At 54.8% G+C, this 115,343-nt stretch carries 86 protein-coding genes, 8 tRNA genes and 14 pseudogenes (2 of these 108 running past the window's edge); 70 read left to right on the forward strand and 38 right to left on the reverse strand.

The window, feature by feature from the left end:
- From lnt to miaB, 5 genes and pseudogenes are all read right to left on the reverse strand, one after another.
- Positions 1 to 21 (reverse strand): annotated as a pseudogene (gene lnt, locus AU509_RS03460) (apolipoprotein N-acyltransferase) (it extends 1,511 nt beyond the left edge of the window).
- A gap of 6 nt (positions 22 to 27) precedes the next feature.
- A complete protein-coding gene (gene corC / locus AU509_RS03465; RefSeq protein WP_085652140.1) occupies positions 28 to 906 on the reverse strand; it encodes a CNNM family magnesium/cobalt transport protein CorC in 879 nt (292 codons plus the stop codon).
- 118 nt (positions 907 to 1,024) lie between these two features.
- The gene (gene ybeY / locus AU509_RS03470) at positions 1,025 to 1,489 is read right to left on the reverse strand and encodes an rRNA maturation RNase YbeY (protein WP_094117657.1); all 465 of its coding nucleotides are present in this window, start codon (positions 1,487 to 1,489) and stop codon (positions 1,025 to 1,027) included.
- Positions 1,486 to 2,540: pseudogene (locus AU509_RS03475) on the reverse strand (PhoH family protein). The gene ybeY and the pseudogene AU509_RS03475 overlap by 4 nt, the downstream one beginning before the upstream one ends.
- A gap of 219 nt (positions 2,541 to 2,759) precedes the next feature.
- Positions 2,760 to 4,184: a tRNA (N6-isopentenyl adenosine(37)-C2)-methylthiotransferase MiaB gene (gene miaB / locus AU509_RS03480; protein ID WP_094117735.1), complete on the reverse strand. Its 1,425-nt coding sequence runs from the start codon at positions 4,182 to 4,184 to the stop codon at positions 2,760 to 2,762.
- A 197-nt stretch (positions 4,185 to 4,381) separates the two neighbouring features.
- Here miaB and ubiF point away from each other — a divergent pair, with 197 nt between their 5' ends.
- Both ubiF and AU509_RS03490 read left to right on the forward strand, forming a co-directional pair.
- Positions 4,382 to 5,548: a 3-demethoxyubiquinol 3-hydroxylase gene (ubiF, locus tag AU509_RS03485; protein ID WP_094117658.1), complete on the forward strand. Its 1,167-nt coding sequence runs from the start codon at positions 4,382 to 4,384 to the stop codon at positions 5,546 to 5,548.
- Positions 5,549 to 5,639: 91 nt separating this feature from the next.
- Entirely contained in the window at positions 5,640 to 5,972 is a 333-nt protein-coding gene (locus AU509_RS03490; protein WP_162896346.1) for an SMR family transporter, read from the forward strand.
- Between the two features lie 160 nt (positions 5,973 to 6,132).
- Here AU509_RS03490 and AU509_RS03495 read toward each other — a convergent pair.
- From AU509_RS03495 to nagB, 10 genes are all read right to left on the reverse strand, one after another.
- Positions 6,133 to 6,206: transfer RNA gene (locus AU509_RS03495), tRNA-Gln, on the reverse strand.
- A gap of 6 nt (positions 6,207 to 6,212) precedes the next feature.
- A tRNA-Met gene (locus AU509_RS03500) sits at positions 6,213 to 6,289 on the reverse strand.
- Positions 6,290 to 6,334: 45 nt separating this feature from the next.
- Positions 6,335 to 6,408 (reverse strand) — tRNA-Gln (locus AU509_RS03505).
- Positions 6,409 to 6,444: 36 nt separating this feature from the next.
- Positions 6,445 to 6,519 (reverse strand) — tRNA-Gln (locus AU509_RS03510).
- A 30-nt stretch (positions 6,520 to 6,549) separates the two neighbouring features.
- A tRNA-Leu gene (locus AU509_RS03515) sits at positions 6,550 to 6,634 on the reverse strand.
- Positions 6,635 to 6,642: 8 nt separating this feature from the next.
- Positions 6,643 to 6,719 (reverse strand) — tRNA-Met (locus AU509_RS03520).
- A 223-nt stretch (positions 6,720 to 6,942) separates the two neighbouring features.
- Entirely contained in the window at positions 6,943 to 8,604 is a 1,662-nt protein-coding gene (gene asnB, locus AU509_RS03530) for an asparagine synthase B (protein ID WP_094117659.1), read from the reverse strand.
- Positions 8,605 to 8,910: 306 nt separating this feature from the next.
- Positions 8,911 to 10,134 (reverse strand): DNA-binding transcriptional regulator NagC, encoded by a 1,224-nt coding sequence (nagC, locus tag AU509_RS03535; RefSeq protein WP_094117660.1) that lies wholly within the window; start codon positions 10,132 to 10,134, stop codon positions 8,911 to 8,913.
- Between the two features lie 14 nt (positions 10,135 to 10,148).
- Positions 10,149 to 11,294 (reverse strand): N-acetylglucosamine-6-phosphate deacetylase, encoded by a 1,146-nt coding sequence (gene nagA / locus AU509_RS03540; protein WP_094117661.1) that lies wholly within the window; start codon positions 11,292 to 11,294, stop codon positions 10,149 to 10,151.
- A gap of 21 nt (positions 11,295 to 11,315) precedes the next feature.
- Entirely contained in the window at positions 11,316 to 12,116 is an 801-nt protein-coding gene (gene nagB, locus AU509_RS03545; protein ID WP_094117662.1) for a glucosamine-6-phosphate deaminase, read from the reverse strand.
- Positions 12,117 to 12,425: 309 nt separating this feature from the next.
- Here nagB and nagE point away from each other — a divergent pair, with 309 nt between their 5' ends.
- Both nagE and glnS read left to right on the forward strand, forming a co-directional pair.
- The gene (gene nagE, locus AU509_RS03550; protein ID WP_085652460.1) at positions 12,426 to 13,889 is read left to right on the forward strand and encodes an N-acetylglucosamine-specific PTS transporter subunit IIBC; all 1,464 of its coding nucleotides are present in this window, start codon (positions 12,426 to 12,428) and stop codon (positions 13,887 to 13,889) included.
- A gap of 210 nt (positions 13,890 to 14,099) precedes the next feature.
- Entirely contained in the window at positions 14,100 to 15,758 is a 1,659-nt protein-coding gene (gene glnS, locus AU509_RS03555) for a glutamine--tRNA ligase (protein WP_094117663.1), read from the forward strand.
- 87 nt (positions 15,759 to 15,845) lie between these two features.
- Here glnS and fur read toward each other — a convergent pair whose 3' ends face one another.
- A complete protein-coding gene (fur, locus tag AU509_RS03560) occupies positions 15,846 to 16,292 on the reverse strand; it encodes a ferric iron uptake transcriptional regulator (protein WP_085652458.1) in 447 nt (148 codons plus the stop codon).
- A 345-nt stretch (positions 16,293 to 16,637) separates the two neighbouring features.
- Positions 16,638 to 17,150, reverse strand: coding sequence for a flavodoxin FldA (fldA, locus tag AU509_RS03565; protein WP_085652457.1), 513 nt, complete (start codon positions 17,148 to 17,150; stop codon positions 16,638 to 16,640).
- Positions 17,151 to 17,537: 387 nt separating this feature from the next.
- Between fldA and AU509_RS03570 the strand changes: the two are divergent.
- Positions 17,538 to 19,210 (forward strand): annotated as a pseudogene (locus AU509_RS03570) (methyl-accepting chemotaxis protein).
- 180 nt (positions 19,211 to 19,390) lie between these two features.
- Here the strand turns inward: AU509_RS03570 and ybfE are convergent.
- Both ybfE and ybfF read right to left on the reverse strand, forming a co-directional pair.
- The gene (gene ybfE / locus AU509_RS03575; RefSeq protein ID WP_026738958.1) at positions 19,391 to 19,672 is read right to left on the reverse strand and encodes a LexA regulated protein; all 282 of its coding nucleotides are present in this window, start codon (positions 19,670 to 19,672) and stop codon (positions 19,391 to 19,393) included.
- 178 nt (positions 19,673 to 19,850) lie between these two features.
- Positions 19,851 to 20,618: an esterase gene (gene ybfF, locus AU509_RS03580; RefSeq protein ID WP_085652455.1), complete on the reverse strand. Its 768-nt coding sequence runs from the start codon at positions 20,616 to 20,618 to the stop codon at positions 19,851 to 19,853.
- Between the two features lie 219 nt (positions 20,619 to 20,837).
- On the opposite strand from ybfF, the gene seqA reads away from it, so the two are divergent.
- A complete protein-coding gene (seqA, locus tag AU509_RS03585) occupies positions 20,838 to 21,374 on the forward strand; it encodes a replication initiation negative regulator SeqA (protein ID WP_094117736.1) in 537 nt (178 codons plus the stop codon).
- 24 nt (positions 21,375 to 21,398) lie between these two features.
- Positions 21,399 to 23,042, forward strand: coding sequence for a phosphoglucomutase (alpha-D-glucose-1,6-bisphosphate-dependent) (pgm, locus tag AU509_RS03590; RefSeq protein ID WP_094117664.1), 1,644 nt, complete (start codon positions 21,399 to 21,401; stop codon positions 23,040 to 23,042).
- A 257-nt stretch (positions 23,043 to 23,299) separates the two neighbouring features.
- Here pgm and AU509_RS18460 read toward each other — a convergent pair.
- The 3 genes and pseudogenes from AU509_RS18460 to kdpD form a co-directional block, all read right to left on the reverse strand.
- A pseudogene (locus AU509_RS18460) lies at positions 23,300 to 23,711 on the reverse strand (EamA family transporter); the annotation flags it as partial.
- 61 nt (positions 23,712 to 23,772) lie between these two features.
- Positions 23,773 to 24,453 (reverse strand): two-component system response regulator KdpE, encoded by a 681-nt coding sequence (kdpE, locus tag AU509_RS03600; RefSeq protein WP_094117665.1) that lies wholly within the window; start codon positions 24,451 to 24,453, stop codon positions 23,773 to 23,775.
- Between the two features lie 14 nt (positions 24,454 to 24,467).
- Complete coding sequence (gene kdpD, locus AU509_RS03605; RefSeq protein ID WP_094117666.1) at positions 24,468 to 27,188, reverse strand: two-component system sensor histidine kinase KdpD; 2,721 nt, start codon at positions 27,186 to 27,188, stop codon at positions 24,468 to 24,470.
- A gap of 284 nt (positions 27,189 to 27,472) precedes the next feature.
- On the opposite strand from kdpD, the gene AU509_RS03610 reads away from it, so the two are divergent.
- The 8 genes from AU509_RS03610 to nei all read left to right on the forward strand — a co-directional run bounded on the left by AU509_RS03610 (position 27,473) and on the right by nei (position 34,191).
- Entirely contained in the window at positions 27,473 to 27,679 is a 207-nt protein-coding gene (locus tag AU509_RS03610) for a YbfA family protein (protein ID WP_085652450.1), read from the forward strand.
- Positions 27,680 to 27,826: 147 nt separating this feature from the next.
- Positions 27,827 to 28,786, forward strand: coding sequence for a YbgA family protein (locus tag AU509_RS03615; protein WP_085652449.1), 960 nt, complete (start codon positions 27,827 to 27,829; stop codon positions 28,784 to 28,786).
- 22 nt (positions 28,787 to 28,808) lie between these two features.
- On the forward strand, positions 28,809 to 30,233 hold the full coding sequence (phrB, locus tag AU509_RS03620) for a deoxyribodipyrimidine photo-lyase (RefSeq protein ID WP_094117667.1): 1,425 nt from the start codon (positions 28,809 to 28,811) through the stop codon (positions 30,231 to 30,233).
- A 23-nt stretch (positions 30,234 to 30,256) separates the two neighbouring features.
- Positions 30,257 to 31,000 carry a type 2 GTP cyclohydrolase I gene (locus tag AU509_RS03625; protein WP_085652447.1) on the forward strand — a complete coding sequence of 248 codons (744 nt, stop codon included), beginning with the start codon at positions 30,257 to 30,259 and terminating at the stop codon, positions 30,998 to 31,000.
- A 64-nt stretch (positions 31,001 to 31,064) separates the two neighbouring features.
- The gene (pxpB, locus tag AU509_RS03630; protein WP_085652446.1) at positions 31,065 to 31,721 is read left to right on the forward strand and encodes a 5-oxoprolinase subunit PxpB; all 657 of its coding nucleotides are present in this window, start codon (positions 31,065 to 31,067) and stop codon (positions 31,719 to 31,721) included.
- Complete coding sequence (gene pxpC / locus AU509_RS03635; RefSeq protein ID WP_094117668.1) at positions 31,715 to 32,644, forward strand: 5-oxoprolinase subunit PxpC; 930 nt, start codon at positions 31,715 to 31,717, stop codon at positions 32,642 to 32,644. Before pxpB ends, pxpC begins: the two co-directional genes overlap by 7 nt.
- Complete coding sequence (gene pxpA / locus AU509_RS03640) at positions 32,634 to 33,371, forward strand: 5-oxoprolinase subunit PxpA (RefSeq protein WP_094117669.1); 738 nt, start codon at positions 32,634 to 32,636, stop codon at positions 33,369 to 33,371. The genes pxpC and pxpA overlap by 11 nt, the downstream gene beginning before the upstream one ends.
- Before the next feature lie 28 nt (positions 33,372 to 33,399).
- Positions 33,400 to 34,191, forward strand: coding sequence for an endonuclease VIII (gene nei, locus AU509_RS03645; protein ID WP_094117670.1), 792 nt, complete (start codon positions 33,400 to 33,402; stop codon positions 34,189 to 34,191).
- Positions 34,192 to 34,339: 148 nt separating this feature from the next.
- Here the strand turns inward: nei and AU509_RS03650 are convergent.
- A pseudogene (locus AU509_RS03650) lies at positions 34,340 to 35,658 on the reverse strand (citrate synthase).
- A 622-nt stretch (positions 35,659 to 36,280) separates the two neighbouring features.
- On the opposite strand from AU509_RS03650, the gene sdhC reads away from it, so the two are divergent.
- From sdhC to pnuC, 22 genes and pseudogenes are all read left to right on the forward strand, one after another.
- Positions 36,281 to 36,670 (forward strand): succinate dehydrogenase cytochrome b556 subunit, encoded by a 390-nt coding sequence (gene sdhC / locus AU509_RS03655; protein ID WP_085652441.1) that lies wholly within the window; start codon positions 36,281 to 36,283, stop codon positions 36,668 to 36,670.
- Positions 36,664 to 37,011 carry a succinate dehydrogenase membrane anchor subunit gene (gene sdhD, locus AU509_RS03660; RefSeq protein ID WP_085652440.1) on the forward strand — a complete coding sequence of 116 codons (348 nt, stop codon included), beginning with the start codon at positions 36,664 to 36,666 and terminating at the stop codon, positions 37,009 to 37,011. Before sdhC ends, sdhD begins: the two co-directional genes overlap by 7 nt.
- Positions 37,011 to 38,777: a succinate dehydrogenase flavoprotein subunit gene (gene sdhA, locus AU509_RS03665; protein WP_085652439.1), complete on the forward strand. Its 1,767-nt coding sequence runs from the start codon at positions 37,011 to 37,013 to the stop codon at positions 38,775 to 38,777. Before sdhD ends, sdhA begins: the two co-directional genes overlap by 1 nt.
- A gap of 17 nt (positions 38,778 to 38,794) precedes the next feature.
- The gene (locus tag AU509_RS03670) at positions 38,795 to 39,511 is read left to right on the forward strand and encodes a succinate dehydrogenase iron-sulfur subunit (protein ID WP_085652438.1); all 717 of its coding nucleotides are present in this window, start codon (positions 38,795 to 38,797) and stop codon (positions 39,509 to 39,511) included.
- Positions 39,512 to 39,753: 242 nt separating this feature from the next.
- Positions 39,754 to 42,560 (forward strand): annotated as a pseudogene (gene sucA / locus AU509_RS03675) (2-oxoglutarate dehydrogenase E1 component).
- 16 nt (positions 42,561 to 42,576) lie between these two features.
- Entirely contained in the window at positions 42,577 to 43,800 is a 1,224-nt protein-coding gene (gene odhB / locus AU509_RS03680; protein ID WP_085652436.1) for a 2-oxoglutarate dehydrogenase complex dihydrolipoyllysine-residue succinyltransferase, read from the forward strand.
- 106 nt (positions 43,801 to 43,906) lie between these two features.
- Positions 43,907 to 45,073, forward strand: a complete 1,167-nt coding sequence (gene sucC, locus AU509_RS03685) for an ADP-forming succinate--CoA ligase subunit beta (RefSeq protein ID WP_085652435.1) — start codon at positions 43,907 to 43,909, stop codon at positions 45,071 to 45,073.
- Positions 45,073 to 45,943 (forward strand): annotated as a pseudogene (gene sucD, locus AU509_RS03690) (succinate--CoA ligase subunit alpha). Before sucC ends, sucD begins: the two are co-directional and overlap by 1 nt.
- Positions 45,944 to 46,641: 698 nt before the next feature.
- Positions 46,642 to 48,210 carry a cytochrome ubiquinol oxidase subunit I gene (gene cydA, locus AU509_RS03695; protein ID WP_085652433.1) on the forward strand — a complete coding sequence of 523 codons (1,569 nt, stop codon included), beginning with the start codon at positions 46,642 to 46,644 and terminating at the stop codon, positions 48,208 to 48,210.
- 12 nt (positions 48,211 to 48,222) lie between these two features.
- Positions 48,223 to 49,362, forward strand: coding sequence for a cytochrome d ubiquinol oxidase subunit II (gene cydB, locus AU509_RS03700; RefSeq protein WP_085652432.1), 1,140 nt, complete (start codon positions 48,223 to 48,225; stop codon positions 49,360 to 49,362).
- 16 nt (positions 49,363 to 49,378) lie between these two features.
- Complete coding sequence (gene cydX, locus AU509_RS03705; protein WP_085652431.1) at positions 49,379 to 49,492, forward strand: cytochrome bd-I oxidase subunit CydX; 114 nt, start codon at positions 49,379 to 49,381, stop codon at positions 49,490 to 49,492.
- Positions 49,492 to 49,785, forward strand: coding sequence for a cyd operon protein YbgE (ybgE, locus tag AU509_RS03710; RefSeq protein ID WP_094117671.1), 294 nt, complete (start codon positions 49,492 to 49,494; stop codon positions 49,783 to 49,785). Before cydX ends, ybgE begins: the two co-directional genes overlap by 1 nt.
- 140 nt (positions 49,786 to 49,925) lie before the next feature.
- Entirely contained in the window at positions 49,926 to 50,330 is a 405-nt protein-coding gene (gene ybgC, locus AU509_RS03715; RefSeq protein ID WP_094117737.1) for a tol-pal system-associated acyl-CoA thioesterase, read from the forward strand.
- On the forward strand, positions 50,327 to 51,013 hold the full coding sequence (gene tolQ / locus AU509_RS03720; protein WP_085652429.1) for a Tol-Pal system protein TolQ: 687 nt from the start codon (positions 50,327 to 50,329) through the stop codon (positions 51,011 to 51,013). The genes ybgC and tolQ overlap by 4 nt, the downstream gene beginning before the upstream one ends.
- Before the next feature lie 12 nt (positions 51,014 to 51,025).
- Entirely contained in the window at positions 51,026 to 51,451 is a 426-nt protein-coding gene (tolR, locus tag AU509_RS03725; RefSeq protein WP_085652428.1) for a colicin uptake protein TolR, read from the forward strand.
- A 56-nt stretch (positions 51,452 to 51,507) separates the two neighbouring features.
- Positions 51,508 to 52,692 carry a cell envelope integrity protein TolA gene (gene tolA / locus AU509_RS03730; protein ID WP_094117672.1) on the forward strand — a complete coding sequence of 395 codons (1,185 nt, stop codon included), beginning with the start codon at positions 51,508 to 51,510 and terminating at the stop codon, positions 52,690 to 52,692.
- 135 nt (positions 52,693 to 52,827) lie between these two features.
- Positions 52,828 to 54,117 (forward strand): Tol-Pal system beta propeller repeat protein TolB, encoded by a 1,290-nt coding sequence (tolB, locus tag AU509_RS03735; RefSeq protein ID WP_094117673.1) that lies wholly within the window; start codon positions 52,828 to 52,830, stop codon positions 54,115 to 54,117.
- A gap of 39 nt (positions 54,118 to 54,156) precedes the next feature.
- A complete protein-coding gene (gene pal / locus AU509_RS03740; protein WP_094117674.1) occupies positions 54,157 to 54,672 on the forward strand; it encodes a peptidoglycan-associated lipoprotein Pal in 516 nt (171 codons plus the stop codon).
- A 9-nt stretch (positions 54,673 to 54,681) separates the two neighbouring features.
- A pseudogene (gene cpoB, locus AU509_RS03745) lies at positions 54,682 to 55,453 on the forward strand (cell division protein CpoB).
- 174 nt (positions 55,454 to 55,627) lie between these two features.
- Positions 55,628 to 55,703, forward strand: a tRNA-Lys gene (locus AU509_RS03750).
- A gap of 36 nt (positions 55,704 to 55,739) precedes the next feature.
- Positions 55,740 to 55,815 (forward strand) — tRNA-Lys (locus AU509_RS03755).
- Positions 55,816 to 56,783: 968 nt separating this feature from the next.
- Positions 56,784 to 57,507, forward strand: a pseudogene (pnuC, locus tag AU509_RS03760) (nicotinamide riboside transporter PnuC).
- Between the two features lie 16 nt (positions 57,508 to 57,523).
- Here the strand turns inward: pnuC and zitB are convergent.
- Positions 57,524 to 58,450, reverse strand: a complete 927-nt coding sequence (gene zitB / locus AU509_RS03765) for a CDF family zinc transporter ZitB (protein ID WP_094117675.1) — start codon at positions 58,448 to 58,450, stop codon at positions 57,524 to 57,526.
- A gap of 269 nt (positions 58,451 to 58,719) precedes the next feature.
- Here zitB and aroG point away from each other — a divergent pair, with 269 nt between their 5' ends.
- On the forward strand, positions 58,720 to 59,772 hold the full coding sequence (gene aroG / locus AU509_RS03770) for a 3-deoxy-7-phosphoheptulonate synthase AroG (RefSeq protein ID WP_085653514.1): 1,053 nt from the start codon (positions 58,720 to 58,722) through the stop codon (positions 59,770 to 59,772).
- Between the two features lie 317 nt (positions 59,773 to 60,089).
- On the opposite strand, the gene gpmA is transcribed toward aroG, so the two are convergent.
- From gpmA to modE, 5 genes and pseudogenes are all read right to left on the reverse strand, one after another.
- Positions 60,090 to 60,842, reverse strand: a complete 753-nt coding sequence (gene gpmA, locus AU509_RS03775; RefSeq protein WP_085653515.1) for a 2,3-diphosphoglycerate-dependent phosphoglycerate mutase — start codon at positions 60,840 to 60,842, stop codon at positions 60,090 to 60,092.
- 365 nt (positions 60,843 to 61,207) lie between these two features.
- A pseudogene (gene galM / locus AU509_RS03780) lies at positions 61,208 to 62,265 on the reverse strand (galactose-1-epimerase).
- 75 nt (positions 62,266 to 62,340) lie between these two features.
- Positions 62,341 to 63,357, reverse strand: a complete 1,017-nt coding sequence (gene galE, locus AU509_RS03785) for a UDP-glucose 4-epimerase GalE (protein WP_094117676.1) — start codon at positions 63,355 to 63,357, stop codon at positions 62,341 to 62,343.
- Between the two features lie 263 nt (positions 63,358 to 63,620).
- Positions 63,621 to 65,093 carry a molybdate ABC transporter ATP-binding protein ModF gene (gene modF / locus AU509_RS03790; protein WP_094117677.1) on the reverse strand — a complete coding sequence of 491 codons (1,473 nt, stop codon included), beginning with the start codon at positions 65,091 to 65,093 and terminating at the stop codon, positions 63,621 to 63,623.
- A 71-nt stretch (positions 65,094 to 65,164) separates the two neighbouring features.
- Positions 65,165 to 65,956 carry a molybdenum-dependent transcriptional regulator gene (gene modE, locus AU509_RS03795; protein WP_094117678.1) on the reverse strand — a complete coding sequence of 264 codons (792 nt, stop codon included), beginning with the start codon at positions 65,954 to 65,956 and terminating at the stop codon, positions 65,165 to 65,167.
- 202 nt (positions 65,957 to 66,158) lie between these two features.
- Here modE and AU509_RS03800 point away from each other — a divergent pair, with 202 nt between their 5' ends.
- The 4 genes from AU509_RS03800 to modC all read left to right on the forward strand — a co-directional run bounded on the left by AU509_RS03800 (position 66,159) and on the right by modC (position 68,977).
- The gene (locus tag AU509_RS03800) at positions 66,159 to 66,314 is read left to right on the forward strand and encodes an AcrZ family multidrug efflux pump-associated protein (RefSeq protein WP_094117679.1); all 156 of its coding nucleotides are present in this window, start codon (positions 66,159 to 66,161) and stop codon (positions 66,312 to 66,314) included.
- 142 nt (positions 66,315 to 66,456) lie between these two features.
- Complete coding sequence (modA, locus tag AU509_RS03805) at positions 66,457 to 67,230, forward strand: molybdate ABC transporter substrate-binding protein (RefSeq protein ID WP_094117680.1); 774 nt, start codon at positions 66,457 to 66,459, stop codon at positions 67,228 to 67,230.
- Positions 67,230 to 67,919 carry a molybdate ABC transporter permease subunit gene (modB, locus tag AU509_RS03810; protein WP_094117681.1) on the forward strand — a complete coding sequence of 230 codons (690 nt, stop codon included), beginning with the start codon at positions 67,230 to 67,232 and terminating at the stop codon, positions 67,917 to 67,919. The genes modA and modB overlap by 1 nt, the downstream gene beginning before the upstream one ends.
- Complete coding sequence (gene modC, locus AU509_RS03815) at positions 67,919 to 68,977, forward strand: molybdenum ABC transporter ATP-binding protein ModC (RefSeq protein ID WP_094117682.1); 1,059 nt, start codon at positions 67,919 to 67,921, stop codon at positions 68,975 to 68,977. Before modB ends, modC begins: the two co-directional genes overlap by 1 nt.
- Before the next feature lie 49 nt (positions 68,978 to 69,026).
- On the opposite strand, the gene AU509_RS03820 is transcribed toward modC, so the two are convergent.
- On the reverse strand, positions 69,027 to 69,845 hold the full coding sequence (locus tag AU509_RS03820; protein ID WP_094117683.1) for a pyridoxal phosphatase: 819 nt from the start codon (positions 69,843 to 69,845) through the stop codon (positions 69,027 to 69,029).
- A 223-nt stretch (positions 69,846 to 70,068) separates the two neighbouring features.
- On the opposite strand from AU509_RS03820, the gene pgl reads away from it, so the two are divergent.
- Entirely contained in the window at positions 70,069 to 71,067 is a 999-nt protein-coding gene (pgl, locus tag AU509_RS03825; protein ID WP_094117684.1) for a 6-phosphogluconolactonase, read from the forward strand.
- Positions 71,068 to 71,123: 56 nt separating this feature from the next.
- Here the strand turns inward: pgl and AU509_RS03830 are convergent, their stop codons facing one another.
- The 4 genes and pseudogenes from AU509_RS03830 to metG all read right to left on the reverse strand — a co-directional run bounded on the left by AU509_RS03830 (position 71,124) and on the right by metG (position 76,536).
- A complete protein-coding gene (locus tag AU509_RS03830) occupies positions 71,124 to 72,374 on the reverse strand; it encodes an LVIVD repeat-containing protein (RefSeq protein ID WP_094117685.1) in 1,251 nt (416 codons plus the stop codon).
- 12 nt (positions 72,375 to 72,386) lie between these two features.
- Positions 72,387 to 73,460 carry a sugar ABC transporter substrate-binding protein gene (locus AU509_RS03835; RefSeq protein ID WP_094117686.1) on the reverse strand — a complete coding sequence of 358 codons (1,074 nt, stop codon included), beginning with the start codon at positions 73,458 to 73,460 and terminating at the stop codon, positions 72,387 to 72,389.
- 248 nt (positions 73,461 to 73,708) lie between these two features.
- Positions 73,709 to 74,196, reverse strand: a pseudogene (locus AU509_RS19020) (VirK family protein).
- A 309-nt stretch (positions 74,197 to 74,505) separates the two neighbouring features.
- The gene (gene metG / locus AU509_RS03845) at positions 74,506 to 76,536 is read right to left on the reverse strand and encodes a methionine--tRNA ligase (RefSeq protein WP_094117687.1); all 2,031 of its coding nucleotides are present in this window, start codon (positions 76,534 to 76,536) and stop codon (positions 74,506 to 74,508) included.
- 226 nt (positions 76,537 to 76,762) lie between these two features.
- Between metG and apbC the strand changes: the two genes are divergently transcribed.
- From apbC to asmA, 4 genes are all read left to right on the forward strand, one after another.
- Positions 76,763 to 77,872, forward strand: coding sequence for an iron-sulfur cluster carrier protein ApbC (apbC, locus tag AU509_RS03850; RefSeq protein WP_094117688.1), 1,110 nt, complete (start codon positions 76,763 to 76,765; stop codon positions 77,870 to 77,872).
- Between the two features lie 152 nt (positions 77,873 to 78,024).
- Positions 78,025 to 78,666, forward strand: a complete 642-nt coding sequence (udk, locus tag AU509_RS03855) for a uridine kinase (protein WP_085652678.1) — start codon at positions 78,025 to 78,027, stop codon at positions 78,664 to 78,666.
- Positions 78,667 to 78,752: 86 nt separating this feature from the next.
- Positions 78,753 to 79,334 (forward strand): dCTP deaminase, encoded by a 582-nt coding sequence (gene dcd / locus AU509_RS03860; RefSeq protein WP_085652677.1) that lies wholly within the window; start codon positions 78,753 to 78,755, stop codon positions 79,332 to 79,334.
- Between the two features lie 48 nt (positions 79,335 to 79,382).
- Positions 79,383 to 81,173 (forward strand): outer membrane assembly protein AsmA, encoded by a 1,791-nt coding sequence (gene asmA, locus AU509_RS03865; protein WP_094117689.1) that lies wholly within the window; start codon positions 79,383 to 79,385, stop codon positions 81,171 to 81,173.
- Between the two features lie 130 nt (positions 81,174 to 81,303).
- Here the strand turns inward: asmA and AU509_RS03870 are convergent, their stop codons facing one another.
- Together AU509_RS03870 and AU509_RS03875 are read right to left on the reverse strand one after the other, a co-directional pair.
- Positions 81,304 to 81,693 (reverse strand): GFA family protein, encoded by a 390-nt coding sequence (locus AU509_RS03870; protein WP_094117690.1) that lies wholly within the window; start codon positions 81,691 to 81,693, stop codon positions 81,304 to 81,306.
- A 217-nt stretch (positions 81,694 to 81,910) separates the two neighbouring features.
- Entirely contained in the window at positions 81,911 to 83,491 is a 1,581-nt protein-coding gene (locus AU509_RS03875) for a TerC family protein (RefSeq protein WP_085652674.1), read from the reverse strand.
- An 862-nt stretch (positions 83,492 to 84,353) separates the two neighbouring features.
- Between AU509_RS03875 and AU509_RS03880 the strand changes: the two genes are divergently transcribed.
- The 21 genes and pseudogenes from AU509_RS03880 (at position 84,354) to AU509_RS03985 (ending at position 111,934) form a co-directional block, all read left to right on the forward strand.
- The gene (locus AU509_RS03880; RefSeq protein ID WP_094117691.1) at positions 84,354 to 85,490 is read left to right on the forward strand and encodes a polysaccharide export protein; all 1,137 of its coding nucleotides are present in this window, start codon (positions 84,354 to 84,356) and stop codon (positions 85,488 to 85,490) included.
- Positions 85,491 to 85,503: 13 nt separating this feature from the next.
- Positions 85,504 to 85,938 (forward strand): arsenate reductase/protein-tyrosine-phosphatase family protein, encoded by a 435-nt coding sequence (locus AU509_RS03885; RefSeq protein WP_085652672.1) that lies wholly within the window; start codon positions 85,504 to 85,506, stop codon positions 85,936 to 85,938.
- A gap of 15 nt (positions 85,939 to 85,953) precedes the next feature.
- Positions 85,954 to 88,127, forward strand: a pseudogene (gene wzc / locus AU509_RS03890) (tyrosine-protein kinase Wzc).
- Positions 88,128 to 88,280: 153 nt separating this feature from the next.
- Positions 88,281 to 89,432 (forward strand): hypothetical protein, encoded by a 1,152-nt coding sequence (locus AU509_RS03895; RefSeq protein ID WP_094117692.1) that lies wholly within the window; start codon positions 88,281 to 88,283, stop codon positions 89,430 to 89,432.
- Positions 89,433 to 89,474: 42 nt separating this feature from the next.
- Entirely contained in the window at positions 89,475 to 90,539 is a 1,065-nt protein-coding gene (locus tag AU509_RS03900) for a glycosyltransferase family 4 protein (protein ID WP_094117693.1), read from the forward strand.
- Between the two features lie 27 nt (positions 90,540 to 90,566).
- Entirely contained in the window at positions 90,567 to 91,721 is a 1,155-nt protein-coding gene (locus AU509_RS03905; RefSeq protein ID WP_085652668.1) for a glycosyltransferase family 4 protein, read from the forward strand.
- A gap of 37 nt (positions 91,722 to 91,758) precedes the next feature.
- Positions 91,759 to 93,168, forward strand: coding sequence for an undecaprenyl-phosphate glucose phosphotransferase (wcaJ, locus tag AU509_RS03910; RefSeq protein ID WP_099045399.1), 1,410 nt, complete (start codon positions 91,759 to 91,761; stop codon positions 93,166 to 93,168).
- A 274-nt stretch (positions 93,169 to 93,442) separates the two neighbouring features.
- Complete coding sequence (locus AU509_RS03915; RefSeq protein ID WP_094117738.1) at positions 93,443 to 94,888, forward strand: MOP flippase family protein; 1,446 nt, start codon at positions 93,443 to 93,445, stop codon at positions 94,886 to 94,888.
- 94 nt (positions 94,889 to 94,982) lie between these two features.
- A complete protein-coding gene (locus tag AU509_RS03920) occupies positions 94,983 to 95,816 on the forward strand; it encodes a glycosyltransferase (protein ID WP_094117694.1) in 834 nt (277 codons plus the stop codon).
- A gap of 76 nt (positions 95,817 to 95,892) precedes the next feature.
- Positions 95,893 to 97,032: a glycosyltransferase gene (locus AU509_RS03925; protein ID WP_162896347.1), complete on the forward strand. Its 1,140-nt coding sequence runs from the start codon at positions 95,893 to 95,895 to the stop codon at positions 97,030 to 97,032.
- A gap of 14 nt (positions 97,033 to 97,046) precedes the next feature.
- Positions 97,047 to 97,901, forward strand: a complete 855-nt coding sequence (locus tag AU509_RS03930; RefSeq protein ID WP_085652664.1) for a glycosyltransferase family 2 protein — start codon at positions 97,047 to 97,049, stop codon at positions 97,899 to 97,901.
- 36 nt (positions 97,902 to 97,937) lie between these two features.
- Positions 97,938 to 99,361 (forward strand): annotated as a pseudogene (locus AU509_RS03935) (mannose-1-phosphate guanylyltransferase/mannose-6-phosphate isomerase).
- Between the two features lie 15 nt (positions 99,362 to 99,376).
- On the forward strand, positions 99,377 to 100,744 hold the full coding sequence (gene cpsG, locus AU509_RS03940) for a phosphomannomutase CpsG (protein ID WP_094117696.1): 1,368 nt from the start codon (positions 99,377 to 99,379) through the stop codon (positions 100,742 to 100,744).
- A gap of 302 nt (positions 100,745 to 101,046) precedes the next feature.
- Positions 101,047 to 102,579 (forward strand): GH39 family glycosyl hydrolase, encoded by a 1,533-nt coding sequence (locus AU509_RS03945; protein ID WP_162896348.1) that lies wholly within the window; start codon positions 101,047 to 101,049, stop codon positions 102,577 to 102,579.
- Positions 102,580 to 102,797: 218 nt separating this feature from the next.
- Complete coding sequence (locus AU509_RS03950; protein WP_085652660.1) at positions 102,798 to 103,805, forward strand: NAD-dependent epimerase; 1,008 nt, start codon at positions 102,798 to 102,800, stop codon at positions 103,803 to 103,805.
- A gap of 98 nt (positions 103,806 to 103,903) precedes the next feature.
- Positions 103,904 to 105,070, forward strand: a complete 1,167-nt coding sequence (locus AU509_RS03955; protein WP_085652659.1) for a nucleotide sugar dehydrogenase — start codon at positions 103,904 to 103,906, stop codon at positions 105,068 to 105,070.
- A 75-nt stretch (positions 105,071 to 105,145) separates the two neighbouring features.
- A pseudogene (locus AU509_RS03960) lies at positions 105,146 to 106,050 on the forward strand (sugar phosphate nucleotidyltransferase).
- Positions 106,051 to 106,219: 169 nt separating this feature from the next.
- Positions 106,220 to 107,626: an NADP-dependent phosphogluconate dehydrogenase gene (gene gndA, locus AU509_RS03965; protein ID WP_085652658.1), complete on the forward strand. Its 1,407-nt coding sequence runs from the start codon at positions 106,220 to 106,222 to the stop codon at positions 107,624 to 107,626.
- Positions 107,627 to 108,424: 798 nt separating this feature from the next.
- Positions 108,425 to 109,000: a YjbF family lipoprotein gene (locus tag AU509_RS03975; protein ID WP_322788420.1), complete on the forward strand. Its 576-nt coding sequence runs from the start codon at positions 108,425 to 108,427 to the stop codon at positions 108,998 to 109,000.
- Positions 109,001 to 109,010: 10 nt separating this feature from the next.
- On the forward strand, positions 109,011 to 109,790 hold the full coding sequence (locus AU509_RS03980; protein ID WP_094117699.1) for a capsule biosynthesis GfcC family protein: 780 nt from the start codon (positions 109,011 to 109,013) through the stop codon (positions 109,788 to 109,790).
- Positions 109,790 to 111,934 (forward strand): YjbH domain-containing protein, encoded by a 2,145-nt coding sequence (locus AU509_RS03985; protein WP_094117700.1) that lies wholly within the window; start codon positions 109,790 to 109,792, stop codon positions 111,932 to 111,934. The genes AU509_RS03980 and AU509_RS03985 overlap by 1 nt, the downstream gene beginning before the upstream one ends.
- 278 nt (positions 111,935 to 112,212) lie before the next feature.
- Here the strand turns inward: AU509_RS03985 and AU509_RS18095 are convergent, their stop codons facing one another.
- On the reverse strand, positions 112,213 to 112,365 hold the full coding sequence (locus AU509_RS18095) for a hypothetical protein (protein WP_176223448.1): 153 nt from the start codon (positions 112,363 to 112,365) through the stop codon (positions 112,213 to 112,215).
- Between the two features lie 47 nt (positions 112,366 to 112,412).
- Positions 112,413 to 113,396 (reverse strand): VirK/YbjX family protein, encoded by a 984-nt coding sequence (locus tag AU509_RS03990; RefSeq protein WP_094117701.1) that lies wholly within the window; start codon positions 113,394 to 113,396, stop codon positions 112,413 to 112,415.
- A gap of 692 nt (positions 113,397 to 114,088) precedes the next feature.
- On the opposite strand from AU509_RS03990, the gene AU509_RS03995 reads away from it, so the two are divergent.
- Positions 114,089 to 115,120, forward strand: coding sequence for a hemin-degrading factor (locus AU509_RS03995; RefSeq protein WP_085652653.1), 1,032 nt, complete (start codon positions 114,089 to 114,091; stop codon positions 115,118 to 115,120).
- Positions 115,117 to 115,343: the beginning of a heme/hemin ABC transporter substrate-binding protein gene (locus AU509_RS04000; protein ID WP_094117702.1), read on the forward strand. It continues 592 nt past the right edge of the window; the window shows 227 of its 819 coding nt (coding positions 1-227); it begins with the start codon at positions 115,117 to 115,119; its stop codon lies beyond the right edge, outside the window. Before AU509_RS03995 ends, AU509_RS04000 begins: the two co-directional genes overlap by 4 nt.

Here is a 115,343-nt window from a genome sequence, read left to right on the forward strand (position 1 = left end):
TAATAGGGAAGCGACAGCCATTGCTGATTAGTTTTCCAATATAGGTTGCGGAGCGTAGTCAGGTATTCTGACATGCACCTGAATAATCCTGCGGCTGTCCGCCATCGCGACTTTGAACTGGTAACCGCCCAGTTCAATGGTTTCGCCCCGAGCCGGCAAGTGGCCGAACGCCTGCATGACCAATCCGCCGATGGTGTCGACTTCGTCATCGCTGAATTGGGTGGAGAACGACTCGTTAAAGTCTTCAATCGGCGTTAACGCGCGGACGGTATAGGTCTGGCGAGTCAGATGGCGGATGTCGCGATCTTCCTCGTCATCGTATTCGTCTTCGATCTCCCCGACGATCAGCTCCAGAATATCTTCAATGGTGACCAGTCCGGACACCCCGCCGAATTCATCAATGACGATAGCCATGTGATAGCGCAGCGAGCGGAATTCATTGAGCATGCGGTCGACGCGTTTGCTTTCCGGGACGACGACCGCAGGGCGCAGGACTTTGTCCATGCTGAATGGTTCGGAATCGCTGCGCATGAACGGCAGCAGATCCTTGGCCATCAGAATCCCTTCGATGTGGTCTTTATCTTCGCTGATGACCGGGAAGCGGGAGTGGGCGGACTCGATAATCACGTCCAGGCACTCTTCAAGCGTTTGGTTGTGCTTCAGGGTAATCATCTGCGAACGCGGGATCATGATGTCCCGTACTCGCTGTTCAGCGATATCCATTACCCCTTCCAGCATATCGCGGGTTTCCGGGTCGATGAGATCGTTTTGTTCCGAATCACGAATCAGCGTGAGCAGGTCGTTACGATCTTTGGGTTCACCGTGAAAAAGCTGGTTGAGAATAAGAGAAAAGAAGCCCTTTTTGGGGCTGGGGTTATCGCTGTTGGAAGAATGGTCGTCGCTCATGGCGTATCTGTTAACGTCTCTCAGGTTAGGAAAAGATAACCAGCGGGGTAAGTCGTGCGATGCCGCCGCTGGCGTACAGCTGTGTAAGATACCGAATTTAACGCAACTCGGTAACCGTTTATTTTTCTGCCAGGTAAGGATCCGCGAATCCCATGCCCTGCATGATCTCGGTTTCCAGCGATTCCATTTCTTCGGCCTCGCTGTCTTCGATGTGATCGTACCCCAGCAGATGCAGGCAGCCGTGCACCACCATGTGCGCCCAGTGCTCTTCCTGCGTTTTTTCCTGCTCGGCGGCTTCTTGTTCAACTACCTGACGGCAGATGATCAGATCGCCCAGCAGCGGCAGTTCAACTTCCGGCGGCGCTTCGAACGGGAAAGACAGCACGTTGGTGGGCTTGTCTTTCCCGCGGTAGGTGTGGTTCAGCTCATGGCTTTCCGCCTCATCGACGATGCGGATCGTCACTTCCGACTCGGCCTGAAACTGAGGCAGCACCGCATCCAGCCAGCGCTGAAAATGCGCTTCTGAAGGCAGGCCGTCGCTGTTTTCACAGGCAATTTGCAGATCGAGAATTACCTGACTCATTTCTGCTCCTGCCCGGCGGCTTGCAGCGCTTCGTGTTTACGCTGTTCGGCCAGCGCGTCTTTTCGCTTTTGCTCCGCCGTTTCCCAGGCTTCATAGGCATTGACGATACGAGCGACCACCGGGTGGCGCACCACGTCTTCACTGTGGAAGAAGTTGAAACTGATTTCTTCGACGTCGGACAACACTTCAATCGCGTGCCGCAACCCGGATTTCTGGTTGCGCGGCAGATCGATCTGCGTCACGTCGCCGGTAATCACGGCTTTCGAATTGAAGCCGATACGCGTCAGGAACATCTTCATCTGTTCGATCGTGGTGTTCTGACTTTCATCCAGAATGATGAAGCGTCGTTGAGCGTACGGCCGCGCATATAAGCGAGCGGGGCGACTTCAATCACATTGCGTTCAATCAGCTTCTCGACTTTTTCGAAGCCCAGCATTTCGAACAGCGCGTCATACAGCGGGCGCAGATACGGGTCCACTTTCTGGCTCAGGTCACCCGGCAAAAAGCCCAGTTTTTCACCGGCCTCCACCGCCGGACGGGTCAGCAGAATGCGGCGAATTTCCTGACGCTCCAGCGCATCGACGGCGGCGGCGACCGCCAGATAGGTTTTCCCGGTCCCGGCCGGGCCCACGCCAAACGAGATGTCGTGGTCAAGAATATGGGCGACGTACTGCGCCTGATTCGGCGTACGCGGTTTAATGACGCCGCGTTTGGTGCGAATGTTCACCGCTTTGCCGAATTCTGGCACGCTGTCGGCGGATTGCTCCAAGACGCCGGACTCTTTGATCGCCAGATGAATCTGTTCCGGGTCGATATCCTGGCTAGTGCCTTTCATCGGCGCGGTATCAACGTACAGGTGCAGCAGGATATCGGCTGCTGCCTTGACGCACAGTTCGGTTCCGACCAGTTTGAATTGATTGTCGCGTCGGTTGATTTCAATGCCCAGGCGGCGTTCCAACTGTTTGATATTGTCGTCGAACGGGCCGCACAGGCTGAGTAAACGTTTATTGTCCGCGGGTTCGAGGGTGATCTCTTTGGTCGTTACGTTCAAATTATTCCTCTTGGTATTTAACCGGAAAATGGACGGATTGAGACTGGAGTCCCGTCGGCTGGCGATCGCCAGCTATGCATGAATAACCATGATTATTTATCGCTAACCCGAAAAGGCGCAAGTCGCACTACCGATATTGGGGGCAGTTTCATAAAAACAAGGCAGGAGCATCGGGATGGGAACACGGGCAGCCAACGCTGCCCGGCGATAGCGGGATTATCAGGGTTGATAAAGACCCACGCCAATCTCATTTTCTTTACGGGTGCGGGCGATAACCGCCGCCGGCGATTCAATCACGCGCAGTCCCATCTGCTCTTCGGTGCGGACCAGCACGCCGCGCAGCGAGTTCGGGTAAACGTCGACGATTTCCACGTCGACAAACTTGCCGATCATTTTCGGAGTCCCTTCGAAGTTCACGACGCGGTTATTCTCGGTACGCCCGGATAGCTCCATGACGCTTTTACGCGATGTGCCTTCAACCAGCACGCGCTGCACGGTGCCCATCATCTGACGGCTGAAACGCATGGCCTGCTGGGTGATACGTTCCTGCAGAAGATACAGACGCTGTTTTTTCTCGTCTTCGCTAACGTCGTCCACCATATCGGCCGCCGGGGTGCCGGGACGCGGTGAATAGATGAAGCTGAAGCTCATGTCGAAATTGACGTCGGCAATGAGTTTCATGGTCTGCTCAAAGTCGTCATTCGTCTCACCGGGGAAGCCGACGATAAAGTCGGAGCTGATCTGAATGCCCGGGCGTGCTTTATGCAGTTTGCGAATAATCGCCTTGTATTCCAGCGCGGTATGACGACGCTTCATCATGGTCAGTACCCGGTCTGAGCCGCTTTGTACCGGCAGATGCAGGAAGCTGACCAGTTCCGGCGTATCTTCATAGACGCTAATGATATCGTCGGTGAATTCGATCGGATAGCTGGTAGTGAAGCGGATGCGGTCGATGCCGTCGATGGCGGCGACCAAACGAATCAGCTCCGCGAAGCTACAGATGTTGCCGTCATAGGTTTCGCCGCGGTAGGCGTTAACGTTCTGACCCAGCAGGTTGACTTCGCGCACGCCCTGTTCGGCCAGCTGCGCGATTTCAAACAGCACATCGTCGCAGGGACGGCTGACTTCTTCGCCGCGGGTATAAGGCACGACGCAGTATGTACAATATTTATTACAGCCTTCCATGATGGAGACGAAGGCGGTCGGGCCTTCCGCCCGCGGTTCCGGCAGACGGTCGAATTTCTCGATTTCGGGGAAGCTCACGTCAATAATTGGGCTGCGCGTACCGCTCACGTGGTTAATCATTTCCGGCAGGCGGTGCAGTGTTTGCGGCCCGAAAATAACGTCCACGTAGTGGGCGCGTTCACGAATATGCGCGCCTTCCTGAGACGCCACGCAGCCACCGACGCCAATAATCAGGTTCGGATTGCTGTCTTTCAGCGCTTTCCAGCGGCCGAGCTGATGAAAGACTTTTTCCTGCGCCTTTTCACGGATCGAACAGGTGTTCAGCAGCAGAATGTCCGCCTCTTCTGCGATTTCGGTCAGCTCATAACCGTGAGTGCTTTCCAGTAAGCCGGCTATCTTGGATGAATCGTATTCATTCATCTGACAGCCCCAGGTTTTTATATGCAGTTTTTTTGTCATCGTCATCGACTTGCCATTACTCAGTTCGGGTGAACACGCTTTACCTTGATGCGGCGCGTATTGTAATCGTTTGGCACCGCTGTGACCAGCATGCGCCCATCTTCGCTTTTCTGATAAAAACGGCCGAAATCCAGTAAACTGTGCTTAATTCTCTTCCTGTTATGCACGGGACTTTCTCTAGAAATAGTGGGGCACGTATGCACTTTGACGCAGTCATCGTCGGCGGGGGCATGGTGGGCGCCGCCGCCGCATTAGGATTGGCGCAGAATGGTTTTCAGGTAGCGCTGGTGGAGCAAGAGGCGCCATCGGCGTTCGATGCAGAAAGTCCGCCGGATTTGCGTTTATCGGCGATTGGCTATGCTTCAGTGGCGATACTACGCCAGTTAGGGGCATGGGCGAACGTGGAACAGATGCGCAGCGCCCCGTATCGTCGCTTGGAAACCTGGGAGTGGGACAGCGCCCGTGTCGCATTCGACGCCAGCGAACTGAGCTTGCCGGAATTGGGTTACATGGTCGAAAACCGGGTGCTGCAACGGGCGCTCTGGCAGTCGTTGGAAAACACGCAAGGAGTGACGTTTCTATGCCCGCGGCATCTCAAACAGTTGGATTACGACGCGCCAGTCTGGCGGGTGACGCTGGATGATGACTCCGTCATTGAAACAACACTGGTGGTGGGCGCGGATGGCGCGCAGTCTCGGGTTCGGCAGTGGGCAGGGATTGGCGTCAGCGGTTGGCAGTATCGCCAGTCTTGCATGTTGATTAGCGTTCGCACGGAGGGGCCACAACAGGATGTCACCTGGCAGCAGTTTACGCCGGAGGGGCCGCGAGCCTTCTTGCCCTTGTTCGACCAGTGGGGATCGCTGGTGTGGTACGACAGTCCGCAACGTATTCGCCAGTTGCAAAGTCTGCCGATGACGCAATTGGATGACGCTATCGCCGAGACCTTCCCAGCGCGTATTGGGCGTGTGAATGCTGTGGCGGCGGGCGCATTCCCGCTGATTCGTCGGCATGCCCAGCGCTATGTCTTGCCGGGATTGGTGCTGCTGGGGGATGCGGCGCATACCATTAACCCGCTGGCGGGGCAGGGCGTGAACCTGGGCTATCGTGATGTCGAAGCCTTGCTGGAGATAGTAACTCAGGCGCGCGATCGAGGGGAGTGCTGGCATGAAGAATCCGTCCTGTTACGCTATCAACAGCGACGCAGGACAGACAATCTGCTGATGCAAAGCGGGATGGATTTATTCTACGGGGCGTTCAGCAACCGGCTGGCGCCATTGACGTTGGCAAGGAATGTGGCGCTGATGGCGGCTCAGCGGGCGGGTAAGCTTAAACTTCGTGCGATGAAATACGCGCTGGGGCTTTAGTCCGGGCGGCCCGTCGAGGCCGCGTTTAAGTTCGCCGGGGTAGAGTGTGGCACGCTGTACGCGTTTTCCAACAACCATCTATGTGAAGAGAATGATGATATATCTCTATTTGAGTTTGGCGATTGTCTCCGAAGTGATTGCGACGACGGCGCTCAAGCTATCTGACAGTTTTACGCGTTTAGTCCCGAGCGTGGTGACCGTGGTGTTCTATGTGGTGGCTTTTTACTGCCTGACGATCACGATGCGCACGCTACCGACAGGTATCATCTATGCCATCTGGTCAGGGGCGGGGATTGTATTGATTGCTGCCGTGAGCTGGGCTATCTATGGTCAACGTCTGGATTTTCCGGCTGTACTGGGCATGGGGCTGATTATTGCTGGCGTCGTCGTGATCAACGTCTTCTCCAAATCAGTGGCGCATTAATAGAAAGATAGAGAGAAGGGATGAGCGTTGACGTGCCTCGGGCCGGTGTGTGCATTATAGAAAGGTGAAAACGGCTTGTGGGTCAGAGGAGGGAGTGCGTCAATGCGAGTCTGGATCGCAAGCAACAAAAAAGCTGCATAAGCAGGCTTTTTTGTATTCGTGGCTGGGGTACCAGGATTCGAACCTGGGATGCCGGAATCAGAATCCGGTGCCTTACCGCTTGGCGATACCCCAATAATGTGGTGGCTACGACGGGATTCGAACCTGTGACCCCAGCATTATGAGTGCTGTGCTCTAACCAGCTGAGCTACGTAGCTTGGTACTGCTATTTGCCAGAAGAAAGTTTCTACATGGCGAATGTTTGGCTGGGGTACCAGGATTCGAACCTGGGATGCCGGAATCAGAATCCGGTGCCTTACCGCTTGGCGATACCCCAACGGGTTGCACTTCTCACGAAGTGTCTCACTAAAATTGGCTGGGGTACCAGGATTCGAACCTGGGAATGCTGGGATCAAAACCCAGTGCCTTACCGCTTGGCGATACCCCAATAAAACTGTGCTTGGCCTTGAAGATTACATGGTGCGGGAGGCGAGACTTGAACTCGCACACCTTGCGGCGCCAGAACCTAAATCTGGTGCGTCTACCAATTTCGCCACTCCCGCAAAAAAGATGGTGGCTACGACGGGAATCGAACCTGTGACCCCAGCATTATGAGTGCTGTGCTCTAACCAGCTGAGCTACGTAGCCATCTTTTCCGCGTCACCTTCATCGGCGTTGCGGGGCGCATTATGCGTAGTTGACTTTGAACCGTCAACACATTTTTTCCCGAAAATGGCCTGTCGGCGGCCGTTTGTCTGGCTTATGAACAGTATGAACAGAAAAGCGTCAAAAGGCCGTTTTTTTTGCCATCATCGATAAGGAAAACGGGCCTCTGGAGGCCCGTTTAGGGTGAGAACCGCGAAATCGACGGTTAGTACGCTGACTGGTGAACGCCTACGGCGCGCCCAGACGGATCGTCCATTTTCTTAAAGGATTCGTCCCATTCAATCGCTTTGGCGGAAGAGCAAGCGACAGACGGACCACCAGGAACACATTCGGCGGCGCTGGGAACCGGGAACAGCTCTTCAAAGATCTCGCGGTACAGATAGCCTTCTTTAGACGTCGGCGTGTTGTACGGGAAACGGAAGTGCGCGGTTTCCATCTGCTGGTCGGAAATTTGCTCCGCCGCGATCTCTTTCAGAGAATCAATCCAGCTGTAGCCGACCCCGTCGGAGAACTGCTCTTTCTGACGCCATGCCACGTCGTGCGGCAGGTAAGACTCGAAGCACTCACGCAAGATGTGTTTTTCCATTTTGCCGTTGCCGCACATCTTATCTTTCGGGTTAACGCGCATCGCCACGTCGAGGAACGCCTTATCCAGGAAAGGAACGCGAGCCTCAACGCCCCATGCAGACATCGCTTTGTTCGCGCGGGCGCAGTCGTATTGATGCAGCGCCAGCAGTTTACGCACGGTTTCTTCATGGAACTCTTTAGCGTTCGGCGCTTTATGGAAGTAAAGGTAGCCGCCAAAGACTTCGTCGGCGCCTTCGCCGGACAGCACCATTTTGATGCCCATCGCTTTAATTTTACGGGACATCAGATACATCGGCGTGGAAGCACGGATCGTCGTGACGTCGTAGGTTTCAATGTGATAAATCACATCGCGGATAGCATCCAGACCTTCCTGCACCGTAAAGTTGATTTCGTGGTGCACGGTGCCCAGATGATCTGCCACCTGCTTAGCCGCTTTCAAATCAGGCGCGCCTTTCAGACCGACGGCGAAAGAGTGCAACTGCGGCCACCAGGCTTCGCTGCGCGCATCGTCTTCCACACGGCGAGCCGCATATTTTTTGGTGATGGCGGAGATGATAGAAGAATCCAGCCCGCCGGACAGCAGCACGCCGTAAGGCACGTCGGACATCAGATGGCTCTTGACGGACTCTTCCAGCGCGTCGCGCAGCTGCTCTTTATCCGTGACGTTGTCTTTGACGTTTTCGTAGTCAAACCAGTCGCGACGGTAGTATTCGCGAATTTCCCCCTCCTGGCTCCACAGGTAGCTGCCCGCCGGGAATTCTTTAATCGTGCGGCATACCGGCACCAGCGATTTCATTTCGGACGCGACATAGAAGTTGCCGTGTTCGTCGTAACCCATATACAGCGGAATAATGCCCAGATGGTCGCGACCAATCAGGTAGGCGTCTTTTTCGCTGTCGTACAGGGCGAAGGCGAACATGCCGTACAGCTCATCAAGGAATTCCGGACCTTTTTCCTGATACAGGGCCAGAATGACTTCGCAGTCGGAACCCGTCTGGAATTCGTAACGGTCAGCGTACTTCTCACGCAGTTCCTGATGGTTGTAAATTTCGCCGTTGACGGCCAAAACGTGGGTGCGTGATTTGTTGTACAACGGCTGAGCGCCGGTGTTGACGTCGACGATAGAAAGACGCTCGTGAGCCAGAATCGCTTTATCGCTGGCATAGACGCCGGACCAATCCGGGCCGCGGTGGCGCATCAGGCGGGACAGCTCCAGCGCTTTTTTACGCAATTCAACCGGGTCGGTTTTCAGATCAAGCACACCAAAAATAGAACACATAAGATGAAGCTCCTTGATTCGCCGATCTCGCGAGTGTTCGCGAGTCAAATAAATGAGGTGTTGCCAGCAGTGGATGGAGCGATGTTGCTATGCCGAATGAACGCGCTGTGTGTACCGCTGCTGTTTCAGTAACGATGATTTAGCATCAAAATGGCACTTGAGTTCAATAACCTTTAATGAAAAAAGCATTATCGATGAGGAATGTTTAATATATCGCGCGAAATAATAAACATTCCATAAAATGACTTTGTGGGACGCGCCTTTTTTTGGTGATTCCATAATTTGGTCTTATGGCCCCAGATGCCTTTACTCTTTTTCCAGCAGTCGGATCAGCAATGTACCGTTTAACATCGCCCGTTTGACCAGCGCGAAAGCGCCAATGGCGGATAGATGATGCAGTTCCGAAACCACGACAGGCAGATTGTTGCGAAAGTCCTTCAGCACCTGCGCATTAATGCAGCGCTGGATGGCAGGCAGCAAGACTTTCGCCGCTTCGGTCACTTCTCCGGCGATCACTACCTGCTGCGGATTGAACAGGTTGACCGTCAGGGCGATGGCTCTGCCCAGATACAACCCTGCATGTTCAATCACCTCATGCGCCAGCGCATCGCCACGATTGGCGGCCTGACAGATGGGCGTTATCTGGCTGGTTTCCACGGTCAGCTTACTGGGGTAACCCTGTTTTAACAGGTGGAGAACGCGCTGCTCAATGGCGGAATTGGATACCACGGTCTCCAGACAGCCGAAGTTGCCGCAGTGGCAGTGATCCCCCAGCGGATCGATCTGAATATGACCAATTTCGCCCACGTTGCCGTTGCTGCCGAGGAAAATGTGCCCATTGACGATAATTCCCGCGCCTGTGCCGCGATGAACGCGAATCAGAATTGAATCCTGACAATGGCGGCTTGCCCCGAAGTAATGCTCGGCCAGCGCCAGACTGCGAATATCGTGACCGATAAAGCAGTTGACCTCGAAGCGCTCTTGCAGATGTTGCACTAGCGGCCAGTTGTCGACGTTGATATGAGGCATGTAGCGGACCAGACCGGCGGTAGGGTCCACCAGTCCCGGCAAGACGACGGAAATAGCGATCAGCTCGCGAATGCGATTCTGATGTTGACTGGTAAAGTGGTCTATCGCTTTGAAAAGCGCCGTTTCTACCGTTTCCTGCGTCTTCTCCGGCAGCGTATAGTGCGTTTCCGCCAGCTGTCGCCCTTCCAGATTATAGAGCGCGATGGTGGCGTCATAGCGCCCTAGCCGAACGGCGATGGTATGGAAAGGACGGGGCTCCGACACAATGGAGATGGCCCGGCGGCCGCCGGTGGAGGCTTGCTGATCGACTTCTTTGATCAGCCCGCGCTCCAGCAGTTGGCGAGTGATTTTCGTGACGCTGGCAGGCGCGAGCTGGCTTTGTTCGGCGATTTGTATGCGGGATATCGGACCTTGCTGGTCGATAAGTCGGTATACCACCGCGCTGTTTAACTGCTTTACCAGATCGATATTACCTATCTTCGTTTGCTCGCCAGTGGTCATGAACGTTGCTCGACTTAGTTCAATACTTCCTCGCCGTTGACAAAAGTATTGATGACATGGAAATCGCGGGTGAACGCCGTCAGATTCGCGACTTTACCGCACTCGATACTGCCCAACCGGTGGTCGATGCCAATGGCGCGGGCAGGGTAGAGCGTGGCCATTCGGAGCGCTTCATCCAGGGCGATACCCGCCTGTTCTACGCAATTGCGTACCGCATCGATCATGGTGAGCGCCGACCCGCTGAGAGTGCCGTTCTCATCCACGCAGATGCCGTCGCGGTAGTATATGGGTTTGCCGGCAAAAATGAACTGGTCAATTTCGGCACCGGCAGGCGCCGTGGCGTCGGTCACCAATACCAGTCGGTCGCCCTTGATGCGTTTACTGTTGCGGATGTTGGCCCAGCTAACGTGGTGGCCGTCGGCGATGATGCCGCTGTAGATTTCGGGCGCGTCGTAAATCGCCCCGACCAGCCCCGGCTCGCGTCCGGCAACGACCGGCATGGCGTTGAAAAGGTGCGTTGCGCTGCGGATGCCGGCGGCGAAGCCGCGTTTCGCTTCTTCCCAAGTCGCATTGGAGTGGCCGGCGGAAACGATGATGCCAGCGCGGGTCAATCGCTGGATGACGTTGGCGGACACCCGTTCGGGCGCCAGCGTGACTTGAGTGATCACATCCGCGTTATTGCACAGAAACTCGACCAGCGCCTCGTCCGGCTGGCGGATCAGTGTGATGTCGTGCGTGCCTTTCTTGACAGGATTCAGCCACGGGCCTTCTATATGCAGCCCCAGCGCCTGATGGTTGTTCTGCGCCAAATAGGCGCGCATGACTTCCACGCCGCGCCGGATGAAGTCGTCCGAGGCGGTAATTAGCGTCGGCAGGAAACTGGTGCAGCCGGATTTCTCGTTCGCCTGTTGCATGATTTCCAGCGTCTTGACCGAGATATCGTCCAGCGTGTCATTAAACTGCACGCCGCCGCAGCCGTTCAGCTGAAGGTCGATAAAACCGGGTGCGAGCAGGGCGCCATTGAGGTCGCGCGTGTCGATATCGGTCGGTAGTTCGTTCAGCGGACACACCCGGTCTATCAGCCCATTGGCGATGACAACGGCGTGGTCGTCAAGAATTTGATGGCCGGTAAAAATGCGGCCATGAGTTAAAGCGTACATCGTGAGCTCCCGGCTAACCGATTAAAATTGAGTAAGATTCTCAGCTTCCAGTTCGCGAAAATATTTAACGGTTTTCACCTTCAATTCCATTGTCGAAGGTTCGTCGCAGACCATCATGGATTTGGCATGCAGTTGCAGACAGCTGATGGTCCACAGATGGTTGACGTTGCCCTCAACCGCGGCTTGCAGCGCCTGCGCTTTGTTTCGACCGGTGACAAGAATCATGATTTCTTCCGCATCCAACAGCGTGCCGACGCCCACGGTCAGGGCATATTTAGGCACCAGGCTGACATCGCCGCCGAAAAAGCGCGAGTTGGCGATGCGGGTTTCTTCGGTCAGGGTTTTAATGCGCGTGCGTGACACCAGTGATGACGCCGGTTCGTTGAACGCAATATGACCATCGCTTCCTACGCCGCCCATAAACAGGTGAATTTTGCCGTAAGCGCGGATTTTGTCCTCATAGCGCTGGCACTCCGCGGTAATATCCTTCGCGTTTCCGTTCAACAGGTTAATGTTTTCACGTGGGATATCAATGTGATTAAAGAAATTCTGGAACATGAACGTCCGATAGCTCTCCGGATGATCAGGCGGAAGGCCCACGTATTCGTCCATGTTAAAGGTGACGACGTGTTGGAAGCTGACTTCCCCCGTCCGATGGAGCGCAATCAGCGCCTTGTAGGCTTCCAACGGCGTGCTGCCGGTGGGAAGTCCCAGCACGAAAGGGCGTTCTTGCGTAGGATTAAAGTCGTTGATGCGCTGGGCGATGTAACGTGCGGCCCATTTGCCGACTTCCTCGGCGGTATTGAGCGGGATCAGTCTCATTGGCGTTCTCCTGAAGCGTCAGCAATCGCTTGATATTTAGCCTATAGTCGAATTCGAATAACACGGCGATATTTCACTATCGTGCTGTGAAATGTAGTCTAGCGCGTTTTTTTTTATCTTGAAATAAGTGCTGTATATGAACAGCCATAAACTTTTTATATGTGATTTTTAGGTGAGGTATATCACATAATCAATGATGTTATTTCGCAATAAAAAATATTTTTCTTACACTCAAAACCTACCCGCAGGGTGGGGCTAAAACGATTAAATCGACTGGCTGTTTCATTGTTCGCAAGGGGAGAGAGGAAAGTGAGTATACTCGGTTATCTACAGAATATAGGCCGGGCGCTGATGGTGCCTGTCGCCACACTGCCTGCCGCCGCTATCTTGATGGGGGTAGGATACTGGATCGACCCGACGGGATGGGGCAGTCAGAACGCGCTGGCCGCACTGTTGCTGAAATCTGGCGCGGCCATTATTGAACACATGGCGGTGCTGTTCGCCATCGGTGTGGCGTACGGTATGTCCAAGGACAAAGATGGCTCCGCTGCGTTAAACGGATTCGTGGGCTATCTCGTTCTGACCTCGCTGTGTTCGCCGGCGGCGGTCGCCATGATCCAGCAAATTCCGCTGAATCAGGTACCGGCAGCCTTCGGTAAAATTGAAAATCAGTTCGTCGGCATCCTGGTCGGAGTCATTTCGGCCGAACTCTATAACCGTTTCAGCGGCGTTGAACTGCCGCGAGCCCTCTCTTTCTTCAGCGGCCGCCGTCTGGTGCCGATCCTGACCTCCATGCTGATGATCGTCGTTGCCGCTATCCTGATGTACGTCTGGCCGGTGATTTACGGCGGTCTGGTCTCCTTTGGTGAACACATTCAACGGATGGGATCCGCTGGCGCGGGGATTTACGCCTTCTTTAACCGCATGCTGATCCCGGTCGGGCTGCATCATGCCCTGAACTCCGTTTTTTGGTTCGACGTGGCGGGGATCAACGATATCCCTAACTTCCTGAGCGGACAGCAGGCGATTGATGCGGGTAAAGCGATTCCAGGTATCACCGGGCGTTATCAAGCGGGCTTCTTCCCTATCATGATGTTCGGCGTGCCGGGAGCGGCGTTGGCGATTTATCACTGTGCCCGCCCTGAGAATCGCAGCCGGGTGGCCGGGATTATGATAGCCGGCGCCTTCGCCGCTTTCTTTACTGGTATCACAGAGCCGCTGGAGTTTTCCTTTATGTTCGTGGCGCCAGTGCTGTATTTTCTCCATGCGCTGCTGACCGGATTATCGGTTTATATCGCCGCCAGCATGCATTGGATCGCCGGTTTTGGCTTCAGCGCGGGGCTGGTGGACATGGTGCTCTCATCCCGCAATCCGCTGGCGACGCACTGGTACATGCTGATTCCGCAGGGGCTGGCCTTCTTCGTGATCTACTATGTCGTATTCCGTTTCACTATCCAGCGTTTTAATCTTCTGACACCAGGCCGAGAAACCATTGCCGCGCCATCCTCGCAGACGTCATCTTCGGATACGGGGGAAACCGTAGCTCAGGGCTATTTGCGAGCCGTCGGCGGGAAAGGCAACCTGACCGGGATTGATGCTTGCATCACGCGTCTGCGTTTAAACGTGAAAGACTCGGGGCTGGTGAATGAAGCGTTAGCCAAACAGCTGGGGGCTTCCGGCGTGATTCGTCTGAATGCGCAAAGTGTGCAGATTGTCGTGGGGACGCAGGCTGAAGCTATCGCGTCCGCTTTGCGACAGGTATCAAAAATTTAGGGCTAGACTTTACTAGTCTGGTCATGACGGATAACCCCGCCGGGCGACTCCGTCATTGGAATATCCGTAACGGGGTGAAGATGAAACTTCACCCCGTTTTTTATGCTGCCCACTTCTATGCAATTTAGGTGAAACAAACGGTTGTTTCCCAGCGTGGCTTGTTGGATCATTAGCGGTTATGTGTTGTTTTTCGTTTTTAAGGAATCAAGCATGAGTGAGGCAGAAGCCCGCCCAACGAATTTTATTCGCCAGATCATCGACGAAGATCTGTCATCTGGTAAGCATGATCATATTCAGACGCGTTTCCCGCCCGAGCCCAACGGCTATCTGCATATTGGTCATGCCAAATCGATTTGCCTGAATTTCGGTATTGCCGAAGATTACCAGGGTCAGTGCAATCTGCGCTTTGACGATACCAACCCGGTAAAAGAAGACATTGAATTTGTCGACTCCATCAAACACGACGTTCAGTGGCTGGGCTTCTCCTGGAACGGCGAGGTCCGTTATTCGTCCAACTATTTCGATCAGCTGCATCAGTACGCGATTGAGCTGATTAATAAAGGACTGGCGTATGTCGATGAGCTGACGCCGGAGCAGATCCGCGAGTACCGCGGTACGCTGACTTCCCCGGGTAAAAATAGCCCTTATCGCGATCGCGACGTTCAGGAAAACCTGGCGCTGTTCGAAAAAATGCGCAGCGGTGGTTTTGCCGAAGGTACGGCGTGCCTGCGCGCCAAAATCGATATGGCGTCGCCTTTCATGGTGATGCGTGATCCGGTGCTGTACCGCATCAAATTTGCCGACCACCACCAGACCGGCAACAAGTGGTGCATCTACCCGATGTATGATTTTACCCACTGCATTTCCGATGCGCTGGAAGGGGTGACTCATTCCCTGTGTACGCTGGAGTTCCAGGACAACCGCCGCCTGTACGACTGGGTGCTGGACAATATCTCCATCCCCGCGCACCCACATCAGTATGAGTTTTCTCGTCTGAATCTGGAATATGCGGTGATGTCCAAGCGCAAGCTGAATCAGCTGGTGACGGAAAACGTGGTGGAAGGTTGGGACGATCCGCGTATGCCGACGATTTCCGGTCTGCGCCGTCGTGGTTATACCGCCGCCTCTATCCGTGAGTTTTGCCGTCGTATCGGCGTGACCAAACAGGACAACACGGTAGAAATGGCCTCGTTGGAATCCTGCATTCGCGATGATTTGAACGAGAATGCGCCGCGCGCCATGGCCGTACTGGATCCGGTGAAAGTGGTGATCGAAAACCTGCCGGAAGGCCACGAAGAGTGGGTGACGATGCCAAACCATCCCAACAAACCGGAGATGGGCACGCGTCAGGTTGGTTTCAGCCGCGAACTGTACATTGACCGCGCTGACTTCCGTGAAGCCGCCAACAAGCAGTACAAACGTCTGGTGCTGGGAAAGGAAGTCCGCCTTCGCAACGCCTATGTGATCAAAGCTGACCACGTTGAGAAAGACGAGCAGGGCGAGATCGCAACGATTTACTGCAGCTACGATCCGGATACGCTGAGCAAAGATCCGGCTGATGGCCGCAAGGTAAAAGGCGTTATCCACTGGGTTTCCGTTGCGCACGGTATCCCGGCCGAATTCCGCCTGTATGACCGTCTGTTCAGCGTGGCAAACCCTGGGGCGGCGGAAGACTTCCTGTCGACCATCAACCCTGAATCACTGCAGATTGCTAACGGATTCGTTGAAGCCAGCATGGCGGATGCGTTGGTGGAGAAAGCTTACCAGTTCGAACGTGAAGGCTACTTCTGTGCGGACCGCGTTTACTCCAGCGCCGATCATCTGGTCTTTAACCGGACCACGGGTTTACGAGACACCTGGGTCGGTTAATTTTACCGGGTCATATTAAAGAAAAAAAGAAAACCGCCGCGGCGGTTTTCTTTTTTTATGCATCGCTTTTCTGATTTAGAAAAGGAATTAATTCCCTTCGTGAATTTTTTCATCTTCACGGCAGTTGCCGGAGCTGCAGTGGCCGTACAGGTACAGGCTATGGTTGGTCAGTTTGATACCGTGGCGCTCTGAGATCTCACGCTGGCGAGCTTCAATGGATTCATCGCTGAATTCGATGACGCGGCCGCAGTCCAGGCAAATCAGATGATCGTGATGCTGTTGCTGAGTCAGTTCGAAAACTGATTTTCCGCCTTCAAAGTTGTGGCGGGTGACGATACCGGCGTCATCAAACTGGTTCAGCACGCGATAAACGGTGGCCAGACCAATTTCCTCTCCCATATCAATCAGCTTTTTGTACAAATCTTCCGCACTGACGTGATGGCAAGTTGGGTCCTGCAGGACTTCCAAGATTTTAAGACGAGGAAGGGTTACTTTCAGGCCGGCCTTCTTTAATGCGGTGTTGTTGTCAGTCATGCGGATTTAGTCCTGTTACTCTACTTTCATCAAGGGAGGCTAACTAGCCTAATATCATCGGTCGGCTCAAACACGTTTATTCGTCTCAATTATAGAACTGCACAGGCGAAATGAAAACCGCAGAACCGTAACCACATCAGGCTTACCCATCGGGAAGGGGGACGGCGCAACGCCGTTTTAAAAGCGAAAAATGGTGATAAACCAGCTAACCGAAGGGGGTATTGTACCGCGCAAAGCGGAAAAGTTAAAAAAATGTATCTATCTTTACGACAGATTTTACCTATTGATACGGCCCCGACACAAAGTCGCGCCGGAGCCGTGATGGGGATTACTGACCCAAAAAGATTACAGATTCAGCTCAGCGCTGATTTGTTTGACCCACGCGCTTACACGCTCGTTGGTCAGTTCAGGCTGACGGTCCTCGTCGATCGCCAGGCCAATGAAGTGCTTGTCGTCAGCCAGACCTTTAGAGGCTTCGAAGTAGTAGCCTTCGGTTGACCAGTTACCGACGATGGATGCGCCGCGCGGTTCGATGAGGTCGCGCAAGGTGCCCATGGCATCACAGAAATACTCGGCATAGTCTTCCTGATCGCCGCAGCCAAAGAGCGCTACGCGTTTGCCGGTGAAATCGATGTCTTCCAGCGTCGGGAAGAAGTCGTCCCAGTCACACTGCGCTTCTCCGTAATACCAGGTTGGAATACCCAGCAGCAGAATGTCGAAACGCTCAAGATCTTCTTTGCTGCTTTTGGCGATGTCATGAACCTCTGCAACATCAGAGCCCAGCTGCTGTTGGATTGCCTTGGCAATGTTTTCGGTATTGCCAGTATCGCTGCCGAAGAAAATACCTATAAGTGCCATGGATAATATAACCTCTTGATTCCTATTGAAATGGTGCCTGAGCTACCACAGATCGGATAATGATAGCAGACCCTTTCTGAGGGAGAAACTTGTATCTGCCGCAGTCCCGGCTCGCTTCGCCGCCACACTGATTTTTCTGGTCTTAAATATTTTTATAATTTTTTTAATCTACTATCTTATTGAAAGCTTTTAACTAAATATTATTTCAGGTTTTTTTTCATTTTTGCGAGGTCAGCCCTCTAAATTTTTGGCCGATATTGACGATGGTGAACACTGAGCGCTTTGTCAGTGATGCCCAATCAACACCGTGCTTTCCCTTAACAAAGGCGCTTCAGACAGTCTTAGCTACACCAAACTTAATCTTTTGCTTCGGCGGGGAGTTTTGATATGCAATTGCTGAGAAATATTGCTATCCGTACGGCATTACTCTGGGTGTTGGGCACTTTCTGCGTGCTGTGGGGCGCGGTTTCGGCTTACACCTTCTATTCATTCCATGCGATGACCAAAACATCACACACCAGCACATTGCTGGTTAAAAATATGAATCTGGTCAACATGGGGAACGATCAGTACTTTCGTATGGTGACTCGGTTGGCCAGATCGGTGGACTATCGCAGATCGGGCGATATCGCCAACGCGGACAAAGAGCAACAGTCTGCCGCGGAAGCACTTAATAATATGAAAAATGATTTGGTGGCTTTTAAACAGATCGACCACGGCGGTATGGATGGCACTTTGGCCGATGCGGTGGCGAACGACTGGGCGAATCTTATTCAAAATGGCGTAGAGCCGATGTTTCAACGCGCATCTGCCTCCGCGCTGGACGAATATCAAAGCTATGCGAAAGCAACGGTCCCTGCGCTGAGCCGCCAATTCGGCATTTCAGTGACGGCCTTTAACAAAGCGGGGGCGGAGAAATTCAGCGCGGCGGGTGAACGCTTCAATCGCCTGACTTTTATCGGCCAGACTATCCTGGTAGCAGGGCTGATAGCGGGCATATTAATGCTGTTGTTCACCGACCGCTATCTGGTCAAATATCTAATGCGCCCGCTTAACGAACTCCGTGACTACTTCCAGATTATCGCCGCGGGTCGGTTAGGGAAACCGATCGTGGACTTCGGCAACAACTGCGTTGGCAAATTGTTCCCTCTGCTGCGCGACATGCAGAGCAGCCTGGCGAATACGGTCAGCACCATTCGCAGCAGCGCTGAATCGATTTACCAGGCGTGGCGGAAATCGCTGCGGGTAACAACGACCTTTCAGCGCGTACGGAGTCTCAGGCTTCTGCGCTCGAAGAGAGCGCCGCCAGTATGGAACAGCTGACGTCGACGGTGAAACAGAACGCCGAGAATGCCGGACATGCACGTCAGCTGGCGCAGCAGGCTTCCGTCACTGCGCACAAGGGCGGTGAATTGGTCGATAACGTGGTGAAAACCATGTCTGAAATCGCCAACAGCTCGAAGAAAATCGCTGAAATCACTACGGTTATCAACGGGATTGCGTTTCAGACTAACATTCTGGCGCTGAACGCCGCCGTGGAAGCGGCGCGAGCAGGCGAACAGGGACGTGGCTTCGCTGTCGTCGCGGGAGAAGTGCGTAATCTGGCTCAGCGAAGCGCGCAGGCGGCCAAAGAGATCGAACATCTGATTTCTGATTCGGTGCGCAGCGTCGATTCCGGATCGTCGCAGGTCGCGGATGCCGGGACGACCATGAGTGAAATCGTCCGTTCCGTCTCGAATGTGACCGATATCATGGCGGAGATTGCCACGGCCTCAGAGGAACAGAGTAAAGGGATCGCTCAGGCAGGGCAGGCGATTGCGGAAATGGATGGCGTGACGCAGCAGAACGCCGCGTTGGTTGAAGAAGCTTCCGCTGCCGCGCGCTCGCTGGAAGAGCAGGCGGCTCTGCTGACGCAGGCCGTCTCGGTCTTCCGCCTGACGGAATCGTCGGCCAAAGACGCGCCCGTAGCCCGTAACCGTGAAGTTAAAGCCGCCGCCGCCGCGCCTGCGTTAAAAGCGCTGCCTTCCAGGAAGTCGACGGATAATTGGGAAAAATTCTAAAAAGCGGCACGGGTTCAGACGCCATCTGACATGCTCGTCCACCTTATCGTCGCAGCGAGGAGCGCGATGATAAGGGAGGATGAAGGTTTCATGGGAAAAGCGGGGCGGAGTGGCGAAGCCAGCGAACGTCGTCATGACTCCCTCGCATTCAGAGCCTGCTGAACGACATCCTAATTGAAATCATCGCTTAGCGCCGGCCAGCTGAGACAGCAGAATTTGCTCGATAAGCTCACTCCGGCTGATATTTTTCTCTTCCGCCAATGCGTTGAGAATATCGACCGCTTCCGCGTTAATTTTCAGCTCAACTCGCCGTAGCCCACGATTCTTGTCTCGTCGCAGCTGATTGCGCTTATTGATCCTCAGCTGTTCATCTCGTGAAAGCGGATTGGTTTTCGGACGGCCCGGACGACGCTCATCAGCGAACAGATCCGGTGTGGTGCGATCCGTTTGTTCTTTTGCCATAGGTAGTGGTACTGCAAAGATTCGGACCAAAACGCGCATTTCATTCGCGACATTTTGATGATGTGGTTAACAATGCCAGTGGCTAGACAGCCGACCCTTAAGTGCGTAAAGCGGGCGACATGATACCCCAGCGGAACCAGCCGCGACAATGGTTTACGGCGTCGCGGCGAACGGGTGGCTAACTCTGCGCCATAAAACGGTGTATTGCCCGCAGCACGGCCTCAGGTTTTTCCGCATGCACCCAATGTCCCGCTCCCGCAATGGCATAAGCTGTCGCGCCGGGAAACTGACTCAGCAGCGCATCGCGATAACGGCGATCCAGATAAGGCGAATTCTCACCGCGAATAAACAAAATGGGATGCGCCCAGACGGGGACGTCCTGCCAGCCTGAAATCACATCATATTGATCCCATAAAACCGGCACGTTGAATCGCCACTCTCCCTGAGAAAATGACTTCAGCAGGAACTGAATCACGCCTTCATCGGCAATGCTTTCGCGCATCAATTGCGCTGCGGCAGTACGTTGTGTGATCCCGGCGGCGCTGACGGCTCTTAGCGCGGCAAAAATGTCGTCGTGTCGTCGGCTGTGATAATGCACCGGGGCAATATCAATCGCGACGATGCGCTCAATGCGATCCGGGATCAGCGCGCTCAGCGCCATGGCGACTTTACCGCCCATGGAGTGGCCGATCACAATGACACGATCCAGCGCCAGTTCGTCCAACAGATCCACGACATCTTGCGCCATATCCTGATACTGCATGGAAGGATCGCGCGGAGACAACCCGTGATTACGCAGATCGATCTGTAAAATATCGTGTTGATTTTGCAGATCGCGGGCCAATACGCCAAGATTATCAAGGTTACCGAACAGGCCGTGAATGAGAATAACCGGAAGCAGCTGCTGGGGCAGTTGCGCGTTTTGCCAGCGATAATTCAATTTCATAGTGAAGTTCATTCAGGGAGACGTTTGCTTAGGGTATCATGAGTTTATCCTGCGATCTCGCGGTGCCATGATCGATCGCCTCTGGCGACCTTCCATGCGCAAAGGCATCACTCAGCCTAATCTGACTTTATGCGGATACCCGCGTTTGCTGCTGTTCGCGGGAGAAAGGTAACTTTATACTCCCTGATGATTGAAGAAATAAAACCGTACTGGATAAAGATGAAAACTATTGAGGTCGACGAAGAGCTTTATCGTTATATCGCCAGCCATACCCAGCATATTGGCGAAAGCGCATCCGACATTTTACGGCGCATGCTGAAATTCAGCGCCGGACAGGTTGTACAGACAGCTCCCTCCAAAGCTGCGGCGGCGGAACAGCCACCGGCGACGATTCAACACAGCCCGCGTGACCGGGTGAGAGCGCTCCGCGAGCTGCTGTTATCTGACGAATACGCTGAAAAGAACAAAGCGATCAACCGCTTCATGTTGATATTGTCCGCGTTATATGAGCTGTCACCTGCGGAATTCGGCGCGGCGACCGAGTCGCTCCATGGCCGGACCCGCGTCTACTTTGCCGGAGATGAGCATACTCTGCTGCAAAACGGCACGCACACTAAACCTAAACATATCCAGGGCACGCCATACTGGGTTATCACTAATACCAATACGGGTCGTAAACGGAGCATGGTCGAACACATCATGCAATCGATGCAGTTCCCGCCGGAGCTGATCGAAAAAGTCTGCGGCACCATCTAAATCACGCGTCAGGAAAACAAGGCAATGGCTAATCACCCGAGAGCTGGACAACCTACCCGGCAGAGCGACTTGATTAACGTCGCGCAGTTGACGTCACAGTATTACGTGTTGCAACCGGACCCCGCTAACCCGGCCCACGCCGTGAAATTCGGCACTTCAGGCCATCGCGGTAGCGCTGCGCGCAACAGTTTTAATGAAGCGCACATTCTGGCTATTGCTCAGGCGATAGCCGAAGAGCGCAGTCGCCAGGGGATTAGCGGTCCTTGTTACGTGGGGAAAGATACGCATGCGCTATCTGAACCCGCGTTTATTTCCGTTTTGGAGGTGCTGACGGCGAATGGTGTGGACGTCATTATCCAGCAGGATAACGGCTTCACCCCGACGCCGGCCGTCTCAAACGCGATTCTGACGCATAACCGTCTCGGCGGCGCGTTGGCGGATGGCATCGTTATTACGCCGTCGCACAACCCGCCGGAAGACGGCGGCATCAAATACAATCCCCCCAATGGCGGACCGGCAGACACCAATCTGACCAGCGTCATTGAAAAGCGCGCCAACGCGCTGCTGGCAGAAGCATTGCGCGGTGTTAAGCGTCAGACCATGGACGAAGCCAAACGCGGCGGTCATCTTCACGAACAGGATCTGGTGCAGGCCTACGTGGAAGGGCTGGGCGAAGTTATTGATATGGCGGCCATCCAGCGCGCCGGGTTGAAACTGGGCGTCGATCCTCTGGGCGGTTCCGGCATCGCTTACTGGCAGCGGATTGCTGAGCACTACCAGTTGGATCTGACTATGGTTAACGACGAAGTTGACCAGACGTTCCGCTTTATGACGCTGGACCACGATGGCGTCATTCGTATGGACTGCTCATCGGAGTTCGCCATGGCCGGGCTGCTGGCGCTGCGCGACAAGTTCGATCTGGCTTTCGCCAACGATCCGGATTACGACCGCCACGGCATCGTGACCCCTGCCGGACTGATGAATCCGAATCATTACCTCGCCGTCGCTATCAATTACCTGTTCCAACATCGTCCGCAATGGAGCGACAGCGTAGCAGTCGGCAAAACGCTGGTCTCCAGTGCGATGATTGACCGGGTGGTCAACGATCTGGGCCGCAAGCTGGTGGAAGTGCCGGTCGGCTTCAAATGGTTTGTCGATGGACTGTTTGACGGTAGTCTGGGCTTCGGCGGTGAAGAAAGCGCGGGCGCCTCCTTCCTGCGTTTCGACACCCAGCCGTGGTCAACCGACAAAGACGGTATCATCATGTGTCTGCTGGCGGCGGAAATCACGGCCGTGACCGGTAAGAACCCGCAGCAACACTATGATGAATTGGCGAAGCGCTTCGGCGCGCCTAGCTATAACCGGATTCAGGCACCGGCTACGCACGCGCAAAAAGCCGCGTTGTCCAAGTTGTCGCCGGAACAGGTTTCCGCGAGTACGCTGGCGGGCGATCCGATTACCGCGCGTCTGACTACCGCGCCGGGCAATGGCGCGTCCATCGGTGGGCTGAAGGTGATGACGGACAACGGCTGGTTTGCCGCGCGGCCTTCCGGCACGGAAGAAGCCTACAAAATCTACTGTGAAAGTTTCCTCGGCGAGGAGCATCTGCGGAAAATTGAAAAAGAAGCGGTAGAGATTGTCAGCGAAGTGCTGAACAACGCGAAATAGCGCTCACGGCAATGCGAAATTAAAAAAGGCACCGAAAAGGGTGCCTTTTTGTTATTCGAGGCAGTCCCAACCACGGGGAGGTTGGCCGTCGTTTGGGGCGGACGCAATTTCAACGATGATGCGAATGTCTCGTCCGGACGAATCTGTCCGCCTATCGTGTTGCAGAGGGGGGGCGAGCGTCTCCGTTTCTCATGTCGGGGTGAAGCCCACCGTGACGAACAGACCGGTTTCATCGAACAACGGGCCGCTTGACGTAATCCTAATGCGATCAACAGCGCGCCAGTTGAGATCAGCGCGACGCCCACGCCTATCAGCAAAGATATCTTTTCCCCAGCAGGATCACCGCCAAAAACACGGCAAAGACGATGCTGAGTTTATCGATCGGGGCGACCTGCGCGACAGAGCCATTTTTGGGCGCCATGAAGTAGAACAGCCACGTCATGGCCTCGGCGACGCCGCTGAGGACGATGAACGCTGGGTCAGAATCGAGCCTACCAGGCCCAGTTTGCTTTGCGCGACGACAATACCGATCAGAAACAGAGCCATGACGACGACCCGCACGGCGGTCGCCGTATTGGCGTCCAGCGGTTGTAGTCCTGCTTTAGCGAATATCGCTACCGGCGCGGGGCACTGCGCGGATAGCAGTACATTACTCAACCAGCTATTCATGACTCTTTCCCGCTCAGAAATAAGCGAGGATGCGACTCCTGCCTCATCAGAAAGGCGATGTTCACGGGATGAAGCGATAGCCGACGGCGGTCTCCGTAACCAGGTGCCGTGGGCGGGCGGGGTCCAGCTCCAGTTTCTGGCGCAGGTGTCCCATATAGATGCGCAGGTAGTGACTATTTTCGACCGCGTTAGGCCCCCAGACATCGTTCAGCAATTGGCGCTGCGTCAAAACTTTGCCGGGATTGGCGACCAACAGGGACAATAGGCGGAACTCGGTGGGCGTGAGGTGCAGCGTTTCGCCGTTGCGGGTCACCTGGCGGTCGAGCAGATCGACACTGACGTCTCCGAAGGTCACCTGCGGACTTTCCTGCCGCGACAGCGTAAATCGCCGTTGCGCCACACGCAGTCGGGCCAGTAGCTCGCCGATACCAAAGGGCTTCGTCAGAAAGTCGTCGGCGCCAGCGTCGAGCGCCGCGATTTTATCCTGCTCATCGCTGCGGGCGGAAAGAACGATAATCGGGATGCTGCTCCATTGGCGCAGGTCGTGGATGTAATCGAGGCCGTTGCCGTCCGGCAGGCCCAGATCGAGGATAATCAGCGATGGTTTGCGGGTGGCGGCTTCAAGCAGGCCGCGCTGTAGCGTATCGGCTTCGAAGACATGGCAGCCTTCGGCTTCGAGCGCTTGTCGCACGAAGCGCCGTATCTCTTTCTCATCTTCTACGATCAATACGTTGGTAAGCACCTGCGTGGTCGCTCCTATAGTTCAGGTTCCAGCTCCGGCGGGGTCGTCAGCGGCAGAGTGAAGTGGAACACGGCGCCGCCGCCTGTGGCATGGGTTGCCCAGATTTTCCCGCCGTGAATGACCACGATGGCCCGACAGATCGCCAGTCCCAAGCCTACACCAGGAATGGCGGATTCCTGATGTCCGCGGGCGAATTTATCAAAAATCATCTGCTCCTTGCCGGGGTCGATACCGGGACCATTGTCCTGCACGCGCACTTCGACGTAGTGCTCGCCGGTTGCCGCGACATGCGGCAGGGCGGAGAGCGTGATGGCGGCCCGGTCGCCCGCATACTTGACGGCATTCTCGAGGAGATTGATCAACACCCGTTCTATCAATGTGGCATCGCAATAGACCAGCATCAGCGCTTGCGGCAGTGCCAGCGTGACGTCCAATGCCCCATCGCCGTTTTCCAAATGGCGCAGAGCGCTGTCCGCCAGCTCTTCCAGCGACTGCCAGGCTTTGCGGGGATGGAAACCGTCAGACTGGAGTCGGGCCATATCCAGCAGGTTATTGACCAACCGCGTCGTATTCTGAATTTGCCGTCGGATCTGACCGGCTTGCGTCGCGTAAGGCGACGCCTGCGCGCTCAGATTCCGCGTCAGAATCTCCGCCTGCCCGGACAGCACCGTCAGCGGCGTCCGCAGATCGTGAGACAGCGCGGACAATAAGGAGTTGCGCAACTGCTCGCGTTCGGTATCCAGACGCGCTTTTTCGGCGCTATTGACTAAGTGGAGCCGTTCCAGCGCGTTGGCAATCAGCACGGTACAGGTTTCCAGCATTCGCTGCTGCTCGGGGATCATCAGCTGGCGAGCATGAAAGGGTTCGATCGCGATGACGCCGAACGTCAGCTGCGGCGTTGATAGTGGCTGAATTTGGTAGGGTACGCCGGGCAGAGTCTGGGTTCCGCTGCCTGCGGGCGCATGGTGGTCAAAGCTCCAGCGCGCGATAGCCGGGTCGATGATGAGCGGCTCTGGCGTTTGCGTCGCGGCGGGCGTCAGTTCGGCCGTCGGCGAAGACGGCGCATCCGCCAGCCAGATCGCGGCGCGAGCCTGAAACGTCGAGCACAGGTAATGGCGGCTGGCGGCGGCGATATCCTCAACGGTCAGGCTGCGATTCAGCGCATTGGACATCTCGTACAGGTGACGCATACGCTGTTCCCGGTAGCGGGCGACCCGCGCCTGATAGCGCACGCCTGCGGTCAGACTGCCCACCAGAACACCCACGCTGAGCATGACGATGAACGTCACCAGATACTGCGCATCGGCCACGGCCAGTTTGCCGCGCGGCGCAACGAAGCAGAGATCGAAAGCGACAACGTTGATCAGCGCGGCAAACACCGAAGGCCATCGTCCGAAAAATAGCGCGACGATCGCCACGCCGAGCAGGTAGATCATCACCAGATTCACCGGCTCGAGCATAGAAAAAGGCGACCACAGCGCGAGCAACGTGATGACAGAGCACAGGGCGATCGCCAGCGCACAGCCGTACAGCTGACGCCGCCATTTTTCAGTGAGGCTCCGGTTGTCTTCAGGTTTGACCGGCGGGGAAGAGGGGGCATCCTGAACGGAAACGACCACCAGATCGAGGTCGGGTCCCAATAACCCCAGCTTCTCGGCGAAACGCGTCCGTCGCCAGCGGCCCCAACGGCGATCGGGGTGACGACCGATCACGATTTTGCCCAAGTTGTGCTCGCGTGCGTAACGAAGGACGGCGTTTTCTACGGAGGGATCGGACAAGGTGGCCGTTTCGGCGCCCAAGTCCTGCGCCAGCTTCAGCGCCCGCAAAATGGCCCGGCGGCGCGTTTCCGGCAGTCTGTGTAGCTGAGGCGTTTCCACGTACACCGCATGCCAGACGCCGCCTAGCCGTGCCGCCAAGCGGGCGGCGGTGCGCACCAGTTTTTCGTTTCCCGCGTCCTGCCCGATGCACAGCAGAATTGCGTCGCGGGTGTGCCATACGCGTTCGTTGCCTTGAAGATCGCGCATCTCACGCACCTGGTCGTCCACGCGGTCAGCCAGTCGACGCAGGGCCAGCTCACGCAGCGCGACGAGATTGCCTTTGCGGAAGAAATGCTCGATGGCGCGCTCTGCCTGCTGCGGAAGGTACACCTTGCCTTCATGCAGGCGTTGGCGCAGGTCGTCCGGCGGCAAGTCCACCAGCACGACTTCGTCCGCGTCGTCGAAGAACGGATCGGGGAGGGTTTCGCGCACGCGAATACCGGTTATTCCGCCCACGACATCGTTGAGACTTTCCAGATGCTGCACGTTGACCGTCGTGAAGACATCGATCCCCGCGTCCAGCAGCTCCTGCACATCTTGCCAGCGTTTAGGATGGCGGCTGCCGCGTAGGTTGCTGTGGGCCAGTTCGTCCACGAGGATCAGCGCAGGCGATCGCGCCAGCGCGGCATCCAGATCGAACTCCTCATGCTCTCTGCCCACCGCGCCGATTTTCTTTCCAGGCAGCAGCGGTAGCCCCGTTAACTGGGCAAGGGTCTCCGCGCGTCCGTGGGTTTCCACCACGCCGACCAGCACATCCAGCCCTTGATCCTTGAGCCGTCGCGCTTCTTGCAGCATGGCGTAGGTTTTCCCTACGCCCGCGCTGGCGCCGAAAAAAATCTTCAGTTTGCCCCGGGGGGAGTCTCCCAACTGAGACAGCAACGTATCCGGGTCGGGACGACGCGGTTCCTCATGGGTCATGAACGGTCCTTATCGCAAGGGCTGAGTGAATCATCGGTTGGGTCTTACAGTAATACATGAGCGGCTGCGTTACCGCCAGAGTCGGCGTGTTCCGTACCCAAACGGGTGAGGGGAAAGGGCCCCACGGACGGCTTTCTCCTCATGGTTTTTTCGGATAAATACGCACCGATTTTTCTGGTCGGATGAGTGGCTAACCGGATGCAAAGCGGGTACAGTTTTAACCTGTTGCAGTCACTTGTTTATCACTCGCGGGAGTGCTTCCCGCGCCTCGTATTATTCGGAGGATGGTCATGTCATACGCTTACCCGCTCCACCGTATCGTTCTGCGCCGCAGCGCGGTCGTGCTTATTGGTCTGCTGGCGTTGCCAGTCATGCTGTTTCGACGCGATCGCGCCCGTTTCTACAGCTATCTGCATCGAGTATGGTTAAAAACCAGCGACGAACCGGTGTGGCACATGCAGTCAGAACACGCCGCCGGCCACTTCTATTGAGCGCAGCCCTGCGCCATTGTTTTCCGTTTGTCTCCCTCGCGTCTGAAATCGTCAGGCGCGACGGCATGATTTTCCTCATCTTTCGCCTGACTCGCCTGTAAATCCGCTATGCTATTGAGATAGCAATTTCTTTTGATGAGGCACCTCATGTCGAACTCGTTAATTCCCGTTGGCATAAGCGCCTGCCTGTTGGGAAATCAGGTCCGTTTCGATGGCGGACACAAGCGTTTTGGGTTTGCTGCGGACCAACTCACCCCTTATTTCAGTTTTGAGCCGATCTGCCCTGAGATCGCGGTCGGGCTGCCGACGCCGCGTCCGGCATTGCGTTTGGTCAAGAATGAACATGATGAAATCGCGTTGCAGGCCAGCAATGGCAGCGATCTGGACGTCACCGAAGAGATGCACGCCTTCTCGGCGAGCAAGGTGAGCGAACTGGGTCATCTGTGCGGTTACATCGTTTGTGCCAAATCCCCCAGTTGCGGGATGGAGCGTGTACGCGTGTATGACGCCGATCAGAAAAATGCGCGGCGCAGCGGCGTCGGACTGTTTACTGAACATCTGACGGCCGCTATGCCTTGGCTGCCTGTCGAAGAGAACGGTCGTTTGAATGACGCGGTGCTGCGTGAGAATTTCATCGAGCGCGTTTTCGCGCTGCATGAGTTAAATCAGCTGTGGCAGCAGGGGCTGACTCGTGGGCGGCTGATGGCGTTTCACAGCCGTTACAAGCTGTTGTTGTTGGCGCACTCCCAGCCGGAATATCGCACATTGGGACGTTTCGTCGCCACGATGGATCAGTGGGAGTCTCTCGAGGAGTTCGCCGCGGAATACCGTCTGCGCTTGATGTCGCTGCTGTCGAATCCGGCGACCCGCCGTAACCACACTAACGTGCTCATGCATGTGCAGGGCTATTTCCGCAATCAGCTGAACGCCTCGCAGCGCCAGGAGCTGACCCAGCTCATCGATCGCTATCGTCAAGGGGTGCAGCCGTTGCTCGCGCCGATTACGCTCCTGCGCCACTATCTATCCGAATATCCGGATGACTATCTCGAGCAGCAGCGCTATTTCGCGCCGTATCCCGAAGCGTTGCGCTTGCGGTACGGCTACTAGCTTTTCGTCGTAAGGACTTATTATGGCTACGCATTTGGTCTGGTTTCGCCACGATTTACGCATCAGCGATAATCTCGCGCTCCACGCCGCCTGTCAGGATAAAAAAGCCCGTGTGATTGGGCTGTTTATCGCCACGCCCCGCCAGTGGGCTGACCATGAGATGGCCGAACGTCAGGCCGCGTTTATGTTCGAAAACCTGCAGCGGCTCCAGCAGTCTCTGCACGATAAAGGCATCCCGCTGTACTACCAGCAGTGCGGCGACTTCAACGACAGCGTTGATGTACTGGTCGAGTTTTGCCAGCAGGAGCAGGTGACGAACCTGTTCTACAACTATCAGTACGAGCTGAATGAACGCCAGCGCGACCGAAAGACGGAGCAGGCGCTGGATGGAAAGGTCGTTTGTCAGGGCTTCGATGACAGCCTGCTGCTGCCTCCCGGCAGCGTCATGACGGGCGACGGTAAGATGTATCGCGTCTTTACTCCGTTCAGTAAGGCGTTCGTTAAACGGTTGCAGCAGAGCGAAATCGCCTGCGCGCCAGCCCCTGCTTCACGCGGCAAGATGACGGACGATGTCCCGCCGGTGAAGCCATTTGACTACCCGTCAACCTCGGTGTCTGACGATTTCCCGGCCGGAGAAGAGGGCGCGCAGCAGCGGTTGCGCCAGTTCTTTCGCCAGAAGGCCGACGACTATGCCTCCCGGCGCGATATCCCCGCCGCGCCCGGCACCAGCCAACTGTCGCCGTATCTGGCGATCGGCGTCATCTCGCCGCGGCAGTGTCTCGAAGGGCTTCTCGCCGAGTATCCCGATACGCTGCGTCAGCCTGACAGCAGCGCCTTTGTGTGGTTTAACGAACTGATCTGGCGAGAATTTTATCGTCACCTGATGGTTTATAGCCCCGAGCTGTGCCGCCATCAGCCATTTATTGCATGGACGAAGCAGGTCGAGTGGCGGGACGATCCCAAAGGGCTCAAAGCCTGGCAGGAGGGGCGCACCGGTTACCCCATTGTGGACGCGGGCATGCGCCAGCTTAATCACACCGGCTGGATGCACAACCGGCTGCGTATGATCTGCGCCAGCTTCCTCATTAAGGATCTGCTGATTGACTGGCGTGAGGGAGAGCGGTATTTCATGAGCCAACTGGTGGACGGCGATCTGGCCGCCAACAACGGAGGCTGGCAGTGGGCCGCGTCGACCGGGACCGACTCTGCGCCTTATTTCCGCATATTCAATCCGACCACGCAGGGGGAGCGCTTCGACCCGGACGGCGATTTTATCCGGCGCGGGGTGCCGGAGCTGGCGAAAGTCCCCGGCAAGTCGATTCACAACCCGCAGCGGTGGGCGCAACAACAGGGGCATAAGCTCGACTACCCGGCGCCCATCGTCGATCATAAACAGGCGAGAACCCGCACGCTGGCGGCGTTCGAGGCCGCAAAGAACAAACAATAAATTATCAGGGAGCCGTTGTACTTATGCGTAATACCGAACTGGAAACCGTCATTGATCGATTTCTGAATGTGTCCGCTTTTTCCGACTATGCCCCGAATGGGCTACAGGTCGAAGGCCGCAGCGATGTAAAGCGGATCGTCACTGGGGTAACTGCCTGTCAGGCGTTGCTGGACGCCGCCGTGGCGCAGCAGGCCGATGCGGTGCTGGTGCATCATGGCTATTTCTGGAAAAGCGAGCCAGCGGTGATTCGCGGTATGAAACGTCGGCGTTTGAAAACGCTGTTGGCCAACGACATTAATCTGTACGGCTATCACCTGCCGCTGGATGCGCACCCTGAGATCGGCAACAACGCCTGTCTGGCGGAAATGCTGAATATCACGCCGTTGGGCGAGATTGAATCGCTGCTGCCTTATGGCGAGCTGCAACAGCCGCAGAGCGGCGATGAGCTGCGCCATCAGTTGGAAGAGGCGTTAGGTCGTTCGGTGCTGCACTGCGGCGATCATGCTCCGGCGATGATCAAACGGGTGGCCTGGTGTACCGGCGGCGGGCAAGGGTTTATCGATCAGGCCGCCGATTTCGGCGTGGATGCGTTTATCACCGGTGAGGTGTCTGAAAAGACGGTGCATACCGCGCGAGAAATGGGGCTTCATTTCTATGCCGCAGGGCATCACGCCACGGAGAGAGCCGGGATCCGCGCGCTGGGCGAGTGGCTGGCGCAGCAGCACGGTTTCGATGTGACCTTTATCGATATTCCCAACCCGGCTTAATGACCGTCGTCGCTGGGGATGAGGCTGGACGGCGTCACAGCGGAGGTTTTCACGGGAGGTAAGGATGCAACAGGTTCGCTGTTATCTGCTGGGAGAAAGTGCGGTGGTGCTGGAGCTGACGCCACCGGCTTCGCTGCAAAGCCAGCAACGTATCTGGGCGCTGGCAGAGCGCTTGCGCGGGGAAAGCGGGGTGGACGAAGTGATCCCCGGCATGAACAATCTGACGGTGATTCTGGCGCAGCCGGTGTTTGCGCCGACGGCCGTATTAGCCCAGCTTCGTCATGCCTGGGATGAGATCGCGGCGCAGCCTCTGGCTTCACGCGATATTGAGATTCCGGTGATCTACGGCGGGACGCACGGGCCGGATCTGGCGCATGTCGCGGCACACTGTGGCATGACGCCGCGTCAGGTCGTTGAATGCCATGCCGCCACGCGTTACACCGTTTACTTCATTGGCTTCCAGCCCGGCTTCGCGTATCTGGGCGATCTGGATGCGCGGCTGCATACGCCTCGTCGCGCGGAACCTCGTTTGAAAGTGCCTGCTGGTTCCGTCGGTATCGGCGGGCATCAGACCGGTATTTATCCTTTATCCACTCCCGGCGGCTGGCAATTGATTGGCCGTACCGAGCTTTCGCTGTTTACGCCCGAATCGACGCCGCCGACGTTGCTGCGTCCGGGCGATCGGGTTCGCTTCGTTCCACAGCGGGAGGGACTATGCTGACGATTATTCGGGCGGGTTTACAAACCACGGTTCAGGATGCGGGTCGTTTCGGCTATCGCCAGTTCGGCATCGGTCAATGCGGCGCGCTGGATGTGCCCGCGCTGAGCATCGCTAATCTGCTGGTCGGCAACGAGGCCGATACGGCCGCGCTGGAAATAACGCTCGGCCAGTTTACGGCTAAATTCAACCGCCGATGCTGGATCGCGCTGAGCGGCGCGGATGCTCGCGCGGAGCTGGATGGCCAAACGCTATGGACCGGGTGGCGCTATCCGGTCGAGCCGGGGCAGACGCTGCATCTGGGGATGCCGCGGCACGGTATGCGCAGCTATCTGGCGATTTCAGGCGGTATCGACGTACCTGAGATATTGGGGTCGCGAAGTACCGATCTTAAGGCGGCGTTCGGCGGCTTACCGGGACGTCCGCTGGCAGATGGCGACCGTCTGGCCTTAGGGAGTCCGCGACAGCTTCCCTCCAAGCCGATCGGCATAAAACAGCTGCTGTTCCATAACCGGGTTCGGGTCTTGACGGGGCCGGAGTACCAGGAGTTCAGCGAAGTCGCGCGTGACGAGTTTTGGCGTACCGGCTGGCAGTTGAGCCCCCAGAGCAACCGGATGGGATATCGATTGCAGGGGCCAGAGCTGGCGCGCGTTTCCCACCGCGAGATATTGTCTCACGGCGTGTTGCCAGGGGTGATTCAAGTACCGCACAACGGCAAACCGATCGTCCTGATGTCGGACGCTCAGACTACCGGCGGTTATCCGTGCATCGCCAGCGTGATCGCCGCCGATCTTTACCATCTGGCGCAGATCCGTTTGGGTGAATCGGTGCATTTCGTTCACTGCTCGCTGTCTGAGGCTCGGCAGGCATGGCTGACTCAACGGCGTTATCTGGAACAACTGGCTTGGAGGCTACATGGTGATTGACTTGAACGCGGATCTGGGAGAAGGCGGGAAACATGACGAGGCGTTGCTGCGGTTGATTAGCTCAGCCAACATCGCTTGCGGCTTTCATGCTGGCGATGCGCAGACGATGCACCGTTCGGTGCGTTCGGCCATTAAATACGGCGTCACCATCGGCGCGCACCCGGGTTATCCCGACCGGGAACATTTCGGCCGCCGGGCCTTGCAGCTTTCACCCGATGCGGTCTTTGCCCAGGTCGTTTATCAAGTGGGGGCTCTGGCGGCGTTGGTTAAAGCGGAGGGCGCACGGATGTTCCACGTTAAGCCCCACGGCATGCTTTACAATCAGGCCGCGAAAGATCCGCAGCTGGCGGACGCGATCGCCAGAGCGGTCAAGGTGGTCGACCCCTTGCTGCATTTGGTTGGACTGGCGGGCAGCGAGCTGATTAACGCCGGAAAACGTTACGGGTTAAAGACGCGCGAGGAAGTGTTCGCCGACCGCAGTTATCAGGCCGACGGCACGCTGGTGCCGCGTGATCAGAGCAGCGCGCTGATCACCAGCGACGAATTGGCGCTGGCTCAGACGCTTGAGATGATCCAACGCCAGCGAGTGCGCGCCACCGACGGCAGTTGGGTGCCGGTGAAAGCCGATACGGTATGCCTGCACGGCGATGGAGACCATGCGTTGCAGTTCGCCAGCAAGCTGCATCACAGTTTCGCGCAGTACGGCATTCATATCGCCGCCTGCTGAGGAAAGACTATCAACGGGAGCGGAAGCTATGCCGGAAGGCCCTGAAATCCGCCGCGCGGCGGATACGCTGTCGGCGGCTATCACCGGGAAAACGCTGACCGCCGTATGGTTTGCGTTTCCCGCGTTGAAAATCTACGAACCACGACTGACGGGCGCGCAGGTGACGGAAATTGTGACTCGAGGCAAGGCCCTGCTGACCTGCTTTTCCAACGATCTGGTGCTGTACAGCCATAACCAGCTGTATGGCGTTTGGCGCGTGGGACTTCCGGAGACGTTGCCGGAAACCAAGCGCGACCTGCGCGTTCGGTTGACCACGGCCGATAGCGCCGTGTCTCTGTATAGCGCGTCGGATATCGACATACTGACGACGGATCAACTGGCGACACATCCTTTTTTGCAACGTATCGGTCCGGACGTGCTTGATATGACGCTGACGGCTGAACAGGTGCAAGAACGACTGTTGCTGCCTCGTTTTCGTCGTCGTCAGTTCAGTGGGCTGTTGCTGGATCAGGCTTTCCTGGCCGGGCTGGGGAACTATCTGCGAGCGGAAATCCTGTGGCAGGCCGAGCTGGCGCCGCAGCATCGCGCCGCGGATTTGTCGCCAGAACAATTGATGGCCCTGAGTCAGGCGCTGCTGGATATCCCGCGTTTGTCGTATCGGACACGCGGTGAAGGGGATGAACGACGACATCACGGCGCCGTATTCCGCTTTCGCGTTTTTCATCGCGCCGGTAAACCCTGCGAGCGTTGCGGTCACCTTATTGAGCGCACGATGCTGTCGTCGCGACCGTTCTACGGGTGTTCCCACTGCCAGCGTTAAGCGATGCACGGGCGGATAATGGGGGCGGAATCGTCGCCCATGACATTGGTTCGGCGGCGATGGTTTGCTGAGAAGCGGGCAGATGGGAAGGGGGAAGAGGGAGAAGGTATCGCCCCAACTGAATACCTCCGGTCGGGGCGATGCTTGATTAGTGTTCTTTCACCTCAGGTTCGAAATCGCGTCGTTCGTAACCGGTGTAGAGCTGACGTGGACGGGCGATTTTCAGACCATCGCCGTGCATCTCACTCCAATGGGCAATCCAGCCGACCGTGCGCGCCATTGCAAAGATGACGGTAAACATCGACGACGGAATTCCCATCGCTTTCAGAATGATGCCCGAGTAAAAGTCCACGTTCGGGTAGAGTTTGCGCTCGATGAAGTACGGATCGTTCAGGGCGATGTGCTCCAGCTCCATCGCCACTTCCAGCAGATCGTCCTTGGTCTTTAGCTCCTTCAGCACTTCGTGACAGGTTTTACGCATGACGGTGGCGCGCGGGTCATAGTTTTTGTACACGCGGTGGCCAAATCCCATCAGGCGGAACGAATCGTTTTTGTCTTTCGCGCGCTCGATGAATTCCGGGATGTGTTTGACTGAACTAATTTCTTCCAGCATGCGCAGGCACGCTTCGTTAGCGCCGCCGTGTGCGGGGCCCATAGCGATGCGATACCGGCGGCAATACAGGCGAAGGGATTGGCGCCGGACGAACCCGCCGTGCGGACGGTCGAAGTTGAGGCGTTCTGTTCATGGTCCGCGTGCAGGATCAGAATCTTGTCCATGGCGCGCTCCAGCACCGGATTCACCACGTAATCTTCGCATGGTGTGGCGAACATCATGTGCAGGAAGTTGCCCGCATAGGAGAGATCGTTACGCGGGTAGATGAACGGCTGGCCCAGCGAGTATTTGTAGCACATGGCGGCCACGGTCGGCATTTTCGACAGCAGACGATATGCGGCGATCTCGCGGTGCCGCGCATTGCTGATGTCCAGCGAGTCGTGATAGAAAGCGGCCAGCGCGCCGGTCACGCCGCACAGCACCGCCATCGGGTGCGAGTCGCGGCGGAAACCATGAAACAGGCGGGTAATCTGCTCGTGGATCATGGTGTGACGGGTAACGATGGTTTTGAATTCGTCGTACTGCGCCTGCGACGGCGCTTCCCCGAACAACAGCATATAGCAGACTTCCAGGTAGTTGGACTTCTCCGCCAACTGATCGATGGGGTAGCCCCGGTGCAGCAGAATGCCTTTTTCGCCGTCGATAAAGGTGATTTTGGACTCGCAGGACGCTGTGGAGGTGAAACCGGGATCGAACGTGAAATAACCTTTTGCACCGAGGCTGCGGATATCGATCTCGTCGTAACCGAGCGTACCGGACAGGACATCAAGCGCGATAGGCTCTTGACCGTCGATGGTAATCGTTGCGTGTTTGTCAGCCATTAACATTCTCCTTAGCGTTTTAATTGACGACATTGCTCACCGTGACAGCGAGTCATCCTACCTGGGAGAGGCGACCGGAAGCCGGCTGGCATGACTCGGTAAAAACCGGTTGTTCAGGACGAGCCGTCAGCGGGGATGCTCCGCTGAGCGCAGGCGGTTGAGCCGCCGTGTGCTTGCCGGTTATCCGGCGCGTCGTCCTGAATTCATTGTAGTCATACCGATGACTTTTACGTGGACTCTTTCGACACTGTTACACAACCTTCGGCAATCGAAAAGCGCCGCCTATCGCCTTTGATATCAGTAACAAGCCTCAAAAACCAGTTGTAAAATTAATGTTTAATAATTACCTATAAGACTGATTTATTTTTAATAAATTGTTAAATGCGTGATCTAATTCACCATTCACAGCAAATTCCCTCAAACTCTATGTGTGCTATTTGTAATGATATTGTGAAGCACCTATACTTTTTTCAGGTCTCCGGAACATCCTGCAGTAGGAGCACCCAGCGTGATAGGTTTGCGCCGCCCCGGCTTAAAATTGGCTGACGGAGCGTGCGGCGAAATAAGGAGATGCCCGACTTATCTTCCTTTCAGCAACCTCTCATGCTGTCTGACCCCCACAATAGGTCCGGAGTAAGAAAATAATAAAAGTTGTGTGGGCGAACCTGTGAAAAAACAAAGACCTGTCAATCTGGATCTGCAAACGATCCATTTCCCCGCTACCGCGGTAGCCTCTATTCTCCATCGCGTTTCCGGCGTTATCACCTTTGTTTCCATCGGTATCCTGCTGTGGCTGCTGGGTCTTTCCCTGTCTTCGGAAGACGGGTTCATGCAGGCGGCGTCCATCATGGATAGCGTCATCGCCAAATTGGTTGTCTGGGGCATTTTGACCGCGCTGGCCTACCATGCCGTGGGCGGCTTGCGCCATTTGTTAATGGATTTCGGCGGCATTGAGGAAACCTTCGCCTCGGGTGAACGCTCCGCATGGATTGCTTTTGTTATTACTGTCGTGCTTTCAATCTTGTCTGGAGTCCTTGTATGGTAAGCAATGCTTCTGCACTCGGGCGTAATGGAGTACACGATTGGTTATTACTTCGCGCTGCTGCCATCGTCATCGTGCTGTACGTTTTGTATCTCGTGGGTTTTTTCGTTACCGCGCCTGAACTCACCTATCCCCTCTGGCGTGATTTCTTCGCCCTGCGCCTCACCAAAGTGCTCACTCTTCTGACCTTACTGTCGATTCTGGTGCATGCCTGGATCGGTCTGTGGCAGGTGTTGACCGACTACGTCAAACCGCTAGCCGTTCGGCTCACATTGCAGCTGGCGGTGGTGGTTGTGCTGATGGTGTATGTCATTTATGGAACGATTGTAGTGTGGGGGGCGTAATGAATCTGCCAGTCAGAGAGTTTGATGCAGTGGTCGTCGGCGCGGGCGGCGCAGGTATGCGCGCCGCGTTGCAAATTTCCCAGATGGGGTTGTCTTGCGCCCTCATTTCCAAGGTCTTTCCGACGCGTTCTCATACTGTCTCCGCACAGGGGGGCATCACGGTCGCGCTGGGGAATACCCACGAAGATAACTGGCAATGGCATATGTATGACACGGTAAAGGGATCGGACTATATCGGCGATCAAAATGCCATCGAATACATGTGCAAGACCGGGCCGGAAGCCGTGCTGGAGCTGGAACACATGGGACTGCCGTTTTCGCGGCTGGATGACGGGCGTATTTATCAGCGTCCGTTCGGCGGTCAGTCGAAAAACTTCGGCGGCGAGCAGGCGGCGCGTACGGCGGCGGCGGCCGACCGCACCGGACATGCGCTGTTGCACACGCTCTATCAGCAAAACCTGAAAAATCACACCACCATTTTTTCCGAGTGGTACGCGCTGGATCTGGTGAAAAATCAGGACGGCGCGGTGGTGGGCTGCACGGCGATTTGTATCGAGACCGGCGAAGTCGTCTATTTCAAGGCGCGCGCGACGGTACTGGCGACCGGCGGCGCAGGGCGAATCTACCAGTCGACGACCAATGCGCACATCAATACCGGCGACGGCGTGGGCATGGCGCTGCGCGCCGGCGTGCCGGTACAGGACATGGAAATGTGGCAGTTTCACCCGACGGGCATCGCGGGGGCGGGGGTGCTGGTCACCGAAGGCTGCCGCGGCGAGGGTGGTTATCTGCTGAATAAAGACGGCGAACGTTTTATGGAGCGTTACGCGCCGAACGCGAAAGATCTGGCTGGCCGAGACGTTGTCGCACGCTCCATCATGATTGAAATCCGCGAAGGCCGCGGCTGCGACGGTCCGTGGGGGCCGCACGTTAAGCTGAAGCTCGACCACCTCGGCAAAGAGGTGTTGGAGTCCCGCCTGCCGGGGATTCTGGAACTTTCTCGCACCTTCGCTCACGTCGACCCGGTCAAAGAGCCGATCCCGGTCATTCCGACCTGTCACTACATGATGGGCGGTATCCCCACCAAAATTACCGGTCAGGCGCTGACCGTCAATGAACGAGGCGAGGACGTGGTGATCCCCGGCCTGTTCGCCGTGGGGGAAATCGCCTGCGTTTCGGTACACGGCGCCAATCGTCTCGGCGGCAATTCGCTGCTCGATCTGGTGGTGTTCGGCCGCGCCGTGGGGATGCACCTCGAAGCGTCGTTGTCTGAGCAGGGCGCCAGCCGCGATGCCAGCGAGTCGGATATCGAGGCCTCGCTGACGCGCCTCAACCGCTGGAACAACAATCGCGATGGAGAAAGCCCGGTGGAGATCCGCCGGGCGCTGCAAGAGTGTATGCAGCATAACTTCTCCGTCTTCCGCGAAGCCGATGCGATGGCGCAGGGGCTTGAGGAACTGAAAGCCATTCGCGAACGGTTGCAAAACGCCCGCCTGGACGACACTTCGCAGGAGTTCAACACCCAGCGTATCGAGTGCCTGGAGCTGGATAACCTGATGGATACCGCTTTTGCTACCGCGCTGGCGGCAAACTATCGCACCGAGAGCCGTGGCGCGCATAGCCGCTCCGACCATCCCGATCGGGACGATGAACACTGGCTCTGCCACACGCTGTACCTGCCGGACACTGAAAGCATGACGCGCCGTGAGGTGAACATGCAACCGACGCTGCGTGAGGCATTCCCGCCGAAAGCGCGCACCTATTAAAGGACGGAGAGACAGCGATGAAACTTGAATTTTCGATTTATCGTTACAACCCGGACATTGATAATGCCCCGCGGATGCAGGACTACCAGCTGGAGGCCGATGAAGGCACGGACATGATGTTGCTCGACGCATTAATCCAGTTGAAAGAGCAGGACCCGACGCTGACGTTTCGCCGCTCCTGCCGTGAGGGCGTGTGTGGTTCGGATGGGGTGAACATCAATGGTAAAAACGGACTGGCATGCATCACGCCGATCTCCAGCCTGCGTCGCGGCAGTCACAAAATCGTGGTGCGTCCGCTGCCGGGGTTGCCGGTTGTCCGCGATTTGGTGGTAGACATGGGGCAATTCTATGCCCAATATGAGAAAGTTAAACCTTACCTGTTGAATAATGGGAAGAATCCTCCGGCACGTGAAAATTTGCAGTTGCCGCAGGATCGGGCGAAGCTGGATGGACTGTACGAATGCATCATGTGCGCTTGCTGTTCCACCTCGTGTCCGTCCTTCTGGTGGAACCCAGACAAGTTCATCGGTCCGGCCGGATTACTGACGGCGTACCGCTTCCTGATAGATGACCGCGATACGGAAACCCAATCGCGTCTCGATGGACTGGACGACGCTTTCAGCGTGTTCCGCTGTCACAGCATCATGAACTGCGTCAGCGTGTGTCCCAAAGGGTTGAATCCGACGCGAGCCATCGGCCACATCAAGTCGATGTTGTTGCAGCGCGGCGCCTGATGACCGCATCAACGGGACGACCTCCGCCGTCGGACGGCGGTCGTCGGGAGCGCTTCTTACTACAGCGAACAGGCATGACAGCCTCTTGTGTTAAGGCTCCTTTGGTGGGAAGTACTCCCCCTCGACATGCTCACCGTCGGCATGAAGAGTGAACCGTTTATCCGGCAATGCCGCTTTTACACGGCGCGACAAAAAATGTTAACCACGGCGAAAACTGAAGCATATCAGCTTAAGGGATCACAATGCAGAACGGTGCAATGAAGGCCTGGCTGGATTCCTCGTATCTGGCGGGGGCGAACCAGTCTACATAGAGCAGCTCTATGAAGATTATTTAACCGATCCGGCCTCTATCGACACCAGTTGGCAAACGCTTTTCCAGCAAATGGTGGCGACGGGAGTCAAACCCGATCAACTGCACTCTCAAACCCGAGACTATTTTCGTCGTCTGGCGAAGGACAGCTCGCGGTATACCTCCTCTATTCACGATCCGGACAGCGATGCCAAGCAGGTCAAGGTGTTGCAGCTCATTAATGCGTTTCGCTTTCGCGGCCATCAGCATGCCAACCTCGACCCGCTGGATTTGTGGAAACAAGAAACCGTTCCTGACCTCGACCTTGCCTATCATCATCTGACCGAAGCGGATCTGGACGATACCTTTAACGTGGGTTCTTTCGCTATCGGCAAAGAGACCATGAAGCTGCGGGATTTGTACGCGGCGTTACGGCAGACCTACTGCGGCGCCATCGGCGCCGAGTATATGCACATCACCAACACGGAAGAGAAACGCTGGATCCAGCAGCGGATCGAATCCGTGGTCGGACAGCCGTCGTTTAGCGTCGATGAGCGCAAGCGTTTCCTGAAAGAGTTGACGGCGGCGGAAGGGTTGGAGCGCTATCTGGGCGCGAAATTCCCCGGCGCCAAGCGCTTCTCTCTCGAAGGCGGGGACGCCCTTATCCCGATGCTGAAGGAAATCGTGCGCCATGCCGGGAAGAACGGGACGCGCGAAGTCGTACTAGGGATGGCGCACCGGGGACGTCTGAATGTGTTGGTCAATGTCCTCGGCAAAAAGCCGCAGGATCTGTTCGATGAGTTCATTGGCAAGCACAAAGAACATCTCGGCACGGGCGATGTGAAATATCATCAGGGCTTCTCTTCGGATGTGGATACCGAAGGCGGCAGGGTGCATCTGGCGCTGGCTTTTAACCCCTCGCATCTGGAAATCGTCAGCCCGGTCGTCATTGGCTCGGTGCGGGCGCGTCTGGATCGACTGGATAACCCCAGTAGCGCGCTGGTGCTTCCGATCACGATTCACGGCGATGCCGCTATGACGGGGCAGGGCGTCGTTCAGGAAACGCTGAACATGTCCAAAGCGCGCGGTTACGACGTCGGCGGTACGATCCGCATCGTCATTAATAACCAGATCGGGTTTACGACCTCCAATCCGCACGATGCGCGCTCAACCGAATACTGTACTGATATCGGTAAAATGGTTCAGGCGCCGATTTTCCACGTGAATGCGGACGATCCCGAGGCCGTCGCATTCGTGACCCAGCTGGCGCTCGACTTCCGTAATACCTTCAAGCGCGACGTCTTCATTGACATGGTGTGTTACCGCCGTCATGGCCATAACGAGGCCGACGAGCCAAGCGCCACGCAGCCTCTGATGTATCACAAAATTAAAAAGCACCCGACGCCGCGTAAAATCTACGCCGACCGTCTGGAGCAGCAGAATTTGATCCATCTGGAAGATGCCACCGAAATGGTCAATTTGTACCGCGATGCGCTGGATGCTGGTGAATGCGTGGTGGAAGAGTGGCTGCCGATGGATATGCAGGCGCTGGCCTGGATGCCGTATCTCAACCACGACTGGGATGAAGACTATCCGCATCAGGTCGAGATGAAGCGTTTGCAGGGGCTGGCCCGTCGCATCAGCACGATCCCGGAGGCGATAGAAATGCAGTCCCGGGTCGCCAAAATATACAACGACCGCGCCGAGATGGCGGAGGACGGCAAGCCTTTCGACTGGGGCGGCGCTGAAACGCTGGCCTACGCCACGCTGGTGGATGAAGGCATTCCTATCCGGCTGTCGGGCGAAGACACCGGCCGCGGCACCTTTTTCCACCGCCATGCCGTTGTGCACAATCAGAAAAATGGCTCGACCTATACACCTTTGTCGCATGTACACAATGCACAGGGCGAGTTTAAGGTATGGGACTCGGTGCTGTCGGAGGAGGCGGTGCTGGCGTTCGAATATGGTTATGCCACGGCTGAGCCGCGCACGCTGACCATCTGGGAGGCGCAGTTTGGCGATTTCGCCAACGGCGCTCAGGTGGTGATAGACCAGTTCATTAGCTCCGGGGAGCAAAAATGGGGACGGATGTGCGGTCTGGTCATGCTGCTGCCGCACGGCTATGAAGGGCAAGGACCGGAACACTCATCGGCCCGTCTGGAACGCTATTTGCAGCTGTGCGCTGAACAGAATATGCAGGTGTGCATTCCCTCCACTCCGGCGCAGGTTTACCACATGCTGCGACGTCAGGCGCTGCGTGGAATGCGACGTCCGCTGGTGGTGATGTCGCCGAAGTCGCTGCTGCGTCATCCGCTGGCAACCTCGACGCTGGAGGAACTGGCCTCCGGTAAATTCCAGCCCGCGATTGGCGAGGCTGACGATATCGATCCTCGTGACGTAAAGCGCGTCGTGATGTGCGCCGGTAAGGTCTACTACGACCTGCTGGAAAAACGACGCAAGAATGAGCAGAACGATGTGGCGATTGTCCGCATTGAACAGCTGTATCCCTTCCCTCAGCAGTATGTGCAGTCCGTGCTGGCACCGTACGCCCATGTTCTGGATTTCGTCTGGTGTCAGGAAGAACCGCTGAACCAGGGCGCCTGGTATTGCAGCCAGCATCATTTGCGCGAGGCGATTCCGTTCGGCGCTTCCTTGCGTTATGCCGGCAGACCGGCATCCGCATCGCCCGCCGTGGGTTACATGTCCGTCCACCAAAAGCAGCAGCAAGATCTTGTTGATGACGCGCTGAACGTTAATTGAATCAAAAGGATAAATAATGAGTAGCGTAGATATTCTCGTCCCCGACCTGCCCGAATCGGTAGCCGACGCCACCGTGGCGACCTGGCGTAAACAGCCGGGCGACAGCGTCCAGCGTGATGAAGTACTGGTTGAGATTGAAACCGACAAGGTGGTGCTTGAAGTGCCTGCCTCCGAAGCCGGGATTCTGGATGCGGTGCTGGAAGCGGAAGGGGCGACCGTCGTCTCACGCCAAATCCTTGGCCGTCTGCGCCCTGGGGACAGCAGCGGCAAGGAGTCCAGCGAAAAACCGACCAACAAAGAGTCTACGCCGGCCCAGCGTTATACCGCCGGTCTGGAAGAGGAAAGCAACGACGTGCTGAGTCCGGCCATTCGCCGACTGATCGCCGAGCATGATTTAGACGCGTCGACGATCGTAGGCAGCGGCGTGGGTGGACGGATCACCCGTGAAGATGTCGAAAAACAGCTTGCCCGACAGCGCGAGGCTGCTGTCGCCGCCCCGGCGAGTGCGGACGCGACCGCCGCTGACCCCTCTCTGGATCGACGTAGTGAAAAAAGGGTGCCGATGACGCGCCTGCGGAAACGGGTGGCTGAGCGCCTGCTGGAAGCGAAAAACAGCACGGCCATGCTGACGACGTTCAACGAAGTCAACATGAAACCGGTGATGGATCTGCGTAAGCAGTACGGCGAAGCATTTGAAAAACGGCACGGCGTACGCCTGGGCTTTATGTCGTTCTACATCAAGGCCGTGGTTGAAGCGCTCAAACGTTTCCCCGAAGTGAATGCGTCGCTGGACGGTGAAGATGTCGTGTATCACAACTACTTTGACGTCAGCATCGCCGTATCGACGCCGCGCGGTCTGGTCACGCCAGTGCTCAAGGATGTCGATTTGCTGAGCATGGCGGATATCGAGAAAAAAATTAAGGAACTGGCAATTAAGGGCCGCGATGGCAAACTAACCGTGGATGAGTTGACGGGGGGAAATTTCACCATCACTAACGGCGGCGTGTTTGGTTCATTGATGTCGACACCGATCATCAATCCGCCGCAAAGCGCGATTCTGGGGATGCATGCCATCAAGGATCGTCCGATGGCCGTTGAAGGTCAGGTGGTCATTTTGCCCATGATGTATTTGGCGCTTTCCTACGATCACCGGCTTATCGACGGCCGCGAATCAGTCAGTTTCCTGGTGACGATTAAAGACATGCTGGAAGATCCGGCGCGTCTGCTGCTGGACGTTTAAGGCAGGATAGGGCGGCCTGGCGCCGCCCTTCGCTATCCAGGCCGTCTGCACGCCGCCACTCATGAAATCGCGGATTTATCTTCAAATATAAAATGGATTGAACACCATGAATTTACACGAATATCAGGCAAAACAGCTCTTTGCTCGGTATGGCATACCGGCCCCGGAAGGCTATGCCTGCAAGACGCCCCATGAGGCGGAAGAGGCTGCCGCGAAAATCGGCGCAGGCCCGTGGGTCGTTAAGTGCCAGGTGCATGCCGGGGGACGAGGTAAATCAGGCGGCGTTAAAGTCGTCAACAGCAAAGATGACATTCGCGCTTTCGCGGAAAACTGGTTGGGCAAGCCGCTGGTGACTTATCAGACTGACGCTCATGGTCAGCCGGTACATCAGATTCTGGTTGAAGCCGCGACGGACATTGCCAGCGAACTGTACCTCGGGGCGGTCGTCGATCGCGGCAGTCGTCGCGTCGTGTTTATGGCGTCCACGGAAGGTGGCGTAGAAATTGAAAAAGTCGCTCAGGAAACGCCTCATCTTATTCATAAAACGGCGCTGGATCCCCTGACTGGACCGCTGCCTTATCAAGGCCGTGAGCTTGCATTCAAACTGGGCCTCAGCGGTAAGCAGGTTGCCCAGTTCACCAAAATTTTCATGGGGTTGGCGAAGCTGTTTCTGGAATGCGATCTGGCGCTGGTGGAAATCAACCCGCTGGTCATCACCGGGCAGGGCGAGCTGCTGTGTCTGGACGGCAAACTGGCCGTGGACGGCAATGCGTTGTTCCGTCAGCCTGAGCTGCGCGACATGCATGATCCGAGTCAGGTCGATGAACGCGAGGAACACGCGGCGCAGTGGGAACTGAACTATGTCGCGCTGGACGGTAACATCGGCTGTATGGTCAATGGTGCGGGTCTGGCGATGGGCACGATGGATATCGTGAAACTGCACGGCGGCGCGCCAGCCAATTTTTTGGATGTTGGCGGCGGCGCGACCAAAGAGCGCGTGACAGAGGCTTTTAAAATCATTTTGTCAGACAGCAAGGTAAAAGCCGTGCTGGTCAACATTTTCGGCGGCATCGTACGCTGCGACCTGATCGCCGATGGCGTCATCGGCGCCGTGGCGGAAGTGGGTGTCAACGTACCGGTGGTGGTGCGTCTGGAAGGTAACAATGCGGAGCTTGGGGCGCAGAAACTGGCGGAGAGCGGTCTGAATATCATTGCTGCAACCGGTCTGGCGGATGCAGCTCGGCAGGCGGTTGCTGCCGTGGAGGGAAAATAATGTCTATTCTGATCGATAAAAACACCAGAGTGATCTGCCAGGCTTCACCGGGAGTCAGGGAACGTTTCACTCCGAACAGGCGATAGCTACGGCACGCAGATGGTTGGGGGAGTGACGCCGGGCAAGGGAGGCACTCAGCATCTTGGTCTGCCCGTGTTTAATACGGTACGCGATGCCGTTGCGGCTACCGGTGCGACGGCATCGGTCATCTATGTTCCGGCTCCTTTCTGTAAAGATTCGATTTTGGAAGCGATTGATGCGGGTATCGAGCTAATTATTTGCATCACCGAAGGTATTCCGACGCTGGATATGCTGACGGTGAAAGCCAAGTTGGAGCAGACCGGGGCGAAAATGATCGGCCCGAACTGCCCGGGCGTGATTACGCCGGGTGAATGTAAGATCGGCATCATGCCCGGCCATATCCATCTGCCGGGAAATGTCGGCATTGTTTCTCGTTCCGGCACGCTGACCTACGAAGCCGTCAAGCAGACGACGGACGTCGGCCTGGGCCAGTCTACCTGCGTCGGTATCGGTGGCGACCCGATCCCCGGTTCCAACTTCATTGATATTCTTGAGTTGTTTGAACAAGACCCGCTGACAAAAGCGATCGTGATGATTGGGGAAATCGGCGGAACCGCGGAAGAAGAGGCGGCGGCTTTCATCAAAGCGCACGTTACCAAACCTGTTGTCGCCTACATTGCCGGCGTTACCGCGCCGAAAGGGAAGCGGATGGGCCATGCTGGCGCGATCATCGCTGGCGGAAAGGGAACGGCTGATGAGAAGTTCGCCGCGCTGGAAGCGGCTGGCGTTAAGACGGTACGCAGTCTGGCAGATATCGGTGAAGCAGTGAAAAGCATGATCGCCGGCTAACGTGGCGAGTTTATTGCTGCGTTAACACGAACACAGCGATGCAGGAAAAGGCCATCTTCGGATGGCCTTTTTTTTATGTTTGAGCCTGATGAACATTTAATGGGAATAACACTCATTTCTAAAAATAACGTAATGGCAACAATGCAAACCAATAAATATAAAAATAAGTAATCATATAGAAACATTAATGCAGTAAATACTCAGAACAATAAATCAGCAAATATTAATTATTGAAACCTGGCGGTCACGTCAAATTAACAATATCAGCCTAATGAAAATGGAATGTGTCACACTGTTAACGTTAAGGGCGGATATTGCGCCAAATCAAAAAATGCAGGGTAGATATCTTCGTCAAAATACGCTTAAATTGCGCCCGATCAATTATCTGCCAAAGGTATGTGATTGTGAGAAAGGGGGTTGAGTCAAAACCCCAACTGGCGTCACGTAAAAACCTATTTATTACAGGGAATTGTAGGCGTAATATACCGGTCACTCTGTTTTAGGTACGATATTGGTAATTTTCATAACCTTACTTAGGCTTATTTTAACTAGGTATAGCGTCGTGGCGTTATTCGCGTCATGCGATGTTTAAGCCTGTGTTCAGCAATTTGTTGTGTTCTTTTAGGGTATTGCAGCCGTTGTTCAACGGGTTGCCTCTACTGCGAGCGAAACCTTCCTGCGAGGAGCAAGGAGTCAAGATGTTTGATATAGTCGAACTGTCACGTTTACAGTTTGCCTTGACAGCAATGTATCATTTCCTGTTTGTGCCACTAACGCTCGGGATGGCGTTCCTGCTGGCTATCATGGAAACGGTCTACGTACTGTCTGGCAAACAAATTTATAAAGATATGACCAAGTTCTGGGGCAAGCTGTTTGCGATCAACTTCGCACTCGGCGTGGCTACCGGGCTGACCATGGAGTTCCAGTTTGGGACCAACTGGTCTTACTTCTCTCACTATGTCGGTGATATCTTCGGGGCTCCACTGGCGATCGAAGGCCTGATGGCGTTTTTCCTGGAGTCCACCTTCGTCGGGTTGTTCTTCTTCGGCTGGGATCGCCTGAGCAAAGTGCAGCATATGGCAGTGACCTGGCTGGTCGCTCTGGGTTCCAACTTCTCCGCGTTGTGGATTCTGATTGCCAACGGCTGGATGCAAAACCCTATCGCCTCCGATTTCAACTTTGAAACCATGCGTATGGAGATGGTGAGTTTCGCGACACTGGTCTTCAACCCGGTTGCGCAGGTGAAATTCGTGCATACGGTTGCAGCCGGTTACTGTACGGGCGCGATGTTCATTCTGGGCATCAGTTCTTACTATCTGCTGAAAGGCCGCGATATCGCGTTCGCCAAGCGTTCATTCGCTATCGCCGCCAGCTTCGGCATGGCCTCCGTGCTTTCCGTTATCGTGCTGGGTGACGAATCCGGTTACGAAATGGGCGACGTTCAGAAAACCAAGCTGGCAGCAATTGAAGCCGAATGGGAAACACAGCCTGCTCCTGCCGCGTTCACCCTGTTCGGTCTGCCGGATCAGGAAGCCAGAGAGAACAAATACGCGATTCAGGTTCCTTATGTTCTGGGTCTGATCGCGACGCGTTCCACGGATAAAACCGTGACCGGTCTGAAAGAGTTGATGGAGCAGCATGAAGTGCGCATCCGTAATGGGATGAACGCCTATCATCTGCTTGAGCAGCTGCGCGCGGGTAACACTGACCCTGCGGTTCGCGAAGCCTTCAACGCCAGCAAGCAGGATCTCGGATACGGCATGCTGCTGAAACGCTATACGCCGCAGGTTTCCGATGCGTCCGAAGCGCAGATTCAGATGGCGGTGAAAGATTCTATCCCTCACGTCGCGCCGCTGTACTTCTCGTTCCGCATCATGGTGGCTTGCGGGATCCTGATGCTGATCATTATCGGCCTCTCTTTCTGGACCGTACTTCGCAACAAGATTGGTCAGCGGAAATGGCTGCATCGTGCCGCGCTGTACGGCATTCCGTTGCCGTGGATCGCCGTGGAAGCGGGATGGTTTGTCGCAGAATATGGTCGTCAGCCTTGGGCGATTGGCGAAGTGCTGCCGACCTCTGTCGCCAACTCATCGCTGACAGCAGGCGATCTGCTGTTCTCCATGGGATTGATTTGCGGTCTGTACACGCTGTTCCTCGTCGCGGAAATGTACCTGATGTTCAAGTATGCGCGTCTGGGTCCAAGCAGCCTGAAAACGGGCGCATATCACTTTGAACAGCCGACCACCGCTGCGCCGGAAGCACGGTAACAGGAGTCCACTATGTTTGAGTATGAAGTACTGCGTTTTATCTGGTGGGCGCTTATCGGCGTACTGCTGATTGGTTTCGCCATCACCGATGGCTTCGATATGGGTGTCGGGATGCTGGTCCGCCTGATGGGCCGCAGCGACGTTGAACGTCGCGTGATGATTAACTCCATCGCTCCTCACTGGGACGGTAACCAGGTTTGGCTGATCACGGCGGGGGGCGCGTTGTTTGCCGCCTGGCCGATGGTCTACGCCGCTGCGTTTTCCGGCTTCTATGTCGCAATGATCCTGGTGCTGGCGTCGCTATTCTTCCGTCCGGTGGGTTTTGACTACCGTTCGAAGATTGAAGACGCGCGCTGGCGCAATATGTGGGACTGGGGCATTTTCATCGGTAGCTTCGTGCCGCCTCTCGTCATCGGCGTTGCTTTCGGTAACCTGCTGCAGGGCGTTCCGTTCCATATCGACGCTTACCTGCGCCTGTACTACACCGGTAACTTCTTCCAGCTGCTGAATCCCTTTGGCCTGCTGGCGGGCGTGGTCAGCGTGAGCATGATTCTGGCTCAGGGCGCGACCTACCTGATGATGCGTACCAACGGTGAACTGCACCTGCGTGCTAAAGGCGTTGCGCAACTGGCGTCGCTGGTGCTGTTTATTACGTTCGCCCTGGCCGGTGTGTGGGTGGTCTACGGTATCGACGGCTACACTGTGACGTCGGCGATCAATACGGCTGCGGAATCTAACCCGCTGCGTAAAGAAGTGGTCCATCAGGCAGGCGCCTGGTTAGTCAACTTCAACCATTATCCTGTTCTGTGGGCTGTGCCCTTGTTGGGTGTGGTGTTCCCGCTGTTTACGGTGCTGATGGCCCGCGTGGAAAAAGGCGCGATGGCGTTCCTGTTTTCCTCGCTGAGCATTGCCTGCGTTATCCTGACGGCCGGTATTACGATGTTCCCGTTTGTTATGCCGTCGATCACGATGCCGAACGCTAGCCTGACCATGTGGGATGCCACATCCAGTCTGCTGACGCTGAAAGTCATGACCTGCGTGGCGATCGTCTTCGTCCCGATCATTCTGTGCTACACCACCTGGTGCTACTACAAAATGTTCGGTCGCATCACCAAAGAGCATGTCGAGCAGAACTCGCATTCCCTGTACTAAGTAAGGAGCTTATTTTATGTGGTATTTTGCCTGGATACTCGGAACGCTTCTTGCCTGCTCGCTGGGCGTGATCACCGCGTTGGCGATCGAGCACATTGAAGATGCCAAAGCGGTTAAAGACGACGCGTGATGAGTCAATTTATCCATCGTCTCTACAGCATCATGGACAAGGGCCCGTTACGGGCCCTTTCCCTGATCATGGCCCTGCTGTTAGCGGGATGCGTTTTTTGGGATCCGTCGCGCTTTGCGGCGAAAACCAGCACGATGGCCGTTTGGCAGGCATTTGTCCTGATGTGGGCGGTCTGTACGGGCGTGATTCACGGGACCGGATTTAGACCGCAGCGGCTGCGCTGGAAGGCCTTTTTCTCACCTTCGCCTGCGGCAATCATTTTGGCCGCCGGTCTGTATTATTTCTTCCGGTAATCTTCGCGCTCAATCCCTTGTCATGTGGGCCGTTTCTGGCTCACATTTATTTACCAGCCTGTACATTCTCCCCATTCCAAACCACAATTCTCTTGCGTATAGTAGCCTGAGTTTTATCGCATGAATTGCTGGGATATAAAGTGAGTAATGAAGTGTTCTGCTGGCCTGTTCGCATCTATTATGAAGATACCGATGCAGGCGGTGTTGTTTATTACGCGCGCTATGCCGCGTTTTATGAAAGAGCTCGCACGGAGATGCTGCGTGCGCATGGCATTCATCAACAGCAACTGATGGAGCAAAGTCTTGCCTTCGTTGTTCGCAAGATGACAGTAGAGTACTTCTCTCCGGCTCGCCTTGACGATTTGCTGGAAGTTCAGAGCGAGATTGTTTCGCTTCGCCGGGCGTCAATGACGTTCACGCAGCGCATTCTCAATCCCCAAGGCGAAGTGATGAGCCAGGCTGAATTTTTGATCGCATGCATCGACCCACATCACATGAAGCCGATTGCGCTTCCTAAGTCTTTTGTCGCGGAGTTTAAGCAGTGACTGACATGAATATTCTTGATTTGTTTCTGAAGGCTAGCCTTCTCGTGAAACTCATCATGCTGATTTTAATCGGTTTTTCCATCGCGTCCTGGGCGATAATCATACAGCGCACCCGCATCCTCAACGCGGCAACGCGGGATGCTGAAGCGTTCGAAGACAAATTCTGGTCTGGCATCGAACTCTCTCGCCTTTATCAGGAGAGCCAGACGCGGCGCGAAACTTTGTCTGGAACCGAGCAGATCTTTTATGCCGGATTCAAGGAATTCGCCCGGCTGCATCGCGCCAACCATCATGCGCCCGAAGCGGCGGTTGAAGGCTCCTCGCGGGCAATGCGTATTTCGATGAATCGCGAGCTAGAAACGTTGGAAACCCATATTCCTTTTCTTGGAACCGTCGGTTCTATTAGCCCTTACATCGGCCTGTTCGGTACGGTGTGGGGGATCATGCATGCGTTCATTGCGTTAGGGGCCGTCAAGCAGGCGACGTTGCAGATGGTTGCGCCGGGGATCGCCGAAGCGCTGATCGCGACGGCTATCGGTCTGTTTGCCGCTATTCCTGCCGTCATGGCTTACAACCGTCTCAACCAACGCGTCAATAAGCTGGAACAGAACTACGATAACTTCACGGAAGAGTTTGTTGCCATCCTGCATCGTCAGGCATTCTCCAACGATAGCAACCGTTAATCAGGAGGGAGCATGGCACGTGTACGTCGAGGTCGTCGGGAACTGAAGTCCGAGATCAATATCGTCCCTTTGCTGGATGTGCTGTTGGTGCTGCTGCTGATTTTTATGGCGACAGCGCCAATCATCACGCAAAGCGTTGAGGTTGATCTGCCGGATGCCACGGATTCCAAAACCGTTTCTAGCGATGATAATCCGCCCGTGATTGTCGAGGTTTCCGGTATCGGCCGCTATAGCCTGGTGGTCGACCATAATCGTATGGAACAACTGCCGGCAGAGCAGGTGGTGGCTGAAGCGCAGTCTCGGCTTAGCGCCAATCCGAAAACGGTGTTCCTGATCGGCGGCGCTAAAGAAGTCCCGTACGATGAAATCATTAAAGCACTTAATTTACTCCACCAGGCCGGCGTGAAATCCGTAGGTCTGATGACGCAACCGATTTGAGCCGGTAAACAGAGTATGAGTGATCTATTTGGCCACACTGTATTTGGGAACGACTTGTGCTAAAGGGAAACGGACAAAACGATAAGCTAAAACGGGCTTTGATTATCTCGGCCGTTTTGCACGTCATTTTGATTGCGCTGCTGGTTATAAGCTCCTTGCACCAGTCAATGGACGCCAGCAATGGCGGCGGAGGCGGATCGGCGATCGATGCCGTGATGGTTGATCCCGGCGCCGTTGCTGAACAGTATAACCGTCAGCAGCAGCAACAAAGCGATGCTCAGCGCTCAGCGCAGTTGCGTCAGAAGCAAGCCGATCAGCAGGCCAAAGAGCTACAGGAAAAACAGGCAGCGGAACAACAGCGTCTGAAAGAGCTGGAAAAAGAGCGGTTGCAGGCGCAGGAAGAAGCAAAAAATCAGGCGCAAGCACAAGAACAGCAGCGTAAGCAGGCTGAAGAAGCGGCTCAGCAGGCCAAAGAACAGCAGAAACAGGCTGAGGCTGCGGCGGCGAAATCCAAAGCAGACGCCGAGCAACAAGCGAAAGCCGCCGCTGAAACCAAAGCCAAAGCGGAAGCGGAACAGCAAGCGAAAGCTGCCGCGGCTAAAAAGCAGGCGGAAGAGGAAGCTAAGAAACAGGCTGCCGCAGACGCGAAGAAAAAGGCTGAACAGGAAGCGAAGGCTAAAGCAGCCGAAGTGGCTAAAGAGAAAGCTGAAGCGGACGCTAAGGCAAAAGCCGCTGCTGACGCTAAAGCCAAGGCCGCCGCCGATGCCGCGAAGAAAGCGGAAGCTGCGGCAGCCAAAAAAGCCGCTGACGACAAGAAAAAGGCCGCTGCGGCTGAAGCCGCCAAGCAGGAGAGTGAAGTGGACGATCTGCTCGGTGGGCTGTCGGCAGATAAAAATGCGCCCAAATCAGGCTCTGCCGCGAGTAGCGGCGGCGCGGCTGGCGTAGGCAAGAATAAGAAAAGCGGGGCGTCCGGGGCTGCGTTAGATAGCTATGGCAGTCAGATTAGAACCGCTATTCAGAGTAAGTTTTACGATTGGGAATCCTATAAAGGCCGGACGTGTACGCTACGCGTCAAACTGGCGCCGGATGGTCTGCTAATCGATGTCACTACCGAAGGTGGCGATCCTGCTCTGTGTCAGGCTGCTATTGCGGCAGCCAAGCAGGCCAGAATTCCAAAACCGCCGAGCAGTGAAGTCTATGAAGCATTCAAGAATGCCCCGATAGACTTTAAGCCGCAGTAAGTCCGCCTAAAGTCAGGGGCAGGGTTTAAGATTATGACTATGGTCGACAGACTGATAATCGTGTTTTGTTGACATTGGTTTTGTTCACATTCTGCTAATTTATCGCAGGTTAAGCGCCTGGATAAGGGAGATGAAATGAAGCAGGCATTTAAAGTTGCATTAGGTTTTTTGATGCTGTGGGCGGCAGTACTCCACGCGGAAGTGCGTATTGAAATCACCCAAGGGGTTGATTCCGCTCGTCCGATCGGCGTGGTTCCGTTCAAATGGGCAGGCCCTGGCGCCGCACCGGAAGAAATCGCAGGCATTGTCGGCGCGGACTTACGCAATAGCGGTAAATTCAATCCGATCGATCCTTCTCGTATGCCGCAGCAACCGGGCAGTGTCTCGGAAGTGACGCCTGCGGCGTGGACGGCATTGGGCATTGATGCCGTCGTCATCGGTCAGGTTCAGCCGAGCGCTGATGGTTACGTCATTTCTTATCAGCTGGTTGATACCTCCGGCAATGCGGGTAGCGTGCTGGCGCAGAATCAGTTCAAAGTCACCAAGCAGTGGCTGCGTTATGCGGCGCACACTGCCAGCGATGAAGTGTTCGAGAAGCTGACCGGTATTAAAGGCGCATTCCGCACGCGTATCGCTTATGTGGTTCAAACCAATGGCGGCCAGTATCCGTACGAACTGCGTGTCGCGGATTATGACGGTTATAATCAGCTTCCTGTGCATCGCTCACCTCAGCCGTTGATGTCACCAGCATGGTCTGCCGACGGCAGCAAATTGGCGTATGTCACCTTTGAGAGCGGTCGTTCTGCGTTGGTTGTGCAGACGCTGGCGAATGGCGCCATCAAACAGGTGGCCTCGTTCCCACGTCATAACGGCGCGCCGTCCTTCTCTCCTGACGGCAGCAAACTGGCGTTTGCTCTGTCCAAGAGCGGAAGCCTGAACCTGTACGTGATGAATCTGGGCTCTGGACAGATTTCTCAAGTCACCGACGGACGTAGCAACAACACGGAGCCGACCTGGTTCCCGGATAGCCAGACACTGGCCTATACTTCCGATCAGGCGGGACGTCCGCAGGTGTATAAAATTAATGTCAACGGCGGTGCGCCTCAGCGCCTGACCTGGGAAGGTGCCCAGAATCAGGACGCGGATGTCAGCAGCGACGGTAAATTTCTGGTGATGGTGAGCTCTAATAGCGGAGTGCAGCACATCGCCAAACAGGATCTGGTAACGGGTGCCGTTCAAGTATTGACGGACACGTTCCTGGACGAAACGCCAAGCGTTGCGCCTAACGGCACCATGGTAATCTACAGTTCCAAACAGGGGATGGGATCCGTGCTGCAGCTGGTTTCGACTGATGGTCGTTTCAAAGCGCGTCTTCCGGCAACTGATGGTCAGGTAAAATTCCCTGCCTGGTCGCCGTATCTCTAAATGCAAATAGCTATGATAACCTTTTGAAAGGACATAAAAATGCAATTCAATAAAGTGCTGAAAGGCCTGATGTTGGCTCTGCCGGTGCTGGCTGTTGCCGCGTGTAGCTCTAACAAACATGCTAACAACGACCAATCTTCTGAGAATGGCGTCGGCATGGGCAGCGGTATGGAAAACGGCGGCAACATGTCATCCTCTGAGCAGGCTCGCCTGCAGATGCAGGAACTGCAACGCAACAACATCGTTTACTTCGATCTGGACAAGTATGACATCCGTTCAGATTTCGCCCAGATGCTGGATTCCCATGCCGCATTCCTGCGCAGCAACCCGTCCTACAAAGTGACCATCGAAGGTCATGCGGATGAACGTGGTACGCCGGAATACAACATTGCGCTGGGCGAGCGTCGTGCGAACGCCGTGCAGATGTATCTGCAGGGTAAAGGGGTTTCTTCTGACCAGATCTCTATCGTTTCTTACGGTAAAGAAAAACCTGCGGTTCTGGGTCATGACGAAGCTGCTTACTCTAAAAACCGCCGTGCCGTTCTGGTCTACTAAGAGTATTGCATGAACAGTAACTTCAGACCTTACCTTCTAAGTCTGTCGTTACTGGTTGGCGTAGCGGCCCCCTGGGTCGCTACCGCCCAAGCGCCAATCAGTAATGCCGGCTCAGGCTCGGTGGAAGATCGAGTCACTCAACTGGAGCGAATCTCAAACGCTCACAGCCAGCTTTTAACCCAACTTCAGCAACAGCTCTCCGATAACCAGCGTGATATCGACAGCCTGCGTGGTCAGATTCAGGAAAGTCAGTATCAGCTCAATCAGGTTGTGGAGCGGCAGAAACAGATCTACCAGCAAATAGATAGCCTGAGTTCTCAGGGCGCTCAGACGACTGCTCCCGCGGCCTCAGACGCTAGCAATCCCCCTGCGGCAAGTAACACCGCTCCGACCGCGCCTGCCAGCACGGGAGACGCGAATAGCGATTACAACGCCGCCGTGGCGCTGGTGCTCGAAAAAAAGCAGTATGATCAGGCTATTGTTGCGTTGCAAAACTTCGTCAAAAAATATCCTGATTCCACTTATCAGCAATGCCAACTATTGGCTGGGGCAGTTGAACTACAACAAGGGTAAGAAGGACGACGCGGCCTACTATTTCGCCAATGTCGTTAAAAACTACCCGAAGTCTCCCAAAGCGTCCGAAGCCTTGTACAAGGTTGGGGTGATCATGCAGGAGAAAGGCCAGACTGATAAAGCCCAAGCGGTGTATCGTCAGGTGGTCAAGATGTATCCAAACACTGAAAGTGCCAAACTGGCGCAAAAATCTTTGTCCCACTCTTAATTTCTACGATAAGGCGCAAAACTCGCTCGATATGAGCGGCTTTTGCGCCTATTTGTTTGAGTTGTAAGCAGTTAAACGTTTTTTTTATAAAATAGGTTGCTTGGAAAAATTATCACAGTAATATATGCCGCCGTTGCCAAGGCGATAGTGAATCGCTGAAGTGATGTGGAAATTGGGTCGTTAGCTCAGTTGGTAGAGCAGTTGACTTTTAATCAATTGGTCGCAGGTTCGAATCCTGCACGACCCACCAATTTCCAGTGCTACATCTTGAAGTGTTCCGCAATGCGGGTCGTTAGCTCAGTTGGTAGAGCAGTTGACTTTTAATCAATTGGTCGCAGGTTCGAATCCTGCACGACCCACCATTCAAGTTTCAAATCCCGAACTCATCCAAACTGAAACGCGCCTTTAAACCTCATGACTCACGCATTGTGAGAATGGGAATTTTCATCGGATTTTTGTACCCGACGAGGCAAAACGACAATGCGCTGTATCAGTCCTGGGGCTGAGCCCATTCATTAAAACTCTCGTGCATGCCACCAACGTCAGCGTCCAATCGACGCGCTAATGACTTCACTTCTGTCTCATGGCGGTAGTCAGCGATCTCTGTCGCGTGACGCGTATATAACCATCCAAAAGCTTTGAGTGGGGGATATGGGGAGCATTTCCCCATGTTGCTGTGGTCTCATTAAGCGTTTTTATTTCGATCTGTAGGAGAGGGTGTTTAAGGGAAAGACGGTAATGAATATTTATCAATGCGTTCTGCCGCTTTAATCAATGATTCCGTCCTGCATCCTGATCAGCCGTGACTGACCAAGGCATGCGTTAGCCTGCTTAGAGATAAAAAACACGATCCCGGACTCAATAACCACTAAGCTATCCTCGATTCTGCGGCAACTCAGCGATGTTGTCACTTGGCCTGAAAAGCCATCCACGTTTATAACGTAGCGCCGGATTCATCGTTTCGGTTGAGCAAGATAGTTCGGTGTTGATCTTTCCTTCCATCGCGTTGCTGCGTTCCCTACCGGAACCGGGTAACCCACAGTAATGAAAACGCTCGTTGAGGCTTCGTGCATTAAAGATGTCGTCAAGCGCGACGACCTTTCCGCTAGCACATTGCCAGCATAGCGTTGGGGCGAGAGACGGCACTCCGGCTATCCTCATAAATACAATCCTTCATTTTTAATAAATTAAACCCAGGCGCAATTTATACCGCATTAAAGCGGAATTAAGTGGTGTGAAATGGCTATTTTGTTTAGTATATAAAACGCCGTCTGACTCTACGGTCAGAGGCCATGACAATACAGTGAGTTTCGGGTCAGACGAGGTGAAGATGGATTTTTTCAGTACGAGCAATATTCTGGTTCATATCCCTTTAGGCGCGAACGGTTACGACCTGTCGTGGGTTGAAGCCTTGGGGACTTTATTCGGTTTACTGTGTATCGGGTTGGCTAGCTTGAGAAGACGAGCAATTATCTGTTCGGGCTGATCAACGTCACGTTGTTTGCATTAATTTTCTTTCAGATCCAGCTTTATGCCAGCCTGCTGCTGCAGATCTTTTTCTTCGGCGCAAATATCTACGGGTGGTATGCGTGGAGTCGTAAGACCAGCGCCGATGAATCCGAGTTGCGTATCCGCTGGCTGTCTCTGCCGCAGGCTCTGGGATGGAGCGCCGCCTGCATCGTGGCGATTGGCCTGATGACGTTTTATATCGACGCGCTTTTTGCGCTGTTGACCGATATCGCCGTGATGCTGATGAAAGGCATCGGAATCAGCGTTGAGCGTCCACAGCTACAGCCAGATGCTTTCCCCTTCTGGGATTCCACAATGACCGTGCTGTCCATCGTAGCGATGATCCTGATGACGCGTAAATACGTTGAAAACTGGCTGGTCTGGGTGGTCATCGATGTTATCAGCGTGGTGATCTTTGCCTATCAGGCGTCTATGCAATGTCACTGCAATACGCCATCCTGACGCTGATAGCCCTCAACGGCTCCTGGCTGTGGATAAAGGGCGCACGCGAGAATCAGTCGCGCCCTCTGGCCCGAGCCGGCTAACAGCGACTGAGCGCCATCAGTGGTGATGATGATGATGGTGCTCGCCGGCCACTTGCTGAATATGGCAGTGGCCGTGATCGCAGTGGTGATATTCCATCTGGATGGTCACATGGTCTATCTGATAACGCTGCAGCAGGTAGTCCTGGATTTGTTGCAACAGGGCGTCGTGATCGTCAGGGGGCGTCACCTGCGCGTGCAGGGTTAGCATCGGCTTTTCTCCGACCTGCCATAGATGGACATGGTGTACGTTCTGCACCGCCGGAATATCGGCGCTTAAATCCCGCTTTAACGCCCCTGCATCAATCTGTGCGGGCGACCCTTCCAGCAACTCATGAAGACTTTCTTTCAGCAATGACCACGCGCTACGTAAGATCAGCACTGATACCACCAGGGATAAAATGGGATCAATCGGCGTCCAACCGGTCACCATGATAATGAGCGCTGCGGCAATCGCGCCGACCGAGCCCAACATATCGCCTAGCACATGCAGAGCCGCGGCTCGGACGTTCATGTTTTTTTCGCCGCCGCCGCGATGTAACAGCCAGAACGCGAATAGGTTAACCAAGAGACCGCCGACGGCGATGATCAGCATCGGGACGCCCGCTATCGGCTGGGGATGGCTAAAGCGTTGAAAGGCTTCCCAGCAAATCCATACGGTGATGATAAATAACGCGATGGCGTTCACGAAAGCCGCGAGCGTGGTCAACCGCAGGAAACCAAAAGTGTGGTTGGCGGTGGGACGACGCGCCGCGAAGCGTACGGCCAGCAAGGCCACCAGCAGCGCGGCGGTGTCAGTCAGCATATGTCCGGCGTCCGCCAGCAGCGCGAGGGAGCCTGAGATCAGCCCACCGACTGTTTCAACGACCATGAAAACGGCGGTGATCGTAAACGCCGCCAGCAGTCGTTGACTATTGTTCTGTTCTTTAGAGCGAGATTGGGTCATCGAATGACTTCCTGTTTACATGCCTGTTTTAACTGTATGTCAAACGGGACAAAAAACCCACATTCGCATCGGGAAAGGGAATTCATTGCTGGGAAACACCGTAGGCGCCTGGGTATTCCTCGGACGAGGGTGAATTATTCAGGGATTTTAGTCGTTAGCTTGTTTTATAATGCATCATCCGCGGGGTTTCCTGCTTTTATTTGTGGCTGACGGGATTGTGGGCAATGACCACAGGCTAAGCCCACCGTTCGGGAATGATTGGGATTACTATGAGTTATCAAAACGACGATTTAAGAATTAAAGAGATCAAAGAGTTGTTGCCACCTGTCGCGCTGCTGGAGAAATTTCCCGCGACGGAAAATGCCGCCAAGACGGTATCTCAGGCCCGCTCTGCCATCCATAAAATACTGCACGGCGGCGATGATCGTCTGCTGGTGATTATCGGTCCTTGCTCCATTCACGATGTTAAAGCCGCGAAAGAGTACGCGGCTAAGCTGGGGGAGCTTCGTCAGGAACTGAATGGCGAGCTGGAAATCGTCATGAGAGTTTATTTTGAGAAACCGCGTACGACGGTGGGCTGGAAAGGACTTATCAACGACCCTTACATGGACCACAGCTTCCAGATCAATGACGGCCTGCGCATCGCTCGCAAACTGTTGCTGGATATCAACGATACCGGCCTGCCGGCGGCGGGCGAGTTCCTGGATATGATCACGCCGCAGTATCTGGCCGATCTGATGAGCTGGGGCGCGATTGGCGCGCGTACCACAGAGTCTCAGGTACACCGTGAGCTCTCTTCCGGTCTGTCTTGCCCGGTTGGATTCAAAAACGGCACCGACGGCACGATCAAGGTCGCCATCGATGCGATTAACGCCGCTCAGGCGCCGCACTGCTTCCTGTCCGTGACCAAGTGGGGCCACTCCGCTATCGTGAATACCAGCGGCAACAATGACTGCCATATCATTTTGCGCGGCGGTAAAGAGCCTAACTACAGCGCGAAGCACGTGCAGGAAGTGAAAGTTGGTTTGGAAAAAGCCGGATTGACGCCGCAGGTGATGATCGACTTTAGCCACGCCAACAGCAGCAAACAGTTCAAGAAACAGATGGACGTAGGTACTGATGTCTGTGCGCAGATCGCGGGTGGCGAAAAAGCCATAATGGGCGTGATGATCGAAAGTCATCTGGTCGAAGGCAATCAAAACCCGGATAGCGGCGAGGCGCTGGTGTACGGTAAAAGCATCACCGATGGGTGCATTGGCTGGGATGATACCGCAACGCTGCTGCGTCAGTTAGCCGGAGCTGTGCGTCAACGCCGCGGCTAATCGTCTGTCAGAACGATCAAATAAAAACCACCGCCTTTATGGCGGTGGTTTCACATTGGGGCAGCGAAGGACGGGATAGGGGAAGAGGTGTGTGAGCCTGAGTCTGCCTGGTTTGGTTGATTCCGTCTATGTCCGCTTCATTGGACAATAGGGGGAACTCTCTGAGGAGGCGTGCATCATGTCTCGTCAGCGTCTGCGAAAAGCTCTCAGAGTAAAGTGACGTATCCGCAGTCTTCCATCGCCTCTTTGAGAAGTGATTTAAGACGGGCATAAAAAAACCCGGCCTGAGCCGGGTTTTTTATTAGGTGGAAGCGAAATTACTTCGCTTTACCCTGGTTCGCTACTGCTGCAGCTTTAGCGGCGATTTCGTCCGCGTTGCCCAGGTAGTAACGTTTGGTCGGTTTGAAGTTTTCGTCAAATTCGTAAACCAGCGGTACGGCAGTCGGGATGTTCAGTTCCAGAATTTCGTCTTCGCTCAGGTTGTCCAGATATTTGACCAGCGCACGCAGTGAGTTACCGTGGGCAGCAATGACAATGCGCTCACCGCTTTTCAGACGCGGCAGAATGGTTTCATTCCAGAACGGGACCACGCGATCGATGGTCAGCGCCAGGCTTTCAGTCAGCGGCAGCTCTTCGTCGGTCAGAGAAGCATAACGCGCATCGTGGCCCGGGAAACGGTCGTCTTCACGAGTCAGTTCCGGCGGAGTCACGGCAAAACCACGACGCCACAGTTTCACCTGATCGTCACCGTATTTATCAGCGGTTTCGGATTTGTTCAGTCCCTGCAAAGCACCGTAATGGCGTTCGTTCAGTTTCCAGCTTTTTTCTACTGGCAGCCAAGCCTGATCCAGTTCGTCCAGTACGTTCCACAGCGTGTGGATGGCACGTTTCAGCACGGAGGTGTAAGCGAAATCGAAAGAAAAACCTTCTTCTTTCAGTAATTTACCAGCCTGTTTGGCTTCGTTGACGCCTTTTTCAGACAGTTCAACGTCCATCCAGCCGGTGAAGCGGTTTTCTTTGTTCCACTGGCTTTCGCCGTGTCGTACCAGTACCAGCTTAGTTACAGCCATAGCTTAACTCCTTCAGATCCTAAGATTTCTGTAATGACTGGCCACATTATAGGGCTGTAGAACAGTCATCGGCAATCGCTTGTCGTCTCACTGTCAGTTTATTGCGCGCAATTGCGGCATAAAACAGCTAGCTTGATCGGTTCAGCTTGTCACTTTCCCCAAATGCCAGAGTATCAGGGGACCGATGACCGAAAAGGGCGGCCAACGGGCGGCATTAAAACCGACGATCCATATAGTATCTTCTGGTGACTATTCGGGCCACCTATCGCCGGTCAGGGCTGTGGATAGTGTACTCATAATCAGCCGATGATTTTTGATCTGACCTAAGGTCGCGGACATTAGTCCAGACATCATTCATTGAGCTGCTAGAGCACGTTCGGCGCGTCATCGAAGAAAAACCGATAGCTGGTCAGCGACAGGTAGGTTTCTCCCGGCTTGAGCCAGCAGTCAGGCTGCGGCCATTCGGGGTGATGAGGACTATCCGGTAAAAACTCGCTTTCGAGCGCGATGCCAGCATAGTTAGGGTAGTGGCTACCGTTACGATCCGGCGTGCCTTCAAGCGCATTGCCGGTGTACACCTGCAACGCGGGTGCGCTAGTGCTGACGTCCAGTCTGATCCGCTTATCGCTAGACCACAACACGGCGGCAGGATGGGGCGAGGGAGTATCCTGCCGCAGTAAAAAGGCATGGTCATAGCCGCCGACCGCGCGTTGATCGTCATCCGCCAAAAAATCCTGCATCAGCGTTTTCGGCAGACGGAAATCCATGCTGCTGCCGGCAACAGACTTGATCTCGCCGAAAGGAATGCCTTCCGCGTTGGTCGGCAGAAACTGGTCGGCGAATAGCTGTAGGTGATGTTGGCGCACATCCTCAAACGTCTCGTCGAGGTTGAAATAGGCGTGGTTGGTCAGGCAGACCGGGCAGGGAGTGTCGACCTCCGCACGATAGGTGATCGTCAGCTGATTGTCGTCGGTGAGATGATAATGCGCTTCTACGGTGAGATGACCGGGAAACCCTGATCGCCCGCTAGAGAGTGCAGCTGATAGGTGATGGCATTCTCGCTGTGCTGGACAATCTGCCAACGACGCGCATTAAACCCGACAGGGCCGCCATGCAGCTGGTTTTTTCCGCTGTTGGCCGCGAGAGGAGTGACGTGTCCGCTTTTCTCAATGACCGCATCGGCAATCCGGTTGGCATAGCGACCAACGGAGGCGCCCAGGTAGGCGCTTTGACGAGGATAATCTTCGGGCGCGCAGCCGAGCAGGACTTCACGGGTTTCATTGGGGGGCAGCGGCAGTAGACAAGACGTCCACGTCGCGCCCCAGTCCATCACGGTGACAGACATACCGGAGGCATTTCGCAGTATATGTCGTTGAAAAGGCTGACCATCCGGGGCCAGCATATCGGTTGTTTCACTATGCATTGCGCTCTCCACTTCGCGACTGACAACGCGTCCCGCTAAGTGATACGGCGCGGAGAGACGCCATTGCCGTCGAAATTAGTCAGGAAAGCCCGTCGGATGAGAAGACTGCCAGCGCCAGACGTCGGCGGCCATTTCATCCAGAGTCCGTGCCACGCGCCAGTTGAGATCGCGGGCCGCTTTTTCCGCATCCGCCCAGTAGGCGGGTAAATCGCCTTCACGTCGCGGCGCGAAGTGATAAGGCACAGGTTTGCCGCAGGCTTTGCTGAATGAGGCAACGACCTGCAACACGCTGTAACCCACGCCAGCTCCCAAATTATAGATGTGGACGCCGGGCTGGCGATGCAGCGTGTTCATGGCGGCGATGTGACCGTCCGCCAAATCGACAACGTGAATATAGTCTCTTACGCCAGTGCCATCGGCGGTAGGGTAATCGTTGCCGAATATCGCCAGGGAATCGCGGCGACCCACGGCGACCTGCGCAATATATGGCATCAGATTATTGGGGATCCCCTGCGGATCTTCCCCCATTTCACCCGACGGATGCGCGCCGACCGGATTGAAATAGCGCAGCAGCACGATACTCCACTCTGGTTCAGCGCGTTGTAGATCCTGCAGGATCTGCTCCACCATCAGTTTGCTACGCCCGTAGGGACTGGCAGGCATGCCCGTGAGAAAACTTTCCTGATAGGGGATCTGCGGCTGATCGCCGTAGACCGTGGCCGAAGAGCTGAATATCAGCGTTTTGACGTTGGCTTTTCTCATCGCGTCGACCAGCGTCAGCGTCCCATAGACGTTGTTATCATAGTAGTCGATCGGCTTTTGCACCGACTCGCCCACCGCTTTGAGACCGGCAAAGTGAATCACGGCATCAATTACATGTTCGGAGAAAATTTCATCCAGCAGCTGTCGGTCGCGGATGTCGCCCTGATAGAAGATAGGAATTTGATCGCTGAGTCGCGCGATGGTGGGGACGACGCTCGCTTTGCTGTTGCACAGATTATCGAGAATGATGGGCTGATGGCCTGAGGCGATCAACTGCACGCAGGTATGGCTTCCTATGTAACCGCTCCCACCTGTAACCAGTACCTTCATAATGACCTCTAGTCAAAAAATAGGGAAAAGAGGGAGCATGCAAAGCCCGACGTAAAATCGATTGAAAAGGGGAACAATGCGCTTTGTTGAGCCTGATGCTCTCATCATGAAGACAGTGTACAAACTTCCACGAAACAATTAAGTGTTTTACCTACAGAATAAGCTGAAAAGTAAATTCGTGGAATCGCTCTCACAAAGGTGGTCTGATGGCCGGAGCGTTAAACGGACGGACCCGACGACATCGCCGGGTCATACTGGTCAACTCAGCACGCCTCTTGCTGGTAGCGGTAGGTTGAACCTTCCGGGACAAACTCCAGGCGATGCGTGATGCAGTGCGGCGCATCTTCCGCATGGTGCGAGACGAACAGCAGCTGCGTGTCGCCTTCTCTAATCAGTCGGTCCAGCCAGCTGCGGATCAGCTGACGATTTATCGGATCTAATCCCTGCAATGGCTCGTCAAGGATCAGCAGGGCGGGGTGTTTCACCAGCGCGCGGACGATCAGTACCAGACGCTGCTGTCCCCAGGATAACGATTGGAAGGGCGCATCCGCCGTGGCGTCGGGCAGACCCAGCAATGACAGCCACTCCGCCGTGAGTTGGTTTTGCCGGTCGGAAGCGGTTTGATACACGCCGATAGAGTCGAAAAATCCGGAAAGAATGACGTGGCGGACGCTGATGCTGACGCGATAGTCCATATGCAGGCTGCTGCTGACGTAACCGATGTGTCGCTTGATGTCCCAGATGGTTTCACCGCTGCCCCGTCGACGGCCAAACAGCGTCAGATCGTTGCTGTAGCCCTGCGGATGGTCACCGGTGATCAGACTCAGCAGCGTCGATTTCCCTGCTCCGTTAGGCCCGATAATCTGCCAGTGCTGGCCGGGCATCACGGTCCAACTGAGGTCGTCCAGTATCCGGCGGTCGTCGTAGCTCACGACTCCGTGATGAAGTTGGATCAACGGCTGTTGCGATGCGTCTGGGCTGCCTTGCGGGCGCGGCGATTCTGGCTCTGGTAAACGGGCATCGTGGAGTTTCTCGCTGTAGGCCAGCTGCGCCACCAGCTCATCCGCCATAATCTTCTCGCGTTGGCCTTGACGGGTGAGCGAACAGTCCGCCAGTACCCCGACGTGTTCGACAAACGCGGGAATGTCCTCGAAGCGATTGATGATCAGCACCAGCGTATAGCCCTGTGTCGTCAACTGCGCTAACAGGTCGCTCAGCTGTTGACGGGAACCGACGTCCAGCCCATCGAACGGTTCGTCCAGAATCAGCAGGTCAGGCTGCGGCATCAGCGCCTGACACAGCATAACCTTACGCGTTTCGCCCGTGGACAGATGCTTAAAACGCCGTTGCAGCAGAGGGGCGATGCCGAACTGTTCGGCCAGCGCGGAACAGCGCGCGTCGTCGCTGATGGCGTCCTGAATCACTTCTGCGGTGGTGCGGCCGGTATCATTTTCGCCTTCGCTCAGCATATCGGTATTGTTACGCTGCCACTCCTGGTTCACCAACTGTTGCAACTGTTCGAACGACAGCCGCGCGATGCGCTGAAAGTCGCACTGTCGCTGGCCTTCCAGCAACGGCAACTCGCCGGATATAGCCTTTGCCAGCACCGATTTGCCGCTGCCGTTGGCGCCGACGAACGCCCAGCTCTCTTTTTGGCGGACGGTGACGTCATCCAGCCAAAACGTGCGGGTGTCGCTGAGTCGATAGCGTGCCTGATGCAGTTGCAAAAATGACATAGTGGTTTCCTTAGTGAGTATTCCTGCGCCCTTTATTTTGTCGGCGTGCGAGTCATCGGCGCATTTTCGGCTCAGCACAGCGTGGCGATAATCACCTGCTCAGCGCTAAAGCTGGCGTTGACGCACTGGTCGAGCCGAAGCGCATAGCGCGCAACGGTGGCGTTGGAGAGCGTCGCGCACAGCACTTCTCCCCCGGTGAGCGTCACCCATATTTCGCTGTGATCGAGGCCTGTTTGCAGGTGGGTGATTTTGCCCGGCAGGATGTTATCCGCGTTAGCGGTGGGTTGATCCTGCGGAGTGACGCTCACCCAGGGCGCCTTGACCAATGCCAGCACCTCTTTGCCCTGCGTCAGCTGCAAGCGTTCCGCGCTTTGGGCGGTAATCGCGGCTTGAATTCGGGTGTTGCCGTCGGCCAGTAGAATTTCCAAATGTTGCTGAACCGGCTGTTCCGCCCGGCTGATTAGCGTGCCGAACAGCTGGTTGCGTGCGCTGGTTTGCAGGGAAAAACGCGCGATGGCGGCTAGCAGACTGTCGAGCGGCAGCTTGTCTTGCTGCAGGACATCGAAGGCTTTCTGTTGAATCTGCGCTAAGAGATCATACAGCTGGATCAAGCGTTCCCCGTAGCTCGTGACCGCCGCGCCGCCGCCGCCTTTGCCGCCGGTCACTCGGTCGACGAGGGTCTGGTCGGCCAGCTGATTCATTTCGTTGATGGCGTCCCAGGCGCTTTTATAACTGATACCGGCTAACCTGGCTCCCTGACTGATGGAACCCGTCTGCTTGATCTGTTTGAGCAGCGCAATGCGGCGGGGATCGGCAAACAGACGCTGTTGCAGTTTCAGGGTAAGAAGAATTTCTGCTTGCATGGCAATAGGTTCCATTGAGAGAAGCGCGTCGGCGAAAGGTATTGTCACCATTTTTTCCGCGGCGGGCAAATCGCACGAAAGGCCGCATTAATTCATACTTTTCGGGTAGACTGTTTACAAGCGCGGGCTAGCATTTGACGGTAGCCTGATGAATCTGGATTGCTGTCTTGCCACGACAGCCATTGCTTCAAGTGAGGTCGACATGTTGGAGTTGCTGAGTAGTCTGCTGTTTGCGGTATGTATGGTACCGGTGATGATGGCCTTGATTCTGGGGTGCATCTACGGTCTGGGCGAGGTGTTTAACGTCTTCTCCGCCCTGGGTCATCACGAGTCCAAATCTTCACAAAAAGCGTCCTGATCCCCTATCTTTAAAAGTCCGGCGTTCGCCGGACTTTTTCCTGTCATTATTTCGTCAATTCAGCTTCCACAAAGCAGATGTCATTTTGTAACTACCGTTATATTATCGCCTACACAACGGTAAAATAACGGGGAACATTGTCATGCAGTATTCATGGAAAAAATGGCTGGCCGTAGTCACATTAAGCCTGGGAATGATCGCTGGGGCCTCCGCGGCGACCGATAAAGTTACGGTGTTCGCCGCGGCGTCGCTGACCAATGCGCTGCAGGAAATCGCAGATCATTATCAGCAAGAAAAGCAGGTTTCGATCGTGGCGTCGTACGCCTCGTCGTCGACGCTGGCGCGCCAAATAGAGCAGGGCGCGCCTGCCGATATCTTTATTTCCGCCGACCAGCAGTGGATGGATTACGCTCAGAACAAGCAGCTCATCGACAACGGCAGCCGCTATACGCTGTTGGGTAACGAACTGGTTGTTATCGCACCGAAAAACGCCGACGTGAAATCGATCGATATCAATGCCTCCACCCCATGGACGAGCCTGCTCAAGGGCGGCCGTCTGGCCGTCGGCGATCCGGACCATGTTCCTGCGGGTATCTACGCCAAAGAGGCGCTGCAAAACCTGAAAGCCTGGGACACCCTATCGCCGTTGATGGCTCGCGCCAGCGATGTGCGCGGCGCGTTAGCGCTGGTAGAGCGTGAAGAAGCGCCGCTGGGCATCGTTTATGGTTCAGACGCGGTCGCCAGCGCGAAAGTGAAGGTTGTGGGGACCTTCCCGGCCAGCAGTCATAAGCCGGTGGAATACCCGGTTGCTATCGTGAAAGATCACGACACGGCGGCGGCCAACGCCTTTTCTGACTACCTGAAAACGCCGCAGGCCGCGGACGTCTTCAAACGCTACGGTTTCACTCCGCGCTAATGGTGCTCAGCGACTATGAATGGCAGGCGATTCAGCTGAGTCTCAAGGTCTCGCTGTTAGCCGTGAGCGGTAGCCTGCCGCTGGGAATTCTGATGGCGTGGATTCTGGTGCGCTGTCGGTTTCCCGGCAAGTCGCTACTGGATAGCCTCATCCATCTTCCCTTGGTCCTGCCGCCGGTCGTTATCGGCTATCTGCTGCTGGTAGGCATGGGGCGCAAAGGTGTTATCGGCGCCTGGCTTTATGACTGGTTCGGCGTCAGTTTCAGCTTTAGCTGGCGTGGGGCGGCGCTGGCCTCTGCCGTGGTGGCGTTTCCTCTGCTGGTGCGGGCGATCCGCCTGTCACTTGAAACGGTGGATCCACGGCTTGAATTGGCCGCCCGCACGCTAGGCGCGCACCCGTGGCGCGTCTTTTTCACCGTCACGCTGCCCTTGACGTTGCCCGGCATTATCGTCGGCACGGTGCTGGCGTTCGCGCGCTCCTTAGGGGAGTTCGGCGCGACGATTACGTTCGTCTCTAATATCCCCGGTGAAACCCGCACTATTCCGCTCGCGATGTACACGCTGATCCAGACGCCCGGCGCGGAAACGCAGGCGGCCCGACTGTGCCTCATTGCTATCGTGCTGTCGCTCTTGGCGCTGTTGCTGTCGGAATGGTTGACCGGCTGGAGCCGGCGGCGACTGGGGGGATAATGCTGCAACTGGATTTCGCTCAGCAGTTGGGCGAGTTGTCGCTCAGCGTCACGTCGACTCTGCCCGCTAGCGGTATTTCCGCGATATTTGGCGTTTCCGGCGCGGGAAAAACGTCGCTGATTAACGCCATTGCTGGACTCACGCGGCCCGATAGCGGATATATTCAGCTCAACGATCGGGTGCTGGTGGATACCGAACGCCGTATTTTCCTGCCGCCCGAGCAACGCCGAATCGGCTATGTCTTTCAGGATGCGCGGCTGTTCCCCCATTATCGGGTCGCCGGCAATTTACGCTACGGTATGGCTCCCGCCATGCGCAGGCAGTTTGACGAAATCGTGCAGCTGCTGGGAATTGAACACCTGCTTAAACGTCATCCGCTGACCCTGTCGGGGGGAGAAAAGCAGCGGGTGAGCATTGGTCGGGCGTTGCTGACGGCGCCCGATTTGTTGCTGATGGACGAACCGCTGGCGTCGCTGGACGCGCCGCGCAAGCGGGAGTTATTGCCTTATCTTGAGCGGTTGGGACGAGAGGTGAAAACGCCGATCCTTTACGTCAGCCACAGCCTGGAGGAAATCTGGCGTCTGGCGGACCGTGTGGTGGTGTTAGATCAGGGCAAGGTCAAAACGCAAGGTGAGCTGGAAACGGTATGGGCCAGCAGCGCGTTGCGGCCCTGGCTGCCGCGCGAAGAGCAAAGCACTATCCTGAAGACGAACGTGTTGCAGCAGCATCCCCATTATCCGATGACTGCGCTTTCGCTAGGAGACCAGACTCTGTGGGTGCAGAAAGTTGACGCGCCGTTGAACAGCGCGCAGCGCATCCGCATCAACGCGGCGGATGTATCGCTGGTATTGGAACGGCCGACGGCGACCAGTATTCGCAACGTGCTGTCGGCGCGGGTGGCGGAGTGTCTGGAGGTCGGCGATCAGGTCGAGGTGAAACTGTGGGTCGGCGGTCAGGCCCTCTGGGCGAAAATCACCCCGTGGGCCAGAGATGAGTTGGGATTGTGCCCGGACCAACAGCTGTTTGCTCAGATTAAAAGCGTTTCGATTACGCCGTGATGCATGTTCTGGCACAGGCTACCGGCATGGCAGCCTGTGCGCTTTCCCATCAGAGGATCCGGTTCATGATCAGTTCCGCGATACCCGGTTCTTCGTTGTGACCGATCACGACATCCGCGCTTTCTTTAACCGCATCCGCGCTGTTACCCATCGCCACACCCAAACCGACCGTGGAAAGCATGCTGATGTCGTTGAAGTTGTCGCCGAAAGCGACGATATCCTGCATCTGCAACCCTTGCTCTTCGACCCAGCGGCGCAGTAGCTGGCCTTTGCTGTTGCCGGATTGTGCCACGTCTACCTGATCCTTCCATGACCATTCACAGGTCACGCCCAGCTCTTCTTCCACCTGCTGCGCGAAACCATTCAGGTGGGCATTGTCCGGATGGTGAGTGGCAAACTTCCAGATCTGCTGCGCGCGTGCGGTTTCTTCCTCCAGATTATCCACGTGGCGGAAATTCGGGCGTTGATCTACCGGCAGCGTTTCAGACCAGGCGAGCGCGCGGACGACGTGACCGGTCGGTTTTTCATACAGCATGTCGTCGTCGGCGTACATCAGACCGTGGATGTCGAACTGCTGCAGTTTTTTCAGCACGCCTCTGGCCTGCTCCGACGTCAGCGGTTGACCTTCCGAGATACGCTTTGTCTGATAATGATACAGATAAGAGCCGTTACAGCAGATAGCAGGTGTATCGAGCTCCAGCGCCTGATAAAAAGGGCGTATGGCCGAGTGATGACGACCGGAAACGATCAGTACCTTGATCCCGGCCTGCCGAGCCAGGGCCAGCGCTTTCATCGAAGCGGGCAGAATGGTTTTCTGTGCGGTAAGTAAGGTGCCATCCAGATCGAGGGCGATTGCGCGATAGGTCATCGTGATTTCTCTCGGGTTATAGGTAAACTTTCTCAGATGGTACACCGTAAGGAGAGGGCGCTGTAGGGCCAATTGCTTTCCCTTCGTTCTGTCAGCCAACCCTTACAGAACGTGAGCCATGTTACAACTGCGCCCGCATCGAGGTGAGGAGCGATAGGCCGTTCCGGTCTACTATTGATGTCTGAGTGCTAAGAAGCGCAATCCGCGTTTAAAGGAGAGTCTAATGCAGCAAGTGGTTTATACCGCCAGTCCCGAAAGCCAGCACATCCACGTGTGGCGGCTCAACAGCGAAGGCGAGTTGACGTTGTTACAGGTCGTTGAAGCTCCTGGACAGGTTCAGCCCATGGTGGTTGCGCCCGATAAACGGCACCTTTACGTTGGCGTACGTCCTTCGTTTCGCGCGATCAGCTACCGCATTGCGCCGGACGGAACGTTGACGCAGGCGGGTGAGGCAGCGCTGCCCGGTAGCCCAACGCATCTGTCTACCGACCACGAAGGACGTTATCTGTTCTGCGCGTCATACAGTAATGCCTGCGTCAGCGTCAGCCCGATTGGTAACGACGGCGTCGCGGGAGAGTTTATCCAGCAGCTGGATGGTCTGGAGGGCTGCCACTCTACCAATATCGATCCGGAGAATAAGGTGCTGTGGGCGCCTTGCCTGAAAGAAGATCGCATCCGTCTGTATGATCTGTCGTCAGCAGGCAAACTCAGCGAGCATCAGCCCGCCGATCTGCCTGCCGCTGCGGGAGCGGGTCCGCGTCACATGGTGTTCCACCCTAACAACCGATTCACGTACTGCGTTAACGAACTGGACAGTACGGTGGATGTTTTCGACATCAAAGATGCTGACGGCAATATCACCCGCGTGCAGACGCTGGATGTGATGCCGGAGGACTTCACCGGAACGCGCTGGGCGGCTGATATCCATATCACGCCGAACGGTCGTTTCCTGTATACCACCGACCGCACTGCCAGCGTGGTCAGCATTCTCGGGGTGTCGGAGGACGGTAGCCATCTGACGCTGATCGGCCATCAGCCGACGGAGATCCAACCGCGCGGTTTCAATATCGACAACAGCGGTCAGTTCCTGATTGTGGCGGGTCAGAAGTCGCACTATATCGAGGTCTATCAGATCAACGCGGAAGGGGGGCATCTGCAGCCGCTGTCGCGTTATGCGGTAGGGCAGGGACCGATGTGGGTCACGATTCTGGCGTTGGATTAAGCTTGAAGTGATACAAGAAAACCCGGTTCGGATAAGATCCGCGCCGGGTTTATGCATTATCCGCGGTATTCGATGATAGACAGCCCGGCGTTGTAGTCGGTGCTGTACACAATCCCCTCTGCATCCACAAACACGTCGCATGACTGAATGACGCGCGGGCGTCCGGGACGCCGGTCCATCATACGGTCTGGCGCGGCGGGCACCAGCGCGCCGGTTTCCTTGGGATGATAGGGGTTGCTGATGTCGTAAACGCGTACGCCTGCGTTCTGGTAGGTCGCGAAGATGAGCGTTGAGCTGATGAAACTGCCGGGACGGTTTTCATGCAGGTTATGCGGCCCGAAATGCGCGCCTTTCTTCACATAATCCACTTCGTTCGGCTGGGGGAAGGTCGCGATGCTGACCGGGTTGGTCGGCTCGCGAATATCAAAGACCCAGATCAGCTTTTCCCCGTCTTCCTGATTGTCCAGCACCGCTTCGTCCAGCACGATCAGTAAATCGCGATCCGGCAAGGGTAGCGCGGTGTGCGTGCCGCCGCCGAAGGGCGGACTCCAGTTACGATGACTGATCAGCTGCGGCTGCGTGCGGTCGCTGACGTCCAGCAGCGTCAGTCCGCCGTCGCGCCAGCTGCCGTAAGCCGTATCGCCGCTGACGATAGCGTGATGCAGCGCGTAGCGCTTCCCGTCCGGCCAGTCAGGCGTTTCGCCGGCGGCGGTGTGCATACCCGGTAGCCAGTAACGGCCAGCGACTTCCGGTTTACGCGGATCGGCCAGATCGATGGTCAGGAAAATATAGTCGCTGTAGCCTTCCAACAGAGCGGAGACGTAAGCCCAGCGTCCGCCGACGTACCAGATGCGATGGATGCCGATGCCGTTCAACGGCAGGAAGCCGATCTCCTGCGGTTTGTCAGGGCGAGAGATATCAAAAATCCGCAGACCCGCGCTCCAGGTATTGCCTTGTTGGCGCGTATCCACCGTTTCGGCTACGGAGCGGGTGTAATACACCTTTTCCTCGGCGAAGTTTGCATCGGCAAACAGATCACGGGCGTTGACGACAAGTAACAGATCGTCATGCGTTTGCAGGTGGATATTCCAGGTGCCCGGCGGGGCGGGGATAAACCCCACCGTTTTGGGGTTGATGGGGTCGCGAACGTCGACGATGGAAACGCCCTGCGACACCATATGGCCGATATACGCGTAGCCCCGATGAACCATCACCTGTACGCCATCAGAGCGTCCGCCCTGATCGCTGTGGCCGATGAGCCGCATATTGCGGCTGTAATCGGGGGTGGGCAAAGGTGCTGATGCCATAACTCGCCTCCGTTATTTTGCTTTTGCAGCCAGTGTAGCAAACCACGGGGCGATGAAATCATCGGTCTGACCCCAGCCCGGAATAATCTTGCCAAGGCTGGCGACATTGACCGGACCCGGCTGGCTTGCCAGCAGCGCCTGCGGAATTGAGGCGGCGGTAAATTCGTAGGTGGCAGGCGTTGGCTCGCCGGCGATTTTGTTCGCGACCAGTCGCAAGTTCACTTTACCGATCAGTTTCGGGTCCACGGCGACGCTGACTTTCCACGGGCTTGAGGCTTCACGCATCAACTGCAGATCCTGATTGGAGATGTCGATGCTGTAGAGCTTGATTTCTGTCCGACCGTTCTCTTTAAGCGCTTTGTAAGCGCCCTGGCTGAAGGCATCCCAGGTTCCCCAGATCGCATCGATTTTCCCTTTCGGGTATTTCGCCAATACCGCGCCGACTTTGTTGGCGGTGTCGCCCTGCACGTCGGAAGAGACGGCGCCGATGGATTCCAGCTCTTTAATGCCGGGATTGGCTTTCAGCAATTGCTGGTAGGCCGCCTGACGGCGTTCCATCGGCGGGAATCCGGCTACCCACAGCTTGATGATATTGGCTTTGCCGTTGAAATCTTTAACCAATTGTCCGAAGGACTCCTTGGTCAGAGAGGCGTCATCCTGTTGGGTGACGGTAACGCCGGGAATATCTCGATTCACCGCGGTGTCGAATACTGCGACCTTGATGCCGCTGTCCACGATGCGCTGCAACAGCTCGGTGGAGTAAGGATCACGCCCCTGAGACAGAATAATGCCGTCGTATTTTTGACTGATAGCCTGATTGACGAAGTCCTGGAAGCGGGCATCGTCGCCATTGCTCAGGAATGTGCTGACTTTGAAGCCGAGTTTTTTCCCTTCTTCCAGTACGCCGGAAACGAACTGAGTAGTGTTGTCATCGGAGCCCAAATTACGGATGACGGCGATACGCACCGGACCGTTATGGTTGGCTAGCGCGGCAGGCAGCGGAGCGAGAGTAGGGGTATTTTCTGCCAACGCAGGCAGCGCGATCGTCATGCTTAATGCCACTAACGCGGCGTGAAACTTCTTCATCATGGGCTCCTTGGTGGGAAATCGTGTTGCCAGTTTATGGATATCTTTATGTCTGGATGTCTATTTATCTGGATGAAGCATCATAGCGACAACGGTGAAAGGTGCAAAGAGCCCGCGTTATGTTTTTTGGTTTTATCTTATAACGGGTTGTTCGCGAGGTTTGAGAGCAGGGCGTAGCGTAAAAGGAGAATGCAGCAGAGGCGTAAATTGCGGCTCCCGCTCAGCGACGGCGGGAGCTAGATTGAGGCTTATTTAGCGAAGAAAGAAACGCCCTGACCGACGTTGCAGCGATAGCTTAGCGCCGTGCCGCGCTGTTGCAGGCTGGGCAGATCGTACATGTAGGTCGTGAAATTGACGATGTTATCCGGCAGCACCTGATAGCGCATAAACTGCTGAATGGGTTTGCCGTCGTTCGCCACCGTAAAGTGTTCATCGCTGAACGACAGAGTATTGTCTCCGGTCAAGCGATAGCCTGAATGCGCAGACCGCCACGGGTCTGGCTGGCGACGGCGCCATTCTGCGGCGTACATTGTGAAAGGTCGATACTGACGGCCACTTCACTTCCCTCATTCAGTGCATTGATGAGGGTTGACTGGCTAGTGAGAGGCTTGGCAGCGCAGGCGCTAGCGGCGACGGTCAATAAAGATACGGTTAAAAACAACGGGGTCATACGAGACATAAACGTCCTCCTTGATGTGAATAAAATCCCTGTAAATCGTATTAGCTCCAAGAGCATAGACGCATCTGGCGGCCCGAGCCTAGACCTTTACGGCTTATACGTTTAAAGCACTAACAAAAAACATTAAAAAAAAATCTATTAGGCCCCCTCGGAAAACTAAATCAGGAATTCTCCGATCTCGGTTTATCCGCCACCAGTTTTGCAGCGACGTCACCATCGATGTGTGTTCGGTTAACGCGCTCCAGAGTGGCGCGGGATAAATCTTGGAAATCAGCAGAGAAATGCAGACCGAAGGGCGTTCAAGCGACAGGGAGAATCAAAGAGGGGAGTAAAAACAGGCTGAGCCGAAGCCCAGCCTGACAATAATTATTTCACCAACATACCCGGCTGTGCGCCGCTGTCCGGGCTCAGCAGGAAGATGTCTTTTCCGCCGGGGCCTGCCGCCATCACCATGCCTTCGGAAATACCGAAACGCATCTTACGCGGTGCAAGGTTCGCGACCATGATCGTCAGGCGGCCTTCCAGTAGGGCCGGATCGGGATAGGCTGCGCGGATCCCCGAGAAGACCTGACGCGTTTCGCCGCCCAAATCTAAAGACAGACGCAGCAGCTTGTCCGAACCGTCCACCAGCTCCGCTTTTTGAATCAGCGCGATACGCATATCGACCTTGTCGAAATCGTTGAACGTGATGGTGTCCTGAATCGGATTGTCCGCCAGCGGTCCGCTGACCGGCGCGGCGGCGGCGGCGATATCCTGCTTGGAATCTTCAACCATCGCTTCGATGTTTTTCGGATCGATACGGTTGAACAGCGCCTTGAACGGATTAACCTGATGGCCCAGCAGCGGTTGAGCCAGCGCATCCCACTGCAGATCCGTGTTCAAGAATGCCTCGGCACGTTCGGCCAGCGAAGGCAGTACCGGCTTGAGGTAGGTCATCAAGACGCGGAACAGGTTGATACCCATTGAACAGATCGCGTGCAGGTCGGCATCACGGCCTTCTTCCTTCGCCACGACCCACGGCGCCTGCTCGTCGACGTAGCGGTTGGCCAGGTCGGCCAGCGCCATGATTTCACGAATGGCTTTGCCGGATTCACGGCTGCTGAAGGCGTCGGCAATGCTGTCGGCCGCGTCGGTAAAGGTTTTGTACAGCGCCGGGTCGGCCAGCGTATCGGCCAGCTTGCCGTCAAAACGCTTATTGATGAAGCCCGCGTTACGTGAAGCCAGGTTGACGACTTTGTTGACGATGTCGGCGTTCACGCGTTGTACGAAGTCTTCCAGGTTAAGGTCGATATCGTCAATGCGGGAAGAGAGCTTCGCGGCGTAGTAGTAACGCAGGCAGTCGGCGTCCAGATGCTTCAGGTACGTGTCTGCTTTGATGAAGGTGCCGCGAGATTTGGACATCTTCGCGCCGTTCACCGTCACGTAACCGTGGACAAACAGGTTGGTCGGCTTACGGAAGTTACTGCCTTCCAGCATGGCGGGCCAGAACAGACTATGGAAGTAGACGATATCTTTGCCGATGAAATGATAGAGATCGGCGTCAGAGTCTTTATGCCAGTAATCGTCGAAATTCAGATCGTCGCGCTTGTCGCACAGGTTCTTGAATGAACCCATGTAGCCGATCGGCGCATCCAGCCAGACGTAGAAGTATTTGCCCGGCGCATCCGGCACTTCGAAGCCGAAGTAGGGCGCGTCGCGGCTGATGTCCCACTGTTGCAGACCGGAGTCGAACCACTCCTGCATTTTGTTCGCGACCTGATCCTGCAGCGCGCCAGAGCGCGTCCAGGCTTGCAGCATGTCGCTGAAAGCGGGCAGATCAAAGAAGAAGTGTTCGCTGTCACGCATGACCGGCGTCGCGCCGGAAATCGCCGATTTCGGATCGATCAGCTCGGTTGGCGTATAGGTCGCGCCGCACACTTCGCAGTTGTCGCCATACTGATCCGCCGCTTTACATTTCGGGCAGGTTCCCTTCACAAAGCGGTCCGGCAGGAACATGCTTTTTTCCGGGTCGAACAGCTGGGAAATCGTGCGGCTCTTGATATAGCCGTTTTCTTTCAGGCGACGATAAATCAGCGTAGACAGCTCGCGGTTCTCTTCGCTGTGCGTGGAGTGATAGTTGTCGTAGCTGATGTTGAAGCCCGCGAAATCCTGCTGATGCTCCTGACTGACGGCCGCAATCATCTCCTCCGGCGCGATCCCTAACTGCTGAGCCTTCAGCATGATAGGCGTACCGTGGGCGTCATCCGCACAGATGAAATTAACCTGGTTGCCGCGCATTCGCTGATAACGAACCCAAATATCCGCCTGAACGTGTTCAAGCATGTGGCCGAGGTGGATAGGACCGTTAGCATAAGGCAGCGCGCACGTTACCAGAATTTTTTTTGCGACTTGAGTCATAGTGGGGAACTTGCTTGTTAATGAGTGAGAAAGAGCCACGATGTTAACCGATAGCGGCGCGGTGCGTAAACCTGTTCTGGATGCGGCTTCACGTGCGCTAGCCCGCGACAAACGGCGCTCAGGCAGCGCTTGAAAAGACTTTGTTCCGTGCCGGTACGCCCGTTCGCGGCGTTCTGTTATGCTTAAAGCCGTGTTCTGATTAATGACAAAATTTCAAGGAGCCGGGATGAAAGATAACCTCCCCGGGCACAGCCCTGACGCGCTGCACGAGACGGTGAGCCGCGTACTTGCCGCCTTTACACACCCGACGTTGAATAAAGATCTGATGGCGCTCAACGCGCTGCATCACTGCGCGCTGCTGGATGACGTGCTGCACATTGAGCTTGTGATGCCTTTTGTCTGGCTGAGCGGGCTTGAGGTGCTGAAGGAGTCGGTCAGCGACGAACTGCTGCGTCTCACCGGCGCGAAAAGCGTGGAGTGGCGGCTGACGCACGCGATTGCCACGTTGAGCCGAGCGAACAATCAGCCCGGCGTCAAAGGCGTGAAAAACATCGTGGCGGTCAGCTCCGGCAAAGGCGGCGTCGGCAAGTCCAGCACTGCCGTGAATCTGGCGCTGGCATTGGCGGCGGAAGGCGCGAACGTGGGGATCCTCGACGCGGATATCTACGGGCCGTCCATTCCTACCATGTTGGGAACGACGCATGAACGGCCAACATCGCCGGACGGCGAGCATATGACGCCGATTGTGGCGCACGGCATCGCCTCCAACTCCATCGGCTATCTGGTCACGGATGACAATGCCATGGTGTGGCGCGGGCCGATGGCCAGCAAAGCGCTATTGCAGTTATTGCAGGATACGCTGTGGCCCGATCTCGACTATCTGGTGTTGGATATGCCGCCGGGGACGGGCGATATCCAGCTGACGCTGGCGCAGAACGTGCCGGTGACTGGCGCTGTGGTGGTCACCACGCCGCAGGACATCGCGCTGGTGGATGCGATGAAAGGCATCGCCATGTTCGAGAAAGTGAAGGTGCCGGTTCTGGGTATCGTTGAAAACATGAGCGTGCATATCTGTAGCCACTGCGGTCATCTGGAGCCTATTTTCGGCACGGGCGGCGCGCAAAAGCTGGCGGAAAAATATCACTGTGCGCTGCTGGGCCAACTGCCTCTGCACATCGCTTTACGTGAAGATCTCGATCGCGGCGAACCGACCGTGGTCAGCCAGCCCGACAGCGAGTTTACCTCGCTCTATCGCGAGCTGGCCGGGCGGGTCGCCGCACAGCTGTACTGGCAAGGCGAAGTCATCCCCACTGAAATCGCGTTTCGCGCGCTATAACGCGCCATTCCTGTTCGCGTCCTGCTCGGACGCGAACCCCTCTCCCGCTTAGTGCTGGCGTGAAAGCGGCTAACTCCCTATAATTGCGGCGTTCAGACACCCTATGCGGTGTGTCCCTTCTTTTATTTTTCGTAAACCAGGTCTTTATTGCCATGACTGACAAGTCTCACCAGTGTGTCATTATCGGGATTGCCGGAGCCTCTGCATCCGGTAAAAGTCTCATAGCCAGTACCCTTTACCGTGAGTTGCGTGAACAGGTGGGCGATGAACATATTGGTGTCATTCCGGAAGACTGCTATTACAAGGATCAAACCCATCTGACGATGGAAGAGCGGGTGAAAACCAACTATGACCACCCCAGCGCCATGGACCACAATCTGCTGTTACAGCATCTGAGAATGCTGAAGGGCGGACAGGAAATCGCGCTGCCGCAGTACAGTTATGTGGAGCACACCCGCCTTGAAGAAACGGTGCTTCTCGAGCCGAAGAAAGTCATTATTCTGGAAGGCATTCTGCTGCTGACCGATGCCCGTCTGAGGGGCGAACTCAACTTTTCCATCTTTGTCGATACGCCGCTGGATATTTGCCTGTTGCGCCGTATGCGTCGCGACGTCAACGACCGAGGTCGTTCGATGGACTCCGTGATGGCGCAGTACCAGAAAACTGTACGTCCGATGTTTTTGCAATTCATTGAACCGTCTAAGCAATATGCGGACATCATCGTACCGCGCGGGGGTAAAAACCGCATCGCTATCGATATTTTGAAGGCGAAAATCAGCCAGTTCTTTGAATAAACTGTTACGAGCAGGCGCTGCCGCCCTCGGTCACTCAGAACCGACGGCAGCGGAGTAACCTGTCTAAATCCTGAGCGGAGAAAATGATGAGACTGTGCGATCGCGATATTGAAAACTGGCTGGATGATGGTCGGCTGGTGATTACGCCACGTCCCCCCGCAGAACGTATTAACGGCGCCACGGTAGATGTGCGTCTGGGAAATCAGTTCCGCGTCTTTCGCGGTCATACCGCGGCTTATATCGACCTGAGTGGTCCGAAAGACGAAGTCAGCGCGGCATTGGATCGCGTGATGAGCGACGAAATCAATCTGCCGGAAGGCGAAGCCTTTTTCCTGCATCCGGGAGAGCTGGCGCTGGCGGTGACGTTGGAATCGGTGACTCTGCCGGACAATCTGGTCGGCTGGCTGGATGGCCGTTCCTCGCTGGCGCGTCTGGGGCTGATGGTGCATGTGACCGCGCACCGCATCGATCCGGGCTGGCAGGGCCGGATCGTGCTGGAGTTCTATAATTCAGGGAAGCTGCCGTTGGCGCTCCGTCCCGGCATGATGATCGGCGCGCTCAGCTTTGAACCGCTGTCAGGCCCGGCGGCTCGGCCTTATAACCGACGTCAGGACGCCAAATACAAAGATCAGCAAGGCGCGGTGGCTAGCCGGATCGACAAAGACTAAGTCACAGACGCCGCCGCCTGATGCAGCCCGAATATCAATGAGGATGGCATGAAAAGACTCTTTACCGCGCTGGTTATTCTGCTGGTGGTGCTTGCCGCTGGCATGAGTGCGTTAGTCGTGCTCATCAACCCGAATGATTTTCGCGGCTACATGACTCGTCAGGTGGCGGCCCGGAGCGGCTATCAACTGAAGATGGACGGCGATCTGCGTTGGCACGTCTGGCCGCAGCTGAGCATTCTGTCCGGCGGGATGTCTCTGAGCGCGCCGGGCGCTCAGGCGCCGATTGTCAGCGCTGAGAACATGCGTCTGGACGTCAAGCTATGGCCTTTGCTGTCCCATCGGCTGGAAGTTAAGCAGGTCATGCTGAAAGGGGCGGTGGTCCGGCTCACCCCGGAAAGTCAGCCGAAAAAAAGCAATCAGCCGATTGCCCCGCCGGGATCGTCCGAACCGGATATCGGCAGCGGCTGGCGTTTCGACATAGGGCGCATAGACGTCGCCGACAGTCTGCTGATTATGCAGCAGGAAAATGGCGAACAGCTCAATCTGCGCGACATCAATGTGCGTATGACGCGCGGCGGCCCCAATGAGGCGCAGCTGACGTTATCCACCCGCATTAACCGCGACCAGCGCGATCTCTCTCTGTCGGGTTCGTCGGTGCTGGATATGCGTGAGTTTCCTCAGCGGATCAGCGCGCGCATCGACCGTCTGGATTATCAGCTGCAAGGCGCCGGGCTGCCTGCGAGCGGTATCACCGGCACAGGCTCTATGCAGGCCACTTACCAACGTCAGCCGGAAAAAGTTACCGTCAGCCAGTTTGCTCTGAGCGCTAATCAAAGCCAGTTAAGCGGAACCGCGGCCTATACGTCAGGGGTTGTGCCGGATTATACGGTCGACCTGCGCTCGGCGCAGCTGGATTTGGACACGCTGCTGGGACTGACTCAAAACGATGACGATACGGCCGATGCGGACAAAGCGTCCGCCGTGAAACCGGTTATCTCCAGCGATGTTTCGCCGCAGCTGGCGAACAGCGGGCTGCGTAATTTCACCGCGCATTTCGCGTTGCGCGCTGACACTCTGATCTACCGCGGCGTCAAGATGAACCAGTTCAGCGTGAGCGGTGCCAATCAGCGGGGTAAAGTGACGGTTGCCGAGCTGAGCGGCCAAGTAGGCGAAGGCCATTTTTCACTGCCGGGAACGCTGGATATTGATGCCTCTCCGGCGATTAACGTGCAGCCTGAACTGGAGAACGTCGAGTTAACCGATCTGATGCGGGTACTGACGTTGCCGGAAACGCTGAGCGGCACATTTACGATGCAGGGTAAATTCAGCGGTGACAGCCTCACCGTGCCGGCAATGCTGTCCAAATGGCAGGGCAACGCCGCGCTACAGGCGAGCCGCCTGCGGCTGTATGGGCTGAACATTCCGCGCATGATCCAGCAGGCGGTGGAACGTAACAGCAATGGGGTTCAAGGGCAAAGCGGCGACGAGCATTACACCGAGATGCAGCAGATTACCGGTCAGGCCCGCCTGAATGCCGGGAAACTGCGGATGTACAATTTGGACGGGCGCTCGCAGATTCTGGCGGTCGGCGGGGAAGGGTTGCTGGATCTGCCTGCCCAAAGCTGTGACATCAATCTCAGCGTGCAGGTGATTGATGGTTGGCAGGGCGACGACCGCGTGGTACAGCTGTTGAAAAATACCCGGATTCCTTTCCGTCTGTATGGTCCGTTCGATAATCTGAACTATCAGTTACCGGTCGACCAGATGTTGCGTAAGCGTCTGCAAGACGAGCTGAAGCAACAGATCAACGACTGGTCGAAGAAGAACCAGCCTGACTGATATACCTGAGGCCAGCCGGTGACGGCGCGGCCTCAGGGTTTTTCCTCTCAGCCCACTTCATCATATATGTCACCCGATTTCGGGTATAACTCCGTTACCCGAATAACGGGCATCTGCTAGGCTTTTCCTTTCACGCCACGGCGTCGGGGCACAGTCTCCTCCACCACGCCGGTTTCATATCCTCGAACGAGTGAGAAACAGGCATCAGCGCCACATCTTCCTGCTGGTCAAATACCCCAGTCAGCAGAGCGAGAGTGGGCGCATCGTCAATCGCGCCTAGCGAACTGCCGCAGCGGGCGCAAAAGGCCCGGCTTGAGGCTTCGGAAGAACGATACAGGGACGGCTGACCTCCTTCGCCCGTCCAGGCAACATCCGCGGATGCAAACTCCAGCCAGACGACCGTCTGGCCCCCTGTCTGTTTCTGACAGATATCGCAGGAGCAGGAGTGCGCTTTGGCGGGATTCAGCGCCTTGAATTGGATATAACCGCATAGACATCCCCCGGATAGTTCGGCTGCCATCGTCGTGATTCCTCATCGGTCAGTAATGTAGAGGCAATGTAGCAAAAATGGTTTGCTCCCACTATGTGTGGCGTTGCGTAGAGGCGCTGGGGAGTAATGGGCGTCATCGCAGGAAAGCGATCTCGCGGGGCATGATAGTCGGACTTGAAGCTGTGAGGCAGTGCGCCGCTCAGTGAGCGGCGCAGGGGACGGTGTCGTCGGCCCTAAACTGAAGGGATTAGACCTCGTACTCTATTTCGTTGTCGTCCTGTGGGATCACCAACACCTTGATAATGCGGTGGCTTTCTACGGACAGCACCCGGAACAACACGTTATCGATGCGCACCTCGTCGCCTTCTTCCGGTATTTTTTGCGTATGTTCCATCAACAGGCCAGCCAACGTATGGAACTCGCGTTTCTCTTCCAGTTTCAAAGGGACGTACATCAGCAAATCTTCAACCGGCAGATAGCCGTTGGCGATAAGCGTGCCGTTTTCATTCATCTGAATATCGTGGCGCGCGTCCAGCTCTTCTCCTTCCAGCGGCAGGTTGCCCGCGATGGTTTCCATCACGTCGCTCAGCGTCACAATGCCTTCGACCGAGCCGAACTCATCCACAATAAACGCGAAATGCGTATGCGCTTCGCGGAACTGCTCAAGCGCAGACAACAGCGAGAGTTGCTCCGGGAAGACCAGCGGTTGCCGGATGAGGGTTCTCAGGTCCAGAGGCTCGCCGTTTAACTGCTGACGCAGCAGCTCAATGACATGCACGACGCCGAGGGGTTCATCCGACACATTACTGTCGGTAACGACCAGGCGGGTATGCGAATTTTTTTCCATCAGCGCGGGAAGGTTTTCCGGCGCGGTATTGATATCAACGTTTTCGATATCATGACGGGAAGTCATGATGCTGCCCACGGAACGCTGGGACATCCCGAGCACGCGCTCGATCATCCGCTGTTCCTGCTGATTGAAGACCTGCTGGCTGTCGGCATCGGTGCTGTCGGCGTGGGTCGTGGTTTCTCGATCCCCGTCTTCCTGCTCGCCGCGCAGCAGTTTCAGCACCGCTTCAGCCGTGCGCTGACGCAGCGGCATGGCCGAAGAGAGGAAACGGCGTCGATTAAACATCGCTACCTGATTCAGCATCTCTATCATGACGGAGAAGCCGATCGCCGCGTAGAGATAGCCTTTGGGGATGTAGTAGCCGAAAGCTTCCGCCACCAGACTGAAGCCGATCATCAAAAGGAAGCTCAGACACAGAATAACGATGGTGGGGTGGGCGCTGACGAAACGGGTAAGCGGCTTACTGGCCAGCAGCATCAGGCCGATGGCGATGGTCACTGCGGCCATCATGACCAATAAATGGTCGGTCATACCGACGGCGGTGATCACCGAATCCAGTGAGAAGATCGCGTCAAGCACCACAATTTGCGCCACCACGGGCCAAAAGCGCGCGCCTTTACGTTGATTTTGCTGATCCTCGTCTTTGCCTTCGAGCCGTTCGTTGAGCTCCATCGTTCCTTTAAAGAGGAGGAATAGGCCGCCGATCAGTACGATAAGATCGCGTGCGCTGAATTCTTGTCCCAGCATGGAGAACAAGGGCGAGGTCAGTGTGACCAGCCAGGAGAGTGAAGAGAGTAGAACGAATCGCATCAGCAGTGCTAATGACAAGCCGACGACCCTTGCGCGATCCCTTAATTTTTCCGGCAGTTTTTCAGCAAGAATTGCGATGAACACCAGATTATCAATGCCCAACACCAGCTCCAGCACCACCAACGTGGCCAGACCGGCCCAGATTGTTGGATCGACCATCCATTCCATAATCGGAAATTACCTCTATTAACATCATGTATTTAATAACCGGATAGGTTATCAGGACACACCCCATCCCACCAGACATTGTGCCCCTGCGGGCTAATTCCTCACGTGGGCGAAGCGTGGTTATAGGAATAAACCTAGGGGAAAGAAAAACCGAAGGTGCTATCTTCCGGTAACAAATATTATTTAAGGATTTATTTAGTTATGGCTAATAAACCCACCTCTTTCAAGCTTAAATACGGACTTAATATCGTGTTTTTGCAACGAATCAGGGGCGTCTGCCAAAAATAAAGAGGGGCGTTATAGCCATTATCCGAAAATGGCGTTGTCGTCGATATTCACCTTGTCATCAGGAATTATTTTTCCCTATGCTTTTGAAGCGTGAATAAGGTTTATTTATTCATGAATTGAATTCTATTTTCGGGTGTTTTTCCTATTGATTTTACAGATAGCACACAGAATTTATGTTTGCCTTAAAGAAAGAAATGTATTTAGCGGATTGGTTGCTGCAAGCCAAGGGCGGTAGCGTACCTAAATCTGGGTAATTAAATAACTTTTGTCGGTAACTTTAATTACTTTTTGAGGGTTATCATTAAGCTGTTCTAATGTTTTATTCGGGCCGTGAATGTCCGTCTCTTAATCAAGAGCCAGCAACAAACACAACCTTAATAGGGTTAATGAACGGAGTGGAAACACAATTGATGATAAGAAGAAGGAAAGTGATGTATTGGGCAGAAACATGCCGTAATCTGATATTTCCAAGCCTTAACGCTAATAGAACTTTCTTATTTCACAAACATGACAGTTTTTTCTTATAACTGGTGCGCCCTTTACTTCCATTATTGAAAAGCGATGGCATAACAGGATGATAAACCTAAAAATGAGATTAGTTCCGCTGCTTGTTTCGACGATATTACTGGGAGGGTGTACGGTTATTCCGGGTTCGCACCTCTCGATCTCCGATAAAGAAGTGGTGGAACAGCCGGATGACGATTTCAATATCAGCAAACTGGTGAATGTATACCCGATTACCCCTTCATTAATTGATCGTCTTCGGACCAAACCTGTCATTGCACAGGCTAATCCGCACCTGGAGCAAGAGCTGCAAAGTTACGAATATCGCATTGGCGTGGGCGATGTCCTGATGGTGACGGTCTGGGATCATCCTGAACTGACCACGCCGGCGGGGACATACCGTAGCGCCAGCGATACCGGCAACTGGGTCCACTCTGACGGCACCATCTTCTACCCCTATATCGGCAAGGTGAAGGTGGCGGGCAAGACGGTCAGCGAAGTGCGCGGCGAGATTATGCGTCGCCTGGCGCAGTACATCGAATCGCCGCAGGTTGAAGTCAGCATTGCGGCGTTCCGCTCGCAGAAAGCTTACGTTACGGGCGAAGTCTCCAAGTCGGGTCAACAGGCTATCACCAACGTGCCGTTGACCATCCTTGACGCCATCAACAGCGCGGGTGGCCTGACCACTAACGCCGACTGGCGCAACCTGATTCTGACTCATGACGGTAAAGACGAGCGGATTTCGCTGCAGGCGTTGATGCAGAACGGCGATCTGTCCCAGAACCGGTTGTTGTATCCGGGCGATATTCTGTTTATCCCGCGCGATGATGATTTGAAAATCTTCGTGATGGGCGAAGTCAACAAACAGACTACGTTGAAAATGGACCGCAGCGGCATGACGCTGACCGAAGCGTTGGGCAATGCGGAAGGGATGAACCAGTCCTTCGCCGATGCGACCGGGGTGTTCGTTATCCGTCCGTTGCATGGCACCCAGGGGCCGAAGTTGGCGAACATCTACCAGTTGAATACGTCGGATGCGACCTCGCTGGTCATGGGTTCCGAATTCAAATTGCAACCTTATGACGTGGTGTATGTCACGACGGCGCCGGTGGCGCGTTGGAACCGTCTGATCACGCAGCTGGTGCCGACGATTGGCGGGTTCAACGATCTCAGCGAAGGCTCGTTGCGTATCCGCAACTGGCCCTAGGAGTTAGGAAGCGATGTTTGATTCCATTCTGGTGGTCTGTGTCGGCAACATCTGCCGCTCTCCGACGGGGGAGCGGTTATTGAAGCAGGCGCTTCCGGACAAGACAGTGGCCTCGGCCGGACTGGGCGCGCTGGTCGGCAAACCCGCGGACAGAGTGGCAACGGAAGTCGCGGCCGGGCATGGCTTGTCGCTGGAGGGGCATAGCGCGCGTCAGCTGACCGGCGCGCTGTGCCGCCAGTTTGACCTGATTCTGGTGATGGAGAAGGGCCACATTGATGCGGTTGGCCGTCTTGCGCCGGAAGTGAGAGGGAAAACCATGCTGTTCGGCCATTGGCTGAACCAGCAGGAAATCGACGACCCTTACCGTAGAAGTCGTGAAACGTTTGAAATGGTATACACCCAATTAGAACAGTCTGCCCATCAATGGGCGCAGGCACTGAGCCGTTAACCTGCAGGGATTAAGATGTCAGAGAAAATTGCCGTGAAAACATCTGAAATTGATAAATCAGACGATGTCGATTTGGGCCGTTTACTGGGAACAATGCTGGATAACCGCTGGCTTATTATCAGCGTCACCACCATTTTTACTGTTCTCGGCATTCTCTATGTATTAATGGCGACGCCGATATATCGCGCCGACGCGTTAATTCAGGTGGAGCAGGATGCGGGAGACAGTCTCTTGAAAGATGTCTCTAGTATGTTGCCGGACGCCAAGCCGCAATCTGCCGCTGAGATTGAATTAATCAAATCCCGGATGGTGATTGGGAAAACTGTTCAGGACTTATCGTTGGACACGGAGGTGGAGCAAAAATACTTCCCAGGCATCGGTAAAGGCCTTGCGCGTATTATGAATCAGAAGTCGGGAAATATCGCCATTTCGCGCCTGCAAGTCCCCGGCATATTAATGAATAAAATGCTGACGCTGGAAGTGCTGGATGGCGGGCGCTATCACCTGACCGACAGCGACGGCCGCGTTGATATTACGGGGAAAGTCGGACAGCTGGAAAGTCACGACAGGGTTTCTATTCTGGTCAGTGATATTGAAGCGCCGGAAGGAACGGAATTCAACGTACGTAAATTGGACGAGCTGACGGCGATTAATAAAACGCTCAATGCGCTGGCGGTGGCGGATAAAGGCAAAGATACCGGCGTATTATCCCTGACGCTGGAAGGCGTTAACCCGGAGCTGACGCAAAAGATTCTGGACAGCATCGCCAATAATTATCTGCAGCAGAACGTTGAACGGAAATCGGCGGAAGCGGCGAAAAGTTTGGAGTTCCTCAAAGGCCAGTTGCCTATTGTACGAACCTCGTTGGATGAGGCGGAAAATAAGCTGAATCTGTTCCGCCAGCAGAATGATTCTGTGGATCTCTCGCTGGAAGCGAAGTCCGTGCTGGATACGATTGTGGGCGTTGAGTCTCAGTTGAACGAGCTGACCTTCAAAGAAGCGGAAATTTCCAAGCTCTACACCAAGGAGCATCCGGCGTACCGCGCCTGATGGAAAAACGCAAAACGCTGGAAGATGAGCGGAACAAGCTGAACAAACGCGTCAACAGCATGCCCAAGACGCAACAGGAAATTCTGCGGTTGACGCGTGACGTCAACGTCGGTCAGGAAGTCTATGTCCAACTGATGAATAAACAGCAGGAACTCAGCATCAACAAGGCCAGCACCGTCGGCAACGTGCGGATCATCGACTCTGCGATGGTGGAAATGAGCCCGGTGAAACCGAAGAAAGCGCTGATGGTGTTGCTGTCTATCATCCTTGGCGCCATGGTATCCGTCGCTTTCGTTGTGCTCAAAACCGTACTGCATAAAGGGATTGAAAACCCAGAGCAGTTGGAAGAGCTGGGCGTCAACGTTTACGCCAGCGTGCCGCTGTCCGAATGGCAGCAGAAGAAAGATCGTGAAACGGCCGTCAGACACAAACGCGGCAGCCCTATGGTTCCGGCGCTGCTGGCGATGGGCAATCCGACCGATCTGGCGATCGAAGCGATCCGAAGTCTGCGCACCAGCCTGCACTTCGCCATGATGGAAGCGAAAAATAACGTGCTGATGATTTCGGGCGCCAGTCCCGGTATCGGCAAGTCTTTCATCAGCGCCAACCTGGGGGCGGTCGTCGCCCAGTCGGGTCAGCGCGTGCTGGTGGTGGACTGCGACATGCGCAAAGGCTATGCCCACCAGCTGATGGGGACGAGCGGCGACAAAGGGTTGTCAGATATTCTGTCTGGACAGCTTGCCGCAGAAACCACGGTGCGTCAGACGGCGCAGGAAAATCTGAGTTTTATTCCACGTGGTCAGATCCCGCCGAACCCGTCGGAACTGTTGATGCACAATAACTTCTCCCGTTTCCTGGGGTGGGCAAGTGAAAACTTCGACATCGTTCTGCTGGATACGCCGCCGATTCTGGCGGTGACCGACGCGGCGATCATCAGTCGTCAGGTGGGCACGTCGCTGCTGGTGGCGCGTTTCCTGGTGAACACGCCGAAAGAGATCGAAGTCAGTATCCGCCGTTTCGAGCAAAACGGTACTGACATCAAAGGCGTGATCTTGAACGCTGTTGTGAAACGCGCGGCCAGCTATTACGGAGATGGCAGTTACAACTACTATGCGTATGAATATAAGTCGGATAACTAACGACCGCTGATTGAGCGGCAGGCGTATATCCGACGTCGAAGGGTCTGGAAGCCCTATTGCTTGGCGGCTTCCAGACCGCACCGCTGCGATATCGCCGTCCGACGCCTGCCACCCTCCTATCTGTCGTTCATTTTATTTAGAGCGTATTCGCTAATGTCTATAGCCATTGAAAGTAACGCCCCGGCAGTGAACTATAGGGAAGGTGCTCTGACATCGACATTGCGTTGGCTGATCGCTGCCCTGTTTATCGCCACGCCGTTAAACCCCTATATCAGTGACATGACCGTATATTTATGGCTGCCATTGGTGTTCTTGGATTTCCAGTTTCTTGCGCGACTCAAAAAGGTCACGTTAAAACCGACGCTGTTCATCCTGCTGTTTCTCAGCTTTTGTCTGATGATTGGACGTATTGATATTGCAGTCAAAGGCACGGCTATCAGCCTCGGCGTCATTTATCTGATCAAAGTGGGTAAGCCAATTGTCGACAAGATCTTCGTCTGCCTGATCTTTTCCGCGCTGTGGTGCGTGTTGCAATTTATCGCTTTCCAATTTGGACAAGAGTATTCCGCCATGCTTGGCCCCAGCGCGATATCGACGCTCATCTGGGGTGCCTATGCGACAGAGACTTACACGAACCAATATGTCGTCTTCTTCCTTCCGCGTATGTCGGGGTTATCCCGAGAGGCTGGCTTCTTTGTATCGCTGCTGCTGATTACCTTTATCATCAGAGCAAGAGATAAAAAGCTGACCAAAAAAGAGATACTGATTTTTATTCTGGCCTTTATGTTCAGCCTGTCCAAAGTCTCTCTGGTGCTGTTTATCTTCCTGTTTCTGTATTTGCTGCGGCATTACATTCGAAAAATACCCGTCAACATCACGATTATGGCGTTTATTTTTCTGTCAGTTTGCCTGGCGCATTACCTGAATGTGGGGTCGCCGGATTACTTTTACGATCATGAATCTTTCGCTCACCGTTTCTCTCCGTCCTATTTATTGACGGATATGAAGCTGCCTAACCTGCTATTTGGTTGCGATAGGGAATATGAGTGTTTCAACAGCAGCCAGCCGATCATCGGTTTCTTCGAGCCTAAAGGACTCAAACCCAATATTGGCCTGTCGGGCATTTTGGTGGAAATGGGCGTATTTGGACTGATGACGATCTTTCTGGCTTCCGTGTTATTGAAACTGGATAGCTATGATATGGGGATCCTGATCTGTTTCACGCAGACCGTCACGCTCTTCACCGTCGATAGCTTCATTATCCTCACGTATTACTACATCATCACGAACAAACAATATCGTTAGGGATGATACCGATACTTTTAACCAGACCATCAGGGTGATCATGTGATTTTTGTCAATGCCAGGTTCCTGACTCAGGATATTACCGGGGTGCAGCGCTTTGCAGAAGAACTGAGCCTGTCGCTGAATACAATGAGGGATGACGTGATGTTTTTAGCGCCGCGCGATATATTGCGACACGATGTCGCTAAACAGCTCAACGTCAAAATCATCGGTAAAAACAGCGGCCATGCGTGGGAGCAATATGATCTTCCCCGTTATCTCAAGCACAACGGCTCGCCTTTATTAGTTAATTTATGCAGCACTGCACCGGTATTTTATAAAAACAAGATTGTGACGCATCACGATGTCACTTATAAACGCTATCCGCAGAGTTACTCCAAGAAATTCAGGCTGCTGTATAACACCTTAGTCCCGCTGATGATTAAAAATTCGCATAAGCTGATTACCGTCAGCGAATTTTCCAAGCTGGAGTTGGGTAAATACTACCATGTGGATCCTCATAAAATCGCGGTGGTTTACAATGCGGTCAGCGGCAAATTTAGCGGTAATGCTAAAGTCAGCGCGGACGCGGGCCATGATGCGTATTTGCTGGCGGTCTCTTCTCCGAATTATCACAAGAACTTCCACAGTCTGATCGAAGCTTTCAGCCAATTGGACAATAAAGACATCACCTTGAAAGTGGTGGGGGGCGGCTCAGGCAGTTTTAAAAAGCAGAGTTATCTGCAAAAACTCGACCAAAACCGTATTCAATTCGTCGGCCGCGTCAGCGATGACGACCTGCTGGCGCTTTACCGCAACGCCACCGCGTTTATTTTCCCGTCGTTGTATGAAGGCTTCGGTATTCCCCCTCTGGAAGCTCAGGCATGCGGTTGTCCGGTGATTTCCTCCAATGCAGCCTCCATGCCGGAAGTATTAGGCGATAGCGCGACGTTTTTTTCGCCATTAAACATTCAAGATATGCGTGAAAAAATCGCTTCGGTCATTTCTGAGCCTGATTTGAGGAGTTCTCTTATTCAAAAGGGATATCAAAATATAGAAAGATTCTCCTGGAATAAATCCGCAGAACAATTGAGTCAAATTATTGATGGCGTTTTAGTTAAACGCTGATTATTTTTTATTTTTAGGGAGATGAATATGTCAGATAACTACAAAGTAGGGATCGTGACGGACTGGCTGGTGACCTATGCAGGTGCTGAGAAAGTTCTCAAAGAAATGCTGGCAGTTTATCCCAAAGCGGAACTTTACTCAGTCATCGATTTCTTTGATGAAAAAAGTCGTGAGTTAATTGCTAATAAACAGGCAACAACCACCTTTATTCAAAAATTCCCCAATGCGAAAAAAAACTATCGGAAATATCTGCCTTTCATGCCATTAGCCATTGAGCAATTAGATATGTCAGGCTATGACGTTGTTTTATCTAGTAGCCATGCGGTCGCGAAAGGGATTCTTACCGGGCCAGATCAATTACATATCAGTTATGTGCATTCGCCTATTCGTTATGCCTGGGACTTACAGCACCAATATTTAAGAGAGTCCGGACTGAATAAAGGGCTAAAAGGTTTTATCGCCAAAGTCCTATTGCACAAGATGCGTCTTTGGGATTACCGTACTGCCAACGGCGTAGATCATTTTGTGGCGAACTCTCAATTTATCGCCAGAAGAATAAATAAAATCTATCGCCGAGAAGCCGATGTGATTTATCCGCCGGTTGATATTTCAAGCTTTGAGTTTTCAGAAAATAAAGAAGAGTTCTATTTAACGGCGTCTCGTCTGGTTCCCTATAAAAAGGTTGACCTGATTGTCGATGCATTTTCCAAAATGCCAAATAAAAAGCTCTTGGTCATTGGTGATGGGCCCGATATGGCCAAAGTGAAGTCTTTAGCGAAATCGAATATCGAACTGCTGGGTTATCAGAGCGATGCCGCCCTGATTGACTATATGCAGCGCGCGAAAGCGTTCGTTTTCGCGGCGGAAGAAGATTTTGGTATTTCCCCCGTCGAGGCACAGGCTTGCGGTACACCGGTGATTGCTTTCGGGAAAGGCGGTGCATTAGAAACCGTTCGTCCGTTAGGTGTGGATAAACCGACAGGCCTGTTTTTCAAACAGCAAACGGCGGAGTCGCTGTGCCAGGCGGTAAGCGATTTTGAACAACTGGATGGGAAGATCCGTGCAGAGGATTGCCGGGAAAATGCGCTACGGTTTTCCGTGAATAGATTTCAGCTTGAATTCGATAATTATGTAAAAAATAAATGGGAGCTTTTTGACGAGAGCAAAAAGATTATTTATTGAGACTGACTCATCAAACTAAATCTATATGAGAAAAATGATGTTAAAAGAACCAGGTAACATCGTCTATACAAACGCCTCCATGATATCCATGTTGCAGCGTTTTACCGATATAGTAACCATATTGCTGAGTACATTTCTTGTCTCTTTTTTCGTCAACGGTGAGATTGATCTTCAGCATTGGTTGCTTGCCTTTATTAGCCTTTCTATTTTTCAATTATTCGGGGGAATTACTGATTTTTATCGTTCATGGCGGGGGGTCAGTTTCCGACGCGAAATCAAACTATTGATGCGCAACTGGGTGCTGAGCGTTATTTTCAGCGCCGGGATACTGTCTATTTTCCCCACTAAATTTATTGGTTTTTACTACCATGCGCTGTGGCTCAGCATTTCGCTGGTGTCCTTTATTCTGTCGCGTCTGTTAATTCGAGTCGCGGTCAGATACCTGCGTCAGCTGGGCTATAACACGCGCCGTGTCGTGATTATCGGCGACTCGATGGCGGGCCTGCATATGATCGAAAGCATTCTCAAAGCGCCGTGGTTAGGACTGAACATGATCGGCTACTATCTGCCGGAAAAAGACGCGGTGGCCGAATCCTATGAAGCCGCCAACGTGAGAAAGCTCGGCGGCGTAGAGGCGCTGATCAAGAGCGCCAAGCGGGGCGAGATCGACAAAGTCTATATTGCTTTGCCGATGAAGGACTCCGAGCTTATCGACACCATTTTGCAGGAACTGTCGGACACCACCTGCACCGTCTTGCTGATCCCGGACATTCTCATGTTCAGCATGTTGCAGTCACGCAGTGAAATGATAAATGGAATACCCGTTATCTCCCTCTACGATACGCCGATGAGTGGTCTTAACGTCCTTATCAAGCGAATCGAAGACATTATTATCGCCTCGATAATCCTATTGCTGATTTCACCGCTGATGCTCCTGATTTCCATTACCGTCAAGGTAACCTCGCCCGGACCGGTGATATTCCGCCAGAAACGCTACGGCATCGACGGCAAGCCGATTGAGATCTGGAAATTCCGCAGCATGAGCGTCATGGAGAACGGCGAAAAGGTTATCCAGGCCACGAAAGGGGATGCGCGTATTACGCCGGTCGGCGCTTTCTTACGCCGCACCTCGCTGGACGAACTGCCCCAGTTCTTCAACGTTATCTCGGGCGATATGTCCATCGTCGGCCCTCGTCCGCATGCCGTTGCGCATAACGAGCAATACCGAAAATTGATCAAAGGCTACATGCTGCGCCACAAGATGAAACCCGGCATTACCGGCTGGGCTCAGATCAACGGCTGGCGTGGAGAAACAGAAACTCTCGACAAGATGGAAAAACGGGTGGAATTCGATCTCAGCTATATCCAGAACTGGACGCTGTGGCTGGATATCAAAATCATCTTCCTGACCATCTTTAAAGGCTTCGTCAATAAATCAGCTTATTAATCAGACCGCACGGATGCGGCATTGATCGCGCGGTCACCTGTTTCTGTAACTCATCAAGCCAGCGTTGGACCGCGGAGTTTGCTCGTCGTCTGGCTCTACCTGCCTGACGGAGACCATATCGCTTTGTCCCACAGCGTGGGGGGAGGGTAAGACGTCTGGCGTTCATCCATGACGTGATGTCATGAGCATGACGCAACCTTGTCCGGTTGAAGGGAGATAGAGTCAGAAATCAGGCTCTGTGCTGTTATTCATAATTAATAAAGAAAAAAACGCTATGGGACTCATTTCTAACACCAAGTGGGTGGGATTTTCGCAAGGGTTCAAAATCGTCGTCCAGCTAATGAACATCGTGGTTTTAGCTCGGATGATCCCGCCGCAGGAGTACGGTCTGATGGCGATGGCGCTGGTCGTCGTCAATCTGGCGACGTTGGTCCGCGATTTAGGAACGTCAGCCGCCATCATTCAACGTAAAGAGCTGCAGGACAAGACCATCAATGCGGTGTTCTGGCTGAACATCTTCATGGGACTTGGCGTATGCCTGGTGGTGGTGCTGATCTCGCCGGTGGTGTCGAGCTTCTTCAATCAGGACAAGCTCGTGCTCATCCTGTGCCTGCTGTCGCTCAGTTTTCCGCTCGGGAGCAGCTCCGCCGCACATCTGGCCCTGTTGGAGCGTCAGTCGCAGTTCAAGAAGGTGGCCTTCATCGAAATTACCTCGTCGCTGTTTTCTTTCGTCGTCGCTGTTACGCTGGCGGTGATGGGATACGGCGTCATGAGCCTGGTCGCGCAGGTTATCGTACTGAATTTGATGTCGACCGTTCAGCTTTGGCTGGCGTCGGCCTGGCGTCCCTCGTTCTCGCAGATCTGGGATAAGGCCGAGCTAAAAAGCATCTTTGGTTTCAGCGCCAATCTCACGGCGTTCAACTTCATCAACTACTTCTCCCGTAACGCGGACAGCATGATCATCGGGCATTACTTCTCCTCGCTGATACTGGGGGCCTATTCGCTGGCCTATCGCATTATGCTGTTTCCGCTGCAAAGCCTGACGTTCGTCGCATCCCGCGCGCTGTTCCCGGTGCTGAGCCGTTATCAGGACGAGCCGGAAAAAATACGCGAAGTCTATTACAACGTTCTCTACTACATCCTGCTGCTTGTGGTTCCTCTGATGATGGGGATTGCGATATTGAGCAAGGAGTTTGTGCTCATCGTCTTCGGCGACAAATGGGCGCTGACCGCCACGATCCTGGTCTGGCTCGCGCCGACTGCGATTATTCAATCCATTCTCAGCACGTCCGGCACCCTGTTTATGTCCAAAGGGCGGACGGACACCCTGATGATATTAGGATTGCTTGGCGCCATTCTGCAGGTCTCGGCGTTTATGATCGGTTCCCGGTATGACATCGTCACCTTCTCCCAGTTTTACTTCATCGCCAACATTCTCAACTTCATCCCGGTCATCGTGTGCGTGAGATCGCTGATTGGCTTTTCCGTCGTAGCCTTTTTCAAACGCATTCTGCCGATTCTGGTCTCCGGCACGTTGATGGTGGCGGGAGTGTATGGCATCAAAACGGGACTGAGCCACTCTCTTAGCACGGAATGGGTGCTGGCGATTTCCATTCTCTGCGGGATGGCGACTTACACCATCGCCATGTTGCTGGTGGATAAAACATTACGCACGACGATAGCCGGGATCGTGCGAAGAAAGAAAAAGGCGCTGATATAACGCCGCGCTACAGGGAAATAATTACGCTGATGTCTTGGCATAAAGAACGTATCTGGTTCTTTATATTTAATGAATTCATCGAGGTGGATCGAATATGAGTCCTTTGGTTTCTGTTTATATACCAACCTATAATCGCTCTTCTTTAGTCAAGCGCGCGGTTGAGTCTGTGAAAAATCAGACCTACAAAAATATTGAAGTGATCGTCGTCGATGACGGCTCAACCGATGATACCGAAGCGGTCGTCAAATCGTTAGTTGGCGGTAACACCGTCGTCAGATTCTACAAAAATGAAAATACCAAAGGCGCCTGCGGCTGCCGGAATACGGCCATCAAATATGCGCAGGGTGAGTACATTACCGGGCTTGACGACGATGACGAATTTACGCCGGACCGAGTCGGCACCTTCGTGACGTTTTTTGAAAAAAACCGCTATCCCTACATCTCGTCCGGCATTGTGTTCCGGGGGGATAAAGGTGACTTTATCGAGTTTGATAAAGCGGGTGTGATTACGCTGGATGACCTCTGCCAGTCGAATGTGATCGGCAATCAGGTGTTCACCACCACCGAGAACATGCGCGGGATTGGCGGGTTCGACAACGCGTCGCCCGCGTGGCAGGACTATGACACCTGGCTGCGTCTGGCGGCGAAGTTCGGCAACGGCTATCGCATCGGCGGGGCCACCTATATTCAATATCTTGACCACGGCTTCAACCGCATCACCAAATCGAAAAAGCTCAAGAATGGCTATGAATTTTTCATCAACAAGCATGCGGCGCTGTTGAATGAGAAGGCGATCAAGACGCTGTACTTCCAATACAAACTGGCGGCGGAAGAGAAGCTGAGCTTCTCCGAACTGCTGACGCTGACAGATACGCGCGTCTTTTTAGGCGCCACCAAATACTACCTGAAAGGCATGCTGAAAAAATAACCGGTCACGGTGAGTAGACAAGCCTGGAATGACCGCATTTCAGGCTCTTCGGGCAGGTTATTTTACGGTGAATATCATGAAAGTTTTTTATTGCGATACTGACATCTTCAGCGGGCACGAGAAAATGTTCCTGGCCGCCGCCTGCGGCGTGTCGGACAAATTTCCCTGTGTGCTTATTCTGAATGAGCACAACCCCAAGGCCCTGGCGTACTGCCGAGAGCACGGACATTTCGATCAGATCATCACTTTGCCGATCAAAACGGCGAAGTTTGCCTCGCTGGTGACCTGGTTCATGTGGGGTGACATACTGAAAATAAAGAAAATTTTGCAAAAATGTCACGCTACCTCCGTCATTGTTTCTCAGGGGCGTATTGAAATCGGCAATTTGGGCAGCATGGCGGCCCGCCTGATCTCGGTTCCTGTCACCTCCTATATCCCGATGGCGCACGGCTACGTCGAGCTGTACGGCAAGAGCGCGACCAACGTCTTCAAAGACGCGCTCTGCGCCATTCTCTATCGGCTGCCTGCGCGCTACATCACCATCAGCGACTCCGTCAAAGCGTCGCTGCAACAAAAAAGCGGCCGCGACACGCCTGTCGAGGTGGTGGCGAATTACATCGACCGCAAGCCGCAGGCCGACGTCGCCCGTGCGGTTACGCCGCTGACCGATGTCCCGGCGGGCACGTTTACGCTGGTGATCCCGGGCCGACTGCTGGACAAGCAGAAAGGGCAAATCGACTATCTCACCGCGTTGAAGACGGTGATTGCCCGGCAACCTAACGTGAAGTGCTTTTTGGTCGGCGATGGGGAAGATAAAGCGCGTATTCGCGACTTTATTACGGCGAACCAGCTGAATAGTCATGTGGCGCTGCTGGGAAATCGTGACGATATGCTGGCGATTATGTCGCAGGCGGATTTGATTGTAATCCCCTCCAAGTTTGAAGGCGTACCGCTGGTGCTGATCGAGGCCGCATTACTGAATAAAAAAATAATTGCTTCCCGGATTGATGGAATTAAGGATTATCTCAACGCCACCTTCCTCTTCGAGAGTCATAATATCGACGAAATGAGCCGGGTGACCTTACAGCACATGACGTCGAGCGGGGAAGAGAATTACCGGGCGTCGCTGAAGGCATTAATCCAGCGTCATCAAAGTGACTTCGTTAATGATTTTTATGCGGCCCTGATTCAGCCGTCGGTTGAAAGCGCATCGTAATAAAGGAACCTATAATGCATTGCCATTATGTCGTTGTCGTAGTGCTTTATAATAAACAGGTCGCCGCCTCCACGACATTATCTACGTTGGCGGATTATGACTTTAAAACGGCGAAGCTGATCATTCACAATAATGGCCCGCAGGCGCTTGAACTGGATACGGCTTCTGTTAATGCTTTTCAAAAAAGTTTCGGACAAGTCGAATTGATTAACTGTCTGGATAATCCTTCGCTGAGTGTAATTTATAATCGTTATATTCAATCCCATCCGGAAGCGGAAAAATTTGTTTTGCTGGATGACGACACCACGATTAACGAAACATTTCAGAAGGCTTTATTGAAAGGGACCGCGGACGTGGAATGCCCGAAAATTATTTCGGTCTTCGATAAAGAAACTTATTACCCCATGTCGCACAATGCCGTGGTGGCTGATGCCGAAGTGCTGGATCCGTTTTCTGCGGTATCCATTGGTTCGGGACTGATCATTCATCGTTCGCTGGTCGACAAGTTTCGCCAACACGGCCTGTCGTTGTTCGACGAGCACTACGCGCTCTATGGCGTTGACACCAGCTTCTTCCGCCGCATCCATCTGCTGGCTCATAAAGGCGTGACGATAACGCTGAGCACCACTTGCCATTTGATGCACTCTTTGTCCAGAACGGAAGGGGCAATGAATGACTTCAGAAGAAAAGAAAGAATATGGGATTTGGCTATTTCGACGCGGCAATATCCCAGTGTCAGAGGGTATTACGTCTTTTTGAAAAGACTGTTATCCGATCTGTGCGCATTCAAATTCAGAGATACTTTTCTGCTGATCTCGGCTTTTATTGCGGGTAGACACCCCAAATGTCGGACGCTGAAAAATCAGTAGCCTTCTTTTCCACTCAGATATTTTCCAGGATACGCTATGTTAACTATTATTCCCGTCGTAATGGCAGGCGGAACAGGCAGTCGTCTATGGCCTTTATCCCGCGAATTATTTCCCAAACAGTTTTTAACGATTGGCGAATCTGTAGGAAGTCTGCTGCAAAATACGGTGACAAGAATTGAAGGGATCGAAAATATATCGATAAAGCCCCCTCTGGTTATCTGTAATGAAAACCATCGCTTTCTGGTCGCCGAGCAATTAAGAGAAATCGACAAGATTGACAACAATATTATTCTTGAACCGGTGGGAAAAAATACCGCGCCGGCCGTTGCCTTAGCCGCACATCTGGCGAATCAAAGCGATCCGGACAGTTTGCTGCTGGTATTGGCTGCGGACCACCTGATTAAGAAAGAAGATCATTTCCACGCCGCTATTATCGACGCGATGCACTACGCGGCAAATAATCAGCTGGTGACGTTTGGCATTATTCCGGAATATCCAGAAACCGGTTATGGCTATATCAAAAAGGGCGAAGGACTGTCGGACTCCTGCTTCCGCGTGGATGCCTTTGTCGAGAAACCCGATTTGGCGACAGCCGAAGCGTATGTCGCCAACGGCGGTTACAGCTGGAACAGCGGGATGTTTCTGTTCAAGGCGGGAAAATATCTGGAAGAGTTGGAAAAGCATAGCCCGGATATCTATCGGATCACCCGTGAAAGCATCGAACGTAGCCAGAAAGATCTGGACTTCATCCGGGTCGATGCGGAGAGCTTCGCGCAGTGCCCGAGTGACTCCATCGACTACGCCGTGATGGAAAAGACCAGCGACGCGGTGGTGATCCCCATCGATGCCGGCTGGAGCGACGTCGGTTCGTGGTCCTCGCTTTGGGATGTCTCCGCCAAAGATGAAAACGGCAACGTCAATGTAGGGGAAGTGATCTCCTTTGACTCCCGCAACAACTACATCTCTTCCGAATCGGCGCTCGTCGCCACCATCGGACTGGATGACATCGTGGTGATCAACACCAACGACGCGCTGTTGATCTCTCGTAAAGATCGCGTTCAGGACGTCAAAAAAGTGGTCGAAGAGCTGAAACATCGAGCTGCCACCATTTCCGCGAACACCAGTACTCCTTCCGCCCGTGGGGCAATATTTCCAATATCGATGCGGGCGACCGTTATCAGGTGAAGCGCATCGTGGTGCATCCGGGTCAGGGGCTGTCGCTACAGCGACACTACCACCGTGCAGAGCACTGGGTGGTGGTCAGCGGCACGGCGAAAGTGGTCGTGGATAACAAAGAATTTTATCTGTCGGAGAACCAGTCCACGGTGATCCCGACGAATAGCGTACATACGCTGGAAAATCCCGGGCAGATCGACCTGATCATGATCGAGGTACGTTCGGGGCATCACATAACGGAAGACGACATCGTCAGATTGAAAGATCGCTACGGTCGCGTTTAAGAGAGGGTATCGGTAATGGATCAGTTGACCTGCTTCAAAGCATATGACATCCGCGGGAAGTTGGGCGAAGAACTCAATGAGGATATCGCTTACCGGATTGGCCGCGCTTACGGTGACTATCTGAAGCCTAAAGCGGTTGTGCTTGGCAGCGATGTCCGCCTGACCAGCGAAAGCCTGAAGTTGGCGCTGGCCAAAGGGCTACAGGATGCGGGCACCGATGTGATCGATATCGGCCTGTCGGGCACGGAAGAGATTTATTTCGCCACCTCGCATCTGAAAATGGACGGCGGTATTGAAGTGACCGCCAGCCATAACCCGATCAACTACAACGGGATGAAACTGGTGCGTGAAAACTCGCGGCCGATCAGCGGCGATACCGGACTGCGCGAAGTGCAGCGCATGGCGGAAAGCAACGCATTTTCCAACGATGGACGTCCCCGCGGTAGCTACCGCAAAGAGAATACGCTTCCGGCTTACGTCGAGCATATTCTTTCCTACATCAACCTGGATAACCTGACGCCGCTGAAACTGGTCGTGAACTCCGGGAACGGGGCGGCAGGGCACGTTATTGATGCGATCGAGGCGATATTCAAACAGAAGAACGTGCCGGTGGAATTCATCAAGGTGCATCATCAGCCTGACGGCCACTTCCCGAACGGCATTCCCAACCCGTTGCTTCCTGAGTGCCGCGCCGATACCGCGAACGCCGTGCGTGAAACGGGCGCCGACATGGGGATCGCGTTCGACGGCGACTTCGACCGTTGCTTCCTGTTCGATAATCAGGGCAACTTCATCGAGGGCTATTACATCGTCGGGCTGTTGGCCGAAGCGTTCCTGCAGAAAAATCCCGGCAGTAAAATCATTCACGATCCTCGCCTCAGTTGGAATACCGAGGATATCGTCACCACCTCCGGCGGTTATCCGGTGATGTCGAAAACCGGTCATGCCTTTATTAAAGAGCGTATGCGGTCTGAAGATGCCATCTACGGCGGCGAAATGAGCGCGCACCATTACTTCCGCGATTTCTTCTACTGCGACAGCGGGATGATCCCGTGGCTGCTGGTGGCGGAATTGTTAAGCGTGAAGCAGCAGCCGCTGGCGGAGATGGTGAAGTCCCGCATCGAGGCCTATCCCTCGTCCGGTGAAATCAACGTGACCCTGAAACAGCCGGCCATCTCGATCAACAAAGTTAAAGCGCACTATGCCGCGACGGCAGAGGCTATTGACGAGACGGATGGCATCAGCATGTCTTTCGGCGCCTGGCGCTTCAATCTGCGCTCTTCCAATACGGAGCCGGTGGTACGCCTCAACGTCGAGTCGAAGAATGACATCCCGCTGATGAAACAGAAAACGGATGAAATTCTGGCGATGCTTGCCGAATAGCCTTATCACGCGAGGCCTCGGTCTCTTTTTCCGCCCTCATGTCGAAGGGACGCGACGCGGGCGGATTGCTGGGCCTCACGGCAAGACGTGGACTGAAACCACAGGCTGGCGGGTGTGGATGCGCCAGCCTGAGGATCAAAGACTGAACGAGTAGACATGGGGTATCGCGCGGTTGTCGCGCGTCAGTATCGATGTCGTGTCATTGAGCCGCATTTGCCGTACGCGGACCACTAATGGGTAGGTGAGAGGCCAGTATGCAGAACTTCAAGCAAACGTCCGTGTGTTTATATTTATTGTCATCTTTGGCTTTCACATCTTTTGCCGCGCAGGCGGCAGAGAAAAGCGAACCGGATTACTTCAGCGATAACAATAAATATATATACAGCGATCTCACGACCAAGCATTTCGCGTTGCAGAGGCTGCCTGATGACGGGGCGGTCGTCGAGGCTTATCAATATGACGATCTCGGTAACCTTCTGGCGATCCCGTTCTTCAAAAAAGTCCTTCGGAGTAGTGACAATGGCGGCGAAATTTCGCCTAACGTCGATATCACGTTTCCGGCGCTGGGCCTGTATAAAATCAACATTATCGACGGCAATGACAAAAAGCTCGATGAACGTAACGTTGCGCTCATTCCGCCCGTCGGCCCGCTCAACGATGCGGTGGGCGTAAACACCCATTTCGGCCAGGGGCGTTGGGACGCGAATAAGGCGATGCCGCTGGTGCAGGCAGCGGGTATCGGCTGGATCCGCGATGAAATTCCGTGGAGCACGGTGGAAAAAAGCAAAGCGCGTTTCGCCTATCCCAACTACGTAGACAACTATCTTCGACTGGCGAGTCAGCTACAGGTCAAACCGCTGGTAGTGCTGGATTACGCCAATGAACGCGTCTATTCCGGTCCTATCGCCGGCAACGCCGAGCACTTCGCCAACTATGCCAAAAATACGGTATCCCGCTATCGCGAGACGGTGAAACACTGGGAAGTGTGGAATGAGCCGCGTCCCCAAACCTTCGGCACCAAGGATTGGGAAGGCTATACGGCGTTTTTGAAGCAGGTGTATACCGCCGTGAAAGGCGTGGATAAAGACGCGACGGTGATTGCCTGCGGCGGCGGCGGATCCGGCGGCGGGGCGGGCGGCGACTGTGCGGGCGGGATTTTTAAATATGGCGGTAAGGCGTATATGGATGCCTTCAGCATCCACCCTTATATGTCGCCGTTCGACCCGGACAAAGGCTACCCCGCCAAAAATTCGCCGTTTACCCCGATGGGGGGACGCGTCAACGTCGGCAGCGTTTCCCGGCTGATGGAAAGCCACATCAAGCAGGAAAAACGCCCGGCCAGCCAGTTCCCGCCGGTGTATGTCACCGAGATCGGCTGGCCGTCGACGACCATTCCGTATGCCAACGGCGAAGCCGCTCAGGCCGCTTTCCTGCTGCGTACGTTGATCGAGTCCCAGCGCCATAACATCATTCAAAGCACGTTTTGGTATGACTTCGTGAACGATGGCGCGAACGGCACCAACAAAGAGCACAATTTTGGTTTGCTCTATCAGGACTACACGCCGAAACCCGCCTATAGCGCGATGGCGGTGATGAATCACATGCTGACCGGCATGGATTTCAAAAAGGTCGTAGTGGATGCCCCGGACGTCAAGGTCTACCGCTTCTCCAACGGCAGCAAAGATCTGCTGGTGGGGTGGACGGTGGGGCTAGAGAAAAAAGTAGTGCCGCTGAACGGTGGCAAAAAAGTGCAGACGGACTGGCAGGGTAATCAGACGGATATCGACGGCAAGACCTGGACGCTGGGGCCGATCCCGCGTTATCTGAGTGAATAATGCGTCGGGTATCAACGACGCCGGATGAATGATGGCGGCAGGGCCGTCTCCGCGCCGGACGTGAAAGACGTCTTCACGGAGGCGTCGCGGCAGACTGCATTTTTATTAACCGGGTGAAGGGGTTATCGGCGCAAGACCTTCCAATGTTCCGATTCGGCATCAAACCGTTCGGTGGTATCATTCGCAGATTCATCTCACCCACAACAATGAGTCATCTGATGAAATTCCTTGTCACCGGAGCCGCCGGTTTTATCGGTTTTTATGTTTGCCAGTCGCTGTGTGCCGCCGGGCACGAGGTTGTCGGAATAGATAATCTCAACGACTACTATGCTGTCTCTCTCAAAGAGGCGCGCCTGGCCGAACTGCTGCCGCTGGACAACTTCCGTTTTGAGAAGCTGGATATCGCGGATGATAAGGCAGTACATGCGTTGTTTGCGGCGGAGAAATTTGATCGTGTGATCCATCTGGCGGCCCAGGCGGGCGTACGTTACTCGTTGGAAAATCCGCTGGCGTATGCGCAGAGCAATCTGACCGGTCACGTCAATGTGCTGGAAGGGTGCCGCCATCATGGCGTTGGTCATCTGGTTTATGCGTCATCCAGCTCCGTCTACGGACTGAATAATAAAACGCCGTTCTCAACGGCGGACAGCGTGGATCACCCGGTGTCGCTGTATGCGGCCACCAAAAAATCCAATGAGCTGATGTCGCATGCCTATTCGCATCTGTACGGCCTGCCGACCACCGGTCTGCGCTTTTTTACCGTCTACGGCCCGTGGGGTCGACCGGATATGGCCCTGTTCAAGTTCACCAAGAACATCCTGAACGGCGAGCCGATCGATATTTACAATCACGGCGACATGCGCCGCGATTTCACCTACGTCACCGATATCGTGGAAGGCGTACTGCGTGTCGCGGATGTGATTCCACAGCCCGACCCGTCGTGGCGGGTGGAAAGCGGTTCGCCGGCAAATAGCTCGGCGCCTTATCGCGTGTACAACATCGGCCACGGCAGCCCGGTCAAGCTGATGGATTTTGTGACGGCGCTAGAAAATGCGCTGGGAATTGAAGCGAAGAAAAACTTCATGCCGATGCAAGCAGGCGACGTGTATCAGACCTATGCCGATACCGACGACCTCTTTGCGACGACAGGTTATCGCCCACAGGTGGAAGTCGCCGAAGGCGTGCAGGCGTTTGTTGACTGGTATCGCGACTTCTACCGTCTCTGAGCGAGTCGATGAAGCGCGAGCGGCCGGTTTTCGCTGCCGCACGGCCATTTCTTCTGTGATTTTAGTTCTATGCCACGTTGGATTAGTGTGATTTGAAAATGAAAATTGCGATTGCAGGTACCGGCTACGTCGGCTTGTCGAATGCGATGCTGCTGGCGCAGCACAATGAAGTGATTGCGCTGGATATCGTTGCCGAGAAGGTCGACATGCTTAACAAAGGTGTTTCACCTATCGTCGACAAGGAAATCGAAGATTTCCTGCGTAATCCGGCGCTCAATTTCCGGGCCACGCAGGATCCTGCTGCGGCTTATCAAGACGCCGATTTCGTCATCATCGCCACCCCGACGGACTATGACCCGAAGACCAACTACTTCAACACCAGTTCGGTCGAAGCGGTCATTCGTGATGTGCTGGCGCACAATCCGGATACGGTGATGATCATCAAATCGACCGTTCCCGTCGGCTACACCCGTCAGCTGAGGGAAGAGTTCGAGACCGATAACATCATCTTCTCGCCGGAATTCCTGCGAGAAGGCAAGGCGCTGTACGATAACCTGTACCCTTCGCGCATTGTCATCGGCGAACGTTCGGAGCGCGCGGAAACTTTTGCCCATCTGTTGGTGGAAGGCGCGATCAAAACCGACATTCAGGTGCTGTTTACCGACTCCACCGAAGCCGAGGCCATCAAGCTGTTCGCCAATACTTATCTGGCGATGCGCGTCGCGTACTTCAACGAGCTGGATACCTATGCCCAGACGCTGGGGTTGGACAGCAAGCAGATCATTGAAGGCGTTGGGCTGGATCCACGTATCGGACAGCACTACAACAACCCTTCGTTCGGCTATGGCGGCTACTGCCTGCCGAAGGATACCAAGCAGCTGTTGGCTAACTACGAAGCGGTGCCCAACAATCTGATCCGCGCGATTGTGGACGCCAATACTACGCGTAAAGACTTCATCGCCGATGCGGTGATTAAGCGCAATCCTACCGTCGTGGGCGTCTACCGTCTGGTGATGAAAAGTGGATCGGATAACTTCCGCGCCTCGGCCATTCAGGGCGTGATGAAACGTATTAAGGCGAAAGGGATCGAGGTCGTGGTTTTCGAACCGGCGCTGAAAGAAGACAACTTCTTCCACTCCCAGGTCATTAAGGATCTGGAGGAGTTCAAGCAGATTTCCGACGTGATTCTTTCCAACCGCATGGCACCGGAATTGTCTGATGTTGTGGAAAAAGTCTTTACCCGCGATCTCTTTGGCTCAGATTAGGTATAAGGTTAAGAGAGTGTGTGGCACGGCTAGGGAAGTGCCACGGAAATGGCTGACTGTTTAAGAGAGCGATAGATGACGACATTAAAAGCAGTGATTCCCGTTGCCGGGCTGGGTATGAACCTGTTGCCGGTAACCAAAGCGATTCCTAAAGAGATGCTGCCGCTGGTGGATCGCCCGGTAATCGAAAAAATCGTAAAAGAGTGCGCCAACGCGGGCATCAAAGAGATTGTGCTGGTGACGCACGCGTCGAAAAATGCCATCGAAAACCATTTCGATACGTCGTTCGAGCTGGAATCCTTGCTGGAAGAACGCGCCAAGCGTCAGCTGCTGGAAGAAGTGCAGGCCATCTGCCGCCGGGCGTGACCATCATGAACGTGCGTCAGGGGCAGACGCTGGGGTTAGGGCATGCGGTTTCCTGCGCCTATCCGATTGTCGGCAATGCGCCGTTTGTGGTCGTTCTGCCGGACGTCGTGCTGGATGAGAGCTCCGCGGATCAGTCCGCGGAAAACCTGGCTCGTCTGGTGGCGCGCTTCGAAGAGACCGGCCATAGCCAGGTGCTGGTGAAGCATCGCCCGTATGAAGCGCTGCCGGAATACTCGGTGGTCGAATGCGAGCAGCCGCTGACCCAGCCGGGCGCGACGTCGGCTATCACGTCGATGATTGAAAAACCCAAGCTGGCGCGTGTGGAAGGGTCCGACCTGTCTGCGGTTGGCCGTTACGTGCTGACGGCGGACGCCTGGCCCATCATTAACAACATCCTGCCGGGCGCGTGGGGCCGTATTCAGCTGACGGACGCGATTGCCGAGCTGATCAAAACTCAGCAGGTGGACGCGGTGGAAATGGCGGGTCGTAGCTTCAACTGCGGTCGTAAGCTGGGCTATGCTCAGGCCTTCGTCTCTTACGGGTTGCGTAATCCGGGGTTGGGCAAGGCGTTCAAGAAAAATATCGAAAAGCTGCTGGCTAAACACTCAGCCTGACGACAGCTTCCCGCCCAGGCCTGTATTTATGCCGGGCGGGACCCTATCCTATCGAACCAATTACTACCCACTCGATAAGAGCTGAGTTACCATGGCAGCCTGCTTTTGATTGCCTGTGGCGCGCCAGCCGCGACCCGGGTAGGTTACCCTTCAAACAGGAGTTGCTTTAATGTCCAAACAGCAAATAGGCGTTGTCGGTATGGCGGTAATGGGGCGCAATCTGGCGCTGAACATTGAAAGCCGTGGCTATACCGTCTCTGTCTTTAACCGTTCTGCTGATAAAACCGATGAGGTGATTGCAGAAAATCCCGGTAAAAAGCTGGTGCCTTGCTACACCGTTCAGGAATTCGTGGAATCCCTGGAGAAGCCGCGTCGTATCCTGTTAATGGTCAAAGCGGGTGAAGCCACGGATAAAACCATCGCTTCTCTCAAACCCTATCTGGAAAAAGGCGACATCCTGATAGACGGTGGCAACACCTTCTACAAAGACACCATCCGTCGCAACCGTGAACTGTCTGCCGAAGGCTTTAACTTCATCGGCACCGGCGTGTCCGGCGGCGAGGAAGGGGCGCTGAAAGGCCCGTCCATCATGCCTGGTGGTCAGAAAGAAGCTTACGAGCTGGTTGCGCCTATTCTGGAAAAAATCGCCGCACGCGCGGAAGGCGAAGCCTGTGTGACCTATATCGGCGCTGACGGCGCGGGTCACTACGTGAAAATGGTGCACAACGGCATCGAATACGGCGACATGCAGCTGATCGCGGAAGCCTATTCTTTGTTGAAGCAGGCGCTGAACCTGAGCAACGAAGAGCTGGCCACCACCTTCTCTGAATGGAACAAAGGCGAGCTGAGCAGCTACCTGATCGAGATCACCGCCGACATCTTCACCAAAAAGGATGAAGACGGAAAATATCTGGTCGACGTCATTCTGGATGAAGCCGCGAATAAAGGCACCGGTAAATGGACGAGCCAGAGTTCGCTGGATCTGGGCGAACCCCTGTCGCTGATCACCGAATCCGTATTCGCTCGCTACCTGTCTTCGCTGAAATCTCAGCGCGTTGCTGCGTCTAAAGTGCTGTCCGGCCCTGCCGCTCAGGCATTTGCTGGCGACAAGGCGGAGTTCGTTGAGAAAGTGCGCCGCGCATTGTATCTGGGCAAAATTGTCTCTTACGCGCAGGGCTTCTCTCAGCTCAAAGCGGCATCAGAAGAGAACAGCTGGGATCTGAACTACGGCGAAATCGCCAAGATCTTCCGCGCGGGCTGCATTATTCGCGCCCAGTTCCTGCAAAAAATTACAGACGCTTACGCGCAGAATGCGGCTATCGCCAACCTGCTGCTGGCGCCGTACTTCAAGCAGATCGCGGACGAATACCAGCAGGCGCTGCGTGATGTGGTCGCGTACGCGGTACAGCACGGTATCCCGGTTCCGACCTTCTCGGCGGCGATCGCGTACTACGACAGCTACCGCTCTGAAGTGCTGCCGGCGAACCTGATTCAGGCTCAGCGAGACTATTTCGGCGCTCACACCTACAAACGTACGGATAAAGAAGGCGTATTCCACACCGAATGGTTGGACTAAACGCCGCGTTGATACTCTCCAACCGGGCGTCTACCGCCCGGTTGTTTCACTTTTTGTCGTACCCTTCGTTTCTTATCGGACAGCTCCGAAAAAATAATATGCAGTAAAACTTTTAAGAGAAACGTCATTCCCTTCCTGTATGTTGTTAACACACATCTCTATTTTTGTACTTATTTAATTCAAGGCTACGCAGTTGTTACATGCATCATGATGTAACGTCGTTTTCATTATGGTGATACCCCCGAGTTTAAGGACAGTGAATGCCCGATTTGGCTGAGAAATCAGCTGAAAAGTAGGGCAGGAAAAGCCATGAGTGTGGTCTTCTCCTGTCCTGAAGTACTTCCTAGGAAAGAAGGAAATTGTGATGAAAAAAACGTTAATGACTGCGGTACTGGCCTTGGCCATGTCCTCCAGTGTATATGCTGCTGTGGGCGAATTGCTGGGGGATGCGGGTGGCGCTGGCGCCGCTTCCGCTGCCGTCGGTTCGTCTACGGCGGCCGGTGTCGGCGTAGCGGCGGCTGCCGTTGCTGCTGCTACCGTGGCGACTGCGAATGATAGCAGCACGTCTAATAGCACGGGTACGAGTACCTCTACAGTCACATCAACCAGGGTTAATGGGATTGAGATAATAATAAGGCCACTTAGGTGGCCTTTCTTTTGCTTCAGGGGATTCAGGCGAGAACCAGAGCGATGATAAAAATTCTATCAGGTGGCAGAACCCGTGCGCTGATTGCTATTCCACTTTTTTCGTTAATGTTGATGGGGTGTTCGCAACAATTCGCTTTATTGAGTCAAACAATGAAGCTGGCTATCTGGGGGCAGGACGATACCAACCTTACGCCGCAGCAGGTGGCGAAGGTGCCGTATGCCTCGGCCTATATCAAGGTCGGCGAGGCGCCGCGCGCCTTCATGGTGTTGGCGTTCGCGGAAAATGGACTACTGAAGTGGGTGGCCGCGGACAAAAACATGGTCGCCACCCATGACGGGCGCGTGGTGAAAACGCAAGGGTTTGGCGAAGACATCCAGCATGTCGCCAATCAGGAGCACGATCCATTGCATCTGGGGCTGCTGAAAGCCGGGACGCCCATGCGCTGGCAGACTGAGGTCAGTTGGTCGCAGGTCATGCGCGGCAGCTATGAACTGCAGTCCTCGTTCGAAAACCGCGGCCGCGAGCCGCTGGTTATCCTCGGCAGAACCTATCAAACCGTGCGCTTTGATGAGCTCGTGACCGTTCCCGCGTTGAACAAACGTTATACCAACCAGTATTGGGTGAATGCGAGCACCGGTCAGGTGATGCAGAGCCGTCAATACATGGGGCCGGATATGGCGCTGGTTCAGTTTACCGCTTTGAAATCCTACGCTCAGTCACTGTAAGGACGCTTCTATGTTGCTACACAATCGGCTGGCCGCCATGCTGATGTTGATGACCGGAACGGTCGGCGCGGCGCAGCTTACGGTAAAATATGGCGATCGCACATTAGACTCTGTGGTGCTGGAAGACGGTGTTCGTTTGGATCAGTTTTATGCTAAAACGCCTTTCCCTGCGGACGTTAACTGGCAGAACGCGTTGATCACCAACCCGGCGATGACCTCCCGAGTCGCCGCGCAAGGTCAGACGTTGCAGGATCACCTCTATCGCTTGCAACTGTGGTGGCGCGATCGCGGTGATGGCGATTACGCCATCGCAGCCTGGTATGTCGCGCAGGCGCTCAAGCAGGTCCCTGTCGCCGGCCGAATCCCGACGGAGCTCGACCCAGACCGGGTGCGGCTGAGCTTGCAAAGCAACCGTCCGCTGGTCGGAGACTATCAGCTCTATCTCGCCCCTTATTCCAAACAGCTATTCCTGTTCGGTCTGATTCGTACGGACATTGATATCGGTACGGCTCAGGTATTTAAAGATCTTCCGCTGCGCTCTGGCTGGTCGGTTGAACATTATCTTCAGGGCCGACGTTTTCTGCCCGGCGGCGATAAAAACACGGGGTATCTGATTTCAGGAGCGGGGACGTGGCGCAAGGTGCCGCTGGCGATGTGGAATCGTCAACATAATGAACCCGCTGCGGGGGAAACGCTGTTTATCGGCTTTGATCCCGCCATTTTGCCCGAAGAGATGTCCTCGCTTAACGAGCAGATTGCCGATTATCTCGCGAACCGGATCCCACACTAATGGCTAAAAACAATACTCTCAGACTGAATTGCCTCTCTCTGGCGATCGGCAGCGTTTTCAGCACGTCGGCGTTGGCGGATGCGGCAAACTCGACGCCTCAAATTCCCGAGGCGACCAACCAGAATCACTATTACCAGCCTGCTGGCGTGTCTCAAACCGACTTTGGCGGCGTGGGCCTGCTGCAAATGCCGACCGCGCGTATGGCCGAAACCGGCGAGTTCAGCGCCAACTATCGCGATAACGATCAGTACCGCCGCTATTCCGTTTCCTTACAGCTGCTCGACTGGCTGGAAACGACGGTGCGTTATACCGATATCCGTACCCGGCTTTATAGCGCCGATCCCAACTTCAGCGGCTCGCAAACCTATAAAGACAAAGGGTTCGACGTTAAAGCGCGGCTGTGGAAGGAAGACCGCTGGTTGCCTCAGGTCTCGCTTGGGCTGCGTGACATCGCGGGGACCGGCCTGTTCGACAGCGAATATCTGGCGGCCAGCAAGCGCTGGGGGCCGTTCGACCTGACGCTGGGCATCGGCTGGGGAAATATGGCCCAGAGTGGCAATATCACCAACCCAGCCTGTAAGTTGACGGAGAGCTTCTGCCAGCGCACCAGTTCTACGGATACCGGGCAGTTCGAGGTGAACAATTTTTTCCACGGACCGGCGGCGATATTCGGCGGGATCGAATACCAGACGCCATGGGATCCGCTGCGTCTGAAGCTGGAGTACGACGGCAACAATTACAGCGATGAAGCCGCAGACCGTGGGCGCAGGGAGCGTATCAAGCAGGACTCGCCGATCAACGTTGGCATGGTCTATCGGGTCGGCGATATTCTGGATACGTCGCTGTCCTGGCAGCGGGGCAACACGTTGATGTGGGGGGTCACGCTGCGCACCAACTTCAATCAACTGCGGCCGCACTATGTCGACGATGCGCCGCCGGTTTATGCGCCGGTCAGCAACCCGCAGGGCGGGACGGACTGGAAACGTGTGGCGAAAGAGCTGGATGAGAAAGCCGGTTTTGGTCAGCCGGATATTTATACGGACGACAAACAGGTCACCGTCGTCAGTCCGCAGTACAAATATACGGATAGCGCTGAGTACAACAGCCGCGCGGCGACCGTTCTCGCCAACCATGTACCGGCCAGCGTCAGCGAATATCATATTGTGAGGGAGAATCGCCATCTGCCGACGGACAGCACGCGTGTCGACGCGAACGCGTTCCGTCAACTCCAAACGGCGTCGACTCCGCTGGGACAGCCGGAACCTAAGGCCTATGATGTCGAGCCGGTAGCGCCGCCGCGAGGCCAGGAAGTGCTGCGTACCCAGCCCAAGCGGTTGACATACTCCCTGGCGCCCGCGCTGTCGCAGTCCATCGGAGGGGCTGAATCGTTCTACATGTATCAGGTGTCGGCTAACGCCAACGCGGACCTGTACCTCTCCGATCACTGGAGTGTGGGCGGTACGGTCAACGTCAACCTGTTCAACAATTACGACAAGTTCAACTATACGACGCCGCCTCAGGACACCAAGCTGCCGCGCGTCCGTACCTGGATACGCGAATACGTCACCTCATCTGATGTATTGCTGACCAATCTTCAGCTGTCGCGTACCGATCATCCGGCGCGGGACTGGTACACGCAGATCTACGGCGGCTATCTGGAGATGATGTACGCCGGCGTCGGCGGCGAAATGTTGTATCGCCCTTATGGCAAAAGCTGGGCGGTCGGGCTGGATGTGAACTACGTCAAGCAACGTGATTGGAATGATACGATGCGCCTTGCTGACTACAACGTGGCTACCGGCCATCTGACCACCTACTGGGAGCTGCCGTTTATCAAAGGCGGACTGGCTAAGGTCAGCGTCGGTCGCTATCTGGCGGGAGATAAAGGCGTGACCGTCGATCTGTCTCGCCGGTTTGACAGCGGTATTGTCGCGGGCGCCTTCGCGACGAAAACCAACGTCAGCGCCAAAGAGTATGGGGAAGGGAGCTTTACCAAAGGGTTCTATGTCTCCATACCGTTCAACCTCCTCTTCGCCTCGCCGACGACGAATCGCGGTTCAGTAGGTTGGGTGCCGCTAACGCGTGACGGCGGCCAGATGCTGGAGCGTCGCAATGTGCTCTACAACGTTGTCCAACAGCCATAAACTACCGATATGAGCGGCGGAGAAAAGGCGGCAGACGGAACATCACCCTGCCGCCTTTGTCGTCATAGGGCGTGTCGGTTGCTGGAAACCTTGGGCAAGCCGCCTGTTTTTGAGGGTGGTAATGTAAGGAAGTTGTTAGTTTTATGGTGATGGATGGTAAATAGTCTAATCCATTATTAATAGGCGGTTTTTTAAGAATAAGACGCTTGTTGGCCGGGGGATGGCTTCACTATGATGCAGCGAAACAGTAGTCAGATGAGGTTAAAATGAAACGAGTATTAAAACTGGTAAGTGTACTGGCGCTGCTGACAACCCTGAGCGGATGCATCTTCCCACCCCCGTGGGGCGGCGGTCACGGCGGTGGTGGCGGTGGCGGTGGTCATGGCGGCGGTCATCATTTCCAGGATCCGAGAGGTTGAGAATGTCATCACGCCAGCAGATGCTGGCGTGAACGACGAACGATTTGACACCCCTTTATTCAGGCCAGTGCGTTTGCACTGGCTTTTTTTATAGGCATTCGCTCAAGCTGATCGGCTCTGTTAAACGTTTCGGCGCTGAGGTTTTCTGCCAGCTGCGCATGCAGCTCATCGATCAACTGATAGCGGCGTCTATACTGCGCGCGTTTGTTGCTGGGCAACGCCTCTAGCGGCTTACGGGCGATGGGGAGCGGCAGCTGGTAGAGGCTGTCATGCGTTGGGACTGCATCCAGCGAGGTCCAGAACTCATCGTAGCTGCAAAACAGCACGTTTTTTTTGCTGCGATGATAACGTTGGCTTTGATAAACATGGCTACCATCGCCGACGGCCAGCACGCGACGAATTCCGGCGAGATCGGCCAGTGTCAGCAGGCTCTCAATCAACAACCGCTTGGGGAATAGACCATGGCAGGCCTTAGTTGCCTGTTTGATCAGGTCTCGGGTCGTTTGCTTGCCTTTACCCTGCAGGCCGCCGATAACAATGGCGGGTTGACCCAAGACATTAACGATACTGAACGATAATGAGATAAGCGTCGTCTCCTCCATCCCTATCTGCAGCGTCGTTTCCCCCTCTTTGTCATACCGCCACACGCTGCTGACGATAGTGAACTTTTCGCCTTCCTTACCGTAAAATTCGGCCAGACGACACGGCGTTTCGCTGAGCAATGCATCATGCAGACGTGGTAAAGACAGGCTTTCCACGAAGGTATAGTGATGGCAAATCGCTTTAGCCCGCTCGGTCGCATTAAGCCCGACATACAGGTAAGGGCGATGAATTTTCGTGGGCAGGCAGGGATGTGTTTTCACTAATCGCTGCATGCAAGGCATGGCGCATATCCCGCCCAGAAAGTAATAGGTAGGCAAAGGTAGCATCAGCGACCGCAACAAAAACTTCGCTTTTATCTTATTCTCAAACCATATTCTTTCAGACCGGAAATGCCCGCTCAGTAGCTGAAGAAACAGCGACGCTCTGGATATTTTTTTCATAGACTCCACGCGATGTTTAACGTTTTCTTGTCATGTTTTTTTCGAAAAATGGGGTGTTTTCCTTATTTCTCCCGCGAATAAAAAGAAATGGATGGCGGAAAATAATAATAAAGATGCAAGCCCATTCTTGGCAGGTTAATAGCACTAATGATGATGAAGTATAAGGACGATAAATAAGTAATAAATATATTCTGAGTTATAGTTCGTTTTCGTTTATATATTATTTTTAAGACAAAAAAGAATACGTTTTTTTCGCTTCGTTTGGCTTTTATTTAAATTAAATCCATTAGGATGGTTTTAAATTTTGCGTGTTGTTTTTGCATCCCAAAGCGCGGTGACTACACGTGGGCCCACGTCTCCGCGCCGTTGTCATGTCTACAGTCAGCGCTTCCATGCCTATATTCAGCGGTTCGTCGGCGACCAGTTCCTTACAGACGTATTCATACGCCTCTCAACACGTTCTCCGCCCGCTTGACGACGCCCACTTTCTATATTTCCATCGATTAGCTTCTCTGATTATTTATTATTTTTTCGTGGTTAACCCCTTGATGAAATGTGGAATTAAGGTTTCTTCATGCAGTCAATATCGGGTTGTTAAATTTTCATGAGGATGGTAATAATTATCATTACCGTCGGTGTAGACACCTAAAAATCCTGCTAAAAGACAGTGCGAATGTCGGAGCTTTCTATTCATGCAATACAATTATCAAGATTATCTGCAACTTAAAGAGCAGCATCCAAAAAAATACGCGCGTGAACTGGCCCAGTTGATAAATATCAGTGAAGCGGAGCTCTCTTACCTGCGTGTGGGCCACGAAGCCCGTCGGCTGACCGATGAGCCGCGTCAGATTCTGGCGGCGCTCGAAAATGTGGGGGAGACAAAATCCATCACGCGTAACGAATATGCCGTGCATGAGCAGATCGGGTTTTACCGTAACCAACGTATCGGCGAACACGTGGGGCTGGTGCTCAATCCGCGTGGTCTGGATTTGCGTGTCTTCCCCGAGCAGTGGGCCAGCGTGTTTTTCTTTATCGAGCAAACCGTGCGCGGCGAGCGCCAAAGTATTCAGTTCTTTGATCGTCAGGGTGACGCCGTCTTAAAGGTCTATGGCACGGAGCACACCGACTGGGCGACATGGCAGGAAACGGTCGAACGTTTCACCGCTTCCGACAATGCGCCGTTGGCGCTCACGCCCTATGCCGCGCCCGCGGCTGACGTCGTTGTCGATGCCGCGCGATTGGAACAAGAGTGGCGTGATATGCAAGACGTGCACGAATTTTTCCCTTTGTTGAAACGGCACAATTTGACGCGTCAGCAGGCTTTCCGCCATGTGAGCGACGACTTGGCCTGTCTGGTGGACAACCAGGCGCTATCTGCGTTGCTGAATGCAGCGCATCAGGATGGCAACGAAATCATGATCTTTGTCGGCAATCGAGGGTGCGTTCAGATCTTTACCGGCGCGATCGAGAAAGTGGTGCCGATGGAACACTGGATCAACGTGTTCAACAAGGCGTTCACGCTGCATTTGCAGGGCAACACCATTGCGGAAAGCTGGGTAACGCGTAAGCCCACGCGCGACGGTATTGTCACCAGTCTGGAACTGTTTGCCGCCGATGGCACGCAGATTGCGCAGCTGTTTGGTCAGCGCACGGAAGGCGCACCGGAACAGACGCAGTGGCGTCAGCAAGTATCTGCGTTGGTGACACCGGGAGCCGCCGCATGAAGAAAATCTTTTTGCTGCTGGCGCTGTGCCTGCCGTTTTCGCTACAGGCGGCGACGCGGCTGGTGACGATCGGCGGCGACGTCACGCAAATCGTTTTCGCCCTGCAGGCGGGCGGCGACGTCATCGCGCGCGACAGCACCAGCCTGCATCCCCAAGAAGCGCTGGCGCTGCCGGATGTCGGCTACATGCGACAGCTGAATGCGGAAGGTGTATTGGCGATGAC

Origin of the sequence: Lonsdalea britannica, assembly GCF_002111595.1 — a bacterium.
Lineage (GTDB): Bacteria > Pseudomonadota > Gammaproteobacteria > Enterobacterales > Enterobacteriaceae > Lonsdalea > Lonsdalea britannica.

Excerpts from the sequence above, each read along its gene's own strand:
- glnS (WP_094117663.1), top strand. The coding sequence starts at position 14,100 with ATGAGTGAGGCAGAAGCCCGCCCAACGAATTTTATTCGCCAGATCATC.
- AU509_RS03870 (WP_094117690.1), bottom strand. The coding sequence starts at position 81,693 with ATGGCAGCCGAACTATCCGGGGGATGTCTATGCGGTTATATCCAATTC.
- wcaJ (WP_099045399.1), top strand. The coding sequence starts at position 91,759 with ATGTTAAAAGAACCAGGTAACATCGTCTATACAAACGCCTCCATGATA.
- sdhD (WP_085652440.1), top strand. The coding sequence starts at position 36,664 with ATGGTAAGCAATGCTTCTGCACTCGGGCGTAATGGAGTACACGATTGG.
- modB (WP_094117681.1), top strand. The coding sequence starts at position 67,230 with ATGGTGCTCAGCGACTATGAATGGCAGGCGATTCAGCTGAGTCTCAAG.
- AU509_RS03925 (WP_162896347.1), top strand. The coding sequence starts at position 95,893 with ATGAAAGTTTTTTATTGCGATACTGACATCTTCAGCGGGCACGAGAAA.
- ubiF (WP_094117658.1), top strand. The coding sequence starts at position 4,382 with ATGCACTTTGACGCAGTCATCGTCGGCGGGGGCATGGTGGGCGCCGCC.
- AU509_RS03800 (WP_094117679.1), top strand. The coding sequence starts at position 66,159 with ATGTTGGAGTTGCTGAGTAGTCTGCTGTTTGCGGTATGTATGGTACCG.
- pal (WP_094117674.1), top strand. The coding sequence starts at position 54,157 with ATGCAATTCAATAAAGTGCTGAAAGGCCTGATGTTGGCTCTGCCGGTG.
- apbC (WP_094117688.1), top strand. The coding sequence starts at position 76,763 with ATGAAAGATAACCTCCCCGGGCACAGCCCTGACGCGCTGCACGAGACG.
- sucC (WP_085652435.1), top strand. The coding sequence starts at position 43,907 with ATGAATTTACACGAATATCAGGCAAAACAGCTCTTTGCTCGGTATGGC.
- AU509_RS03995 (WP_085652653.1), top strand. The coding sequence starts at position 114,089 with ATGCAATACAATTATCAAGATTATCTGCAACTTAAAGAGCAGCATCCA.
- AU509_RS03895 (WP_094117692.1), top strand. The coding sequence starts at position 88,281 with ATGTCTATAGCCATTGAAAGTAACGCCCCGGCAGTGAACTATAGGGAA.
- AU509_RS03490 (WP_162896346.1), top strand. The coding sequence starts at position 5,640 with ATGATGATATATCTCTATTTGAGTTTGGCGATTGTCTCCGAAGTGATT.
- pxpC (WP_094117668.1), top strand. The coding sequence starts at position 31,715 with ATGCTGACGATTATTCGGGCGGGTTTACAAACCACGGTTCAGGATGCG.
- pxpB (WP_085652446.1), top strand. The coding sequence starts at position 31,065 with ATGCAACAGGTTCGCTGTTATCTGCTGGGAGAAAGTGCGGTGGTGCTG.
- AU509_RS03975 (WP_322788420.1), top strand. The coding sequence starts at position 108,425 with ATGAAGCTGGCTATCTGGGGGCAGGACGATACCAACCTTACGCCGCAG.
- AU509_RS03990 (WP_094117701.1), bottom strand. The coding sequence starts at position 113,396 with ATGAAAAAAATATCCAGAGCGTCGCTGTTTCTTCAGCTACTGAGCGGG.
- tolR (WP_085652428.1), top strand. The coding sequence starts at position 51,026 with ATGGCACGTGTACGTCGAGGTCGTCGGGAACTGAAGTCCGAGATCAAT.
- modC (WP_094117682.1), top strand. The coding sequence starts at position 67,919 with ATGCTGCAACTGGATTTCGCTCAGCAGTTGGGCGAGTTGTCGCTCAGC.
- AU509_RS03915 (WP_094117738.1), top strand. The coding sequence starts at position 93,443 with ATGGGACTCATTTCTAACACCAAGTGGGTGGGATTTTCGCAAGGGTTC.
- AU509_RS03885 (WP_085652672.1), top strand. The coding sequence starts at position 85,504 with ATGTTTGATTCCATTCTGGTGGTCTGTGTCGGCAACATCTGCCGCTCT.
- AU509_RS03830 (WP_094117685.1), bottom strand. The coding sequence starts at position 72,374 with ATGGCATCAGCACCTTTGCCCACCCCCGATTACAGCCGCAATATGCGG.
- AU509_RS03905 (WP_085652668.1), top strand. The coding sequence starts at position 90,567 with ATGTCAGATAACTACAAAGTAGGGATCGTGACGGACTGGCTGGTGACC.
- modA (WP_094117680.1), top strand. The coding sequence starts at position 66,457 with ATGCAGTATTCATGGAAAAAATGGCTGGCCGTAGTCACATTAAGCCTG.
- cydA (WP_085652433.1), top strand. The coding sequence starts at position 46,642 with ATGTTTGATATAGTCGAACTGTCACGTTTACAGTTTGCCTTGACAGCA.
- pgl (WP_094117684.1), top strand. The coding sequence starts at position 70,069 with ATGCAGCAAGTGGTTTATACCGCCAGTCCCGAAAGCCAGCACATCCAC.
- udk (WP_085652678.1), top strand. The coding sequence starts at position 78,025 with ATGACTGACAAGTCTCACCAGTGTGTCATTATCGGGATTGCCGGAGCC.
- tolB (WP_094117673.1), top strand. The coding sequence starts at position 52,828 with ATGAAGCAGGCATTTAAAGTTGCATTAGGTTTTTTGATGCTGTGGGCG.
- nagC (WP_094117660.1), bottom strand. The coding sequence starts at position 10,134 with ATGACCACTGGCGAGCAAACGAAGATAGGTAATATCGATCTGGTAAAG.
- AU509_RS03985 (WP_094117700.1), top strand. The coding sequence starts at position 109,790 with ATGGCTAAAAACAATACTCTCAGACTGAATTGCCTCTCTCTGGCGATC.
- AU509_RS03610 (WP_085652450.1), top strand. The coding sequence starts at position 27,473 with ATGGTCATGTCATACGCTTACCCGCTCCACCGTATCGTTCTGCGCCGC.
- AU509_RS03920 (WP_094117694.1), top strand. The coding sequence starts at position 94,983 with ATGAGTCCTTTGGTTTCTGTTTATATACCAACCTATAATCGCTCTTCT.
- gpmA (WP_085653515.1), bottom strand. The coding sequence starts at position 60,842 with ATGGCTGTAACTAAGCTGGTACTGGTACGACACGGCGAAAGCCAGTGG.
- corC (WP_085652140.1), bottom strand. The coding sequence starts at position 906 with ATGAGCGACGACCATTCTTCCAACAGCGATAACCCCAGCCCCAAAAAG.
- metG (WP_094117687.1), bottom strand. The coding sequence starts at position 76,536 with ATGACTCAAGTCGCAAAAAAAATTCTGGTAACGTGCGCGCTGCCTTAT.
- kdpD (WP_094117666.1), bottom strand. The coding sequence starts at position 27,188 with ATGACCCATGAGGAACCGCGTCGTCCCGACCCGGATACGTTGCTGTCT.
- seqA (WP_094117736.1), top strand. The coding sequence starts at position 20,838 with ATGAAAACTATTGAGGTCGACGAAGAGCTTTATCGTTATATCGCCAGC.
- dcd (WP_085652677.1), top strand. The coding sequence starts at position 78,753 with ATGAGACTGTGCGATCGCGATATTGAAAACTGGCTGGATGATGGTCGG.
- AU509_RS03875 (WP_085652674.1), bottom strand. The coding sequence starts at position 83,491 with ATGGAATGGATGGTCGATCCAACAATCTGGGCCGGTCTGGCCACGTTG.
- AU509_RS03950 (WP_085652660.1), top strand. The coding sequence starts at position 102,798 with ATGAAATTCCTTGTCACCGGAGCCGCCGGTTTTATCGGTTTTTATGTT.
- modF (WP_094117677.1), bottom strand. The coding sequence starts at position 65,093 with ATGTCATTTTTGCAACTGCATCAGGCACGCTATCGACTCAGCGACACC.
- aroG (WP_085653514.1), top strand. The coding sequence starts at position 58,720 with ATGAGTTATCAAAACGACGATTTAAGAATTAAAGAGATCAAAGAGTTG.
- cydX (WP_085652431.1), top strand. The coding sequence starts at position 49,379 with ATGTGGTATTTTGCCTGGATACTCGGAACGCTTCTTGCCTGCTCGCTG.
- ybgE (WP_094117671.1), top strand. The coding sequence starts at position 49,492 with ATGAGTCAATTTATCCATCGTCTCTACAGCATCATGGACAAGGGCCCG.
- AU509_RS03880 (WP_094117691.1), top strand. The coding sequence starts at position 84,354 with ATGATAAACCTAAAAATGAGATTAGTTCCGCTGCTTGTTTCGACGATA.
- AU509_RS03980 (WP_094117699.1), top strand. The coding sequence starts at position 109,011 with ATGTTGCTACACAATCGGCTGGCCGCCATGCTGATGTTGATGACCGGA.
- AU509_RS03670 (WP_085652438.1), top strand. The coding sequence starts at position 38,795 with ATGAAACTTGAATTTTCGATTTATCGTTACAACCCGGACATTGATAAT.
- ybfE (WP_026738958.1), bottom strand. The coding sequence starts at position 19,672 with ATGGCAAAAGAACAAACGGATCGCACCACACCGGATCTGTTCGCTGAT.
- nei (WP_094117670.1), top strand. The coding sequence starts at position 33,400 with ATGCCGGAAGGCCCTGAAATCCGCCGCGCGGCGGATACGCTGTCGGCG.
- sdhA (WP_085652439.1), top strand. The coding sequence starts at position 37,011 with ATGAATCTGCCAGTCAGAGAGTTTGATGCAGTGGTCGTCGGCGCGGGC.
- gndA (WP_085652658.1), top strand. The coding sequence starts at position 106,220 with ATGTCCAAACAGCAAATAGGCGTTGTCGGTATGGCGGTAATGGGGCGC.
- odhB (WP_085652436.1), top strand. The coding sequence starts at position 42,577 with ATGAGTAGCGTAGATATTCTCGTCCCCGACCTGCCCGAATCGGTAGCC.
- AU509_RS03820 (WP_094117683.1), bottom strand. The coding sequence starts at position 69,845 with ATGACCTATCGCGCAATCGCCCTCGATCTGGATGGCACCTTACTTACC.
- cydB (WP_085652432.1), top strand. The coding sequence starts at position 48,223 with ATGTTTGAGTATGAAGTACTGCGTTTTATCTGGTGGGCGCTTATCGGC.
- nagB (WP_094117662.1), bottom strand. The coding sequence starts at position 12,116 with ATGAGACTGATCCCGCTCAATACCGCCGAGGAAGTCGGCAAATGGGCC.
- AU509_RS03615 (WP_085652449.1), top strand. The coding sequence starts at position 27,827 with ATGTCGAACTCGTTAATTCCCGTTGGCATAAGCGCCTGCCTGTTGGGA.
- zitB (WP_094117675.1), bottom strand. The coding sequence starts at position 58,450 with ATGACCCAATCTCGCTCTAAAGAACAGAACAATAGTCAACGACTGCTG.
- ybeY (WP_094117657.1), bottom strand. The coding sequence starts at position 1,489 with ATGAGTCAGGTAATTCTCGATCTGCAAATTGCCTGTGAAAACAGCGAC.
- AU509_RS03930 (WP_085652664.1), top strand. The coding sequence starts at position 97,047 with ATGCATTGCCATTATGTCGTTGTCGTAGTGCTTTATAATAAACAGGTC.
- asmA (WP_094117689.1), top strand. The coding sequence starts at position 79,383 with ATGAAAAGACTCTTTACCGCGCTGGTTATTCTGCTGGTGGTGCTTGCC.
- AU509_RS03955 (WP_085652659.1), top strand. The coding sequence starts at position 103,904 with ATGAAAATTGCGATTGCAGGTACCGGCTACGTCGGCTTGTCGAATGCG.
- fur (WP_085652458.1), bottom strand. The coding sequence starts at position 16,292 with ATGACTGACAACAACACCGCATTAAAGAAGGCCGGCCTGAAAGTAACC.
- AU509_RS03835 (WP_094117686.1), bottom strand. The coding sequence starts at position 73,460 with ATGAAGAAGTTTCACGCCGCGTTAGTGGCATTAAGCATGACGATCGCG.
- AU509_RS03625 (WP_085652447.1), top strand. The coding sequence starts at position 30,257 with ATGCGTAATACCGAACTGGAAACCGTCATTGATCGATTTCTGAATGTG.
- galE (WP_094117676.1), bottom strand. The coding sequence starts at position 63,357 with ATGAAGGTACTGGTTACAGGTGGGAGCGGTTACATAGGAAGCCATACC.
- cpsG (WP_094117696.1), top strand. The coding sequence starts at position 99,377 with ATGGATCAGTTGACCTGCTTCAAAGCATATGACATCCGCGGGAAGTTG.
- fldA (WP_085652457.1), bottom strand. The coding sequence starts at position 17,150 with ATGGCACTTATAGGTATTTTCTTCGGCAGCGATACTGGCAATACCGAA.
- pgm (WP_094117664.1), top strand. The coding sequence starts at position 21,399 with ATGGCTAATCACCCGAGAGCTGGACAACCTACCCGGCAGAGCGACTTG.
- modE (WP_094117678.1), bottom strand. The coding sequence starts at position 65,956 with ATGCAAGCAGAAATTCTTCTTACCCTGAAACTGCAACAGCGTCTGTTT.
- nagA (WP_094117661.1), bottom strand. The coding sequence starts at position 11,294 with ATGTACGCTTTAACTCATGGCCGCATTTTTACCGGCCATCAAATTCTT.
- ybfF (WP_085652455.1), bottom strand. The coding sequence starts at position 20,618 with ATGAAATTGAATTATCGCTGGCAAAACGCGCAACTGCCCCAGCAGCTG.
- pxpA (WP_094117669.1), top strand. The coding sequence starts at position 32,634 with ATGGTGATTGACTTGAACGCGGATCTGGGAGAAGGCGGGAAACATGAC.
- phrB (WP_094117667.1), top strand. The coding sequence starts at position 28,809 with ATGGCTACGCATTTGGTCTGGTTTCGCCACGATTTACGCATCAGCGAT.
- asnB (WP_094117659.1), bottom strand. The coding sequence starts at position 8,604 with ATGTGTTCTATTTTTGGTGTGCTTGATCTGAAAACCGACCCGGTTGAA.
- miaB (WP_094117735.1), bottom strand. The coding sequence starts at position 4,184 with ATGACAAAAAAACTGCATATAAAAACCTGGGGCTGTCAGATGAATGAA.